Source organism: Spirosoma sp. 48-14, from assembly GCF_001898575.1.
Classification (GTDB): Bacteria; Bacteroidota; Bacteroidia; order Cytophagales; family Spirosomataceae; genus Spirosoma.
The window spans coordinates 57,102-172,444 of record NZ_MKUD01000025.1 but is presented as its reverse complement, the minus strand read 5'-3'; the positions used below and the strand labels follow the sequence as shown (position 1 = coordinate 172,444).

The 115,343-nt window shown below is 46.6% G+C and carries 109 protein-coding genes (1 of these 109 only partly in view); 77 read left to right on the top strand and 32 right to left on the bottom strand.

Features of this window, described 5'->3' with window-relative positions; translation table 11 throughout:
* Positions 1 to 480 precede the first annotated feature (480 nt).
* The 5 genes from BGO59_RS15515 (at position 481) to BGO59_RS15495 (ending at position 11,160) form a co-directional block, all read left to right on the top strand.
* On the top strand, positions 481 to 3,690 hold the full coding sequence (locus BGO59_RS15515) for a SusC/RagA family TonB-linked outer membrane protein (RefSeq protein WP_293684536.1): 3,210 nt from the start codon (positions 481 to 483) through the stop codon (positions 3,688 to 3,690).
* Positions 3,691 to 3,759: 69 nt separating this feature from the next.
* Positions 3,760 to 5,406 (top strand): SusD/RagB family nutrient-binding outer membrane lipoprotein, encoded by a 1,647-nt coding sequence (locus BGO59_RS15510; protein ID WP_293684535.1) that lies wholly within the window; start codon positions 3,760 to 3,762, stop codon positions 5,404 to 5,406.
* Positions 5,407 to 5,457: 51 nt separating this feature from the next.
* Positions 5,458 to 6,024 carry a hypothetical protein gene (locus BGO59_RS15505; protein WP_293684534.1) on the top strand — a complete coding sequence of 189 codons (567 nt, stop codon included), beginning with the start codon at positions 5,458 to 5,460 and terminating at the stop codon, positions 6,022 to 6,024.
* A 339-nt stretch (positions 6,025 to 6,363) separates the two neighbouring features.
* The gene (locus BGO59_RS15500) at positions 6,364 to 8,781 is read left to right on the top strand and encodes a glycoside hydrolase family 127 protein (protein WP_293684533.1); all 2,418 of its coding nucleotides are present in this window, start codon (positions 6,364 to 6,366) and stop codon (positions 8,779 to 8,781) included.
* Positions 8,782 to 8,811: 30 nt separating this feature from the next.
* A complete protein-coding gene (locus BGO59_RS15495) occupies positions 8,812 to 11,160 on the top strand; it encodes a glycoside hydrolase family 127 protein (RefSeq protein WP_293684532.1) in 2,349 nt (782 codons plus the stop codon).
* A 58-nt stretch (positions 11,161 to 11,218) separates the two neighbouring features.
* Here the strand turns inward: BGO59_RS15495 and BGO59_RS15490 are convergent, their stop codons facing one another.
* Both BGO59_RS15490 and BGO59_RS15485 read right to left on the bottom strand, forming a co-directional pair.
* Positions 11,219 to 12,463, bottom strand: coding sequence for an FAD-binding oxidoreductase (locus tag BGO59_RS15490; protein WP_293684531.1), 1,245 nt, complete (start codon positions 12,461 to 12,463; stop codon positions 11,219 to 11,221).
* 195 nt (positions 12,464 to 12,658) lie between these two features.
* The gene (locus BGO59_RS15485) at positions 12,659 to 13,570 is read right to left on the bottom strand and encodes a dihydrodipicolinate synthase family protein (RefSeq protein WP_293684530.1); all 912 of its coding nucleotides are present in this window, start codon (positions 13,568 to 13,570) and stop codon (positions 12,659 to 12,661) included.
* 144 nt (positions 13,571 to 13,714) lie between these two features.
* Between BGO59_RS15485 and BGO59_RS15480 the strand changes: the two genes are divergently transcribed.
* The gene (locus tag BGO59_RS15480; RefSeq protein ID WP_293684529.1) at positions 13,715 to 14,593 is read left to right on the top strand and encodes an AraC family transcriptional regulator; all 879 of its coding nucleotides are present in this window, start codon (positions 13,715 to 13,717) and stop codon (positions 14,591 to 14,593) included.
* 219 nt (positions 14,594 to 14,812) lie between these two features.
* On the opposite strand, the gene BGO59_RS15475 is transcribed toward BGO59_RS15480, so the two are convergent.
* Positions 14,813 to 15,457, bottom strand: coding sequence for an NAD(P)-dependent oxidoreductase (locus tag BGO59_RS15475; protein ID WP_293684528.1), 645 nt, complete (start codon positions 15,455 to 15,457; stop codon positions 14,813 to 14,815).
* Between the two features lie 67 nt (positions 15,458 to 15,524).
* Positions 15,525 to 15,932, bottom strand: coding sequence for an Rrf2 family transcriptional regulator (locus BGO59_RS15470; protein ID WP_293684527.1), 408 nt, complete (start codon positions 15,930 to 15,932; stop codon positions 15,525 to 15,527).
* A gap of 209 nt (positions 15,933 to 16,141) precedes the next feature.
* Here BGO59_RS15470 and BGO59_RS15465 point away from each other — a divergent pair, with 209 nt between their 5' ends.
* Together BGO59_RS15465 and BGO59_RS15460 are read left to right on the top strand one after the other, a co-directional pair.
* A complete protein-coding gene (locus tag BGO59_RS15465) occupies positions 16,142 to 17,281 on the top strand; it encodes a DUF819 family protein (protein ID WP_293684526.1) in 1,140 nt (379 codons plus the stop codon).
* Positions 17,282 to 17,328: 47 nt separating this feature from the next.
* Positions 17,329 to 18,147: a peptidoglycan-binding domain-containing protein gene (locus tag BGO59_RS15460; protein ID WP_293684525.1), complete on the top strand. Its 819-nt coding sequence runs from the start codon at positions 17,329 to 17,331 to the stop codon at positions 18,145 to 18,147.
* 85 nt (positions 18,148 to 18,232) lie between these two features.
* On the opposite strand, the gene BGO59_RS15455 is transcribed toward BGO59_RS15460, so the two are convergent.
* Positions 18,233 to 19,831 (bottom strand): bifunctional GNAT family N-acetyltransferase/carbon-nitrogen hydrolase family protein, encoded by a 1,599-nt coding sequence (locus BGO59_RS15455; protein WP_293684524.1) that lies wholly within the window; start codon positions 19,829 to 19,831, stop codon positions 18,233 to 18,235.
* Between the two features lie 201 nt (positions 19,832 to 20,032).
* Complete coding sequence (locus BGO59_RS15450; RefSeq protein WP_293684523.1) at positions 20,033 to 21,058, bottom strand: low specificity L-threonine aldolase; 1,026 nt, start codon at positions 21,056 to 21,058, stop codon at positions 20,033 to 20,035.
* Between the two features lie 262 nt (positions 21,059 to 21,320).
* Between BGO59_RS15450 and BGO59_RS15445 the strand changes: the two genes are divergently transcribed.
* The 3 genes from BGO59_RS15445 (at position 21,321) to BGO59_RS15435 (ending at position 23,694) form a co-directional block, all read left to right on the top strand.
* Positions 21,321 to 22,286 (top strand): OmpA family protein, encoded by a 966-nt coding sequence (locus tag BGO59_RS15445; protein ID WP_293684522.1) that lies wholly within the window; start codon positions 21,321 to 21,323, stop codon positions 22,284 to 22,286.
* An 86-nt stretch (positions 22,287 to 22,372) separates the two neighbouring features.
* Entirely contained in the window at positions 22,373 to 22,864 is a 492-nt protein-coding gene (locus BGO59_RS15440; protein ID WP_293684521.1) for a hypothetical protein, read from the top strand.
* A 92-nt stretch (positions 22,865 to 22,956) separates the two neighbouring features.
* Positions 22,957 to 23,694, top strand: coding sequence for a hypothetical protein (locus tag BGO59_RS15435; protein ID WP_293684520.1), 738 nt, complete (start codon positions 22,957 to 22,959; stop codon positions 23,692 to 23,694).
* Between the two features lie 78 nt (positions 23,695 to 23,772).
* On the opposite strand, the gene nth is transcribed toward BGO59_RS15435, so the two are convergent.
* The 7 genes from nth to BGO59_RS15400 all read right to left on the bottom strand — a co-directional run bounded on the left by nth (position 23,773) and on the right by BGO59_RS15400 (position 32,421).
* On the bottom strand, positions 23,773 to 24,504 hold the full coding sequence (nth, locus tag BGO59_RS15430) for an endonuclease III (protein ID WP_293684519.1): 732 nt from the start codon (positions 24,502 to 24,504) through the stop codon (positions 23,773 to 23,775).
* A 71-nt stretch (positions 24,505 to 24,575) separates the two neighbouring features.
* The gene (locus tag BGO59_RS15425) at positions 24,576 to 25,283 is read right to left on the bottom strand and encodes a hypothetical protein (RefSeq protein ID WP_293684518.1); all 708 of its coding nucleotides are present in this window, start codon (positions 25,281 to 25,283) and stop codon (positions 24,576 to 24,578) included.
* Positions 25,284 to 25,296: 13 nt separating this feature from the next.
* Positions 25,297 to 26,076, bottom strand: coding sequence for a DUF4097 family beta strand repeat-containing protein (locus BGO59_RS15420; protein ID WP_293684517.1), 780 nt, complete (start codon positions 26,074 to 26,076; stop codon positions 25,297 to 25,299).
* A gap of 115 nt (positions 26,077 to 26,191) precedes the next feature.
* Positions 26,192 to 26,977, bottom strand: coding sequence for a HEAT repeat domain-containing protein (locus BGO59_RS15415; protein WP_293684516.1), 786 nt, complete (start codon positions 26,975 to 26,977; stop codon positions 26,192 to 26,194).
* Positions 26,961 to 27,479 (bottom strand): RNA polymerase sigma factor, encoded by a 519-nt coding sequence (locus BGO59_RS15410; RefSeq protein WP_293684515.1) that lies wholly within the window; start codon positions 27,477 to 27,479, stop codon positions 26,961 to 26,963. The genes BGO59_RS15415 and BGO59_RS15410 overlap by 17 nt, the downstream gene beginning before the upstream one ends.
* 316 nt (positions 27,480 to 27,795) lie before the next feature.
* Entirely contained in the window at positions 27,796 to 28,149 is a 354-nt protein-coding gene (locus tag BGO59_RS15405; RefSeq protein WP_293684514.1) for a LytTR family DNA-binding domain-containing protein, read from the bottom strand.
* A gap of 261 nt (positions 28,150 to 28,410) precedes the next feature.
* On the bottom strand, positions 28,411 to 32,421 hold the full coding sequence (locus BGO59_RS15400; protein ID WP_293684513.1) for an ATP-binding protein: 4,011 nt from the start codon (positions 32,419 to 32,421) through the stop codon (positions 28,411 to 28,413).
* A 154-nt stretch (positions 32,422 to 32,575) separates the two neighbouring features.
* On the opposite strand from BGO59_RS15400, the gene BGO59_RS15395 reads away from it, so the two are divergent.
* From BGO59_RS15395 to BGO59_RS15375, 5 genes are all read left to right on the top strand, one after another.
* Complete coding sequence (locus tag BGO59_RS15395) at positions 32,576 to 33,037, top strand: hypothetical protein (RefSeq protein WP_293684512.1); 462 nt, start codon at positions 32,576 to 32,578, stop codon at positions 33,035 to 33,037.
* A 292-nt stretch (positions 33,038 to 33,329) separates the two neighbouring features.
* Complete coding sequence (locus tag BGO59_RS15390; RefSeq protein ID WP_293684511.1) at positions 33,330 to 34,574, top strand: dicarboxylate/amino acid:cation symporter; 1,245 nt, start codon at positions 33,330 to 33,332, stop codon at positions 34,572 to 34,574.
* 97 nt (positions 34,575 to 34,671) lie between these two features.
* Positions 34,672 to 35,109: a chromate transporter gene (locus tag BGO59_RS15385; RefSeq protein WP_293684510.1), complete on the top strand. Its 438-nt coding sequence runs from the start codon at positions 34,672 to 34,674 to the stop codon at positions 35,107 to 35,109.
* Positions 35,110 to 35,376: 267 nt separating this feature from the next.
* Positions 35,377 to 36,291 (top strand): ABC transporter ATP-binding protein, encoded by a 915-nt coding sequence (locus tag BGO59_RS15380; RefSeq protein ID WP_293684509.1) that lies wholly within the window; start codon positions 35,377 to 35,379, stop codon positions 36,289 to 36,291.
* 102 nt (positions 36,292 to 36,393) lie between these two features.
* Positions 36,394 to 37,716, top strand: a complete 1,323-nt coding sequence (locus BGO59_RS15375; RefSeq protein WP_293684508.1) for an ABC transporter permease — start codon at positions 36,394 to 36,396, stop codon at positions 37,714 to 37,716.
* A 72-nt stretch (positions 37,717 to 37,788) separates the two neighbouring features.
* Here the strand turns inward: BGO59_RS15375 and BGO59_RS15370 are convergent, their stop codons facing one another.
* Complete coding sequence (locus BGO59_RS15370) at positions 37,789 to 40,722, bottom strand: hypothetical protein (RefSeq protein ID WP_293684507.1); 2,934 nt, start codon at positions 40,720 to 40,722, stop codon at positions 37,789 to 37,791.
* Positions 40,723 to 40,862: 140 nt separating this feature from the next.
* Between BGO59_RS15370 and BGO59_RS15365 the strand changes: the two genes are divergently transcribed.
* Complete coding sequence (locus BGO59_RS15365; protein WP_293684506.1) at positions 40,863 to 41,192, top strand: YegP family protein; 330 nt, start codon at positions 40,863 to 40,865, stop codon at positions 41,190 to 41,192.
* A gap of 57 nt (positions 41,193 to 41,249) precedes the next feature.
* On the opposite strand, the gene BGO59_RS15360 is transcribed toward BGO59_RS15365, so the two are convergent.
* Together BGO59_RS15360 and BGO59_RS15355 are read right to left on the bottom strand one after the other, a co-directional pair.
* Positions 41,250 to 42,323: a glutaminyl-peptide cyclotransferase gene (locus BGO59_RS15360; protein WP_293684505.1), complete on the bottom strand. Its 1,074-nt coding sequence runs from the start codon at positions 42,321 to 42,323 to the stop codon at positions 41,250 to 41,252.
* 138 nt (positions 42,324 to 42,461) lie between these two features.
* Positions 42,462 to 45,893: a methylmalonyl-CoA mutase family protein gene (locus BGO59_RS15355; RefSeq protein ID WP_293684504.1), complete on the bottom strand. Its 3,432-nt coding sequence runs from the start codon at positions 45,891 to 45,893 to the stop codon at positions 42,462 to 42,464.
* A 148-nt stretch (positions 45,894 to 46,041) separates the two neighbouring features.
* Between BGO59_RS15355 and BGO59_RS15350 the strand changes: the two genes are divergently transcribed.
* Entirely contained in the window at positions 46,042 to 46,908 is an 867-nt protein-coding gene (locus BGO59_RS15350; RefSeq protein WP_293684503.1) for a TraB/GumN family protein, read from the top strand.
* A gap of 288 nt (positions 46,909 to 47,196) precedes the next feature.
* The gene (locus BGO59_RS15345) at positions 47,197 to 48,813 is read left to right on the top strand and encodes a restriction endonuclease (RefSeq protein WP_293684502.1); all 1,617 of its coding nucleotides are present in this window, start codon (positions 47,197 to 47,199) and stop codon (positions 48,811 to 48,813) included.
* 342 nt (positions 48,814 to 49,155) lie between these two features.
* Here the strand turns inward: BGO59_RS15345 and BGO59_RS15340 are convergent, their stop codons facing one another.
* Positions 49,156 to 49,785 carry an isochorismatase family cysteine hydrolase gene (locus BGO59_RS15340; RefSeq protein ID WP_293684501.1) on the bottom strand — a complete coding sequence of 210 codons (630 nt, stop codon included), beginning with the start codon at positions 49,783 to 49,785 and terminating at the stop codon, positions 49,156 to 49,158.
* A gap of 122 nt (positions 49,786 to 49,907) precedes the next feature.
* A complete protein-coding gene (locus tag BGO59_RS15335) occupies positions 49,908 to 50,726 on the bottom strand; it encodes a hypothetical protein (protein WP_293684500.1) in 819 nt (272 codons plus the stop codon).
* A gap of 206 nt (positions 50,727 to 50,932) precedes the next feature.
* On the opposite strand from BGO59_RS15335, the gene BGO59_RS15330 reads away from it, so the two are divergent.
* From BGO59_RS15330 to BGO59_RS15300, 7 genes are all read left to right on the top strand, one after another.
* Positions 50,933 to 51,613 (top strand): sigma-70 family RNA polymerase sigma factor, encoded by a 681-nt coding sequence (locus BGO59_RS15330; RefSeq protein ID WP_293684499.1) that lies wholly within the window; start codon positions 50,933 to 50,935, stop codon positions 51,611 to 51,613.
* A 24-nt stretch (positions 51,614 to 51,637) separates the two neighbouring features.
* On the top strand, positions 51,638 to 52,657 hold the full coding sequence (locus BGO59_RS15325; protein ID WP_293684498.1) for a FecR family protein: 1,020 nt from the start codon (positions 51,638 to 51,640) through the stop codon (positions 52,655 to 52,657).
* Entirely contained in the window at positions 52,654 to 56,139 is a 3,486-nt protein-coding gene (locus BGO59_RS15320; RefSeq protein WP_293684497.1) for a TonB-dependent receptor, read from the top strand. Before BGO59_RS15325 ends, BGO59_RS15320 begins: the two co-directional genes overlap by 4 nt.
* Positions 56,140 to 56,157: 18 nt before the next feature.
* Positions 56,158 to 57,630 (top strand): RagB/SusD family nutrient uptake outer membrane protein, encoded by a 1,473-nt coding sequence (locus tag BGO59_RS15315; RefSeq protein ID WP_293684496.1) that lies wholly within the window; start codon positions 56,158 to 56,160, stop codon positions 57,628 to 57,630.
* Between the two features lie 161 nt (positions 57,631 to 57,791).
* A complete protein-coding gene (locus BGO59_RS15310) occupies positions 57,792 to 59,792 on the top strand; it encodes an FAD-dependent oxidoreductase (protein ID WP_293684495.1) in 2,001 nt (666 codons plus the stop codon).
* A gap of 231 nt (positions 59,793 to 60,023) precedes the next feature.
* A complete protein-coding gene (locus BGO59_RS15305; RefSeq protein WP_293684565.1) occupies positions 60,024 to 61,235 on the top strand; it encodes a pyridoxal phosphate-dependent aminotransferase in 1,212 nt (403 codons plus the stop codon).
* A 102-nt stretch (positions 61,236 to 61,337) separates the two neighbouring features.
* On the top strand, positions 61,338 to 61,640 hold the full coding sequence (locus BGO59_RS15300; RefSeq protein ID WP_293684494.1) for a DUF1330 domain-containing protein: 303 nt from the start codon (positions 61,338 to 61,340) through the stop codon (positions 61,638 to 61,640).
* A 253-nt stretch (positions 61,641 to 61,893) separates the two neighbouring features.
* Here the strand turns inward: BGO59_RS15300 and BGO59_RS15295 are convergent, their stop codons facing one another.
* Positions 61,894 to 62,358 carry a DUF1772 domain-containing protein gene (locus tag BGO59_RS15295; RefSeq protein WP_293684493.1) on the bottom strand — a complete coding sequence of 155 codons (465 nt, stop codon included), beginning with the start codon at positions 62,356 to 62,358 and terminating at the stop codon, positions 61,894 to 61,896.
* A gap of 276 nt (positions 62,359 to 62,634) precedes the next feature.
* On the opposite strand from BGO59_RS15295, the gene BGO59_RS15290 reads away from it, so the two are divergent.
* The 3 genes from BGO59_RS15290 to BGO59_RS15280 all read left to right on the top strand — a co-directional run bounded on the left by BGO59_RS15290 (position 62,635) and on the right by BGO59_RS15280 (position 65,382).
* Positions 62,635 to 63,900 (top strand): hypothetical protein, encoded by a 1,266-nt coding sequence (locus BGO59_RS15290; protein ID WP_293684492.1) that lies wholly within the window; start codon positions 62,635 to 62,637, stop codon positions 63,898 to 63,900.
* Between the two features lie 37 nt (positions 63,901 to 63,937).
* Positions 63,938 to 64,702 carry a DUF5958 family protein gene (locus BGO59_RS15285; RefSeq protein ID WP_293684491.1) on the top strand — a complete coding sequence of 255 codons (765 nt, stop codon included), beginning with the start codon at positions 63,938 to 63,940 and terminating at the stop codon, positions 64,700 to 64,702.
* Positions 64,703 to 64,938: 236 nt separating this feature from the next.
* Entirely contained in the window at positions 64,939 to 65,382 is a 444-nt protein-coding gene (locus tag BGO59_RS15280) for a response regulator (protein ID WP_293684490.1), read from the top strand.
* On the opposite strand, the gene BGO59_RS15275 is transcribed toward BGO59_RS15280, so the two are convergent.
* The 4 genes from BGO59_RS15275 to BGO59_RS15260 form a co-directional block, all read right to left on the bottom strand.
* Positions 65,351 to 65,743: a hypothetical protein gene (locus BGO59_RS15275; protein WP_293684489.1), complete on the bottom strand. Its 393-nt coding sequence runs from the start codon at positions 65,741 to 65,743 to the stop codon at positions 65,351 to 65,353. The genes BGO59_RS15280 and BGO59_RS15275 overlap by 32 nt on opposite strands.
* A 382-nt stretch (positions 65,744 to 66,125) precedes the next feature.
* Entirely contained in the window at positions 66,126 to 66,956 is an 831-nt protein-coding gene (locus BGO59_RS15270; RefSeq protein WP_293684488.1) for an SPFH domain-containing protein, read from the bottom strand.
* Complete coding sequence (locus BGO59_RS15265; RefSeq protein WP_080056756.1) at positions 66,953 to 67,141, bottom strand: hypothetical protein; 189 nt, start codon at positions 67,139 to 67,141, stop codon at positions 66,953 to 66,955. The genes BGO59_RS15270 and BGO59_RS15265 overlap by 4 nt, the downstream gene beginning before the upstream one ends.
* A gap of 184 nt (positions 67,142 to 67,325) precedes the next feature.
* Positions 67,326 to 67,829 carry a hypothetical protein gene (locus BGO59_RS15260; protein WP_293684487.1) on the bottom strand — a complete coding sequence of 168 codons (504 nt, stop codon included), beginning with the start codon at positions 67,827 to 67,829 and terminating at the stop codon, positions 67,326 to 67,328.
* A gap of 177 nt (positions 67,830 to 68,006) precedes the next feature.
* Here BGO59_RS15260 and BGO59_RS15255 point away from each other — a divergent pair, with 177 nt between their 5' ends.
* A complete protein-coding gene (locus tag BGO59_RS15255; RefSeq protein WP_293684486.1) occupies positions 68,007 to 68,279 on the top strand; it encodes a hypothetical protein in 273 nt (90 codons plus the stop codon).
* A gap of 401 nt (positions 68,280 to 68,680) precedes the next feature.
* Here BGO59_RS15255 and BGO59_RS15250 read toward each other — a convergent pair whose 3' ends face one another.
* Together BGO59_RS15250 and BGO59_RS15245 are read right to left on the bottom strand one after the other, a co-directional pair.
* Positions 68,681 to 69,832: a hypothetical protein gene (locus BGO59_RS15250; protein ID WP_293684485.1), complete on the bottom strand. Its 1,152-nt coding sequence runs from the start codon at positions 69,830 to 69,832 to the stop codon at positions 68,681 to 68,683.
* A 1,482-nt stretch (positions 69,833 to 71,314) separates the two neighbouring features.
* Entirely contained in the window at positions 71,315 to 71,806 is a 492-nt protein-coding gene (locus BGO59_RS15245; protein ID WP_293684484.1) for a helix-turn-helix domain-containing protein, read from the bottom strand.
* A 622-nt stretch (positions 71,807 to 72,428) separates the two neighbouring features.
* Here BGO59_RS15245 and BGO59_RS15240 point away from each other — a divergent pair.
* From BGO59_RS15240 to BGO59_RS15135, 22 genes are all read left to right on the top strand, one after another.
* Positions 72,429 to 72,656 (top strand): hypothetical protein, encoded by a 228-nt coding sequence (locus BGO59_RS15240; protein ID WP_293684483.1) that lies wholly within the window; start codon positions 72,429 to 72,431, stop codon positions 72,654 to 72,656.
* 526 nt (positions 72,657 to 73,182) lie between these two features.
* Positions 73,183 to 73,950, top strand: coding sequence for a hypothetical protein (locus BGO59_RS15235; RefSeq protein WP_293684482.1), 768 nt, complete (start codon positions 73,183 to 73,185; stop codon positions 73,948 to 73,950).
* A gap of 128 nt (positions 73,951 to 74,078) precedes the next feature.
* The gene (locus BGO59_RS15230; RefSeq protein WP_293684481.1) at positions 74,079 to 74,321 is read left to right on the top strand and encodes a hypothetical protein; all 243 of its coding nucleotides are present in this window, start codon (positions 74,079 to 74,081) and stop codon (positions 74,319 to 74,321) included.
* 36 nt (positions 74,322 to 74,357) lie between these two features.
* Complete coding sequence (locus tag BGO59_RS15225) at positions 74,358 to 74,714, top strand: hypothetical protein (protein ID WP_293684480.1); 357 nt, start codon at positions 74,358 to 74,360, stop codon at positions 74,712 to 74,714.
* Between the two features lie 176 nt (positions 74,715 to 74,890).
* Positions 74,891 to 75,145, top strand: a complete 255-nt coding sequence (locus BGO59_RS15220; RefSeq protein WP_293684479.1) for a hypothetical protein — start codon at positions 74,891 to 74,893, stop codon at positions 75,143 to 75,145.
* Positions 75,136 to 75,375 carry a hypothetical protein gene (locus BGO59_RS15215; RefSeq protein WP_293684478.1) on the top strand — a complete coding sequence of 80 codons (240 nt, stop codon included), beginning with the start codon at positions 75,136 to 75,138 and terminating at the stop codon, positions 75,373 to 75,375. The genes BGO59_RS15220 and BGO59_RS15215 overlap by 10 nt, the downstream gene beginning before the upstream one ends.
* 125 nt (positions 75,376 to 75,500) lie before the next feature.
* The gene (locus BGO59_RS15210; protein WP_293684477.1) at positions 75,501 to 75,803 is read left to right on the top strand and encodes a hypothetical protein; all 303 of its coding nucleotides are present in this window, start codon (positions 75,501 to 75,503) and stop codon (positions 75,801 to 75,803) included.
* Positions 75,804 to 76,310: 507 nt separating this feature from the next.
* Positions 76,311 to 77,060, top strand: a complete 750-nt coding sequence (locus tag BGO59_RS15205) for a hypothetical protein (protein ID WP_293684476.1) — start codon at positions 76,311 to 76,313, stop codon at positions 77,058 to 77,060.
* 98 nt (positions 77,061 to 77,158) lie between these two features.
* A complete protein-coding gene (locus BGO59_RS15200) occupies positions 77,159 to 77,518 on the top strand; it encodes a hypothetical protein (protein WP_293684475.1) in 360 nt (119 codons plus the stop codon).
* 19 nt (positions 77,519 to 77,537) lie between these two features.
* Complete coding sequence (locus BGO59_RS15195) at positions 77,538 to 77,840, top strand: hypothetical protein (protein WP_293684474.1); 303 nt, start codon at positions 77,538 to 77,540, stop codon at positions 77,838 to 77,840.
* 72 nt (positions 77,841 to 77,912) lie between these two features.
* The gene (locus BGO59_RS15190) at positions 77,913 to 78,182 is read left to right on the top strand and encodes a hypothetical protein (RefSeq protein ID WP_293684473.1); all 270 of its coding nucleotides are present in this window, start codon (positions 77,913 to 77,915) and stop codon (positions 78,180 to 78,182) included.
* Positions 78,183 to 78,316: 134 nt separating this feature from the next.
* Entirely contained in the window at positions 78,317 to 78,520 is a 204-nt protein-coding gene (locus tag BGO59_RS15185) for a hypothetical protein (RefSeq protein WP_293684472.1), read from the top strand.
* On the top strand, positions 78,510 to 78,809 hold the full coding sequence (locus BGO59_RS15180; RefSeq protein WP_293684471.1) for a hypothetical protein: 300 nt from the start codon (positions 78,510 to 78,512) through the stop codon (positions 78,807 to 78,809). Before BGO59_RS15185 ends, BGO59_RS15180 begins: the two co-directional genes overlap by 11 nt.
* A gap of 1 nt (position 78,810) precedes the next feature.
* Positions 78,811 to 80,082: a hypothetical protein gene (locus BGO59_RS15175; RefSeq protein ID WP_293684470.1), complete on the top strand. Its 1,272-nt coding sequence runs from the start codon at positions 78,811 to 78,813 to the stop codon at positions 80,080 to 80,082.
* A gap of 59 nt (positions 80,083 to 80,141) precedes the next feature.
* Positions 80,142 to 81,110: a DUF6712 family protein gene (locus BGO59_RS15170; RefSeq protein ID WP_293684469.1), complete on the top strand. Its 969-nt coding sequence runs from the start codon at positions 80,142 to 80,144 to the stop codon at positions 81,108 to 81,110.
* A 13-nt stretch (positions 81,111 to 81,123) separates the two neighbouring features.
* Complete coding sequence (locus BGO59_RS15165) at positions 81,124 to 81,888, top strand: hypothetical protein (protein WP_293684468.1); 765 nt, start codon at positions 81,124 to 81,126, stop codon at positions 81,886 to 81,888.
* Positions 81,816 to 82,445: a hypothetical protein gene (locus BGO59_RS15160; RefSeq protein WP_293684467.1), complete on the top strand. Its 630-nt coding sequence runs from the start codon at positions 81,816 to 81,818 to the stop codon at positions 82,443 to 82,445. Before BGO59_RS15165 ends, BGO59_RS15160 begins: the two co-directional genes overlap by 73 nt.
* 138 nt (positions 82,446 to 82,583) lie before the next feature.
* Complete coding sequence (locus BGO59_RS15155; RefSeq protein WP_293684466.1) at positions 82,584 to 82,757, top strand: hypothetical protein; 174 nt, start codon at positions 82,584 to 82,586, stop codon at positions 82,755 to 82,757.
* Complete coding sequence (locus BGO59_RS15150) at positions 82,757 to 83,614, top strand: hypothetical protein (protein ID WP_293684465.1); 858 nt, start codon at positions 82,757 to 82,759, stop codon at positions 83,612 to 83,614. The genes BGO59_RS15155 and BGO59_RS15150 overlap by 1 nt, the downstream gene beginning before the upstream one ends.
* Positions 83,611 to 84,081 (top strand): hypothetical protein, encoded by a 471-nt coding sequence (locus tag BGO59_RS15145; RefSeq protein ID WP_293684464.1) that lies wholly within the window; start codon positions 83,611 to 83,613, stop codon positions 84,079 to 84,081. Before BGO59_RS15150 ends, BGO59_RS15145 begins: the two co-directional genes overlap by 4 nt.
* Before the next feature lie 103 nt (positions 84,082 to 84,184).
* Positions 84,185 to 85,051: a hypothetical protein gene (locus tag BGO59_RS15140; protein ID WP_293684463.1), complete on the top strand. Its 867-nt coding sequence runs from the start codon at positions 84,185 to 84,187 to the stop codon at positions 85,049 to 85,051.
* A 214-nt stretch (positions 85,052 to 85,265) separates the two neighbouring features.
* Positions 85,266 to 85,829 carry a hypothetical protein gene (locus tag BGO59_RS15135; RefSeq protein WP_293684462.1) on the top strand — a complete coding sequence of 188 codons (564 nt, stop codon included), beginning with the start codon at positions 85,266 to 85,268 and terminating at the stop codon, positions 85,827 to 85,829.
* A gap of 112 nt (positions 85,830 to 85,941) precedes the next feature.
* Here the strand turns inward: BGO59_RS15135 and BGO59_RS15130 are convergent, their stop codons facing one another.
* Entirely contained in the window at positions 85,942 to 87,069 is a 1,128-nt protein-coding gene (locus tag BGO59_RS15130; protein ID WP_293684461.1) for a PQQ-binding-like beta-propeller repeat protein, read from the bottom strand.
* Positions 87,070 to 87,216: 147 nt separating this feature from the next.
* On the opposite strand from BGO59_RS15130, the gene BGO59_RS15125 reads away from it, so the two are divergent.
* Positions 87,217 to 89,286 carry a DUF5977 domain-containing protein gene (locus tag BGO59_RS15125; protein WP_293684460.1) on the top strand — a complete coding sequence of 690 codons (2,070 nt, stop codon included), beginning with the start codon at positions 87,217 to 87,219 and terminating at the stop codon, positions 89,284 to 89,286.
* A gap of 3 nt (positions 89,287 to 89,289) precedes the next feature.
* Positions 89,290 to 90,693: a hypothetical protein gene (locus BGO59_RS15120; protein ID WP_293684459.1), complete on the top strand. Its 1,404-nt coding sequence runs from the start codon at positions 89,290 to 89,292 to the stop codon at positions 90,691 to 90,693.
* Positions 90,694 to 90,796: 103 nt separating this feature from the next.
* On the opposite strand, the gene BGO59_RS15115 is transcribed toward BGO59_RS15120, so the two are convergent.
* The 3 genes from BGO59_RS15115 to BGO59_RS15105 form a co-directional block, all read right to left on the bottom strand.
* Entirely contained in the window at positions 90,797 to 91,216 is a 420-nt protein-coding gene (locus tag BGO59_RS15115) for a potassium channel family protein (RefSeq protein ID WP_293684458.1), read from the bottom strand.
* Between the two features lie 230 nt (positions 91,217 to 91,446).
* Complete coding sequence (locus tag BGO59_RS15110) at positions 91,447 to 91,887, bottom strand: hypothetical protein (RefSeq protein WP_293684457.1); 441 nt, start codon at positions 91,885 to 91,887, stop codon at positions 91,447 to 91,449.
* 54 nt (positions 91,888 to 91,941) lie between these two features.
* Positions 91,942 to 93,549 carry an AAA family ATPase gene (locus BGO59_RS15105; protein ID WP_293684456.1) on the bottom strand — a complete coding sequence of 536 codons (1,608 nt, stop codon included), beginning with the start codon at positions 93,547 to 93,549 and terminating at the stop codon, positions 91,942 to 91,944.
* A gap of 214 nt (positions 93,550 to 93,763) precedes the next feature.
* Between BGO59_RS15105 and BGO59_RS15100 the strand changes: the two genes are divergently transcribed.
* From BGO59_RS15100 to BGO59_RS15075, 6 genes are all read left to right on the top strand, one after another.
* Positions 93,764 to 94,327, top strand: coding sequence for a hypothetical protein (locus tag BGO59_RS15100; RefSeq protein ID WP_293684455.1), 564 nt, complete (start codon positions 93,764 to 93,766; stop codon positions 94,325 to 94,327).
* 1 nt (position 94,328) lies between these two features.
* Positions 94,329 to 98,597 carry a hypothetical protein gene (locus tag BGO59_RS15095; protein ID WP_293684454.1) on the top strand — a complete coding sequence of 1,423 codons (4,269 nt, stop codon included), beginning with the start codon at positions 94,329 to 94,331 and terminating at the stop codon, positions 98,595 to 98,597.
* Between the two features lie 112 nt (positions 98,598 to 98,709).
* Positions 98,710 to 99,255 (top strand): hypothetical protein, encoded by a 546-nt coding sequence (locus BGO59_RS15090; RefSeq protein ID WP_293684453.1) that lies wholly within the window; start codon positions 98,710 to 98,712, stop codon positions 99,253 to 99,255.
* A gap of 145 nt (positions 99,256 to 99,400) precedes the next feature.
* Positions 99,401 to 99,874, top strand: coding sequence for a hypothetical protein (locus BGO59_RS15085; protein ID WP_293684452.1), 474 nt, complete (start codon positions 99,401 to 99,403; stop codon positions 99,872 to 99,874).
* A gap of 198 nt (positions 99,875 to 100,072) precedes the next feature.
* On the top strand, positions 100,073 to 100,660 hold the full coding sequence (locus BGO59_RS15080) for a hypothetical protein (RefSeq protein ID WP_293684451.1): 588 nt from the start codon (positions 100,073 to 100,075) through the stop codon (positions 100,658 to 100,660).
* 18 nt (positions 100,661 to 100,678) lie between these two features.
* Positions 100,679 to 101,944 carry a pyocin knob domain-containing protein gene (locus BGO59_RS15075; protein WP_293684450.1) on the top strand — a complete coding sequence of 422 codons (1,266 nt, stop codon included), beginning with the start codon at positions 100,679 to 100,681 and terminating at the stop codon, positions 101,942 to 101,944.
* Positions 101,945 to 102,094: 150 nt separating this feature from the next.
* Here the strand turns inward: BGO59_RS15075 and BGO59_RS15070 are convergent, their stop codons facing one another.
* Positions 102,095 to 103,573, bottom strand: a complete 1,479-nt coding sequence (locus BGO59_RS15070; RefSeq protein ID WP_293684449.1) for a hypothetical protein — start codon at positions 103,571 to 103,573, stop codon at positions 102,095 to 102,097.
* 202 nt (positions 103,574 to 103,775) lie between these two features.
* On the opposite strand from BGO59_RS15070, the gene BGO59_RS15065 reads away from it, so the two are divergent.
* The 9 genes from BGO59_RS15065 (at position 103,776) to BGO59_RS15025 (ending at position 110,155) form a co-directional block, all read left to right on the top strand.
* Entirely contained in the window at positions 103,776 to 104,648 is an 873-nt protein-coding gene (locus BGO59_RS15065) for a S49 family peptidase (RefSeq protein ID WP_293684448.1), read from the top strand.
* A 51-nt stretch (positions 104,649 to 104,699) separates the two neighbouring features.
* A complete protein-coding gene (locus BGO59_RS15060) occupies positions 104,700 to 105,128 on the top strand; it encodes a hypothetical protein (RefSeq protein WP_293684447.1) in 429 nt (142 codons plus the stop codon).
* A gap of 122 nt (positions 105,129 to 105,250) precedes the next feature.
* Positions 105,251 to 106,228 (top strand): hypothetical protein, encoded by a 978-nt coding sequence (locus BGO59_RS15055; RefSeq protein WP_293684446.1) that lies wholly within the window; start codon positions 105,251 to 105,253, stop codon positions 106,226 to 106,228.
* 79 nt (positions 106,229 to 106,307) lie between these two features.
* Positions 106,308 to 107,015: a hypothetical protein gene (locus BGO59_RS15050; RefSeq protein ID WP_293684445.1), complete on the top strand. Its 708-nt coding sequence runs from the start codon at positions 106,308 to 106,310 to the stop codon at positions 107,013 to 107,015.
* Positions 107,016 to 107,088: 73 nt separating this feature from the next.
* Positions 107,089 to 107,280 (top strand): hypothetical protein, encoded by a 192-nt coding sequence (locus BGO59_RS15045; protein WP_293684444.1) that lies wholly within the window; start codon positions 107,089 to 107,091, stop codon positions 107,278 to 107,280.
* A gap of 33 nt (positions 107,281 to 107,313) precedes the next feature.
* Complete coding sequence (locus BGO59_RS15040; protein ID WP_293684443.1) at positions 107,314 to 107,673, top strand: hypothetical protein; 360 nt, start codon at positions 107,314 to 107,316, stop codon at positions 107,671 to 107,673.
* 59 nt (positions 107,674 to 107,732) lie between these two features.
* Positions 107,733 to 108,140 (top strand): hypothetical protein, encoded by a 408-nt coding sequence (locus BGO59_RS15035; protein ID WP_293684442.1) that lies wholly within the window; start codon positions 107,733 to 107,735, stop codon positions 108,138 to 108,140.
* The gene (locus tag BGO59_RS15030; RefSeq protein ID WP_293684441.1) at positions 108,118 to 108,654 is read left to right on the top strand and encodes a hypothetical protein; all 537 of its coding nucleotides are present in this window, start codon (positions 108,118 to 108,120) and stop codon (positions 108,652 to 108,654) included. The genes BGO59_RS15035 and BGO59_RS15030 overlap by 23 nt, the downstream gene beginning before the upstream one ends.
* Complete coding sequence (locus tag BGO59_RS15025; RefSeq protein ID WP_293684440.1) at positions 108,638 to 110,155, top strand: terminase family protein; 1,518 nt, start codon at positions 108,638 to 108,640, stop codon at positions 110,153 to 110,155. The genes BGO59_RS15030 and BGO59_RS15025 overlap by 17 nt, the downstream gene beginning before the upstream one ends.
* Before the next feature lie 258 nt (positions 110,156 to 110,413).
* On the opposite strand, the gene BGO59_RS15020 is transcribed toward BGO59_RS15025, so the two are convergent.
* Both BGO59_RS15020 and BGO59_RS15015 read right to left on the bottom strand, forming a co-directional pair.
* Positions 110,414 to 111,733, bottom strand: a complete 1,320-nt coding sequence (locus BGO59_RS15020; protein ID WP_293684439.1) for a phage integrase SAM-like domain-containing protein — start codon at positions 111,731 to 111,733, stop codon at positions 110,414 to 110,416.
* A gap of 321 nt (positions 111,734 to 112,054) precedes the next feature.
* A complete protein-coding gene (locus BGO59_RS15015) occupies positions 112,055 to 112,447 on the bottom strand; it encodes a helix-turn-helix transcriptional regulator (RefSeq protein ID WP_293684438.1) in 393 nt (130 codons plus the stop codon).
* A 289-nt stretch (positions 112,448 to 112,736) separates the two neighbouring features.
* Between BGO59_RS15015 and BGO59_RS15010 the strand changes: the two genes are divergently transcribed.
* The 8 genes in view from BGO59_RS15010 to BGO59_RS14975 are tightly spaced (at most 27 nt apart) and all read left to right on the top strand, a layout consistent with a single transcriptional unit that may run on beyond the window.
* On the top strand, positions 112,737 to 113,102 hold the full coding sequence (locus BGO59_RS15010) for a hypothetical protein (protein WP_293684437.1): 366 nt from the start codon (positions 112,737 to 112,739) through the stop codon (positions 113,100 to 113,102).
* A 12-nt stretch (positions 113,103 to 113,114) separates the two neighbouring features.
* Positions 113,115 to 113,384 carry a hypothetical protein gene (locus BGO59_RS15005; RefSeq protein WP_293684436.1) on the top strand — a complete coding sequence of 90 codons (270 nt, stop codon included), beginning with the start codon at positions 113,115 to 113,117 and terminating at the stop codon, positions 113,382 to 113,384.
* Positions 113,381 to 113,620 (top strand): hypothetical protein, encoded by a 240-nt coding sequence (locus BGO59_RS15000; protein ID WP_293684435.1) that lies wholly within the window; start codon positions 113,381 to 113,383, stop codon positions 113,618 to 113,620. The genes BGO59_RS15005 and BGO59_RS15000 overlap by 4 nt, the downstream gene beginning before the upstream one ends.
* A 27-nt stretch (positions 113,621 to 113,647) precedes the next feature.
* Complete coding sequence (locus tag BGO59_RS14995; RefSeq protein WP_293684434.1) at positions 113,648 to 113,995, top strand: hypothetical protein; 348 nt, start codon at positions 113,648 to 113,650, stop codon at positions 113,993 to 113,995.
* Entirely contained in the window at positions 113,988 to 114,239 is a 252-nt protein-coding gene (locus BGO59_RS14990; protein WP_293684433.1) for a hypothetical protein, read from the top strand. Before BGO59_RS14995 ends, BGO59_RS14990 begins: the two co-directional genes overlap by 8 nt.
* Positions 114,223 to 114,441, top strand: coding sequence for a hypothetical protein (locus BGO59_RS14985; RefSeq protein ID WP_293684432.1), 219 nt, complete (start codon positions 114,223 to 114,225; stop codon positions 114,439 to 114,441). The genes BGO59_RS14990 and BGO59_RS14985 overlap by 17 nt, the downstream gene beginning before the upstream one ends.
* Positions 114,438 to 114,584, top strand: coding sequence for a hypothetical protein (locus BGO59_RS14980; RefSeq protein ID WP_293684431.1), 147 nt, complete (start codon positions 114,438 to 114,440; stop codon positions 114,582 to 114,584). Before BGO59_RS14985 ends, BGO59_RS14980 begins: the two co-directional genes overlap by 4 nt.
* Positions 114,585 to 114,587: 3 nt before the next feature.
* Positions 114,588 to 115,343, top strand: the 5' portion of a protein-coding gene (locus BGO59_RS14975) for a hypothetical protein (protein WP_293684430.1). 75 nt of this gene lie beyond the right edge of the window; 756 of the gene's 831 nt are visible here — the first part of the coding sequence; it begins with the start codon at positions 114,588 to 114,590; its stop codon lies beyond the right edge, outside the window.

The following is a 115,343-nucleotide window of genomic DNA, read 5'->3' as shown; positions in this document are numbered from 1 at the left end:
TGACGAACTCAAACACTCTAATGCCTTTCGTAAATAGTCACTAGTGGTAAGCTATACTCAATCGCCAGCTTCCTGGTAGCTAGTAGCCTAACGACTAAATAAGCCTACAAGCGGAATTCACCGCCATGGAGGATTTATATCCTTCTTTTTCAGTCATCTTTTCTAACGAATCTAACGCACGTACACATCGTCGAATTCTCGTCATAAATCAGGATTAATACAGCTAAAGGCAAAAGCTAGGGCGAATACGTTAATTTTTTAAGTATTTATTGTAGTAAATACTTAAAAATCATAAAATACTCAATAGTACTTTGGTTTTATTGAAAATACTTATGGTGATATTTTGATAATTATATTTTGATAAATTTAAATAATAGAGAATATAATATTGTATTAGGTTAATTTTTGTCTATATGGAAATACGCTTTAAGGTATATATTTGCAGAAAATACTTATTTTAATCTTAACTTAATCTCTTTCATGATGAGAAAATTACTAATGAGTATGCTTCTGACATGCTCGCTTTTGATTTCTTCCTGGGCCCAGGACAGGAAGATCAGAGGGAGAGTGACGGCAGCGGAAGATGGGGCTCCTATACCCGGCGCGTCAGTCGTTTTGAAAGGTACCTCACGAGGTGTGAACACTGATGCCGATGGAAATTATTCTATCAGTGTTTCGGATGGAGGTAAAGTGCTGATTTTTAGTTTTGTGGGCACAGCCGCACAGGAGATTGAAATTGGCAATCGATCAACGATTGATATACAATTAGTTGCCGATGCCAAAAGTCTACAGGAAGTGGTCGTAACGGCCCAGGGGATTGTTCGTGAGAAAAAAGCATTAGGGTATGCCGTCACAACGCTGGATAACCGATCAATTGAAGACCGCCCACAAGCCGATGTGGGCCGTATTTTGCAAGGGAAAATTCCAGGGGTAAATATTACGGCTACATCGGGGGTATCGGGAACAGGTACGAACATCAACATACGGGGGTTTTCGTCGATTACAGGTTCTACCCAACCCCTGTTTGTCGTTGATGGGGTACCGTTCAATTCCAGTACCAACTCGCGGGGTGGATTTACTGGGGGCGGTCAGTCTGCATCCAGTCGTTTTCTAGACATCGATCCTAATAACATCGAGAACATCAGTGTACTTAAGGGGCTGGCTGCTACGGTTACGTATGGCGACCAGGGCCGTAACGGGGTTATTCTGGTGACCACAAAAAACGGCAGCAAAAAAGCCCGCCCAACGGAAATTACACTGACTCAGTCTGTTTTTACGAACAAAGCCAACCTGCCGAGTTATCAGAATGACTATGTTGGTGGATTCCAGCAAAACCTGGGCTACTTTTTCAGCAATTTTGGGCCAACGCTTACTGAAGCCCTGGCGTATCCATCGCAGAATACGAATACGGCACTTACACAACATCCGTATGCATTTCTGACGAACGCTACGTTGAGGGCAGCAATGGCCCCCTATGTGGCTTCGCTGGGGCAATACCAAATGCAGGTTTATCCTGACAATGTGAAGGATTTTTTCCGGACCGGGGTTATTTCCAATACATCACTCAATTTGTCGGGGGGCAACGAACGGGTAGGGTACAACCTGTCGGTTGGGTATAACCGAGAGCAGGGCTATATCCCGGAAAACGGATTAACTCGTTTAAATATAGGGGCTGGTATTCGGGCCCAGTTGAACAAAAAATTAAGCATCAATTCATCGTTCAACTTTGCCAATACGGATCAATTTACTCCTCCTCTCAATGCAGGAACAGGGAATAACACGCTGAGCGGCTTTCCGTCGGTACTGGCCAACGTGCTCTATACACCCCGCCAGGTCGATTTGATGGGGTGGCCTTTCGAGAATCCAGTCGACGGAGGGACAGTCTATTTCCGGTCGGGTAATGATATCCCAAATCCGCGCTGGATTTTGAAAAACTACAAAACAACGGACGTGGTCAACCGCTTTTTCACGACAACCAATCTGACCTACGACATTGCGAAAAATCTGGTGCTTCTTTATAAAGTTGGGTTGGATACCTACAATGAAAACCAGGAGTATAAGTTCAACAAAGGCGGGGTTGATTTTGTAAATGGATTTTACAATACGTACGATATTAAGAATACCATCTGGGATAATAGCCTGATTGTATCGTATACCCGTCCGATGGGCGATCACTTTACGGTGTCTGGCCGCTTGGGTGGAAATATGCGTAACGACAAGACGAACAGTACTTTTGTCAGCAGCCAGAACCAACTGGCACGGAACTTATTCCGCCACAGCAATTTCATCGATAACGTAGCGTCGAATGGTGAGGTAGAGCAAACCCGCATTGGTGTGTTTGGCGAAATTACTGCCGATGTGAACGACTATCTGTATCTAAACCTGGCAGCTCGTAATGACTGGACATCGACTGTAGAAGTGCCCAATCGCCAGATTTTCTATCCGTCGGGAAGTATTTCATTCGTGCCTACTTCAGCCTTCTCTGGTCTTCAGGGGAGTAAACTGTTAAGTTTCCTCAAACTGAGAGCCGGTATTGGTACATCGGCTGGTTTCCCTTACCCGTATAGTACCCGAAATGTACTGAACCAAAGCGCCCGTGGCTGGCTTAATTCATCCGGAACGACGGTGCAGACGCACTCGGTGGATAATACCCTGGGTAATCCAAACCTGAAGCCAGAGCTCCATACTGAAATTGAGTTTGGGCTTGAAGGCCGCCTGTTAAGCAACCGGGTTTCTTTCGACATAACGGCCTATCAGCGGAACACGCGTGATCTGATCACCAATTCGCCCCTTGATGCGTCGACGGGCTATACGGCTACTACGATCAACATCGGTAAAATCCGGAATGAAGGTATCGAGATCAGCCTCTCGGGAACTGCCATCAAACGGGGGGATTTTGCCTGGGATCTTACGGGGGTCTTTTCGCGCAATGTACCGAAAGTGCTGGATCTTGGCGGAACACTACAGGAAGTTCAGATCGCCGGTTTCGGTGGTGGGCTGGGTAACTATGCCGTAGTAGGAAAACCATTTAATCTTATCAAGGGAACGGGGTATCGACGCAACGATCAGGGACAGTTGCAGATTGATGCCAGTGGGAATCTGCTCACAACCACATCGCCCGTTGAATTAGGAAATCCAAACCCTGCCTTTACATCGAGTCTGATCAATGAGTTTAAGTATAAATCGTTGACATTGAGTGTGATGCTTTCGTATCGTCATGGCGGAGCGATGTATTCGTCTACAGCAGGTGCGTTGCTTGGCAGAGGGCTGGTCAGTGTCGATAATGGTAAATTGGCAGGTACCGACAGAGCACAGACAATTATTGTTCCGGGTGTGAAAAATGCTGATGGAACGGTAAATGATGTTCAGGTGACAGCTTCTGATTTCTATTTTAACAACTATTACTTCTTTGGCGATGAGGGCCGTATTTTCGACGGGTCAACCATCCGACTACAGGAAGTATCCCTGGCCTGGCAGCTGCCGAAGAAAGCCCTCAGTAAACTCTCCATCAAAGGGGCATCGCTATCGCTATTCGGAAATAACCTCTGGTACCGGGCTCTCTATTTCCCCAAAAACCTGAATTTCGATACCGATAACCTGGGGCTGGGTGTTGGCAATGGACTTGGTTTTGAATTCCTGACAGGGCCGAGCGCCCGACGATTGGGCGGAACGCTGAAAATCACATTCTAATCATTCGGCAGTGCTATACCAGGTGCCTAACCGCCCTGCATGGTGCTTTCCATTAACAATACGTATACGATGATTAACAAAATAAGCACACTTGTTCTAACGCTGTGTGTGGTCGTTGTTAGCTCCTGTAAGCTGGATTTGCTCGATAATCCAAACGCTGTAACGACCAACAACACGGACATTAATTACCTGCTCAATTCCATTGAACTGACTTACAAGGATCATTTCAATCAAATGAGCGATCCGGGTATGCGCCTGACGCGTATGCTCAACCAGGGGGCTGCCATTTATGATAACGCAGTATCGCCCAATAACTTCAGCGGGGCCTGGGAAACAGCCTACGCAGGGCTGATGACCGACGTAAAAACACTGCTTCCGCTGGCCGAAGCCGGTGAGCTGTACGTGCATGCGGGTATTGCCCGCACACTCAGAGCCTCTGTGCTGATCAATCTGGTCGATGCGTTTGGGGATATTCCGTACACACAGGCCATCGACGCTACGAATTTTAATCCGGGAGTTGATACGGGGAAAAGCATCTATGATGCGGCACTGGCTGAATTAGATAAAGCTATTGCCAACTTTAAAGCGACCTCAAAAGGGGGGGCTACGGGCGATTTAATCTACAGCGGTAGCACCGACAACTGGATACGGGCTGCCAATTCGCTGAAGCTGAAAATTTACCTCAATCGTCGGCTGACAGACCCAACCGGCTCCACATCTGGTATAAATACCCTGATTGCTGGTAATCAACTTATTTCAACAGCCGCGCAGAACTTCACGTTTAAGTTCGGCTCGAATCTGACCAATCCAGATACGCGCCATCCGCGTTATGCAGGGCAATATTCACCGACGGGCGGGGGCGATTATCAGTCCAATTCGTACATGGGGGCGCTGTACTCGGCAAAAGGGTTTCAGGACCCTCGTATTCGCTACTATTTTTATCGCCAGACGATCAAGAACCCGACGGATGTCAATGCACTGCGTTGTATAACAAACACGAAACCAACTCATTATACAGATGCTGATGTATTCTGCCTGCCAACCAGTGTGGGCTATTGGGGGCGCGACCACCTGAACAACGAAGGTATTCCACCAGATGGGTTGCTAAGAACGGCCTGGGGTGTGTATCCGGCGGGTGGTTTGTACGACAACGATGCCGGCACACCAGTATCGCTGGGCGCAGGGGCCGGAGGAGCCGGTATACAGCCCATCATTATGCGTTCATTTGTCGACTTTATGCTGGCCGAATCAGCCCTGACGCTCGGTACAACAGGAGTGGCTAAAGACCTCCTTAAATCAGCTATCGAAAAATCGATGGCCGATGTCCGGGCTATGGCTCTGGGTACTACCGAAAGCAGTAAAATCAGTACGTTCGAAGCTGCTCAGAACTTTGTATGGGCCAATGAGGTGACAAAATACGTAACGAAAGTACTGGCCGATTACGACGCGGCAACAACCACCGATGCTAAACTGAATATTATTGGTACAGAATACTGGCTGGCCCTGCACGGTAATGGTATTGAAGGCTATAATCTCTATCGTCGGACAGGTAAACCGGCCAATCAGCAGCCTGCTCTTGATCCCAACCCCGGTGCTTTCCCCCGTTCGTATTACTACCCGTCAACCTATATCATACGAAATGCAAACGCTAAGCAAAAAGCGAGTTTAACAGTGCCTGTTTTCTGGGATAACAACCGGGATGGGCTGTTGAAATAAGTTGCCAATTGCTAGTTGAAACCCTATAAGTCATCTCAAAAGTATATTGAAATGAAAACGTATTTACTTATTGCACTAGGGAGTTTAATGGCTCTATCCTGCAAAACAGACATGATCACCCACCTCGAAGTCAGCGATTTTGAGAACGGTGGGTATATGCGTACTGTTACGCCCTATCCAGTTGCCAATTCGACGTTTAGTGTCAGCAAAGCCAATATGAGTGGTACCAAAATGGAGTTTGTGGCCGAAGCCGTCACCGCCAATCAGGGGGCTTTGTTTGCATCCTATGATCTGACGATCAAATTTGTCGATGCAACACCGGCAAACGGTACGATCACTGGTACAACCGTAGCCCTGAAGTCAATAGCAGCTTCGGCCTTTACCAAAGATGCTACAACGGGCTATCCGAGAGCCACCATCTCCGTTACGGGGACAGAAGCGCTCACGGCCACTAAACTGACCGCAGCAGATATCGCCAATGGTGACCGTTTTGAAATAAACGGAACCATGAAACTGACCGATGGAAAATCATTTTCAGCGTCAAATACCAGCCCGAATATTACCGGGGGAGCTTTTTACAGTTCGCCATTCTTTTACCGATTAAACGTGGTGAACTAATGGGGAATACAGTAGGGCTAAGGTGCCTACCTTAAGCAACTATCCCTTATCCCTGCTGAACATCAACAGAAAGGCGAAAACACCTCTTAAGAAGCTTTGGAATAATCCAGGGCTTCTTAAGAGGTGTTTTCGCCTTTTATAACGACGGCTTAGCCCTGGTTAAGCGCGGTGTCAGCACTCTGCTGGAGCACTGGTTAATAAACTATTATTATTGGCGAATCTTCGCAAAAGGCCTAGTCAGAAAGTACCGTAACTTCGACGATCTGGTGGATATTCTGATTGAAATAGAATAGGATGAACTCAATCAGGCTGATCCTATTCGTTAACCGTGTTGATTCCATGTGTCTCTGTAAGCGAACACTATTGACCCTGATGATTGTTGGGCTAACCGTACTGAGTTGGGGGCTACCTGTTGCTGCCCAGCCAAAATCCGGGGGTGATTACCCGATACAGCCTGTTCCATTTACTGCCGTAAAAGTGACCGACCAGTTCTGGGCTCCCCGTATTCGGCTCAACCACGACATAACGATCCCCATTGCGCTGAAGCATTGCTACAGCACGGGGCGGGTGGATAATTTTCTGGTGGCGGGCCATCGTAAGCCAGGCACGAAATTCTGTACCGAGTATCCGTTCGATGATACCGATATATATAAAATTATCGAAGGAGCCAGTTACTCTCTGCAAACATTTCCCGATAAAAAACTAGACGCTCAGATTGACTCGCTGATTACCTATGTGGCCAGTGCACAGGAACCCGATGGGTATCTATACACGGCCCGCACCATCGATCCCGCTCATCCGCATCCCTGGTCGGGGTTGAAACGCTGGGAGAAAGAATCCGACTTAAGCCATGAACTCTACAATAGCGGGCACCTGTTCGAAGCTGCCGTAGCCCATTATCAGGCCACAGGAAAAAAAACACTGCTAACCGTGGCAATTAAAAACGCTGACTTGCTGGTCAAGGATTTCGGCCCCGGAAAATTAAGCTACTCGCCTGGGCATCAGATCGTAGAAATGGGCCTGGTTAAACTGTACCGGACAACGGGAAAAAAGGAGTACCTGGATCTGGCGAAATTTCTGCTCGATGTGCGCGGCAAAGGCAACGAATACAGCCAGGATCATAAACCTGTGGTGCAACAAACCGAAGCTGTAGGGCACTCTGTTCGCGCTACCTATATGTATTCGGGTATGGCCGATGTGGCTGCCATAATGGGCAACAAAGCGTACGTGAATGCTATAGACAAAATCTGGCAGGATGTTGTATACGATAAATATTACATCACCGGCGGAATCGGGGCGCAGGGAGGCCATGAAGGGTTTGGGCCAGCCTTTGAGCTGCCGAATATGTCGGCCTATAACGAAACCTGCGCGGCCATTGGCAATATTTACTGGAACCAGCGTCTGTTTCTACTCCACGGTAACGCTAAATTTTACGATGTACTGGAACGAACGCTCTACAACGGTATGCTGTCGGGGGTATCGCTCAGTGGCGACCGATTCTTTTATCCCAATCCGCTGGAATCCAAAGGCCAGCATAGTCGTAGTGCATGGTTTGGCTGTGCCTGTTGCCCCAGTAACGTGTGCCGGTTTATACCTTCGATGCCTGGCTATGTGTATGCTCAACGGGGTAACAGGCTCTATGTCAACCTGTTTGTAGAAAGTGAAGCCAGTATAACGCTTGATAATCTACCCCTGAAAATAACCCAGGAAACGCGTTATCCATGGGGAGGGGATGTAGCGTTCACGGTCAACCCGACAAAGGCGAAGGCATTTGAACTAGCCATTCGCATTCCGGGCTGGGCGCAGAATCAACCTGTTCCGGGTAACCTGTACGCGTTTACCAGCCAGTCGTCGGCCCCCGTCATGTTGACTGTCAATGGTAAACAAGTAGCATATAACCTAGAGGACGGGTATGCGATCCTGAGCCAGACATGGAAAAAAGGGGATGTGGTGCGTTTGTCGCTACCAATGGAGGTCCGCAGGGTGAAAGCCAGCGAGCGTGTGAAGGCCGATCTGGACAAAGTAGCCCTGGAACGTGGCCCGATCATGTACTGCGCCGAGTGGCCCGACTCCCCCGATGGACACGTCCTGGATTTCGTATTGCCGGCGCAGGCTACGCTTCAGACGGAGTTTAAACCGGATGTGCTGGGAGGAGTAGCGGTTATTTCGGGCAGTGTTGAAAAAGTCAAACGCGGACCCAATGGTGAACTGGAAACCCGCTCGGCTACGCTGACGGCTATTCCCTATTATGCCTGGGCCAATCGGGGAGCGGGTGAGATGGCTGTCTGGATGGGTACCCGACCCGCAGCCGCTAAACCAACGCCAGCACCAACGATTGCGTCGACCAGCAAAATTACCGCTTCCTTTCCAACCAAAGCGCTGGTGGCCCTCAACGACCAGGATACACCTAAAAACTCCAACGATCACGATAATATGTATTACCACTGGTGGCCGAAGAAAGATACGGTGCAATGGGTACAATACACGTTCGACAAACCAGCTACTGTATCGTCATCGAAAGTGTACTGGTTTGATGATAGCCCCTGGGGAGGGTGTCGTATTCCAGCTTCCTGGAAATTACTTTACCAGACCTCGACCGGCGATTGGAAAGAGGTTAAAACCACAAAGCCCTACATCGTAAATAAGGATCAATTCGATGAAGTTACCTTCGAACCTGTGCAGACAACTGCCCTTCGGATGGAGGTTCAACTTCCCAAAGAAGCCTCAGCCGGTATTTTGGAGTGGTCGGTACAGTAAGATGTATGCAATGTTCGTAATCGCTTTATCATGAAAACCGCATTTTTTACTGCTGTTCTGTTGTTATGGCAAGCTGTTGGTTTCGGGCAAACCTATCTGCCGGAGCGAAGTGATCCTAAAATCAAGGTGAAAACGGCGGTGCCAATTAAAGCCTACTCGTTTCCATTGCGAGCCGTAAAATTGCTCGACAGTCCGTTTAAAACGGCACAGGATGCCGACGTCCGTTTTTTGCTCGAGCTTAAACCAGACCGACTGTTGTCGGAGTTTCGGGCACATTCGGGCCTGACACCGAAAGACAAACCATATGGTGGCTGGGAGTCGTCGGGCCTGGCGGGGCATTCGCTGGGGCATTATCTGTCGGCACTGGCTCTTCATTATGCTGCCACCAACGATGCCGAATGCCTGAAGCGGATCAACTACATGGTCGATGAACTGGACGAATGCCAGAAAGCCCGGAAAACGGGCTACATCGGAGCTATTCCGAAAGAAGATACGGTATTTGCCGAAGTTGCTCAGGGGAATATCCGGTCGAGAGGATTTGACCTCAACGGGGCCTGGTCGCCCTGGTATACAGTGCACAAAGTGATGGCGGGGTTACTCGATGCGTATTTGTACGCTCATAACGAAAAAGCCCTGAACATCACCGTAGGTATGGCCAACTGGACAGGTGAGCTATTGAAAAACCTTACAGATGGACAGGTTCAGCAAATGTTGTTGTGCGAATACGGAGGTATGAACGACGTACTGGTCAACACGTACGCTCTGACGGGAAACAAAAAATACCTCGATCTGTCATACACATTTCATGACCGACGAATACTGGATTCGCTGGCTCATCAGAAAGATATTTTGCCTGGCAAACACTCGAATACACAAATCCCGAAGCTTATTGGTACGATCCGACGCTATGAACTCACTGGAAATCAGACGGATTTTGCCATGTCAGATTTCTTCTGGAAAACCATCGTCAGGCACCATACCTATGCTCCAGGTGGAAACAGTAACTACGAATACCTCAGCACCCCCGATCAGCTCAACGACAAGCTGACCGACAATACGATGGAGACCTGTAATACGCACAATATGCTGAAACTCACCCGGCATTTGTTTGCGCTCGATCCGAAGGCATCGTATATGGATTTTTATGAACGAGGGCTGTATAACCACATTCTGGCATCGCAGAACCACAAAACAGGCATGGTTTGCTATTTCGTACCCTTGCGAATGGGAACCCGTAAGCACTTTAGCGACGAAGAGGAAAGCTTTACATGCTGTGTCGGCACGGGGATGGAAAATCATGTTAAATACGGTGAGAGTATTTATTTCAAAGGTGCCGATGGTAGTTTATACGTTAACCTGTTCATCCCATCGGAACTGACGTGGGCTGAGAAAGGGCTACAAGTAACGATGATATCTAACCTACCTTCTGACTCAAAGGTTTCACTCCGCATTCAGACGGATAAGGCTCAGATACTCCCTATTCGGATACGAAAACCCTATTGGTTGTCGGGCGATATGCTCCTGAAAGTCAACGGGAAACCTATAAAAGGGGAGGTGGTAGGAGGTTATATCGTGATTTCGCAACGCTGGAAAACGGGTGATCGCATCGAACTAACGTTACCAGCCAGACTACGCTACGAACCGATGCCTGATAATCCGGCTCGTCAGGCATTTTTTGCAGGACCAGTATTACTGGCAGGTGATCTGGGAGCCAGGGAACCTGATCCGATGCAGGGCGTTCCGGTATTCGTTACCAATAACCCCGATCCGAACAGTTGGATTAAGCCTGCCAGTGATTCACTAGCCTTCGAAACCTGGCAGACAGGTAACCAGGCTATGGTGATGATGAAGCCGTTTTATGCACTCCAGAGTAATTTCTACACCGTTTACTGGGATGTATTTACGGACGATGGCTGGAAGGCTCAGCAAGCCGTTTATGAGCAAAAACGTCGCGAGGCCGCCGACCTCGAACGACGAACCGTTGATTTGCTCCGCCTGGGTGAAATGCAGCCCGAACGAGATCATGATTTTACGGGCGAAAAACTCGAAACAGGAGAAGACCATACGCGTAAATTTCGTGTTGCCAACAGTGGTGCCTTTATGAGTTTTACCATGAAAGTAGATCCCGTTGCACAGAATAGTTTAATCGGTACTTATTGGGGGATGGATAATCGGGGCCGTCAGTTCGATGTGCTGGTCAACGACACCTTAATTGCCAGTGAAGACCTCAATAAGTACAAAGAGAGCCGTTTTTACGAAATTTTATATAAAATTCCGCAACAGCTAACGAAAGGCAAAGAGACCATAACAATCAGGTTACAGGCCAAAGCGGACAACTCAGCTGGCCCGGTATATGGACTACGAATGGTAAAGGAGTAAGCTAATTTCTGACTGTAATGAACACGATAGAAGGCTGGCTGCTGACAAGGGTAATGGCTTAAAATCGATCGGGAGCGAACGATGAAATGTCCATACTGGAAACCTTATCGGTGATTACCTCGCTGACTAATTTGCCGGTAGCAGGCCCCAGGCTTAACCCCATCATGCCATGCCCTGTTGCCAGCACAACGTTGTCGAGGTGTTTGCTTTTGCCAATGTACGGTAATCCATCTGGCGAGCAAGGGCGAAGACCCCGCCAGACTGTATCTGCAGCAGGCATATCGACGGTAATATCCGGGTAATAGCGATTGATTGACTGAACAATTCCACGCACCCGATTCATATTAATGGTCATGTCGGTGCCAGCCACTTCGAGCGTTCCGGCGAATCGAAGATGGTTCCCCATAGGCGTGGCCGTTGCCCGAGCTTCAAGCATAATGGCTGGTACGCGCACGGTATCGCCTACGTTTCGGAGCATAAAACTGTATCCTTTTCCGCCCTGCATCGATAGGGTAACTCCTAGCTGACGGGCAATGTCGGGCGACCAGGCTCCTCCTGCTATCACCACGCCATCGACTTTTACAGGCCCCTGAGGTGTTTTAATCCAGGTAACGTGTGCACCTGTCTTCGTAAATCCTGTCACCGGACGATTTTCCAGAATCTTTACCTGATTTTTTTTTAAATAGCTAACCAACGACCGAACCAGCTCACCTGGATTCACATGGGCATCACCAGGGTACCAAATACCTCCACGAACATCAACCCGTGTTTTAGGCTCCATATCCTGTATTTGCTGTCCATTTAATAAGCGAGCTTCGATGCCGGCGCGATTGGCTATGTTAGCTTCCTCTGCCATTTCGTGTTCGGCAACCGTTGTTTTGTAAAGCATTAGTAAGCCACGCTCCTGCCATTCGAACGACAGGTCGCCATTGACCGCTAAGTCCTGAAAAAGCTTTTTACTTAACAGGCTCAGGTCTCGTAATACCGGAATCGATCGTTCGACGTGACCAGGCGTTGCGTGTTGGTAAAATAGCCAGCCCCAGCGCATCAGTTCCAGATTTAAGCGGGGTTTGACGTAGAACGGGCTGGTCGATTTCATCATCCAGCGCATTCCTTTGGCAATCATACCGGGTTGGGCCAAGGGGATTATGTGACTAGGCACAATCATGCCTGCGTTCCCAAACGAACAGCCATCAGCAATGGTCGTTTGATCGAAAACCGTAACCTGATGGCCTGATTTATGCAAATAATAAGCTGAGCAGAGGCCAACGATGCCTCCGCCCACAATGCCAATGTGTGCCATGTGTGTGGATGTTAATTGAGTGGAAGGTTGAACATAATGACCTAAACGCTCCGCAATCAGTCAAACGAAGATGACGATGATCAGAGAGGAGGGAGGGTTCAAGAAGTTGAGCATGAACAGGTTATTAAGGGGCTCATGTGGCCTCATAATAACCTGTAAACCCATGTTGGTTAATGTCGTGTTAGGCTATAAGATTTATTGGACACTGAGGACAGGTCGTTTCGCTAACGCCGTGTTGATCACATTCAAAATCTGCTCACGTTCATCTCCGATAAGAGGCAGGCGGGGAGCACGTACATATTCGGAACCGATGCCGGTGGCAGTAGCTGCCAGCTTGATGTACTGAACCAGCTTGGGGTGAATATCCAGCTCCAGCAGCGGCATGAACCAACGGTAAAGGTCCAGCGCTTCGGCCACTTGGCCAGCTTTTGCAAGTTCAAAAATGGCAACCGTTTCCTGAGGAAATGCATCGACCAGACCGCCCACCCAGCCATCGCAGCCCAGCAATAGGGCTTCCAGGGCTAGCGTATCAACACCGCCCAGTAACTTGAACCGATCACCAAACGCATTACGCATCCGGGTCACGTTGGTCAGGTCGCGGGTCGATTCTTTCACAGCCTGGATATTCGGTAGTGTTGCTAACTCTTCGAACATCGCCACGGTTGTCATGATTTTGTAATCGTATGGATTATTGTAAATCATGATCGGTAGTGAGGTTTCCTGGGCTACCGACTTAAAAAACGTCACGGTCTCCCGCGCATCGGCAGGGTAACGCATGGGAGGTAGTAGCATCAGACCATCAGCACCGTTTTGTTCGGCTTCCCGGGCGCACGCTATGGCTTGTTTGGTGGCCTGTTCGGCAATATTTACCAGAACGGGTACATTCCCCTGGCAAACTGACAAGGCCGATTTGAGCAGGTCAACTTTTTCGTGATTGAGCAACGTACTGGCTTCGCCCAGCGAACCACCAATAATAAACCCATGGACCCCCGCTTCGAGTTGGGCGTGCAGGTTTTTTTCGAAAAGGGGTAGATCGAGCTGATCGTCAGCCGTAAATGGAGTCAGAAGGGCCGGATAAACACCCGTCCAGGCGATAGAAACGTTCATTCGAGTAGCGATAATTCACGAGTGCGATTTGTCTGTAAAATTACCTCTGAACGGCTTTCGATTGTTGATAAAAATTGGTCGATAGTAATATTATTTTCACTACATTAATGCAGGAAGTGAAGTTTATGGGCAAAATAATTACTGATGAAGCCACTATTATTTAAAGTGCCAGCTATTGAGGATCGTACCTTTCGGGTTGAGCAGGATAATTTTCCTCATTTCTATGGGCTTTTGCATTTTCATCCTGAAATTCAACTGACCCTAATTCAGGAGGGGGAAGGCACACTGATTGTCGGCGATAAAATTGATCGCTTTGGGCGAAATGATGTACTGCTGCTGGGCTCTAATTTACCCCATGTGCTTCGTAGCGATCCTGATTATTTCGCCCCCGAATCGACCCGGCGCTCTGTAGCTATTTCCGTTCTTTTTCGTGCCGAACACCTGGAACCTACTGTGCTGAACTTACCCGAAACCCGTCATTTGCAGTTATTCCTGCGTGAATCGCAGCATGGGGTACGGCTTCGCTGTGGGGAGGGACACCCGCTGACAGAGAAATTTGAATCTTTACCCACGCAGCGACCTATCGAGCAATTTTTAACGCTACTCAGTATCCTGGATTATTTGTCAACCTGTGCAGACCGGGAGGTTATATCAGCAACGGCTTTTACGCATCCACAACGCCCCGAGGATCATCAGCGACTCGAACGGGTGTTTTCCTTTATTCTTGAAAACTACCATGCTTCGATCACGTTGGAAGATGTTGCCAGCATGGCGAATCTGACACCGGGGGCTTTCTGCCGTTTCTTTCGTCAGCATACCCGTAAGACATTTTTGACGCTGCTCAATGAAGTACGTATTGAACATGCCTGTCGATATCTACGTGAGTCGAAGCAAACCATTAGCCAGATTGCCTTTTCCTGTGGCTACACGAATCTATCTAACTTCAATCGGCAGTTCAAAGGTATTACAGGTATGGCTCCGGGTGAGTACATTCGAAGTTACAACCGGACACCTATCGGATAGCTGAATGACACTTTTCCAGAACCGGATTAACACTACACATAAAGCCGATAGCAGCGACTAGACAACATCCGTTGTTCAGCTACTGGTGAAAAAATCCAGCAGGTTACCTTTTCTCGTGATCCATATAAATGGAGTCGGCAACATACCAGATGATACACCTAAAGTAAATCCTCCCGAATGATTCTGGCATTCGGGAGGATTTGCGTCGTTTAAGGGTTGTCAATAGCCTACCGTGAACCGCTTTTGCACAAACTGGGGTTGCTCGATTTCGTTGAGAATAGCCACAGCCAGGTCGGCAACGGTAATTTTGCTTTCGCCTTTTTCATCGAAAACAGGTTGCTCAGTACCAATTCTGAACGTGCCAGTGCGTTCGCCGGGAGCCAGATTAATGGCCGGACTCAAGAAAGTCCAGTCGAGGGTAGTGTTCTGACGAAGGCGGGTTAGGTAGTCTCGTGCCGATAAGGCTCCGGGTTTCCATTCGGCCGGAAACTGGGGCGTGTCTACGAGTTGTACACCGAGAGCTACCTCCAGACTACCGGCCCCACCAACGAACAAATATCGTTTCACTCCTGCCTGTTGTGTACCCTGTTCAATAGCCTCAGCGCCCTTTAAAAAGTCATCATATAAGTTAGGGTTTGTCCAACCCGCATTGAAGGTGCTGACCACGGCATCGTGCCCAGTAACCAGTTCGGCTATTGAATTGGCATCCAGGGCATTGCCTTTTTTGACAGTTAATTTAGAATCAGTAGTGGTGATTTTTTCGGGATGAGAAACAATGGCGGTTACGTCATGTCCCCGTTGAAGGGCTTCGGTCAGAACAGCTGAACCAACAAAACCAGATGCGCCAATAAGTGCCAGTTTCATAGAATTAAATGGTTTATTGAAAAGTAATTATTGTAATAAAAATTGTTACAGTTTTGTTCAAAAAAAATTAATCAAATCGATGCACAAAATCGTCCAGGGTACTGGTTCCCAGATTTCGCACCAGCGCTTCTTCCGCTTCCTGATATAAACTGTCCAGATGGCGATTAATTTGTCGGCCAACCGGACAATCTGGATTGGGTGAGTTCCGTGCATTGCCTAATACAGTCCCTTGATTGGTGGCCAGAAACACATCCGACACCCGAATCTGGCTGGCTGGTTTTGCCAGCATTGTTCCCCCATTTTTCCCCTCTCGACTAACGACTAGTCCTTTCTTGCGAAGGTTACTAATTTCTTTGCGTACCAGGACTGGATTAATATTAATACTACCCGCAATAAAGTCAGACGTAACCCAATCGCCGTTCGCTTTGGTAAGCAGCGTTAAAATATGCATCGATATGGCAAAACGTCCGTTCATTACTGTAATATTATTAGTTACAGATTTGGCTTGTTAAAAATTCCCGTTCATGAAAAAAAATAGAAAATAGGGCATAGATTTTAGGATCGTCATGCGTTACACCGATTAAAATTATCGAAGCAGTTTACACAGTTTCGTCATAACTAACCTGAGATTTCGCGCGCTATTGACTGTTTTTGCCTATTTTACAGGCATAACCTACCTCTTTTGTGACAGACTCTATTTTTATCCTGTTCATTCTTTGCCTGAATGTTATCATTTGCGAATGGCTAACAAAAAAGCCAGGCTTTCGTCAGATTGGTACAGCTTTGCTGGTTATTCTGGTAACGGCTGTCGAAGCCAATCTGGGGGCTATCCCTACTTCTGAAACGCCGGTTTACGAAGGCATTTTTAGCTACATCGCCCCATTCTCGCTGTTTCTGCTGTTGCTAAGTGTTAATCTCAAAGATTTGCGTAAGGCGGGTCTACCCATGCTGACGATGTTTTTGATAGGATCATCGGGAACGATCATCGGTGTTTTGGTGAGTGTTTGGGCATTTTCGGCTCCACAAACAGTTGGTAGTCTGTTTTACGCCCTGGCGGGGATGTTTACAGGAACCTACATCGGTGGAAGTATTAATTTCCACGCTGTGGCCCTGCATTATGGCGTGTCGAAAGCGGGTAATTTATTCATCGCAGCGACGGCTGCCGACAATATTATGACGGCCCTCTGGATGATAGCGACCCTTGCCTTACCCGTTTTTTTACAACGTCGGTTTCCTCGGCAACGACCGATTGCCTCAAAGGATCAGGGTACATCGCCGGCTGAAGATCTATTCTCTGATTCTGAAACGATGACTCCAAATGATCTGGCCCTCTTGCTGGCACTTGGATTTGGGTCTATTTTTCTTTCCAAACAGTTGGCAGCTTTGTTTCCTGTTATCCCTTTCGTGCTGGTTCTGACAACAATTGCGTTGGCATTGGCGCAATTCCGGGTAATCAACTCGTTGCGAGGGAGCCGACTACTTGGCCTTTTCGGTATCTACATTTTTCTGGCTGTCATTGGTGCCTATTGCGACATTGCCGCCCTCATACGCGATGGCCAACTGGCTTTTGTCCTGTTTGGTATGATCCTGTTACTGGTACTGATTCATGCGCTTATTGTGTTTGGAATCGGGGCTTTATTCCGGCAGGACTGGGATATACTGGGCATTGCCTCACAGGCAAATATAGGTGGAGCAACGTCGGCCCTGGCGCTGGCCCGTAGCCTGAATCGGCCTGATTTACAACTGCCTGCCGTACTGGTTGGTACGCTAGGTAACGCCATTGGTACCTATTTGGGTATTCTGGTCGCGGAACTTCTGCGATAAATAAAGTCTGTGCGCATCTTAAAAACATACCTTCCTGACTTACCGATATGCAAAAGACAGCCTTTCAGAACGAGCTTACGATCAGTGCTGTTCAACAACGAAATGGATCGAACAATACCAAAAAGGACGTTCGAAAAATTCAGGCCTGGCTGACGCTATTCGCTATGACCAATGCAGGAGCCGCTACGGCAACGGGTATTGATGGCGACTTTGGCAAAGCTACCGAACAGGCAGTTAAAAATTTTCAGAAAACGAAAGGCGTATCTCAAAATGGTGTTGTCGACCAGGCTACATTCGATTTGCTGACCGCTCCCATGCGAGCGGCATTTCTGGGGCCTATTGCTGGAACACAACTACGTGGGTTGGTGATTGAGGCAGCCCGAAATCAGTTACAGAATCGGCCATTTGAGCTGGTCATCAATCAGCAACCGAACTCAGGCCCGTGGGTACGAGCTTATATGGATGGTAATGAAGGAAGCGAGTGGCTCTGGTGTATGGGCTTTGTACAGACCATTCTCGATCAGGCAGCCTCTATAGTAGGTAAAGATTTCAAACAAATTATGCCGTTGACCTATAGCTGTGACGTCGTTGGAACAACGGGTTTGCAGACAGGTGCACTTTTTCGCTATTCCCAGATTCGGGCCAACCCAGCGTTGATGAAACCCGGTGACATTTTTCTCCTCCAAAAAACACCAAACGATTGGGTTCATGCGGGCCTGATAACCCACATTGGCGACGACTTTATTGAAACCATTGAAGGCAATACCAATGAAGGCGGATCAAACAACGGCAATGCTGTTTTGAGCCGGGTTCGTAATTTCAGGAAGTCGAAACTAGATGTGTTTTCAATCGAAGGGTTGGTGTAAGCAACTGGTCAAGAGAAGTCGGGCTTATAAGCTACCTGACTAGTTTTAACCAGTTGCTGGCTATTTATTGGTATCGTTTCCCTTCTTAATTCGCCACAACAATAACGGGTGGAACGGCCTCGGGGTCATTGTCGGGTGATTCTTTCTTTCCCTTGAGGGCTTTCCGGGCTGTTTTTTTCAGCGTGACATCGTACAGGTCAGTTCGGCGGTCTTTCATGACCTGAACCGAGCCATGTTCATGTAACTCCTTCAGGAGACTCAAATCAACGTCGGCAATAAGAACCATCTCCGTGTTGGGCGTGGCTTCTGCTTTAACGGCGTTGGTCGGAAACTGAAAATCGGAAGGGGTAAATACCGCCGATTGCGCATAGTTGATATCCATATTATGCACCCGAGGCAGATTACCCACGCAACCCGAAATGGCTACATAACACTCGTTTTCAATAGCCCTCGCCTGTGCACAATGACGTACGCGGGAATAGCCATTCTGCGTATCAGTCAGGAAGGGGACGAACAAAATCTGCATGCCCTGCTGGGCCAGAATCCGGCTGAGTTCGGGAAATTCGACATCGTAACAGATCAGCATGCCGATTTTGCCGCAATCCGTATCAAACGCCCGAATCTCATGCCCACCCACCATGCCATAATGCTTCACTTCGTTGGGGGTGATATGTATTTTTCGATACTCTTCATAAGAACCGTCGCGTCGGCAGAGGTAAGCTACATTGTATAACTTTCCATCCGCATCAACAAGGGGCATACTACCACCCACGATGTTGACATTATAGGAAATGGCCAGTTCGCACAGCTTCTCGCGTACAGGAACGGTGAAATCGGCGAGCTTTCGGATGGCGACGGGTTCGGGCAGGTCATTGAAATCGGCCATGAGTGGCGTATTAAAAAACTCAGGCAGTACCATGAAATCGGCCCGGTAATCGCTTACGGCATTCACAAAAAACTCGACCTGATCCAGAAAGGCAGTCAGGTTTTTGAATAACCGCATCTGCCATTGAATAACGCCCAGCCGGATAATGGAGTCGGTATGCGGCTTCTTATCGGCCTCTTTGACGTAATAGATATTGATCCACTCCAGCAGCGTAGCATATTCTTTCGATTCAGAATCGCCCGGTAAATAACCGCGCAGGACTTTCCGAACGTGGAAATCGTTCGAAAGCTGAAAAGTCAGCGTCGGGTCGTAAATCTCCTTTTGCTTTACCTTGGCGATGTACTCGCGGGGTGTCAGTTCATCAGCGTATTTGTTGTAATTTGGAATACGCCCCCCAGCCAGAATGCCCTTCAGATTCAACTGCTCGCAAAGCTCTTTCCGGGCATCATACAGCCGCCGACCCAACCGAAGATCGCGGTAATCGGGGTGAACAAACACTTCGATACCATACAGGTAATCGCCTTCGTCGTTGTGTGTTTTGAAGGTATAACCGCCCGTAATTTCGTAGTACGTGTGGTTATCGCCAAAGTTGTCGTATTTCACTCGTATGGCCAGGGCACTTGCCACGACTTTACCATCGACTTCAACGCAGAACTGACCTTCCGGGAAAATATGTAATAGTTTATTGATCGAGCTCTTGGGCCAATAATCTCCCCCAATACCACTATAGACCTCGATCATGGTCTCTTTGAGGTCGTGGTAATCCGATTTCTGTAAATTTCTGGTTTGTATATGCATAGCTGTCAGAACCAGGATTTTTATGATTTGATTGACAAACCTTGATTGTATAGAACGCTGATTTTTATGATGATTATGATCAATTATGATTTTAATTGTCAATGCCAATTGGCTTTCAGCCTTATTAATTATGATTGATCATAACGATCATAAAAATCTGTGTTCTACTGATTCATAACAAAATCAGGCTAATCAATAAAATCAATGAAAATCCCGGTTCAGAATAAGTTCCATTTCCGCCAGCATCTCATCGGTAAAGTCAAGGTGCGTAACGAATCGCACGAGGTGCTTACCAAATGTGACACTGCGGATGCCTTTAGCGGCTAACTTAGCAACATAATCCGTAGCCAGAATTGTTTCGGGAAGCCTGAAAATGACGATGTTCGTGTCGATAGGTAAAATGTCTTCCACTTCGGGCAGACGCTCAAGTAAGGAGCCGATTTTCCGAGCGCGGGAATGGTCCTGCTTCAGTCGGTCAATGTGATGATCCAGCGCATAAATACCCGCTGCAGCCAGAAAACCAGCCTGACGCCAGCCGCCACCCATCAACTTGCGGTAGCGTCGGGCCTGCGCGATGAAATCGACTTTTCCTAGAAGTAGTGACCCAATAGGGCAACCTAGCCCTTTCGACAGACAAATGCTGATTGAATCGAACAGTTGCCCATAAGCCGTTGCAGGTTCGCCCGTCTCGACCAGCGCATTGAACAGACGGGCACCGTCGAGGTGAAGGATCAGTTCATGCTCCTGGCACACCTGCCGAATAGCTGCGATTTCAGGAATCGTATAGTAACAGCCTCCTCCTTTGTTGATCGTATTTTCCAGAACGACCAGCCGGGAAAGTGGTTTATGAGGATCGGCACGATTATAGATATGTTCGCGTATAAGGTCGGGCGTGAGTTTGCCACGTATGCCGTGTGCTAAACTGGCCGAAGCCAGCGCATTTACGGATATACCACCCCCTTCATATTGGTAGACGTGAGACAGGTAATCGCAGATCACATCATCGCCGGGCCGTGTATGGGTACGAATAGCGAGCTGGTTGGTCATAGTGCCCGATGCACAGAAGAGAGCGGCTTCCATACCAAATAACGAAGCCGCTTTCGTTTCAAGGGCATTTACAGTTGGGTCGTCGCCAAAAACGTCGTCGCCGAGCTGGGCAGAAAACATAGCCTCACGCATGGCGGGTGTAGGATGAGCAACCGTATCGCTTCGAAGATCAATAAGCATAAATTGAGTTGTTGATAAACTATATATGGTTTGAAGGGTAACGTATAGGGTTTAACCGGACTTGTCGTAGATCAGACTTATGCATTAACAAATTGGTAACAACTTTTCATTAGCTGAATGCAGTGACCAATCTGGTCATTGATAGTCTTGTAGGTAAATCATTTGTATTTGAAGGGCTTGCGTGTATTTTTGAGCAACCTTTTCACAGAAGTTCGTCTCAAAGCAGCAAACTGAATACAGTATCTGTAAACCCTCGTTTAGTATGTTAACGAACAAAATTCCCTGGATTATCTTACTTGGTTTGTGGATGGCCGGTTCGACCTGGTGGCACGTCTGCAAAATTAAGCAGTTATGCGTGGACGATGTTAAAGCAGCTCCCGCGACCACCGAAGAAACAGGGGCTCCAGCTCCCTTAAATGGGTTCACCATAGCTGATGGCGATCGGTTCCGACTCGACCTTCCGGGCAATTTTAGTTTTGCAAAATCGGGGGCTAATGCCAACATGAACAGTCTGGGAGGCTCGCTCGACGAAATGGTTGCTTATTTAAAAGCCAACCCTGGTCGAACGCTCGAAATTAAGGGCTATTATTCAGCAAATGAAACGAATTCAACCTCTTTCCCCAATTTAGGTATTGCACGGGCTGAAGGACTCAAGCAGTATCTGGTACAACAGGGGATTCCGGCCGAATCCATCACAACCACGGCCGAAGAGCGTAACCTAACCTTCACGGCCAAAGGCGATTCTCTTTATGGTGGACTCGATTTTGCCTTCGGTGGAGTAACTAAGCCAACCGAAGCTGAACCCGTGGCCAGTACTACAGCGGAGCCGGTCAAGATTACAAAAGAAGTAACGGAAAAAGAACTGGCTAATAACGAGAAGTTTACGTCGGTGTTTAAGCCAATCGATTTGTATTTCCAGTTGGGTGAATCGAACTACATTAAAACTGAGGATACAAAGAAATTCTTTGGGGAGGCTATTCGCTACCTGGCCGACCATAAAGACAAAAAGCTTCTGCTAACTGGTCATACGGATAGCTCTGGCCCTGAAGATGTAAACATGCAGCTATCCCGCGATCGGGCCAACGACGTGAAGGTTAGACTTCGGAAAGCGGGGGTTCCGTCGGAGCAAATTATTGTTAAAGCGAAAGGGGAGACCGAACCCAAAGCAGACAATAGCACTATGTCGGGTCGAAAAGCGAATCGCCGGGTAACAGTCGTTGTTCAGTAAGCTAAATAAAAACGCTCAAGCTGTTTTGATTGACGATTGCTATAGAACGTCTTGAGCCAGAAACACATAAACTTCGAAAAGAAACTATGTTTGACTTAAATCCCCTTAATCTCCCCGATGCACAGATGCAACAGATACTAATGCTGGTTGTGTCGGCTGTGCTGGGTTTCATTAACGGATATATTTCACGCCAGCGAACCATTCGGGAACTGGAAGGTGAGCTAGCCAGTACTGAACGGGCTGTTGATGACTGTCAGCGAGAATCTGTAGCGGTTGTTAGTACTGAAGATAGTGAAACGATGGTACTAAACCGGATTCGGTCGAGGGCCACCGAACTCAATTTTACCCGTATCGGTCTGGCATCAGAGGCTGAAGCCGATGATCTGAAAGCTATTGTGGGTGTGGGTCCATTTCTGGAAAAGAAACTGCATGCGATTGGTATTTACACGTTTCGGCAAATTGCCAATTTCGACAGAGAAGATATCGATAAGGTCAATGATATTATTGAGTTTTTTCCTGGCCGAATCGAGCGTGATGATTGGGTAGGGCAGGCCAGCCAGTTAGCGAAGAAAAAATGAGATATAGCTTACCGTGTGCTGACAATAAATAGAGCGATCACGTCAGCTCATTATAAACCGTAAACCCACAACTCCTTAAACCATAATCCGTTATGTTTGGATTAGATCCCTTAAGCCGCCCGGTGGCTATTTCTGAAATACTTATTTTACTGGCTCTGGCGGCTCTTATCGGCTGGCTGTTGGGCCGTCTGATCTTGACTGGGCGCATCAATGCGCTACGAGCAGCCATAGCTGATAAAGAAAACGAACTGGAGGAATGCCGAAGGACCAAAGTTTCGGGTAAGGTATCTGGCATAAAACCGACAAGACCTGAGCCCGTTTTGGAAACACCGCCGACCTTTGTTCATGCTGATCCGTTATTGCCGGTTATCGCGCCTGATGATACACCGGAGCTTATCAATGAGGATATCACAGTCCCCCTTGTGAATGTGCCCATTGATAAGCCAGTGGTAGTTTCCCCCCCCGTTGCCCCAGTAATTCCTGATGTTCCATCTGCTCCAGTTGAAGCCCCGGTTATAGCGGGAAATTCGGAGTCGGCTGTGCTTAACCGAATTGCGGCTCGGGCTAGCGAAATAAATTTCGACCGGATTGGTCGTGCATTGGCTTCAGAAGCCGATGATCTGAAAGATATCGTAGGGGTTGGCCCATTTCTGGAACGTAAACTGCATAGTCTGGGCATTTATACTTTTCGGCAGGTAGCTAATTTCACTAAAGAGGATATCGATAAAGTTAACGAGATCATCGAGTTTTTCCCCGGCCGCATCGAGCGCGATAATTGGGTCGACCAGTCGAAAGAGTTTTATAAAAAGAAATACGGAAACAAGAGTTAACGCGAGTTATAGAGAAGCAGATACGCCCCGATATAGTCTCTATGTCGGGGCGTATCTGCTTCTAAAAGAAATGCTGTTTCAACTGTTCAGTGTATTCTTTTTGCGTACGGGCGTGCTGCTCAGGATGGCTGTGCCGCCCTGCTGATAAAACATACACAAATCCATCAGAACACACTCGCTACACCGGGGGGTATACCAGGTACAAATCCGTTGTCCGTGCCAATAGAAGTGTTTGTGGAAGTTGAACAATACAAGTGGCTCCTTGGGTAAATAAGCTAGTAATATAGTATGTGCCTTCTCAGCGCTTACCCTGGGGCCAATAAGGCCTAGCCGTTGTGTAACACGATGGACATGGGTATCGACGGGTAATACGGGTTTGTGAAACTTGAAAAGCAGTAGGAGAGTGGCTGTCTTTAAGCCAATACCTGGCAAACTGGTAAGCCAGTGCATAGCCTCCTCGGTAGGTAAATCATTGAGGAAATCGATATTGGCCGATCCCGTTTCTCTAAACAAATGCTCCAGCAGATTTTGGATGTATGGGGCTTTGACTTCGGGATACGTAACGGATTTGATCGCATCGATTAATTCAAGAAGTGGGGCGTCTCGAACCTGTTCCCAGGCAGGGAATCGTTCGCGCAGGGTTCTGTAGGCAAGCACTTCGTTGGCATGTGTAGTTCGATGGGAAAGAATCGTTCCGATTAATTCATGCATCGGATCGGAATAACCCTGAATGGCCTGAGTACCATAGGCAGAAGTTAGGCGTTCATGAGCGATCCAGGTCTTCGATGCCGATTCGGAACTGAGTTGCATAAAAATATGGCGGATTCAACAGATGTATAACTGTCTGTTTGAACCCGCCCTGAATGAGAATGTTTACCGCATCAGTCTTTCTTTCGGAAGTAGATATTGTTGCTGATCGACTCCAGTTGAACATCGGGACCGCCCCCATTGATGGCTCCTTCCAACTTATAACCAACGATTGGATTTTTCTCTTTCTTGTTCTTGAAGGCAATTTCCATATCGGAATACACTTCACCGGTAATGGTTTTCATGGCCACATTGGCCCCTTTTGATTTCGGCCAGCTCATATCGACAAACCCGCTGATCGTTTTGGCAAACACGGCTTCGGTGGCCCCCTGGATGTCGATGTTTCCGTTAATGGTTTCTATTTTGAGTTTAGCATGCCGAGGCAGATTCACCACATAATTTATTTTGCTGCATACATAGTAGGTTTTACCATTTTGGTCGGTACTCCACCGATGGCCATCGCCCGGACAATCTTCTGCTTTGCCCTCTTTCAACTTCTCCTTGTCGAAATCTGTTTTTATACTGACTTCGCTATCGGTCGTATTAGTCGTTACCACTAACGCATCATCCAGTTTACCGCTGTTGATCGTTGCCGATATGTGTACAGACAAGTCGGACTTGTCCCAGTAGCGAACCTGGATACTATCGCCGAAGCGTAGATTAAGGTTGACGAGTTGGTTAGCCGAAACCGGCATCGTTTTTTGAACGATACGTTGCGCAGCGGCTGCCTGAGAGAGTAGGGCCAGAAGGCCAATTGAGAATAGGAATAGGTTGTTTTTCATGGGTGTCAAGCGTTTATTTCTGCTTACGGATGTAGATGTTGCTGTTGATGGTTTTAAGCTGGATGTCAACCCCGCCACCGTTTGTTGTGCCATTGATCGAATGACTACCACCGACCCGTGCTAACCCATCTTTTGCGTTTTTGATGCCCAGATCGAAATCGGTATACATCTCACCATGAATGGTTTGTAACTTCATGTTTGCCTTCGTACTGGCAGGCAACGTAATATCAATCTCACCGTTGATGGTCGAAATGGCCGTCGGCTTTTCCTGATCGATGCTGGAGAATACAATGTTGATTTCTCCATTGGTTGTATTGGCCACAACTGGCCCGGTCACATTCTTCAAGTCCATCGATCCATTGTTGGTCTTGATTTCCAGATCACCGTCCATATTGCTGATGGTAACGTCTGCCTTTTGCCAGTTGGTCTGTTGATAGAGAATCCCTACTTTCCTCGGAAGTTTGATCGTATACTTGATAGATTTTCGGGTTGCTTTTTCAATTTTCAGACCACCACTTTCGGGCGTCACTGCCAGGCCAAGGCCGGTATTGTCAACAGCCGTGTAGTACAGGGGTTTTAGTCCTTTAGCCCGTTCTGGGGGCGCTTCGTAACCCGAGTTAGCCTGAATTACTACCTCGTCGCCGTTGTACCCCTCGATTTTTATATCCCCCGCGTCAATTTCAAAGGTTACTTTTCGGTCTTTGGCGTTGGTTAATTTGGTTTTGTATTCCTGTGCCTGGGCGTTGGATAGGCACAATAAGAGACTGGCACTCAATACTAGGAGCGTTTTCATGGTTGTTGTATTTGGAAATTGTAGACTAGGAAATGAATAAGGTCTTCGGTTTACGATAGGCTGAAGCATTAACCTGCGTTTGCGTTAGCCCACCGTAAACAGAATACCGTAATAATCAGGAAGGAGAATCCTGGCCCTGAACCAGGTGGTTAATGCCTTCTTCTGCTTTTTGGCGAACGGCATCCAGTACTTGTTGATTTTGAGCCAGCCGCTGCATTTCATCGACGGCTCGTTTTTCCTTGATAGCGACCAGCGTATCAATCAGGCTGATTTGCAGATTCGGATCTGTCTGAATTTTCAGTGATTGGATCAGTGCTTCACGGACACCCGGCTCATTGGCAAAATGGCTAAGGGCCTGACAGGCAGCTAGTCGCACGTTTACATTGGCATCGAAATTCAGAGTATTGATAAGTAATTGGGTAATATCCTGATCGATCTGTTTTAGCTCATAGCTCTGATTGACTGCCTGGATGCGCTCGCTGGCTGAGGTTTTGGGCAAATGCTCAAACGTTAGCACTTGTTTCATGGCTAAAGCAGAAGGAGTTTCTTCTCTCGATGAAACGCTTTCGGGCGAAGCTGCTCGCCAGTGGTTGTAAATGATTCCTCCTGCAAAGCCCAGAATGATTAGCGATACGCTGGCCGCTAAGCGCCGAAACCAGGTCGTAAAGCTAAAGCCCCGGCCTGGCTCAGTTGCCATGAGTTGGGCCGCTAACTTGCTCGTAAAGGCAAACGATGGGTGTTGATTTCGGACATTGGCAAAATACCGAAACTGGTCAGCATGACTTTGCAAATGAGCAGGTATCGATTCCTCCTGAAAAAATTGCCGCAATAGCTTTTCTTCCTGAAGCGTTGTATCGCCCTCGTAATATTTATCCAGTAGTTTTTCAATGTCCGGCTTCATAATCATTGACTTTTAGATAATTCTGCCGAAGCCGTTGGCGGGCTCTCGACAAAATCACACGTATATTATTAATACTGACGCCCGTTACCTGTTCGATCTCTTCAAACGAGTACTCTTCTACGTCACGCAGGTGAAGGATAAGTCTCTGCTGTTCAGGTAATTCATCGATGAGGATTCGCATAAGCTCGGCACTATCGGCTACTTCGACCTGTCGATAGGGCGAAGCATCATCGGTCTGAATGCCAAGTAATGTAGCCTCATCGGAATAGTTGCGCCTGGAATGAGCTTTTAGCTTGTCCAGACACAAATTCTTCGTCATCTGTACAGCCAGAGCTTCGATACTGGTATACGTTTCTAATTGTTGTCGATTGGTCCACAATCGTAGCAACACATCCTGTAAGGCATCTTCGGCTTCTTCACGATTGCGAAGAAACAACTGCGCCAATCGGAAAAGGCGTCCCTGAACGGGCAGGATGCGTTGTTTAAAGGCTTGTAGATCCATATCAATCGCAAAGACGACTGAAATAGAAAAACATTACAGCTGTAGTTGAAAATTTTTGATTTTTTTTCAATCTCTTGCCAGAATACAGATAAATAAACAGGTTAAAGGACCAAAAGTCGGCTGATTGAGGTAAAGACTGGCACAGAAATTGTCCTGGCGAGTAAGTAGACTTCTCGGGAGATTCTAGTGTGAGCGCTGGAGGAAGATCTCAGGAGAGGGTAAAAAAAACGTCTTCCCGATGAACCAAAACAGCATTATGTTGAATGCCGAATGATTCACTGGAAAGACGTCTGTCTGTAGAAGAAGCAGAAAGCGATTAATTCAGATACGAACGCTGATTCGTTAACTGCCTACGAACCAAACTCCAGCGCCGACGTGAAACGGGTAGCACCTCGCCCGTGGTTAAGTGGACCAGGCCACCAGTTTCGGTTCGCTCCAACCGTTCAACGAATTGACGATTGACAACACAATTGCGGTGTAAACGAATGAAGAGTTCAGCAGGTAGTTGTGGAGAATAATACTTTAGGGTACGAGGCATCAGCATGCGTCGACCATCAGCCCAGTTCAGCCAACTATAGTTAGCTACGGCCTGTAGATAAACTAAATCTGATACAGAAAAAAGCTGCCGACCTGTTTCCCGAAGGTAAAGCTTGAGAGGGGGCCATTCCATTGATGTTGACCGGTTCGAAAAAGAAAAGACGGACATTGACATAAGTGTAAAACTTTTCTTGAGATCGATGAGTAAGTAATACTTACGCAATACTAATCGCAATGGCTGCCCTGCTCTTGCTGTTTCGTAACAAGGACTATAAAATTTGTAACATCCAGTTCGTATATAGGTAATAATGCATTATTTATCGACTGAAAATGCCGTTTGGCTGATTGACGTGGGACGTGTCTGTAGTAAAATTGTACCAGCAGGCTACCGATGTCAGGCCACCTCATGACGATTCTGATCGACGTACTCGGAAGGGGTTACGTGGTATTGATCTTTAAAAACTTTGGAGAAATAGGCAGGTGTATCAAAGCCCACCCGATCGGCTACTTCCGATACAGATACGCCAGTCAGTAGTAATTCGGCGGCCCGCTTTAGCCGTACCATTCGGATCAGTTCATTAGGAGTAAGGCCCGTCATCGCTTTCACTTTGCGGTTCAGGTGCATTCGACTCATGCCAATAGCCGTTGCTAAAGGTTCGACACCAAACGTCGAATCATCGAGTCTTTCTTCCAGAATGGTGTAGATGCGATTCATAAACTCATCTTGCGGGTCCAGGCTGGTAGTGGGAAGATTGCCCTGTCGTAATAGTTGCGTACGGAAATGCTGGCGCATCCGTTGCTGGTGTTCCAGTCGATTGCGCACTCGTGCCTGAAACTCGGCTACCTGAAACGGTTTGGCCAGGTAGTCATCAGCCCCAGCAGTTAATCCTTCTATGCGACTTTCGACAGAGGCCTTGGCGGTTAGGAGGAGGATGGGAATATGACTGGTAACAGGATTACTTTTTAGCTGGCGGCAAAGTTCATAGCCATCCATTTCGGGCATCAGAACATCGCTGATAATCATGTCGGGTCCTTCTGCAATAGCCGCATTGACACCGGCCTGGCCGTTATTAACGCGTTTCACGCGCCATTCAGGATTCAGCGTAGATACAATGTAATCGGCCAGCTCATCATTGTCCTCAACCAGCAATAAACGAAATACTTTGTCGTCAATAGCTTCCTGAGGACTTGAAGGTTGTTCAGAGATTGTAAGTTGTGAAACGGGTTCGAGTTTGGTAAGCTGTTCGGAAACAAGTTCGGCTCGGGCTTGGCGACAATGGAGCGAAACCGTAAAGGTTGTGCCTTCTAAAGGTTTGCTTTTTACAGATAGTGTCCCCTGCATGATTTCAACTAGCTCTTTAACCAGAGCCAGACCAATGCCCGAACCGCCAACGGCCCCTTCTGCCAATGGGTTAGCCTGATAAAAGCGGTCAAAAATGTGGGGTAGTTTTTCAGGAGCAATCGGTGTGCCTGTATTATGAACCGATAAGCGAATCAGGTCAGTATTGGCTGAATTTGATAGGGCTGGATCTATCGGTTCAACCGCAATTTGAATGGTTATGCTACCATTGGTATTGGTAAACTTGAAGGCGTTCGACAGCAGATTGGTCAGGATTTTCTCGATCTTATCCGGGTCGAACCAATAGTAAGGCTGTATAAACTGATGAGTCAGGTTCAGCTGTATGTTCTTACGTTGGGCTTCATCCATGAAAACGGCTACAATGCGCTTAATGAACTCCGGCAGATCGCCGGGACTCGGCGTAATTGTCAGGTTACCGGCATCTAGTTTGGCCAGATCGAGCAATTCATTAATAAGCCTTAGTAACCGATTGGCGTTCCGGTAAATAAGAGCCAGTCGGTTGAAATAAGGGGAATCAGCTGTATCGGTAAGTACCTGTTCTAACGGTGTTAGAATTAAGGTTAGTGGAGTACGAAGCTCATGGGTGATATTAGCAAAAAAACGTGATTTAACCTCGTCTAGATGTTTAAGCTGAATCGATTCCTGCTCACGAAGCTGCATCTGGTTCTTCTGGTGCAATCGACCGATTCGAATTCGGATAAACAGCAACAGGGCACCCATTAACAGAAGTGCATATAGGGTATAAGCCCACCAGGTAGCCCAAAGCGGGGGTTCAATGACAATGCGCAACGTATGTGTATGGGGGCTCCAGGCTCCTGACGTGTTGGAGGCATTGACAATGAAGGTGTAGGCTTTGGGGGTCAGGTTGGTGTATGTTGCTGTTGTGACATTCCCGCTGTATACCCAGTCCTTATCCAGTCCGATTAATTTATAGCGATACTGATTTTTATGGGGCTGATTAAATTCAAGGGCAGCAAAGTCGATTGATAAAAAGTTTTGCTGGTTAGACAGAATGATTTCCTGGGTTTCATTGATGTCTTTATCAAGGGGAGAATCGGGAGTGTTGGCTGTTACCTGTTGATTGCTGATCCGAAGAGCCGTCAGGGCAACAGTTGGTTTTGCAGCATCTTCACTGATTCGATTCGGATCGAAGGTGGTATATCCACTCACACCACCAAAAATGAGTCGTCCATCAGGTAAGGTTACGTCGTAATACTGTTTGAACTCTTCACTCGGCAGCCCGTCATCGGCCATATACGTTCGAACGTCATTCGTTCGCGTATCGAAACGGCAAAGGCCCCGATTTGTACTTAGCCAGAGATGTCCTTTGTTGTCGGTGCGGATTGCATATATCACGTTGGTCGATAAGGCTTTACCAACGGGAAACCGTTCGATGTAACCTGTCATTTTGTCGAGTCGGCATAGGCCTTCACCAAATGTGCCTATCCATAAATACTTATACTGCAAAGGGTCCTGGGCCAGGCATAATAATGAATTGCCAGGTAGGGCGTGAGGATTGCTGGCTACACTTTGCCAGTGAATGAGTCGTTTACTGGGCAAATCGGCCCGGAGAAGCCCGTGATTTTCGGTGGCCAGGTAGATGCGGCCACCATCCACAACCATGCCTGTAATGGTGTACGGATGATTGGCTGGGAGTGGGAGTGGGAAAGCCGTAAACGTTTGCAGGTCAGCGTTATAGCGTACCACTGCCTGATTGGCTGGACCTAATAAACCCCAAAGCTCTCCCTGAGCCCCCGTTGCCAGGGCAGCCAGCCGAAAATTTCCGTTGGGTAACCAGCGCGTTTCGATACCTGTAGGTTGTACGGCTACAAACGATTGTCGAGATGCGTCATATCGGAAGGGGGGCGTTTGCAAACTACTGATCCATAGGGTTCGACGCCCGTCGAATTGATACCGAATTCCCGATGGCGACTGCTGGCGTATAGCATCTGGAATAACACTGGCTGCTATGTTTACCTGTTGGGTGAGCCAATCCGTCTGAAAATTGGTTCGGTAGGGCCAGGTTTGAAAAGGGTGCTTGTTCAGGTCATATTTGATTACCCCATCACCGTTGAGCCCAATCCAGAGTACATTGGAACGATCAACAAGAATGGCTAAAGGAGTGAATCTCCCTAACTTAGGGGATTCGGCCGAAGCATCTTCGAGCAATGGTACCAGCCCTGTTCGATCGGTATAGCGGTTTTGATTAATATAATCAACGCCTTGCTGATCGGTTGCAAAGAGAGGTAACCCAGGCTCATTGGCCAGATTTATTACTTGTCTGACTTGCTTTTTTGTCGGGTTGAATAGAGCAACGCTTCCCGGAAACCCCAGCATGAATTCGCCATTGCGTCGCTCATGGAGTCGATATATTTCGTTTTGAGGAAGGCCCTGATCGGTACGAAAGGCGATCAACTGCTGTGAACTCAGATCGTATCGAAAAAGTCCGTAGTGAGTAGCCAGCCAGGGTTGATTTTGATGATCGACCAGAATTGCATGTATAAGCGACTGGACAGAATCGCTTTTTATGGCCCATTGCCGATGTGAAATAGACCCATTGGCATTGAGCCGAAAAAAGCCATTTGTTCGGGTGGCAACCCAAACATTGCCAGCCCGATCGGGTTGAATACCAATAAGTTGATCACGACCTAATGCCTGCTGAAAGGCCCGTGAATTAGAGATTCGGTTGGAGCGTTCAGTGACAGGGTCGAAACAGTCGATATGATTATTTTCAGTACGAATCCAGAGTTTGCCGAGCACATCTTCCCGGATTTCGTAGATACTGCTAAACGAAAGCGACTGAACTAATCGGGGATCATGTGTATAAATTCGGAACCGAATGCCATCGTATCGACAAAGACCATCGCGGGTGGCTAACCAGATAAATCCCCGTTTATCCTGAATAATCGAATTAACAAATCCCTGAGGTAAGCCATTGCGTACAGTGAGATATTCGGGCTCAGGTGGACTGGCCTGTACATAGCTGGAAAAACTGAGCAGTCCAGTCACTAGCCAACAAACTAACCTCCGAGTGAGTTGACGCATACACTTACCGGGAATTCGCCCAATGGGGGTTAGAAGAAGCAGGTTAACGGGTAAATATATACCTTTGATTGTTTTTGGCAACCTTAAAATTGACTTTTCCAGTAAAAGGTAAATATGTTCCTTTTTTTCTTGCTCCACAATTCGTTCGCCAGTTATGCGCTTTATCCTTAAAACCCAGGTAGATCAGCCGTTGCCCAAGGTTTGGGAAGGCTTTAATCGAGCGTTGTTCGAGCAGCTCACCCCAGCATTTCCTCCAGTGAAGGTTGTCCGTTTCGATGGTTGCTTACAGGATGATCTGGTTCATTTACAATTAAATTTTTTCCTGTTTCGCCAGGACTGGATCAGTCGTATTATTGATCAGAAAACCAGCGCCGAAGAAATCTTTTTCGTTGATAAAGGTGTTCGGCTCCCTTTCTTCTTAACGTATTGGGAGCACCATCATCGCCTTCAACGATTGCCTTCTGGTCAGAAGAGCCGTAAGCAGACGGTCATCATTGATGATATTACATTTCGCACGCCATTCAAGTTGACCGATTACCTTTTCTATTTTGTGTTGAAGGGGCAATTTGCGTGCCGAAAACCCGTTTATCGACGCATTTTCAATCAGATTTATTGATTAAATGGTCGATAGGGTCGCATAATACAGGTTGGCGTCTTAACAAGCAAAAAAATAATGTTTGCGGTCGGTTGATTGTTCATTTGCACTAAAAGAGTTGCTAAAACCAGACGAAATACCTGATATGTACGAATTTCCGGAACTGCACGGATTCTGTTACATTTGTCAGATAGGCTATCGCTTGTAAATCCCAACTAGCCTGAGCGCTGTTGTTTACAAGTCAGCAGCAGGAATAGTACATTGAGAACGTAATAACAACCAATCATCAACCATCGAACGGAACTAGTACTACATGAAACTCCCAAATCTGACAACACGAATTTTTCTGGGCATGGTGCTCGGGATTGCCATTGGTTATTTTTTCCCGGATACTGGCTCGGGTTTTTCGGGAATCGACCTGAATATCCTGTCCAAGATTTTTCTTCGGCTCATTAAAATGATCATTGGACCGCTGGTCTTTTCGACGCTGGTGGTCGGCATTGCCAAGCTGGGAGATTTTGGCGTTGTGGGACGAATCGGATTGAAAACCCTGGCTTATTTTTACTTCGCAACCATCTTGTCGCTGGTGGTAGGGCTATTGGTTGTAAACATCATGAAACCTGGTGAAGTGATGGATTTGCAATTGCCAGCCAAGGGTACCGATGTGGGGCTGGAAGTTAAAAAGCTTACATTCACTAATTTCATCGAGCACATCTTCCCAACGAGTTTTATTGAAGCGTTGGCCAGTAATGAGATCCTCCAGATTGTTGTGTTCAGCATCTTCTTTGGCGTAGCTGTCGGATCGGTCGGTGCGTATGGCAAAATAATGATCAAAGCACTTGACGCGCTCTCACACATCATGTTCAAAATTACAGGATATGTGATGTCGTTTGCGCCTTTTGGGGTGCTGGGCGCTATGGCGGCTGTAGTGGCCAAACAGGGGCTGGGTATTCTGGCCGGATACGCTTACCTTATCCTGTGCTTCTTTGGGGGGTTGTTGTTTTTTATTTTCGTCGTATTGTCGCTTATCTGCCTGGCTGCCCGAATCCCTTACTTTGCCTTGTTGAAAGAAGTGCGTTCGGCTATTATCTTATCATTCAGTACAGCAAGTTCAGAAGCGTCGTTTCCGCAAACGATCGAGGCCCTACGGCGGTTTGGTTGTTCAGAACGTATTATCTCGTTTGTTTTGCCGCTGGGCTACTCATTCAATCTGGATGGGTCGATGTTGTATATGACGTTTGCTACGGCCTTCATTGCCCAGGCTTATGGTATTCCCCTGTCGCTGGGGCAGCAAATCACAATGATGCTCACCCTCATGATTACATCTAAAGGTATTGCGGGTGTACCACGGGCTTCATTAGTGATTATAGCCGGTACACTTTCGCAGTTTAATCTGCCACTCGAAGGGCTGGGACTGTTGCTGGGGATCGATCAGGTATTGGATATGGGCCGGTCGGCAACCAGTGTAGCGGGTAATGCTGTAGCTACCTGTGTGATCTCGAAATGGGAGGGTGAATTCAGAACGCAGCCCATTGAGTCTGACGAGGTTACCGTTTGATAAATCATGCCCTGATTTTGTTGAAAGGGTGCTATAAGCTGTAATTTTAAGGAGGTTAATCATGCAATTGTTATATTCCCTAAACCTCTTTACTCTTATGGCTCAGCCTGCCGTACTCGAAGCTGAATTAGCTCCCTATTTTACAACCAAAGCACCTTTTCAATTCCCTATAAATTTTCGGGAGGGGTTTGTTAAGTTCTGGCCGATTGTCACCCTGGTCTTATTAATTCTGGCTGCTCCTGGGATTCTGCTATTTTTAGGAATCGGAACCGCTTTGATGCCTGCCACTTTTATGGGTGGTGCAAGTGTTGGGTTTGCGTATAGTATTTCTATGATTTTAGCCATAGTTGGCTTAGTATTAAGCATTTTAGCGCTTCCTGGATTGTTCAATCGGAAACGCTCAGGTTGGGTCTACAGTTACTATGCACAGTTAATTAGTGTCGTAACCAGTATTTTGTCGTTCAGCCTTTTTGGGGTTTTACTCGGCTTGCTATTTCTAATGTTACTATTTCAGGTTAGAGAGTATTACAACTGAGTGGATTAATGAAGTTCTATACTATGGATTGGTAATCTATACATCCCGATCAAAAAGATTAGCGGGTAACTCTCAGCTACTTTTACCAATTCTAACAAATTTGACTAGAAAGGGCCATACTCGAAGTTGGGTATGGCTTTTTTATGACCGTTTGTAAGGCACATATGCAGTTCGTCCGTAAATTGGTGGTAGATACTCGCCTTATGTCCGTAGTTTGATGCGTCAAACAGTACGAATTAACCTAAACAGAATAAGTTACCGACACTCGTGACCAATATCCTCGAAACCCATCACATCATCAAACAATATGCCGAACACCGGGCGCTGGATGATGTGAGCTTATCCGTCCCTAAAGGGTGTATTTTTGGCCTGCTGGGGCCTAATGGTGCTGGAAAGACCTCACTGATTCGCATCATCAACCAGATTACAGCCCCCGACTCTGGTGAGGTTATTCTGGATGGTGAGCGGCTTAAGCCAGATCATATCAAACGCATCGGTTACCTGCCCGAAGAGCGGGGCTTGTACAAGAAAATGAAGGTGGGTGAACAACTACTTTACCTGGCACAGCTTAAAGGCCTGACCGAAAAACAGGCTATGGAAATGCTGAAAGTCTGGTTTGTCAAGTTCGACATCAAGACCTGGTGGAATAAGCAGATTCAGGACCTTTCGAAAGGAATGCAGCAGAAAGTTCAGTTTGTAGCAACAGTTTTGCACGAGCCCGATCTGATTATCCTTGACGAGCCCTTTTCTGGCTTCGATCCAATCAACGCCAACCTGATCAAAGACGAAATTCTGGAACTGCGCGAGAAGGGGAAAACCATTATTTTCTCGACTCACCGGATGGAATCTGTAGAGGAGTTGTGTGATTACATTGCTTTGATCAACCGCTCCCATAAAATTCTGGATGGCTCGAAACGGGCAATTAAGGAGCAGTTTAAAACGCATACCTATCACATTGAATACCAGGGTGTACTAACAAGTCTGCCAACGGCCTTTGAGGTTTTGCGAAACCAGCCTTTGGAAGACGATTTCCAGCGGGCCGATATTAAGATCCCTCCCGATGCTTCGGTAAATGACCTGATCCGGCACTTGATCGACACAGTTGCTCTTCGGTCTTTTGGCGAAAATATTCCCAGCATGAACGACATTTTCATCCAAACCGTAGGCGAAAATAATGATTGACTGATAGCCTGATTGAGTTGTTGAGTGCTTCAATCGGGGCATTCGTAATTCCTTTTACCAATTCACTCATTCTATCATTCATCAATTCTATCATTAACCCTTATGCATACAATTTTCCTGATTATTAAGCGCGAATACCTGGTACGGGTGCGCAAACGGTCGTTTATCGTTATGACGATACTGGGTCCCGTTCTGATTTTCGGCTTCTATGCCATAATTGGCTGGGCCGCCGTTAGCTCCATAAACCAGAAAAAAGTAGCCGTCGTCGACGAGAGCGGGCGGTTTGTCAATAAGTTTAAGGCCGATAATGAAACGGTGTTTTCGTACCCTAAAGAATCGCTGACCAATGCGAAAAAGTCATTTGTGAAGCAGGGATACGATGCGCTCGTCTTTATTCCGAAAGATGTGATCGACTATCCTAAAACGGTACAGATTTTTGCCGAAAAGAGCGTCAGTCTGGCGTTGCAGAGTAATATTGAACGAGCGATTGGTAAGGAAATCGAGACGATTAAGCTGGAGCAGGCTGGTATTACGCAAAAAGTGATTGAAGATGCCAAAGTGAACGTCGATGCGCAGACGATCAGCTTGAGTGATTCGGGCGAAAAAAGCAGTAACGGCATTGCTACGACCATCATCAGTGGGTTTTGTGCCTTGCTCATCTATATTTCAGTGCTGATCTACGGTACACAGGTAATGCGGGGGGTAATGGAAGAAAAAACCAACCGGATTGTTGAAGTGATTATTTCGTCGGTGAAGCCCTTCCAGTTGATGTTGGGTAAAATCATTGGTGTTGCGCTGGTTGGACTGACCCAGTTCCTGCTCTGGATTGCCCTGACTGCCGGTCTGATTACGGTTGGGTCCAGCGTGCTGGGTCAAAAAGAAACGGCGAAATCAGCCATGTCGGCTCGTATGAATGGCATGCCTGGTCAGCAGGAGGTCCAACAGAAGATGGCGAAAGATAAAAATCCGGTAACTAGCATCATGGCTGCCATTGAGACGCTTAATATTCCGTTGATTATCAGCTGTTTTCTGTTCTATTTCCTGGGCGGGTATCTGCTTTATAGTGCCTTATTTGGGGCTATTGGCGCTGCCGTCGATAGTGAGACGGAGACGCAGCAGTTCATGTTTCCGATCATGATGCCCATCATTGCAGCTATTGCCTTTGCCCAGATTGCCGTCCGTGACCCCGATGGGCCGCTGGCATTCTGGACATCCATTATTCCCTTTACGTCGCCAGTTGTCATGATGGTGCGGGTGCCTTTCGGGGTGCCAATTTGGCAATTGATGCTGTCAATGGGGCTGCTGGTGCTGGGATTCTTAGGAACTACCTGGATAGCGGCCCGTATCTACCGCGTTGGTATCCTGATGTACGGCAAAAAAGTTTCCTTCCGTGAACTCTCGAAATGGGTGTTCTATAAAGGGTAATCGTTAGACATTCAGAACTAAGGGCGACACGGGTGAACAACTGTTCACCCGTGTCGCCCTTAGTTCTGAATGTCAAATCCCAATATCAATAACCAGCGGCTGAATGAGCCACTGGCCCGTGGTCAGATTATAGATACTTCGGAAACCCGCTTCGAACGATGTACGTAAACGGAGGGCGTTGAAGACAAAAGAAACATCGAGTCCTGTAGTCTGAAAATTATGAATCTGGGTTTCATAACCTCGTAGTCGGCCATAAATGTCCCGCACTTCAACGGAGCTTTGTCCATTCACTCCATCAACGAATCCAGCTGCTTTAATGCGTTGTACATACAACCAGCGCCCAAGTGACCAGTGCGTATCGGCAACAGGTAATCGATATTCTACACTGCCCGCTTTGATCTGATCATCAGCAATATAAGCCTGGCCTCTGGGGTAGAATACAGCAGCTCCGAATTGATACGTTCCCTGAGCCTGGAGCTGATAACCAGCCCGTAAACGGAGGGAGTGATGTTTTCCAAGGCCGGGTAAGAATACATTGCCCTGAATGCCCAATTGTTCAGCTGTGAGTTTTCCGCCAAAGGGGGTCGTTCGATAGTTTACGGCTATCGTCTGGCCCCAGCGTGGCGCAACATCCCGCTTACTTTGTCGTAGCAAATGTGAATAGCTGAACCCATAGGTAAGGGCACTCAATGACCCCGACGAGCCTACCTCGGTTATATAGCGATACGGTAAGTCGTAGCCGCTTACCTGCAAATAATTATAATAGGCCGACAGACTGATACCCTGTATGTATTTAGAATTTGTTAGTTGTAAAGGCAATCGAAAACCAGCCGTAACCTGATTATAAGTCCACCGATCGGTCCGCAGGCTATCTGCCGGAACAACCTTGTCGATATACAACGAGGTCGAACGGGCGCCACGCTGAAAACTGACATCAATAATCGGATAGAGCCCTTGATAACTCAGAAGCGCATAAAAATTACCAGTTCGTTCGGTTTGGTTATACGTATAACCCGCACTGAGTTGGGTAGTGCTTAATAAATCCTGTGAGTTGAGGCCAATTGACAGAGTTTGCCCGGAACTGCTTAAAACAGGCCCCCAGTTGTAAACATTGAAGGTATGAACCAACCGACGGAAGCGAGAAGGTGAATAGGGGGTTATATTGATTGACGAGTCGGCTAAAACCTGGCGGCCTTCAGCAGCACCTGGTTCCCGATTCGCTAACGAGCCGAAGTAACGGACAAGATTCTCCCGGACTGGCTCAGTTACGGGGCGCCAATCTGAAGGGTTGAGCGGCATATCGGTTATGCGGTAGCCAGTGGCCGAAAAGTCCTCAAACGCCAGACGGCTGCCAGAGGGCGATACAGCGGCATGATAAGCGGCTAGTGGGCGGGATGTTACCTGAAAAACCGCTTTCGACGTACTATTCACTGCGTAGATATTATCGATACCCGAGCGGGGCGAGTTGTAGAAAACATAGTTTGCCCATGGTTGCGGGTGGCTGATGTTTTCATTGGTCCAGGGCAGTAAATCGAGTTGATTTCCTGACTCGGTATCCAGACGTCGGAGCGTTTTCCTGCCATCTTTCAGCACAATGACCAGTATGGTTCGACTGTCTTCGTACCAGCGTGGATGCTGATAAAACTCATTAGCTGGATTCGGCAGCGTTTTGAGAACCTTACCAGTGAGCGCATCGAGAACAAGAAGCTGAGTTTTGTAGCGTTCAGTATTATCGACTACAAGTAGCTTCGAGTTGTCGGGCGAAATGGCTACGGTTGTATATCGGGTGTGATGCGTTAATCGGGTGAGTTTGCCGGTTTTCAGATCCAGTAGACGGATGGTTGAATAGATACGCTGGCTCCACCGTGGATCATAGCCAAACTCAATCCAGCACGCTTTGGATGCGTTGGCCGACAGGAACCCTGGATCGTTGGTAAAGCCTTGTACCTGAATCGTTTTTTCGGGTTGGTTTTTACGTAGGATCACCAGCCGGGGTGTGTCGCCCAGGCCACTTTTTAGGCATATCACTGTCGAGTCGTTCAGGAACTGAGGGTGCTGGTAATTGGTAAAAACTGGTTTAGCGGTCCGCTGCTTTTCGGCCTTAGTGGGAAAGGGATCGGCAGGAGTTAGGGTGATCTGTTCCTGTTGTTTTTGCCAGGTTTCCGTCAGATCATCCATCGTTTTACGATACAAATCCTCGGTTCGCAGACCAGTTTCGTCCTTGATACTGGCCGAAAAGGCAAATGGCCATGGGAAACGGCGGTAGTTGCGATTCAATACCCGGCTCCATACATCGGGCCCGTAGGTCCGTTTCAGGTACGTGGTCAGAAAATACCCCAACACATAATGATTCGGGACATTATCACGGAATGAACCGGAAACGGCTTTCGGATAATCGAACCGATTGCCTGCCAGTAGATTAGCCCGCATACCTAGGTCGAAGTTGGGGATTCGACCTCGTCCACTCGTACTTAAAAGCGTTTCATTACTGACAGCATCGCCTTCGGCAAACCAGTCGGGAACCGTGAATAGGGGGAGATAAAGCCCCGTACTACCCAGCAAGGTATTGAGAACCCGTCCATATCCCTGCAACGCTTTATCATTTTGAACGACGTGCCGGTATTCGTGAACGGCTAGTAAATCGAGCCAGTTGAACGTGCCGAGCAAACCAGGGTCCTGGGGGGCGATGGCAAAGAACTCTGAACGACGGGGGAATAGAGTTACAAACCCGTTGCTGTTGGTGGTCTGGTTCTGAAGCAGGACCGAAAGTCGGCGGGGCTGCTTGCCAAGTGAGGCACTGGCAGGCTCGTACAGGTCTTCGAGCCGGTTGGCGGTTCGTTGAGCCGTCGAGTCGAGACCAGTCGGGTATAGTACGCGAAAGTGAGGGGTATTGAGCTGATACCAACGCAGACTGGTTGGGTTCTGATCCAGAACTGGAAGGGTTTGAGCCAAAGCTGTCAGTGAAGCTGGCAGGAGCAGGGTAGTTAAGAGTCGTCGTAAATGCATCAGTATCAATGTTACGGCTTTTTCGCTGAAAAAGTATAAAGGGTATCGTGCTGTATCGTCTACATGATTAATAACCATTGTTTTATCAACAAGAAGTGACTTAATTTACAGCTAATGTCACCCTTAATTCACTATAACACATGGGAAAGTTTGTTATATCGACCCGGAAGAACGGAGAGTATCAATTTAACCTAAAAGCAGGAAATGGCCAGGTCATTCTGGCCAGCGAAGGTTATTCAAGCAAGGCCGCCTGCGAAAACGGTATCGAATCGGTTCGCAAAAACTCGCCGGATGATGACCGATACGACCGTAAGGAATCCTCCAATGGCAAACATTATTTCAATCTGAAAGCAGGCAACGGCCAGATCATTGGTAGCAGTGAGATGTACGAAACCGTAGCCAGTCGGGAAAACGGTATCGATTCCGTTAAGCGTAATGCGCCCGAAGCCACCGTCGAAGAAGTAGATTAACAAGCCCCGTTCGAGATTGGCTGGCAAAAGCAAACGCTACTGCCAGCCAATTCCTGATTAACGTAACGCTACGGTCTGTTTGGGCTGATTCTTTAGCTGGATTTTAAACAAAGTAGGCCAGTTTTTGCCCGTCACGTAAAACGCGTTTTCGTCGGCTCGGTACGCAATCCCATTTAGCACATTGGCTTTAGTATCAATGGTTTTGGGTAAAATAGCTTCCATCGAAAGTTCACCAACCACCTTTCCCGTCGTTACATCAATTTGCACGATTCGATTGGTTTGCCAGACGTTGGCGAACACATAGCCATTTACATATTCCAGTTCGTTGAGGTTCATGACCGGCCCAAAATTGTCGTAAACAGCTAGTTCACCAGTACGACGAAAGTCTGGCGTAAGAAAAAACAGCCGATTGGTGCCATCACTCAGAATTAATGTCGAGTCGGTATGCGTAAGCCCCCAGCCCTGTGTGTGATAGGTGAACGTTTTGTCAAGCGAAAAATCCATGGTATACCGAAAGCATACGCCCGATGTCCAGGTAAGCTGGTAAATTTTGTCGCGAAAAATAGTAATCCCTTCCCCAAAGTATTGACTGGCCAACGGAACCGATTTTTCGATGGCACCCGTTGCCAGATCCACCTGCATCAGTTTCGATTGCCCATTGAGGCCCGTACTTTCATAGAGGTTCCCCTGATAAAATTCCAGGCCCTGCGTAAAACTGTCTGCTTGATGGGGGAATTGTTTTAGCACCGAGTAGGTGAGGGCTACAGGTCTGAAATCGGACCATAATTCAACCGAAATCGTATCGGAGGTCAGCGTTTTATTGCGAAGCTTCCCGGCAACAATGAGCGGATGCAAGCCCGTTTTTAGGGATGTCGCCCGAATCGTTAGCGTGCTATCCGTTTGCTGAATAATACGAAGTGGATTGGTACCCAGCGAAACGACGGCCTCCGTAATTGGCTCGCTAAGTTGAATCTGTAACGTATCGCCCAGCGTGAACGTATTTTTAGACAGTGTGGCTATCGAGGGCTTCTCGGCCTCGGTAGCTGTGGTTTCATCATGGCGTTTCGTCTGGCAGCCAACGTAGAAACTACTCAGCAGCAGTACGAAAAATAGATACAGGTTACGGTTCATTGTATGTTCATTGGCCTTGGTATGGCATTCATTCGTAGTAACGAACAATTGATCAATTTATATAAACCTACCCGATGCCAATGATTGAAATCGCTTAGAAAATCAGCTTTTGAATCGTTTATCGGTACGATTTGGTTGTTACATATTCCGCCGATACTGGCCCCCTACGGCATAAAGTGCGTTGGACAACTGGCCGAGCGAACAGACTTTGGTAGCTTCCATCAGGCTTTCAAACAGGTTGCCATTGGTTAATGCGGTTGTCTGTAAATTGGTTAGGGCTACAGCTGCTTCGGCCTGATGCTTTTTCTGAAATGCCTGACACGATTCGACAGCGTAACGTTTTTCTTCGTCCGTTGAGCGAATAACTTCACGAGGGATAACTGTAGGCGAACCGGCTGGATCGAGGAAGGTATTGACGCCTACAATGGGTAACTGACCATTGTGTTTCAGCGTCTCGTAATACATCGACTCTTCCTGAATTTTGCTACGCTGATACATGCGCTCCATGGCGCCTAAAACTCCTCCGCGTTCATTGATCGCCAGAAATTCCTGATAAACAGCTTCTTCGACAAGGTCGGTCAATTCGTCAACGACAAAAGCGCCTTGCAATGGATTTTCATTCTTAGTGAGCCCAAACTCCCGATTGATAATCAGCTGAATGGCCATGGCCCGCCGAACGGATTCTTCGGTAGGGGTTGTAATAGCTTCATCATACGCGTTGGTGTGCAGCGAGTTGCAGTTGTCATAAATGGCTAGTAGTGCCTGCAAGGTGGTACGAATGTCGTTAAAGGCTATTTCCTGCGCATGCAAACTCCGCCCCGATGTCTGAATATGGTACTTTAACTTCTGCGAACGATCGTTGGCTTTGTACTTGTGTTTCATCGCTTTTGCCCAGATTCGCCGGGCTACCCGACCAAGCACCGTGTATTCGGGGTCCATGCCGTTCGAGAAGAAAAACGACAGGTTGGGCGCAAAATTGTCGATATGCATCCCCCGGCTCAGGTAATATTCTACAAACGTAAATCCGTTCGAGAGGGTAAAGGCCAGTTGGGAAATCGGGTTGGCGCCTGCCTCGGCAATGTGGTATCCCGAAATCGAAACCGAATAAAAATTCTGGACCCGATTGTCGGTAAAATACTGCTGAATATCGCCCATCATCTTGAGCGCAAACTCGGTCGAGAAAATGCAGGTATTCTGTGCCTGATCTTCTTTCAGAATATCGGCCTGGACCGTCCCCCGCACGCGACGGAGGGTGTCGGCTTTAATTTTTTCGTAGACCTCTTTAGGCAAAACTTTATCGCCCGTAGTGCCAAGTAGCAGCAATCCCAACCCATCATTCCCTTCAGGAAGTGGGCCATTATATGACGGAATGAGTAGTGGGGAGTTTGCCGTGAGGAGTGCTGACGCATCCTGATTCGTGTGTAGCCATTCTCGCTCCTCACGGCTAACTCCCCGCTCCTGGTTAAGAAGCCATTTCTCACACTGCTGGTCAATGGCAGCATTCAGGAAAAAGCCCAGCAACATGGGGGCAGGGCCGTTGATGGTCATGGAAACTGAAGTGGCCGGATCGCAGAGGTCGAAGCCTGAGTAAAGTTTCTTGGCATCGTCGAGGGTACAAATGCTGACCCCCGAATTACCAATTTTGCCAAAAATGTCGGGCCGCATGGCTGGGTCTTCGCCATACAGTGTGACCGAATCGAAGGCGGTTGAGAGTCGCTTGGCAGGTAACCCTTTGGAGACGTAGTGAAACCGACGATTGGTCCGTTCGGGGCCACCTTCCCCGGCAAACATACGGGTTGGGTCTTCGCCTTCGCGCTTAAGCGGGAATACCCCAGCTGCGTACGGAAACTCACCCGGTACATTCTCGGTTAGTAACCAGCGCAGCACATCGCCCCAGTCGTGGTATTTCGGCAAACTCACTTTGGGGATTTTCAGATGCGATAAGGTTTCAGAGTAAAGAGGCTGCCGGATCACTTTGTCCCGAACCGTATACTCGTAGAAGTCAGCCGTATAGCGTTGCTGAAGTATTGGCCATTGAGTCAATAAAGCGCGGCTGTCGGGATGGAGCCGTGCGTCAAGCACTGTGTACAACTTTTGCAGTTCGTCTTTAATCGCACCGTCTGGAAGTAAGGTCAAAGTGCCGTGTATCTGATACAGTTGCCGGGCCAATGTAGTTTGTTCCTGCACAAACGCATCGTACCGACGGCTCTCTTCCACAATTTCAGCCAGGTAACGTACTCGGTCTGGGGGAATGATGGCCTGGGGCGTGGTGCTGGGAGTGGGGTGCTGGGAGCTAGGCGTGGTGGGGGCAAGGGGAGGTTTATTACCATCGCTCTGTTTCATGCTCCCTTCTCCCTGCCCCATGCCAACCAACCCCATCAGCCGATCAAACAGGGCATTCATCCCCGGATCGTTAAATTGAGAGGCTACAGTTCCCAGAATGGGCAGGTCATCGTCGGCAATATCCCATAGATTGTGGTTACGCCGATACTGTTTCCGAACGTCGCGTAAGGCATCCAGAGAGCCCCGTTTATCGAATTTGTTGATGGCGATCACGTCCGCGAAATCGAGCATGTCGATTTTTTCGAGTTGGGTGGCTGCTCCATACTCAGCGGTCATTACATACAGTGTCTTATCAGCATGTTCGGTAATCTCAGTGTCCGACTGCCCGATGCCCGAGGTCTCGACAATGATCAGGTCGAAATGGGCTGCTTTGCATACGTTAATGGCATCCTGTACATGCCGACTCAGTGCCAGATTCGATTGTCGGGTTGCCAGCGAACGCATATAGACTCGTGGCGACTGAATGGCATTCATCCGAATCCGATCGCCCAGCAGTGCCCCGCCTGTTTTTCGTTTCGATGGATCGACGGATAAGATAGCCAGCGTTTTATCCGGGTACTGACGCAGGAACCGAAGGACCAGTTCATCGACCAGCGATGATTTTCCGGCACCTCCCGTTCCCGTAATGCCTAAAACGGGGGCGTATTGAGTGATGGAGTGATGAAGTGGTTGAGCAAATTGTTCAGGATGATTCTCGGCGGTGGTAATTAACCGGGCTATAGTATCCGATTCGACAGGCGACAGTTCAGCCGCCTGCTGATCAGGTGTCGGAGGAGCAAAGTCGCATTGGTGCAATAAATCGTCGATCATGCCCTGCAATCCCATGGCCCGGCCGTCGTCGGGCGAGTAGATGCGGGTGATACCATAGGCATGAAGTTCCTCGATTTCGGTTGGTAAGATGGTGCCGCCACCACCTCCAAAGATTTTGATATGACCAGCTCCACGTTCGTGTAGCAGATCATACATATACTTGAAAAACTCAAGATGACCACCCTGGTAGCTGGTCACGGCAATCCCCTGAACATCTTCCTGAATGGCACAGTCAACAATTTCGGCAACTGACCGATTATGACCCAGATGAATCACTTCGGCACCGGACGCCTGCATAAGTCGACGCATCAGATTGATGGCTGCGTCGTGCCCATCGAACAAAGACGCGGCTGTAACCAGACGGATTTTATGGGCAAATGCTTGTGAATGAACGGATTTAGGCTGTTGGGCTACCATACGGGGTATTGATTAACAACTCGACTAGGCTACCAAAGTTACACACTCAGCGGAAATGTAGTTTCGGTAGGCAGATTCGTTCGTGAATTACGACAATTTACGATGGTTTGTTTCATTACTTTTGTGTTCAGGCTTTACGAAGAATTTTATGCAAAAACCGCTAAAGATAGTCTCGTTGGTGTTGTGGCTGATGAACCCATTTTATACACAGGCTCAGGACCACGCCCTGCTCTATAAAGTGACCGGGCCGGGGCTGGCAGAGCCGTCCTATCTCTACGGGACGTTTCATATGGTATGTCCAACCGACCTGTCGATTACCGACGAAATAAAAAAGGCACTTAGTGATGCCCGGCAGGTCTACCTGGAACTGGATATGGATGATCCGACGATGATGGCAGGTATGATGAAAGCGGCTATGATGACCAACGGAAAAACGGCTAAAGACTATCTCTCGGCCGACGATTATAAGCTGCTGGAAAGCTATTTAAAACAGAAAATGAACATGAATCTGGCGCAGTTGGGCATGATGAAACCCATTGGCTTATTGTCGCTGATGTACATGGGTATTCTGAATTGCGAGCCAGTATCGTATGATCTGACATTTATGCAGATGGCGCAGAAAGACAAAAAAGAAGTGTTGGGCCTGGAATCGCTGGAGGCACAAATGGCCGCACTGGATAAAATTCCGCTGGATGTGCAATTTAAAAGTCTGGTCGATATGGCGCGTAAACCCGAAGACGCCAGTAAGGAATTTCAGAATTTTTTGTCGGCATATAAAACACACGATCTGGAAAAGCTGATGAAGCAGATGAAAACCAGTCAATTCGATGCCGGGATGAATGAGTTTGAGGGCGATTTGCTTGAAAAACGCAACACAAGCTGGATTCCAGTGATTGAAAAGGCCGCTAAAGAAAAGCCAACCTTTTTTGCATTTGGAGCCGGTCACCTGGGCAATGAAAACGGCGTTATCAATCTACTACGCAAAAAAGGCTATACCGTTACGCCAGTACAATAGTTAGCTGCATCGCCAAAAAATCAGTGCTTGTTTGTGGGTATGTGTGCGACAGTAAGCGCGTCCCTTAACCTGGCGGTTTTGGCTCGTTTGCTGACTCCAGTTGACAAAGTAACCGCCTAAGTTGGGGCACTTTTTTAGGTCACCTGCGATAGGGGAAACTCCCCAGTTAGGTACGTTTTTTAAATCAAGTTAGTCAACTTCTATTGACAGATGGTAGATCTCTGTAGTAAACCTTTGCCAAGTTCTTCTTTGTTAGAAGAATTGATAGCTAAACAAATAATTTAATTTATGGCTCGTAGCTTTACAGGGATTTTAGTATCAGCCGCAAGAGCAGGTGCAAGGGCATCACGTAGATATGAAGCAGAACAACGTAGGCAGGCTTCTGCACGAATAAGATATGAAAAAGCTATAGAAAGAGAACATATCAAATATGAAAAAGAAAGCCTGAAAAGAGCCAAACAAGAATATTTAGAACTAAGATTAAAAGAAGCTGAAGAACTTACAATTGAAGATAAAGTAAAGTTCACATATTTAGCCACTGGAATTATACCAGAAACCCTTGAAATTGACGATACTATAAATTTTGAAACTTTAAAGCCTGAGTATCTACCGCCTTCTGAGGAGTTACCTGCTAAAATTTTAGAATTACCTGTTGAACCTTCAGAAGTCTTGTTTATAGATAGTGTTGGGAAAATGCCTATTTGGGGCAATTTGTTCAATTCAGTAAAATTAAAATGGTTAGATAAAATTGAACGAGCAAAAAATGATTTTCGGGTAGCTCATAAAGATTGGGAACAGAATATTAAAGAGAAAAGTAATGAAATTGAGAAATATAAATTAAAAGTACAAAAGAAAAAGGAAAATTACGATTCAGAATATCATAGGAAAATTCAAGAAATTGAAGAGTTTAAAAATTTATATTTTCTAGGTAATGAAGAAGCAGTAGCGTCTTACGTTAGTCTCGTTCTCGAAAACTCTGAGTATAATTTTGATTGGGAAAGAGATTACAAAGTAGCCTTTAACAAAAATTCAGGTGAATTATTAGTTGAATTTAAGCTACCTACTATAGAGGTAGTTCCGAACATTTTGGAATACAAGTACGTCAAAACAAAAGATATCATTGAAGAAAAACCCCGAAAAAAAGCTGAAATTGACGCTTGTTATAAAAGCCTAATCGCAAGTATTGCAATCAGGACTATCCATGAGATTGTAGAATCAGATCAATCGAACTCTGTTGAAGTCGTCATTTTCAATGGGTTTGTCGAAACAGTAGATAAAGGTATAGGGAAAACTATATTCCCGACATTATTAAGTATATCCACAAGTAAATCAGAGTTCATAAAAATTAATCTTGCGAGAGTTGAGCCTATAAAATGCCTTCAAAGCCTTTCTGCTAAAATATCGTCTTCTCCGAGTGAACTTGTGCCAGTGAAACCTCTTAAGGAATTCTCAATGGTGGATAAAAGGTATGTTACAGAAGAAGATATTATTTCTACACTTGATATTAGTCCTAACTTAATGGAATTAAATCCATTTGAATTTGAAAATCTTGTAACGAATTTATTCTCAAAAATGGGCCTTGAAACAAAACAAACGAGGTCTTCAAAAGATGGTGGTATTGATGCAGTAGCTTTTGATTTAAGACCTGTACTTGGAGGGAAAATTGTTATTCAGGCAAAAAGATACAAAAATCTTGTCGGAGTATCGGCAGTTAGAGATTTATATGGAACAATGATAAATGAAGGAGCTACTAAAGGTATTCTGGTTACAACAAGCTGGTATGGTTCAGATGCTCATCAATTTTCAAAAGACAAGCCTATTGAACTCATCGATGGGAGCGGCCTTTTATATTTATTACAAGAAATTGGTATAAAAGCAAGAATTATAATTCCTTCTGAAGCGTAATTTTAGCTGGCCCTTCATGGACAACTTTCTGTCGACAGGACGCTCGTCAAGCCGGAAAGTTTACAGCCCAACCAAACAGGGATGTAAAGGTAGGGAGCTATGTTTGTGGTCTCGAGTGGTCTCATTATCCATCAGCTCCTTTGGTCGTTAGCTGCTGGTTAAACCAATTACGTAAAACGCTTAGAAGTTGTTTGGCTTAGTCAACTTAAAGCGTTTGGCCCAGGTAGGGTAAGGGCAGATTCTCAAATCTGCCCTGGCGAGGTTTCGTAAAACTGAGCCAGACATACCGTTCGGTTTTGAGAAACCTCATGAGGCAGGTTGTAAGAACCTGCGCTCACGAACTCAAACAGCCTCTAATGGCTTTTGCGTCTGTGCCTGAACCAATTCGGCCAGATTCAATTCAGTTGAGGGCGTCGTGTCGGCGTTGAGCATGCGTTTCATGTAGGCCAGCGCTTCCGACGTGTATGTCGGCTTTATAGCGGCTACACAGTCGGCTGGTATGGACAGCTTCAGGTCGCGCATGTAGGCATCATTGGCCGTAAACAGAATACACGAATCGGTACTGATGCCAGTTAAGACTATATGTTTGGCTTTCAGATAGGTCAGTAGCGTGTCCAGGGTAGTGGCGTAAAATCCCGAATGCTTCGGCTTCAGTACAAAATAATCGTCGGATTCGGGTTTAAGCACTTCTGCCAGGTAGCGTCCCCGAACGCCATCGTGCAGTACATGGTCGGTAACCTCCGTAAAATCGGAGCGCCATTTCCCGAAGTTATCATTCACGTAAACAATAGGAATGTTTATGGCCCTGGCCCGTTGTTTTAGGGTCAGAATGGCATCCGCAGCTCGACGGGCAGGGCTTTCCAGTTCATCGCCACCCGGAAATTCCAGGTCGTTAATCATATCGATAATCAACAAAACGACTGGCGACGAATCGGGTGCATTTCCGTGTAAATCATTCTCTTTCGTTTCCATAGTTCGTAGTAACGGTATATTCATGCAGAATCAGCCTGTCAGGCCGATTGTTGTTTTGCATTACTATAAACAGGTCAGAAAGTTTACGTTCAGGCTAGGTTGTTAGCGAACTAGCCAGCGATTTAGTTGCCGGGTTTGTTTGTGTATTCCATGAAACGATACACTTCTTGTCGAACCACATCGAACGTTTGGGCTGCCTGACTTCGGAGTTGCTTGTAGGCCGGGGCTGGCATTAGGGGCGTTGGTGAATCGGCCTGAACCGGATTGGCTACGTCGCTCAGACTCTTGACAAACTGTGAGGTACTGAACTCATACCCTTTTTCGCTGCCATTCGGAATCACCAGTGATGCAAAATCCCAGGCAAGCAGATTACCCCGTTTAATACGCTCTTCACCCAGTTTCTTTATTTGTTTTAGCACGCCCTCATAATCAGCTCCCGGTGTTCGGCGTTTCATGCGCTCCACAATCATGAATTGCGTATTGTCGGGGGCAAACCTGGGTGTATATGCACCATCGCTGATTTCCCAGATTTCCATTTTTACTACCGGCGCCGTATTCCGATCCCGCTTCTGGAGGTCCGCCATTTTCGCCTGTACACTGTCGCCGTAGATGCGGGCCATGGCTTCAGGCGAAGCGCCCCGTATGGCCATCTCTTTCGAGATAATACGCGTCACGTAGTCGTATTCGGTCTGGTTTGGGTTTGACGTAAACTGCTTTACGGTCATGTACCAGCCTTCCAGTCGCCCTTCATCGACAGCCGCCTGGTTGATCTTTTTCCATTCCCGCTCCACAGGAAGCGCATCCTGAATGGTAAGACCCGGATTCAGCTTGTGATAGATCAGGTACATGTACAGCTTTTGCGGAGGAGGTGTTTGAGCTGTTGCGACAAAAATGTACAGGGACGCGAAAATCGACAGCAGAAGGGTACGGCGGATTGACATAGAGGAATGAATGAGTTGTTTTAGACCAAAAGGCATCGGGAGCCAATCACTACCCAACCCGCATGTGGGCATCACGTGTTTATGGCCGTTATAGCCCCAGCGATGGGGAGTAGCTGAGGTTATTTGCATTTTATGGATAAAAAATAAAAATCGGTTGGGGGATTTATGCGCTGAACTTGTCTTTCTAGTACCAGACCCTCAACGCAATGCCTGCTCCTGTGTTTGCTATTCTCCGACCAACCAGCCCCGATTCTGATGGACAAGTGCCACTCGCCAGGAGCCAGACCGACGCGCCCCAGCCAATGCCCAACGACGGTGAATTGTTTATCCGTAATGCATTCAACGATGACCCTCGACTGGGTTGTGAATTGCTTTTCCGGCAGTATTTCGCTCCGTTGTGCAGTCATGTGGTTCGGTTTGTCTATAACCGACAGCTTGCTGAAGACCTGGTAGCCGATTTGTTCTACACGTTTTACACAAAAGAGCTCTATAAGCAGGTCACCGGTTCTTACCGGGCGTATTTGTACCAGGCCGCCCGTAACCGAGCGTATAATAGCCTTCGCTGGGAGTTAGGCCGCCAGGAAACTCTGCCTGATCATCTTGACCGACCCGACCTTGACACCACCCAGCCCGATCGGTTGCTTCAGCAGGATGAACTGTATCGAGCCGTCGAACAGGCTGTTCAGCAATTGCCTACGCAACGGCAGCGGGTGTTCCTGCTAAGCCGCTTTGAAGGGAAGTCCTATAAAGAAATTGCTCAGGAAATGGGGATTTCGCCGAAAACAGTCGAGAATCACCTGCTTCGGGCCACGTCTGCATTGCGGCAACTACTTCGTAATCAGCGGCTCATAAGCTGGACCTTCCTGTTGTTTACCACCCTGTTCTGATACTCAACGATAAAGCCACCGGGTATGCAACCTTCTAAAGAATTGATTTTTAGCTACTTTGCCGGACAGGCTACGTCGGTTCAGCAAAAAATGATCGGGGAATGGCTCGTCCAGCCCGGTAGTCGTGAACTCTATTTTCAGTGGCTCGACGAATGGGAGCGTGGCTTTCCGCAGTACACGCCCGATGTGGCGCACCACCTGGATTTGTTCCGACAGCGGCTCGATGCCCCTTCCGAGATTCACGCGCCCCCGCTACGACCTGTTGAAGGGCATGCGCAACCGCTGTGGCATCCCGGTAAATGGCTGGTTGCGGCTACGGTCGGGCTGGCTTTGCTGGCTGGTGGATGGGTATTTCGGGAGAAGATCGTTTACAGGACGATTACGACCAATCGGTACCAACTGCGGTCGCTGCAACTGCCCGATGGCTCAACGGTGGCTCTCAATAGTAATTCAAGTTTACGGATGCCCCGAATCGGCTATGGCTGGCTCTCCCGCAATGTGTTGCTAACGGGCGATGCCGTGTTTGCGGTAAAGCATCTACCCAATGACCAGCCGTTTGTGGTTCAGACTACAGACGGGCTGGCTGTGGAGGTGCTGGGGACTGAATTCTCGGTTCGAAGTCAGATCAATCGGGCTGAAGTGGTACTCAAACGGGGTAAGGTCAATTTGCATTATACGGCGGACGATCGGCCTGAGCAGCAACTGATTATGCAACCCGGCGACCGGGTTACCCTGGACGATAGGGGCGCTTTACGGATGCATACCCAGGCTGATACGACTCAATTTGCCCAATGGCGTTACCGACTGTTCAGTTTTAACAATACCCCACTGCGCGATGTGGCGCATCAGATTCAGGCCGTGTTTGGGGTAACCGTTCAGCTCACCGATCCGGCCTTGGCACGGCGGACACTCACCGGAACCATCCGGGCCGGGTCGTCCGATGAACTGGCTGAAGCCTTAGCTGAATTACTTGGCCTGCACGTCAGTCACCGCGACCAGAAACTTGTTTTTTCCATTGCTTCCGAAACCCAGCTTACTCAATGACAAAATCACTACCGTTTGCGCTGATAACCGGTTGGTTGCTCAGTGTTGGTTATGGGCATACCATTGCCCAAACCCTTGCCTACGCCCGAACGAATCAGCAGATCGACAACGGGCAATCGACTAAAGGGAAAGAGATTAGCGTGGCGAATCAGTCGCTCAAACAAACGCTTCTCCAATTGAAAGAGCATTATGGCGTCGATATTCTGTTCGAAGAGTCAGTGGTTTCCCGGCACCTTAGTCCGCTGGAATCGATTAATCTGGGGAGTCGACTCGAAACCAATCTGAATGCCTTGTTGAAACCCGTTGGTCTTCGATTTAAGAAACTGCGTTCGGGAGCATACCTGATTTTACCGCCGAAGAACACCGATCGGGTCATTATCCGTACTCCCGAAGCCGCTACCACCACGACAACGGCTGGCCCTGTACAACTGTCAGGATTGGCCAATCTGGCCGTCGTTCAAATGGCCGAACTTAACCAGAATGATGTTCGGGTGAGTGGGCGCGTCACCAGCGAAACGGGTGAAGCCCTGCCGGGCGTAAGTGTGGTGGTGAAAGGGTCACCACGCGGCACGACGACCGACGCCCAGGGGCGTTACAGCCTGACCGTACCCAATGACAGGGGCAATGCTATAACCCTGGTATTCAGTTTCGTTGGGTACATCAGTCAGGAGCGGGACGTCCGAAACCAGTCGAGTATCGATGTGCAACTCGTGCCCGATACCAAATCGCTGAATGAAGTGGTAGTTGTCGGGTATGGTCAGGTAAAGAAAAGCGATCTGACCGGGGCGGTTTCTACCGTTCCGGTGGATGAAATTCGCAAGGTGGCCGTTACCTCGCTCGATCAGGCCATTCAGGGCCGGGCTGCTGGCGTACAGATAACCCAGAACTCGGGTGCACCGGGAAGCAGCACCAGCATTCGGATTCGGGGTGGTAACTCCATTCAGGGGGACAACGAGCCGTTGTATGTCATCGACGGTATTCCGTTCAAGAACGACGGGGCTGGAAGTGGTTCGAGTTTCAATGTGCTCAGTACGCTCAATCCGAGCGATATTGAATCCATTTCTGTACTGAAAGATGCTTCTTCAACGGCCATTTACGGGTCGAGAGGGGCCAACGGTGTCGTGATCATCACCACCAAGCGCGGTAAAGCGGGCAAATCGACCGTCAATCTGGATGTTTATTACGGTATTCAGAATGTTCGGCGGAAATATCCAGTCCTGAATGCACGAGAATACGCCCAGTTTGTAAACGATGCCAATACCAACGAAGGACGGCCGGCCATATACACCCAGGCACAGGTTGATGCGTTTGGTGAAGGTACCGACTGGCAGGATCAGATTTTTCGGCAGGCCCCCATGGCAAATTATCAGCTCTCGATGAGTGGGGGTGACGAACGAACGCAGTATGCGCTTTCGGGTGGGTATTTCAAACAGAACGGGATTGTGGTCAACTCCGACTTTGAACGGTATTCGTTTCGGGTGAACCTGGATCGGAAACTGACCGAAAAAATCAAGGTTGGTAACAGCCTTACCCTTAGCCGTACTGTAACGAATCAATCCCGTACCGATGGCGATTTGGGCAGTGCCGGACTGGTAACGATGGCTGCCCTACAGTTTCCTCCCATTTTGCCCATTCGGGGGGCTGATGGCAATTACCTGATTACGGACCCTGCTCTGGCTTTTACCGCCGATAATCCGGTCGCCCTGGCAAACGACAGTAAAAACCGCAATATAGCCAACCGGGTGTTTGGAAGCGTATTTGGTGACTATCAGATTATCAGTGGGCTAAACCTGCGGGTGTCGCTTGGGATTGATGGCGTTTTGCAGAAGCAGGATTCGTATCTGCCCCGGTCGGTATCCAGCGGACTAGCGCAGGGTGGGGCGGCTTCGCTGTTCAACAGCCAATCCATGACCTGGCTGAATGAAAACCTGCTGACCTACACCCGTGCATTTAATACGGTACACAACATCACCGCCCTGCTGGGATATACCCAACAGGCCAACCGGACCGAGAGTAGTACGGCTTCGGCCCGTAACTTCGTGAACGACAATCTGGGTTCGAGCAATCTGGGTTCGGGTTCGGTGCCGCTGACCCCCAGTTCGGGTGTTGGTACCTGGGGACTGCAATCGTACCTGGCTCGGATCAACTATAGTTACAAAGATAAATACCTGCTTACGGCCTCGTTCCGGGCCGATGGTTCGTCCCGGTTTGGGGCCAACAAACAGTATGGCTATTTCCCGTCGGCGGCTCTAGCCTGGCGTGTCTCCGAAGAAGCGTTTTTGAAAAGTGTGTCAGCCATCAGCGATCTCAAATTTCGGGCAACCTATGGTTTGACGGGTAATCAGGATGGTATCGGTAACTACCCGGCTTACTCTCTGCTTGGAACGCAGAATTATGTGTTCGGCAACGCAGTTTCAACCGGTCTTGGCCCCGGTCAGATTGCCAACCCCGATTTATCCTGGGAAACAACTACTCAGGCCGATATGGGGCTTGATCTGGGGTTGCTGAACAATCGAATCACCCTGACAGCCGATTTCTATGTGAAACGAACCAAAGATCTGCTGCTGAACGTGACCATACCCAGTACGTCGGGCTTTTCGAGTGCGATCAAAAATCTTGGAAAAGTAGAGAATAAAGGCATTGAACTGAGCTTGTCGTCCTACAACCTCGACGGGCCTTTCAAATGGCGGACCGACCTGAATTTCTCACTCAACCGCAATAAAGTACTGGACATCGGTGGTGTGCCCCAGATTTTTGCCGGACAGGTCGCGAACATTGGGCAAAACCTCAACTCGGGAATCATCCGGGTAGGGGAGCCGCTGGGGACCTTCTATGGCTATGTGACAAACGGGCTATATCAGACCACCGATGAACTGGCCGCGCTGAGCGATCCCCAGGCACGTAAACCCGGCGATCGGAAATACCTGGATTTGAACGGCGATAAGAAAATTGATGATAACGACCGCACGATCATCGGCCGGGCACAACCCAAATTCATTGGCGGGATCAGCAATACGTTTTCGTACAAAGGGGTAGAGTTAACGGCCTTTTTTCAGGGCGTTTATGGTAACAACATCCTCAATGCCAATCGGTACGAGCTGGAATACCTGAATGCAACCACTAATCAGGATCGCGACATGCTGAATCGGTGGACACCCACCAATACGAATACCGATATACCACGGGCATCGACTACCCGACCGGCCAACCGCGTTTCGACCCGGCAAATCGAAGATGGCTCGTACCTGCGATTGAAAAATATACAACTGGCCTATAACCTGCCGAATACAGTACTGAAATCGCTAAAAATCCAGTCGCTGCGGGTGTACGTAACCGCACAAAACTACCTGACCTGGACCAATTACTCCGGGTATGATCCTGAAGTAAACCGATTCGGGCAGGATAGCCGTAGCCAGGGATTTGATTATGCCAGCTACCCGGCGGCTAAAACGATTCTGTTTGGATTAAATGTCGGTTTCTAATCAAAACATCTTACAAGTATGAACTTATCGACAAAATGGATGGCGAGTTGCTGGCGAAAACGTTCGCGCTTGCTCGCTTTCACGCTTCCGCTCATTACCTTAACGGCCTGTGAGGTGCTGGACCAGAAGCCGGAATCGAACTTTACCCCCACGAATTTTTACAAAAATGCGGACGATGCCAAAGCCGCCGTCAGTGCTGTATACGATCCGCTGAACAATGCAAATATGTATGCTCAGGTCATGTGGATTTTACAGGACCAGGCAACCGACGATGCCGAATGGGGCAACGGGCGATCGACCGCCAATCAGCCCAAAAATGACCTGGACAAATTTACCTTTACCCCGGCAACGGCAACGTTTCAGTCGATCTGGTCAACCGTATATCAGGCCATAAACCGGGCGAATGCCGTTATTAGCCGGGTGCCAGCGATCGCCATGGACGAAACTACGAAAGCCCGTTTCATTGCGGAGGCCAAATTCATGCGGGGTTTCTATTACTTTACCTTAGTCCGTTTGTTTGGTGGCGTGCCCCTGGTCACCACCGAAACGACATCGCTGGACAAACTCAATGTAGCCCGGGCATCGGTCGATGATGTATATACCCTGATTATCCAGGATTTTACCGAAGCCGAGAGCATTCTCCCGACTTCTTATTCGACGGCTGATAAAGGGCGGGCTACCAAAGGGGCTGCCAAGGCGTTTCTGGCAAAAGTCTATCTGACACGTCAGGAATGGGCAAAAGCCTCGGCCAAAGCGAAGGAGGTTATCGATCTGGGTACGTACGACTTATGGGCCAACTTTGCCGATGCCTTTCTGATTGCCAATAAAAACGGGAAAGAAGCTGTCTTTGAAATGCAGGCGCTCAGTGGTGGATTCAACGAGGGAAGCTGGATGCAGGGGTATATGCGGCCCAATTTTGATCGGGTGAATGGGGTAGCTGGCTTCGGTGACGATCCTCCAACCGAAAACCTGTACAAAGCCTACCGGGCCGACGACAAACGCCGGAATGTTACGTTAAAACTCTATTCGGCAACCACGACTCCAGTAGCCCCTTCCAGCGTTTTATTCCCCTGTTATGTCTATAAATACCTTGACCCTTCGGCTACGGCCAACGGAGATGGGGGTAATAATTTCCCGATTATCCGGTATCCCGACGTACTATTGATGTATGCCGAAGCGCTGAATGAACAGGGGGCAAACAATACGGATGCCTACGCTAATATCAACCGGATTCGGAACCGGGCGGGTTTACCCAATTTAACGGCGAATCTGAGTCAGGCTCAGTTTCGGGATAGTTTGCTGCTCGAACGACGGCTGGAACTGGCTTTCGAAGGGCATCGGTGGTATGATCTGGTCCGTACCAAACGGCTCATCGCTGCCATGAAAGCCCAAAATCCCAGCATCCTGGTCGATGAACATCATTATCTGTACCCCATCCCTCAAACGGAACGCGACGTAAACCCTCAGTTAACCCAAAATCCCGGCTATTAATATGGGACATTGATTGTCATTCAATTGTCATTGGTAGTCTTTAGGCTACTAAATCAATGACAACTGAATGACAATCAATGACGACATAATGACCGCTGAGGGTAGGGCAACGCAATAAATTTCTTTGGGTATAGGTGTCCGCCAATTTGTTTCCATTCCTTATGAAAAAACTGCTTCTTCTAATTCCCTGTTTCGCTGTACTCTTTACAAAACTTAGTGCTCAAACAGGTCCCTTGACGGTCGATGTGTGCGTCTATGGCGGCTCATCGGCAGGCGTTATGGCCGCCTATACAGCTAAGAAAATGGGTAAGTCCGTGATCCTGATCGAACCCGGTCGTCATCTGGGCGGGCTGACATCCGGTGGCCTGGGCTACACCGACATTGGGAACAAATTTGCCATCTCTGGTATTGCCCGCGACTATTACCGCCGTATCGGCAAACACTACGGCAAGTTTGAACAGTGGATTTTTGAGCCCCACGTGGCGGAGGACCTGTTTAAAGAATACGTTAAACGCGCCGATGTAAATGTGCTGTATAACCATCGGCTGGCGTCGGCAAAAAAACAGGGCGATCGCATTCAAAGCATTACAATTGAACCGTCGACGGGTGGGGGAGGAAACCGGGTGATTCAGGCGAAAATGTTTCTGGATTGCACCTACGAAGGCGATCTGATGGCCAAAGCGGGGGTTAGCTACACCGTTGGACGGGAAGATAACAAGACTTACAACGAAACCTATAACGGCGTTCAACTGCTGGATAAGCACCAGTTTGTCGACGGCGTTGACCCGTACAAAATTCCCGGAAAGCCCGAAAGTGGTTTATTATGGGGCATTAGTCCGGCTCAATTGCAGCCGATTGGCAGTGGCAATAAACAGGTGCAGACGTATAACTTCCGCATCTGCCTCACGAATGACCCGGCCAATATGATTCCCATTACCCGGCCCGAAGGGTACGATTCGACCCGGTATGAATTGCTGTTACGGGCCATCGACAAAAACCCGAAACTAGGCTTCAACACAATTATTAAACCGGACTGGATGCCCAATCATAAGACCGACATTAATAACAACGGCCCTTTTTCGACCGATATGATCGGGATGAATTACGATTATCCGGAAGGAAGTTATGCGCGTCGGGCAGAGATTCAGAAACAGCATGAACTGTATAACAAAGGCCTACTGTATTTTATCGGTCACGACCCCCGGATGCGTAAAGACATTCAGGCTGAAATGCTCAAACTTGGCTACCCTAAAGATGAATACACCGACACGGGCAACTGGTCGACCCAGATGTATGTACGCGAAGCCCGGCGAATGGTTGGCGAGTATGTCATGACGCAGGCCAACTGCCAGGGCCGCGAGGTAGTTCAGGATGGCGTAGGTATGGCAGCTTATACCATGGACTCGCATAATTGCCAGCGGATTGTGATCGAAAAAAATGGCGTGAAAATGGTGAAGAACGAAGGCGATGTGCAGGTGGGTGGGTTTCCGCCCTATCCGATTGCCTACCGTTGTTTAGTGCCGAAAGCCGCCGAATGTAAAAACCTGCTGGTGCCGGTTTGTCTGTCGGCCAGTCACATCGCCTACGGATCGATTCGGATGGAGCCTGTTTTCATGGTACTGGCTCAGTCGTCGGCCATTGCCGCCAGCATGGCTATCGATGGCAACACGTCGGTACAGGCTATTGATGTGAAGAAACTACAGCAGGTACTTAAAACCAATCCATTGGCCGATGGCAGCACGCCCGAAATACTGGTCGATAATGATGATGCCGCCCATGTAACCCATACCGGCGAGTGGAAGCGCGATAACAAGGGGGCATATGGGCTCAGCTTTTTCTCAACAACCGCCGATGGAGCCACGAAAACCATGCGCTTCACGCCCGATGTGACCAAAGCGGGTTCGTATCGGGTATATCTATATTTCCCAAAGCTGGCGGGTGCGTCGGCAAACACACACATTACCGTTTCGGATGGCAAACAGCCGAAAGCAATTACCATCCGCGAAGCCGATATTCGGGTGGAAGGGCAAACAGCTGGAGAGTGGGTATCGTTAGGGGACTACTCGTTATCGCCCGGCCAGAAAAATTATGTCGAAGTATCCACCCTGGGTGCCGATGGGGTCATTGTTGCGGATGCAGTACTGTTCGTGCCCAATAGGTAACAATATAGCGATAGGTTGGTAGTCATCCCCGCAAACCGGCTGGTTTGCGGGGATTTTTGTTTGGACTTCTCAAACGTTTTGTCAAAGACGAATATTTACCGCCAATACGAATAGATTATTTTGGTAACGGCCTGATTAGCCACTGATTTTACTCGATAGTTTCTGTACTTTTGCGGGATGGAATTAGACAGCATTGACCTCGAAATACCTGAGGAAGTAGAAGTACCTGGGATGGAAATACTGAAAAGTGATCGGCTTACCCATTTAAAATACGACATTCGGGGCCCTATTTATGAGAAATCGCTGGAACTGGAAAGCCAGGGATACAAGATCATCAGTCTGAACATCGGGAATCCAGCCACGTTCGGCTTCGATGCGCCTGACGAAATTGTCCACGATATAATCCTCAACATCCGTAATGCACAGGGATATGCCGATTCGCGTGGATTGTTTACGGCCCGAAAGGCGGTCATGCACCATACCCAGAACATTGGCATGCAAGGGATTACGATCAACGACATCTACATTGGCAATGGTGTCAGCGAGTTGATCATGCTCTCCATGCAGGCCCTGCTTAATGAAGGTGACGAAGTGCTGGTTCCATCGCCCGATTACCCGCTCTGGACGGCTTCGGTAGCCTTCTGTGGAGGGAAGCCCGTTCATTATACCTGCGACGAAGCGTCGGACTGGAACCCTGATCTGCGTGATCTGGAACGTAAAATTACCCCACGTACGCGAGCCGTAGTGGTCATCAACCCCAACAATCCGACGGGGGCCGTGTATGACAAGGCAACGCTGGAAGGGATTGCCCGGATAGCCGAACGGCATAAACTGATTGTCTTTTCGGATGAGATCTACGACCGCATTCTCTATAACGGAGCGGTTCATTATCCAATTTCCAAGATGGTAAACGATACCCTGTGTATCACGATGGGGGGGCTGTCGAAAAACTATCGGGCGGCTGGCTTTCGGGGTGGCTGGATGATTCTGAGCGGGGCCCGGCAACGAGCCAAGTCGTATATCGAGGGGCTGACGTTGCTGGCAAGTATGCGGCTCTGCGCCAACGTACCTACTCAGTTTGCCATTCAAACGGCGTTGGGCGGTTATCAGAGTATCAATGATCTGGTGATGCCAACGGGTCGCCTTTACAAGCAAATGATGCTGGCCTATGAACGTATGATTGCGATCCCCGGCATTTCCTGCGTGAAACCAAAAGGCGCTTTATATATTTTTCCGAAAATCGATCTCACTCAGTTTCATCTGGAAGACGATGACGATTTTGTGCTGAATCTGCTGACTGAACAGAAAGTGCTGGTTGTGTCGGGTAACGGGTTTAACTATACGCACAACGACCACTTCCGGATTGTATGCCTGCCAACCATCGATGAACTGAATCTGGCCATCGACCGGATTGAGCATTTCCTGGAAAGTCGGCGGAAATAAAAACGAGTAATATAGTCTTTAGGCACAGAGCACATAGAGTGGATAGTCGATTCTCTATGTACTCTGTGCCTTTGTCTTTAATCCATTTGTAGCCTAAAACCGATGCTTTACTTCATTCAGATTCTGTACGTGCACGAAGGGCATGAAGAAACCTTTCATTCGTTTGAAGACCATGTGTTGCCTTTGCTGCAACGACACAACGGGGTATTGGTGTACCGGGCAAGGCCGGCCAGAGAAGCCATCATTGCTACCGAAATGGGTTACCCCTATGAAATTCACATCGTAACGTTTCCGGCACAGACCGATTTTGAATCGTATCGTGATGATCCTGAACGAACGCAGTTCCTATACTTAAAAGATCAGTCTGTAGAACACGTTATGCTAATCAAAGGGGCTATGCTGTAATGCGGGCAGGAGCCTGCAATCAGGAGCCTTATGCGCGGATTTCTACTTAGCTTGTACCCGGTAAGCTAGTTAATTGAACAGATGCCAGATAAAGTTTACGAACAGCATGAATAAGGCAAATGAGATAGCAAAAACGAGCGTCCACGGGCCGGGGATCGGTAAAAGAAGTTTACGTTTCATTGTGTAAGAGAATAGTGCTAAACTTGCTATCCTAATAGACTCCGTTTTTTCTAAAAGTCACATTTAGTAACTCCTAGTTAGAAATAACTAGCAGTGCCAAAACCCAGGCCAGTAGGACAAAAGCATTTCGTAGGTAATTGGCATTAGTCCATAAAGATGCCAGACGACTGGTTTGGAAAGCTTCAGGCGTTTTGTTGTTTTGCAGTTGTACGATCGTGGGAATAAAAAAAACGAACGTACTGACCCGCTCAATCAGAGCAGTGAGGGCTGCGGCAAGCCACAGGCTACGATTGGGGGAAGTTGTTTGCCACGCAACGACCAGATTGGCCAGTGTGAGTAAGGTAAGTGGAAGGGTTGTAACAAATGCCCAAAAGCGTCTTCCAACATCAAATTTGGCGATTGAGGCTGTATCGACCTGATAGCTACCAGCGACTGATTTAGGAAACCAGTAGGGAATAACGATTCGGCTTTCGTATAGACCGGCCCCAAAAGCAGTGCCCAGGTTGAGGATAAACAGAATAAGCAGGGTCTCAGACATAGAGTATTACGAGTTTATTGGTAGACTATGAATAAATATTCTGCCAACAAACCTACGACTACAGCACCAACCAGGCCGATAAACGAGCGTCAAGCCACGAATCAGACGGATAAACGCGTAAATTTTAGCGATGAAATGGCTTCAGTATCCACAAAAGAGATGGCAATCAGGCTGTTCGCCTTCCATTGCAAACATTTGTTCCGGTAATATAAGCTGGTAGTTTAGGCAGAATAGCGTCTTTTCAGGAGGAGAGGTATTTTTACCAAGGTACGCATCATGAAGATAAAAGCTATTTTGTGGCTATTGATTGCCCTGATACAAGCAAGCTCCCTTTCCATCAGTGCGCAATCCGTAGGACAAACGCTGGCTCCGTGGAAGATAGGTAATCTGGATATTCATCATATCAATACGGGCCGGGGAAATGCTACGTTTTTCATCCTGCCCGATGGAACAACGCTGCTGATTGATGCCGGAGCGCTCGATCCAACGGCTGAACGGACGTTGAGCCCCCGAAATACCAGGGCTGTACCCAATGCCGATCGGCAGCCGGGCGAATGGATCGCTCGTTACATTACGCGCTTCATGACGATGAGTCAGCTAGAGCCCCGGCTGAACTATGCCCAGTTGACCCACTTCCACAACGACCACATGGGAAGTCCGTCATCCCTATCGCCCAAAGCCGAACAGGGGAATTTTGTGTTAACGGGCATCACACAGGTAGCAGCTTATCTGCCCATTGATAAACTGATCGATCGGGGCTGGCCCGATTATGCCTACCCTTACCCGCAGAACAATTCAATGATGACCAATTACCGGGCATTTGTCGACTGGCAAAGCAAACAGAAAGGCACCGTTTTTGAACGAAGTAAGCCCGGTCGAGCCGACCAGATTACCCTGAACAAAGACCCTTCGACCTACGCGAATATGTTCGAGATCCGAAACATCATTGCCAATGGGGAATTATGGACAGGTACGGGAACGACCACCCGGCAACTCTTTCCCGACCGCTCGTCCCTGAACACCTCGCAGCTACCGTCCGAAAACATGTGCAGTATTGCCATACGGCTTCGCTACGGAGCATTCGATTATTTTTCGGGGGGTGATTTGCCGGGCGTTGTCCGATTTGGGTCCCCTGCCTGGAATGACGTTGAAACGCCCGTGTCGAAGGTAGTCGGGCCTGTCGACGTGCACATACTTGACCATCACGGTAATCGGGATTCGCAAAATGACAACCTGCTGGCGGCCCTTCGTCCGCGTGTATTTGTGATACCTGTGTGGTCGTCCGACCATCCCGGACATGATGTGCTGGACCGGATGTACTCGCAGGACATATATCCTGGTGATCGGGATGTTTTTGCAACCGATATGCTGGAAGCCAACAAACTGGTCATTGGTGAATTACTGAATCGGCTAAAGAGCGACAAGGGTCATATTGTGGTTCGGGTAGCGCCCGGTGGCGCCACGTATCAGGTTATCATTTTAGAGGATTCCAAGGAAAACATGGCGGTGAAAGGAGTGTTTGGTCCCTATCAGTCGCGATGAGTGCAGTACCATATTATCACCCACAAACCGATTTGTTATGCGCCTGGAGGATGAGGTTCGTGTTGTGCAGTTTGCGCAGGGAGTCGGTTCAGACTCCGAATTGATCAACCGCTTTCAGCAACTTGGGAAACGGGAAAAAGTGATTGTTTTCTCTGACCTAAGCGGCTTCGTACAGGATTTGAACCCTACGGAGGCTGAAGTCGATCAGGCAAATGGCCTGCGTGAACAGATCGGGATTGAACTACCCGAATCGGTATTAAAAGGGCATTGGTTAGCTACCATGCAGCATATTCTGTTTATGCCGGGCGACCATTGTGATGCACTCAATACACTGCTGCTTTATCTGTTCAGGATCGTTTACCAGCGGCATTATACCCTGCTAAAAGGTGAGGCAGATAACTGGTGGTACTGGGATCTGTCGGACCAAACGATTGTTGAGTCGATTCTGGAAAAGCACCGGACGGCAATAGAAGATGGATACACGAATCCGAGCTTTCGGATGGAATTTGAAACAGTAGCCCGATTATGGAATAAAACGGGGGCTACTGCTCAGGTTGAACCGGCTACTGTAGAACCAGTAACCCCACCTAATCCTGTTTTCCTGAGTTACGACCAGGTGTTGACGGTCTCCCTGAATAATCTTGTTACCTATATGTCGCCCGGCCTGTCGATTCTTCTCTCTTCATTAACGAATGCATTTTCGGTTAAATACCAGATACCGACCGAACAGGCACGTAAAATCGTCCTGGCAGTGCTGGAAAGGTATCTTATCGCCATGTATAATCGGAGTTTATTTAACTAACTGGCTATTCAACGGACTTACCGAAGATCCCTCGTTCCTCGGGATGATAAAAACACACCGATCAAGAAGCAATTTTGTGAAGTTTAAACAGGTTTAAAATAAATAATTTTTATAAATAACTGAAAATCAATTATCTATTTTTAGATTTAGCGGTATGGATGAAATTCGTAGGGAAGGTTTGGCCGCTAGTTGGTTACTACCTGAAACTATATCCATGCCTTTTTAAGGTATAGCGTATGACTGTGACATCTCTACCTGAGAATAACCTCGAAAAAGTAGTATATCTAGTAGACGATGATGAAGAAGATGCAGCTCTGTTTGAAATGGCCATGCACCAGTTCATACCGAATTGTCGACTCCGGATTTTCTACAATGGACTTATTCTACTGGAGGTACTCAGAGAGCCAGCCGCCAAACCAGATTTGATTTTTCTGGATTTATACATGCCGTATCCCGATGGCATTGAGATTCTGCTGCAACTTAAAATCAATAAGGCACTGGCCGGTATTCCTGTCATTATCCTGACGGGGGTTGACGATACTGAAAAAGTGTCTATGGCCTATCAACTGGGAGCGCAGTCAGTTATTAACAAGCCGTTCACCCACAGCCAACTGGTCGATATGGTCATTTCAATTCGAGAGTACTGGTTCAAGACGGTGCGTCTTCCAGATCAGGCTTGACCGGCCAGCTAGTCTGGGTCGATTGCTGATACGCTTTAAGCTCCTGCTCGGTTCCGAATAGTTTTGGTTCCTTGATGGGTAGTTTCAGCCGCAATGGCATTTTTACCAGATCCTGATAGGGGCCAATGGGTTTAAGTTCATAAACGGCCGTAGCTACCTTCAGTTCGTAGGTGTCGACGGGTTGATCAATTACGCTCATTTCTTCGAGTCGTCCATCAAAGAAAATACGTTCGATTTTGGCTTCAAAATAGGGGTAAACGGGTCCGTTAGATGTTGAAAGACGCTGTCCGTGTTCCTGATTGACAAAAACGGTAGCGCCCACTTTAAACGGAATTTCAATAGGAGTGAACGTGATCGTCATTGTGGGAATTAGTAGATTTACTTACTAGGGTATTTTTCGGTAAACTGCTTCAATAGGCAAAAGGGGTTAACTGCATGGGTTAATACTTACCTGTATTGCACAATTGATAAACCAAAAATTAGCGTTTTGGTTTTCGTAGTCAACTTAAGTACTTATACGGGTTTCATTCAGCTTATAAGTCAACAAGCAGACATAATACAGGTAGTTGGTAATTACGATTCGTAGCTGTAAATGGATTTTCGGGCAATGATAAATAGGGCGTAATTTCGGTCAGATCTGGCTCGTAACCACGTAACAGTGCATTCGAACCCAACTGATCGACAAGAGCAGGAGCCGAGATATACTACAGGAACTAAAGCATTTCAGATCAGTTGGGTAGGGGTTATTTGGTTGGCAGTTGGATCAGGGTCGACGTGCCCGAGCCAAGTTGTGTGGTAGGCAACTGGCCGTTCCATTTCTTGATCCACTCCTGCTGCACCAGCAGCGGAGTAAGGGTTTTCTGCTTTAGCTCGTTGGCACGCGCTTCGGCTTCAGCCTCAATAATTTTTGCGCGGGCAATCCCATTGGCTTTGGTAACGGCGATTTCGGCCGACGCTTTTTCGGCCGCTATCTGATTCTGGAGCCGTAAAGCATTTTGTACGGCCGTATTTTTGGCGTCGATCATGGCCTGTAACGACTCAGGGGGCGTTAGGTTGGAGGTGATGTTTTCAAAGGCGAACCCATCGTCCGATAAGGCTTTCCGCAATTTGGCTTCAACCTGCTCTTCAAACCCCACCCGGTTATTGACCAGCGAATCAGGGGAGAAAGCATTGGCAACATCGCGGTAGGAGTTGTAGACAATGGTACGCAGGATATTATTTTCAATATCGGGTAGTTCCTTGCGGTATTTGCGATACACATTGGCGCCCTGTCCTTTAACCAGATGATAATTCAGGGTTGGGTCGATCTTGAAGAGGGTTCCCCCTTTGGCACTGACGTTGAACGGGTCGAAATCCTTGGTCTGGGTGAAGGTCGGGTATTGCTCGATAAAGGATGTGAAGGGGTTGTAGAAGATCCAGCCCGTAACATTCTCGATGTCGGAAGCACCCCGGTCGGAGCCAATTTTGCTGACCTTGATCCCTTCGTGGCTGGCATCGACCGTTGTGCAGGAGTTGGCCAGAAACAGAACGATAACGACAAGGAGAATAGCGGCAAGTGTAAGTTTTTTGATCATGGTTTGAAAGGGGATTTAGTAAAGCAGCGCGTTTTAAGGCTGATCCAGATGTAGATCGCAATCAGTAAACCTGCTACGATGAGCAGGAGGTCGCTGGGCTGATTGAGTAGCCAGTACAGGCTCTCCAGAAAAAGAGCCGAAAAAACCAGAAAGCTGAACAGTTGAAAGACTCGCAGGAGCGTCATAGGATCGATTCAGAAATCAGGTTGAAAGTACAAATCCCGTTGGATTGCCCGAATAAGTTGTTTGTAAGCGGCAACGGTATACACTGACTGGTGAAAAAAGGCAACTGGACGGTACCTCCCCGTTCGTACTCGTTTAGCTGAACTATACCTGCACAAAGCCCTGACCACAGGAACCGAACCCGCATTACCGACCGGGTTGGGCTATGATGATAATATCCTGTGAAGGGGAAGGCGATGGAGGGGAGGAGCCAGCCAGGGGAATGCGGAATCCACCACCAACCATACGCTCGTAAAAAAGCCCGGAAAATCGGCTGACCCGCCCTTCATAAAATGGGATCGTGCTGGTGTCTGAAAGCGAAAACCGATAATCGGAGTTGCCTAGCTGGACCCTAACCGCTTTGCTGACAGTCGATTGGATGCCGTTCCGCCAATAAGCAGTTGTCAGGGCAAGCTGATCGGAATCGGTGATGGTAAGTTCTACGGTGAAGTTGCTGATGTCCAGCTTGTTGATGCCGGGTTTATACCCCGTTGAGCCGGGTACTAATGAAAATAGGGTGTCGCCACCGTCGATGTAAGCTGTTACGATATACCGGCCAGCCGCTCCCGCAGCGACTCCAGTAAGTTTGTCGTCGGGTTGACAGGCCATCAGCCCAACCAGCGCAAAAAGAACAATCAGCTTAGTCCTCAATTGGCGTATAGTTTATCCAGTAACACGTACGAACCCAGCCCGTCAGGGCGTAGCACATTGTAAATCTAGGCGTTTAGCGGCCCCGTACCAAGCTGCCCCGACAGATACTGAGTAGGTGGTGGGTAAACACAACGGCATTTTACCTTATCCAATCATACATAAACTAATCGTTCAACGATGAAAACGATTCATTTCTCCATTGACCTACGTTCGTTTTTTCTGGGTGCCCTCACCCTGACCGGCGTCCTGCTGCTGACTAATTTCAAACCGTCTGGACATAGCCCGAGTGAACGGGCCTTGAACGAGAACCGACGCTACCAGGCCGCTACGGGTGAACAGGGATCTATTATTCTGGATACCCAAACCGGGCAATACATCCTGGTGTATGGTCCCGGAAAAGGGCTGCGTACAAAGTTCAATTTCGACGAACTGGAGCCAAAAGCCAAGTAACCGACTCGATTCTACTCTTGTAAAAGCCACGGTTCACCAGCCGTGGTTTTTTATTGACCAATTCAATTAGAAGCTCCAATCTTTCGCCAGACTATCGAAGGCCTATTGAAGCCTTTTCGGAGAATTATCGAATCCAATTTTTAACAAACCTATCCCAACCATGCATACAGAAGAGAACCCCAAACCAGTCCGCAATTTCAAGTAAATCCGGGCCGAGCGCCGACGAGATCGGGTCTATTATCAGAAGGTGTGTTTACACTGTAACTCGAAGTACGAAAGCATTCGAATGGATTCAGCTTTCTGCTGTTATCGATGTGCGAAGGCTTCTAGGCGGAAAAGGAGAAATAGTAATTAAAAAGAAATGACGTTAGCGAATTAAAGCTAACGTCATTTCTTTTTAATTACCTGAAAAGTATACTAATCATTTTTAGAGTAAAGTCTAAAAAATAATTCTTTGGGATTTTACTTTGGTTATTGAGTGGGGTGTTTTCATAAGTATTCGCCCAAACTGTATTAGAAATTATTTGTTCAATTTTGTTTATGAACAGACTGTCGACCGATTTGATGTTTTTTAAGTCAAGTTCTTTGAAGCTCCAAAATCGACTATTTATAACACTTATTATGCTTCTGTCTTTAATATTGTTAGAGAAATTGAATTCCTGAAAGTGATCAATTATACCATTAGTAATTTGAGTTAGTCTCTCTTTAGTTGAATTCGTCTCCTGAGTTTGCTCTTGTATGTTATTAAGTTCATCTAAATGTATTAATAAACTATGGAGTAATCCTATAACCTCACCAATTAAAATTGATGTGAACTCAGAATACTTATAGTTTTCTATCACAAAGTCGCACCAGTGTAAATAGTCATTTAATAATAAACTTGAAATTTCTGGATCTTCATATTTAATAGAGCTATCAAGTATAAATATATTAAATGGACTAAAAGGATATATGTCATGTAGATTTAAGTCAATATTAATGTCTTTTTCTATTAATTTATTATATAATAGTTTATATAGGCTAGTATTAATTGAAGATATATTTTTAATATAATAGTATCTTAAAATTTTTTTAGAATTATGGCTGATATTTTTATGTAAAAAATCTTTATATATTGTTATAATACGATATGAAATATCAAGAGATATATCCTTTTCTTTAGTTATTTCTTTATAAACAATATCATAAAAAACATTTATGTTAAAATTCCATAATATATCAAGATATTGTCTAGTCGAATAAAAAATATGCCCTCTTGTTCTATTTAAAGCTATTGAACCTGACTGTACGTCATTCCACGATGGGGCATTGTATGATATATGTGAAAATGCGATTTCCTTGAAACAATCGATTCCTTCAATAATATTATTTATATTGTTTCCTTTATTTATTAAGTTTTGAGTTGAATTAATAAGTTTCAAAAGATTCTTTACTGCAATCATGTTACAATTATAAACAGATGCTGTATAATTAAATGATTTTAAATTCTCGAAAAATGGGCTTATTAATTCACTATGTTGGTCACTATAAATTGATTCAATAACTTTATGCATTATTTTGCAATAGACTATACTGATTTCTGAAACGTTTGTATTGTCATCGCTTGAACAGTTATTTTCAATAAGTTTCTGAAAATGCTTTGTTAAATCTACAAGAATTATTTCTGCGGTTTTGTGATTATTCTGATTAATATAATTTAATAGGATTTCGATAGTAATTTCTATAGTATTTTCTTCAAAGCTTTTAAGGATTAAATAAGTTTGATTGTAATCTTTTGAATACTTAATGTTATCTTTTATGTGTATTAAATTGGTAGACTTTATTGTTTCCTGTAAATCATTGTTTGATAAAGAATAGGCGAATATATATTTTATTTTGTGTAGTAATAAAATTAAGAAGTATATAAAAAAAGATAAACTTAAAAGGAATAAATATTTCTGAATAGGTAAAATATTATTATTTGAAAATGTATAATTAGGTTTTTCCTGTACGACAGCTGTAAGTAAATCTAATATAATATTTAGGCAAAACAGAACTATTATTTCTTGACCTAATGACTTGAAAAGTAAGATTTTGGAATATGCACCGTAGTATTTTTTGTAATTATCGAATGAAAGTTGAATGAAAACAACTGCGAACCCAGCAAAAGTAGCGACAGCACTTAAAAGTGCAAGTGAGACAGTTTGCTGAGTTGTAGATTGAAATGTTAAATTAAATAAGCCGAAATAGAAAATAAGTAGTATAGTAAATGCAATAATTATTGGAATTGTATGATTTATTTGTTTTTTTGAAAATAATATAAACTTTTTTGTGATATATTTAATTGTCTGAAGTTTTTTATTTGATGGATAAACCTTCTCTAAGCGTAATAAATAATTAACTTGATTAATGGTGAAAATTAAATTTTCTTGAAAAATAGACTTAGTTAATTCTGTTATAACAGAATTGATGTCATCATTTGATGTTTTTTCAAATACTTTATTGAGGTTGAACTTGTAAGTATTTTTGTCAAATATTATGTATTCAAAGTAGTTGTTAATTAATTTATAATATGTAGCATAGTGATTCTTTGTTAAACTAATTTTGATATTAGTTATTCGATTTTGAATTTCTTTTTTTGTGTCGGCAAAATAGATTTTTTCTGTATAAAATTTTAATTCAAGATTTAAACGGTCTTCAATTGTCTCTTTAACATGCTTTTATTAAAATTATATCTTAAGTCTTTTAATATTTTATCCGAAAATTCCTTTTCAGACTTAAGGAAATTTGCAACATTATTTCCTGTCGTATACACAGTAGATTAAGATATAGGATACAAATTCGGATACATAGATAAATAAAAAAAGCACTCAAATCGTTGATTATGAGTGCTTTAGTTTTTGTTGAGCAGAGAGAGAGGCATTAGAACCCCCTCCCTGAAATTCTTCTTAACTTACTGATTATGACCGCGCCACGCAGTACTCAACTTTGTGACGATTTCGACGTAACCGCATCTGTAACCGCGAATCGAGCAAAAAAAGGGAAGTTTCCCTTTTTTAAGCAACTAACCCTACCTGCTGAACGGCAGGATGTATACGCACAACAGACCGGCCAGCAGCTACGTCGTTAGGAAAATTTCCTGTAGATGTTAATGGGCGATTCAATAAGGCGTCAATAGTACGTTGCAATCCCTCAGCACGTTTGTCTGCTGCTTCTAATTGCCTATCTTTTATTGATAACTGTTCCCGAAGCTTTGTAAATTCATCTAAAAGGCGTTCTATCACTTGATTGCCGAAGGATTCATTATCTGTTGGCTTAGTACTACCTTCTGAGCGTTGTATTTGACCTATTCCATTAGAAATCCAATCAGTATTAATTTCGGGAAACCGACTGTTTATTGCACCTAGTACTTTAGGGCCTGGATTGTGCATCCCACTGACAATACCATTTATGACAGTAGATGAGACACCAATTTCACGAGCGAAAGCATTTTTGTTAAGCTTTAAAAGGTCTAAAACCTCCTCTAATCGTTTTGCTGTTTCTTTCATTGATTTACGGTCATTATATTGAGTTTCTTGTCTATTCTCTCTTTAAGCTAATGTGTTTGAAAGTATTTGTCACATATTTTTGAAATATGGATAATTTATTGTCCCTAGGTATATATTGAATTTAGAATTTTAAAAGTCTGAAAGACAGTATGTTATCATAAGATTCGAAAAAATAATAAATATTTATGTTTAATAATTAGAAATATATATCTAACATTGTGCGTCAGTTTAACAGTGAATGGACAAATATTGTTACAATCACTGTAAAAACATAGAAATATCTTTGTAAACGGTCATTTTTTTCAATGAGCACCTTGAATGCCCATTATAAGCGGCTGGAAACTCAGGATAGGGAGAGGTGCCTGGCCATGAATGGAGTATTGGCGGCTAGGTTTCACACTAAAGCAGACTGTTTAACCTATTTTAAACGGTCAATCTTGGGTAAAGAGGCTAAGAATGAGGTAGAGATTGATATGAGGGTTTTGCCCTATTACATATTAGAGCAATTTGTTGAGTTTTTTGGCTTTACCTGGGAGGATATACGATCAAATACTATTCCCCCAGTAGGATAAATCCGTCCTTTAGAAGCCATCTTTTATAAACCATTTTTCGGCCAAATTTTATGCACGTCCTAACCAACGACCATGTTACCACTATGCCCATTGATCAGATAAACGTCGATTTTGAACAGGCAAAGGAAGAGTTTGATAGACTCCTGGCACGGGTTGAAAATGACAATCGGCTAAAGCCAATACTCCAGGCGCAAATTCAGGCCGCTCGCTTAAAATACGTTATGCTACGGGCAAAGGCCAAACCAGAATTTGCTGGCAAGATTGCTACAGCCGCGTAGGACAACCAACTGAGTGCGCTATCACTCTAAAAAAGGGCAGGGTGGGACGCTCAACAGGTGAGCGACACTTGGCAGTTGCCAGGAGTTAGGTAGGTTCGACTCCTCCCCATCAGCTATGGAAAGGGATTCCAGAAAGTTAATGGTTTAGGAATTTGGATTTAGTCTTTACGGCCTGGCACGAATCGGGCCGTAAAACTCAACTTATCCATCTGAATCAAAACGTATACCCCTTACCGTTCATTTGCAAACGGGCCTGGTGCATCAGGCCAAACCACTTTTGAAATTTTCAAAAAATCAGCCAATCAGGCTGGGCGGTAGAACTATGCCAATTTGGCATCTTTTTTTGATCGGTTTGCAGTTAAACCCAGAGTTAACTATCTGTTAAACATAGACTTAACTTTTAGACTAACTCGTATAACTTTTAGAATAACCCTCAAAAAAGCGTATAGCACTCTTAACCGAATAACTGGAAGGGGGGGGACGGGTTCCACGCTATTAAATCAATTCCAAAACCATCTGAAAATCAATGTATTCTCAAATCAACTCACAGGAACGTGCCAAACGGAAATTCGTAGGAGACCGGGAAAACTCTACTTATCGCTGGGAACTCTACCTAAAGGGCGAAAAGGCCTATACCTTCGACGGTTATTCTAAGAGTCGTAACCAGGCCGAAAAACACGACAAACAAGCGCTTTTTCAGGATTGTGTGGCCCGTATCTGTTATAATGGCTACCTGGACAAAACCTATCAAATGCTTTGGTTTCGACGGGCCGGAATACTCCAGCACAAAAATGAAGATAGGCTTTTGCTGGAAATGTACCCAACCCATTTTGTCGCCCACAATGAACTCCAGCTAGACCTGGCTACTCTCAACTATTTACAGCGGCTGTACGATGCTAAACTATCAGGCCAACCCTTCGACCCAATTAAGTTATTGCCTCCCAGAGAGTCGGTGAGAGATGTAGAAGCCCTTGATTTTAAGTTTAGTACCCAACGTTTTCCAACGGAGGACTTACTGGTGGAACACTGCAAGGAGCTTATAAAGCGCTATCCATACGCACGAGTTGAGGCCTGGTGGAGAACCTGCAAAGAGGTGTATGTAAAATCGCCAGCCATGCCCACACCGTTGGTTTATCGGCCAGAGCCAGCCAACTACCAACAGCCAGCCCGCCAGCATCAAACGCCCGACATGACACCGCCAGGCGCTCACATCGACCTTGATAACGAAGAAGCCGCTAAACGGGCGAAACAGGCCGTCAACAACATGAATACCCATTTTAGGCGGGGGATGTAAAGGCCAGTAACCGTAAATCAGCCATCTAACGCTCACTAAAGACAAGGATAAAGCGATCTTTTTTTTGCTCTGCCAAAGCAAACCACAAGGCTAAGTCATTTTAAATCAATTCTAAACGAAACAAATTTATGAGCTCATTAGCCATTTTAAAAATCACGATTGAATCCCAGATAAGACACCTACTTAACACAAAAATATCCATCGAAGCAAAGAAGAAAGCAGCAGATAGTGAGTTTTCGGCTGGCTATTGGGCGGCAGCACTTCATGGTGTTGATGACGAACGGAAAACCCTGGAAAAGCTGCTAAAAGATGTAGACGAATTAATCCAGATAGCTCAAAGTCAGCCACCAGATGCCGAAAAGACCGACTAGAGACACGATCTTTTTTTGCTCTACCCAAAACAAGCGATGGAGAAAATAAGCCTAAAGGTCTATAAGGACGGTATGGCCGGATTACTTCAACTCATTAAACCGCCTACCCATTACAGCACCTTAACTGCCCTGAATGACTTAAGCCTGGAGGAGTTGATTTTAGTTGAATGGCGCGGAAGAATTACCAACCAGCAGATTACCACCTGGCGCTTTCGTACCAACCAGAAGCCCTACACCCTAAATCTACCGCTATCTGTAGCCGTGGCCATGTGGCAAACACTACAGCGGTTGCCACTCTCGGATGCCCTCCAGGAACTACTAAATGAACTTACCAGAACGCTAGTGAACAGCGGATTACAACCCCAATACTTACCCTACCATACTTATGATTAAAACCCTTTTGCTTACTCCGTTTATTGTTGCTTTAGGCATACTGTTTCTGTGCTGGTTTGCCGTAGCAATCTGTTCAATCGTTGTTCTCGCCTTCGTGCTAAGCCCTGTTTTTTATCTTCTAGATCAGTCTTTCAATGCATTTGCATCGATGGAACGGCCTTCAAAATATGCTCACTATGACCAATAATCTTACTGTTATCGCACCAAGTACCCGAGAGCTCCAGGCGCTCAGAATGGATTTGGCTGCAACGGGCAATATTACCCGATGCATTGAAGCCGGATTTTTAAAAGGCACAATAAATAGCCAACAGGCTACCGGCATCAAAGAGAGTTTAACCCGCCTGGTGGACTACTGCAAGGAACAGCAAGAAATCATATTTCAACTCCAGACGAAACTTGCCCAAACACAACAGCTAACGGTATGTACTTAACCGAATTATCCGAGGAGCAAATCCAGGATTATCAGGAAATCCAGGACAGCCTGATTATTCCCTTACGCCATCCTACTGCTATTAGTCTGCAACATTGCCGCTGCCAACAATGCCGACGTTTTCGAGCGCAACGAGTAGCCGAATTAGAGCAGTCTGGCCTCCTGAATAGCCCAATCACAGCTTTACAAGTAGCGGGTAAAATTTCCACCAAACTCCGCAGAAACCATTAACCACAATCCTAACTATGGAAACTATCACTATCACTTTAGAAAAATACCTGAACACTTTTCCAGAGCCATCAAGATGGTTCATGAGGTCGCCAGGCGTAGATCAGCAGCCCAAGCCAGAAATGCACATGATTCCCACCCTTTACTATAAATGTGATTTTAAAGGGCCAGAAATCAACATTGGAAAGGTTTGCCATAATGTGGTGTTAAAGTCGCAAAAAAAGCTCTTACGCCATCCCTATAGCCTTATTTATATAGCCGCTCAACTAATCCGAAAAGGGGATTTTATCAGCTATACAGACTGTTTCGAGCTGGTTATGTGGCATATGGTAGAACGCCTAAACGAGCGATACAAATGGGAGAAAATCCCGCTCCAGGTTGAACTGGGAGAATACGAACGAAAAAAAGCTGGTTTAGACGATACAGTTTAAACTCGTAGAGCCTGGTCATAAACCAGGCTTTTCTTTTCTCAATTCACTGGTAAAACAAACGGTAACGCCATGCCCAAAGGATATAATAAAGACGGTTCCAAAAAAGTACCGCCAGCCGGTTCTGATCGCAAAGCGAAGCCACATAAACAGATTGCTCCCACATAAGGCTGGAAGCTTTTGCCGTATTGAAAGCTCTTAAAACAAAAGAAGAGCTTAAATAAGTTTACTTCTGAGGCTATCATAGAGAAATATGAATGGGATGGTGCCCAAAAAAACTTGCTCGACAGACAAGACCGGCCAGATTGATCTACTATGTATGATATATGTTATAGGAAATTTAATTAGAGAGGGAAACAGTTACTTAAGAAAGTGTAAACAAGTAATTGAAAATAAGATATAATTTAGTTGGATATTTATTATCTTAGTCATGCATATGCTATTAAACTTATATCCATAAATCCATCTTAACATAAATTCAATACTATGGGCACTTTGCAAATATTTAAAATGAAAAAATATTATTTAAGCCTTTTGCTCTCATTGTTGTTTCTTGTTGTTCTAGCACAAAGGCATAAGGAAAGCAAGAATATTGCTATAAAGACATTGCCCAAAATGCATATTTCGAAAAACTCTAATCAGATTAAAATCCATAATGGTAAAGACACGGTATTGTATATTAAACAGTTAAAGGGAGAGTATTTGAAATTTAAGGCAATCGATGAAGGTATAGGTAGTGCTACGAATATTGCCTTTTTTGCAGTTTTTATATCAATACTTGCTATATATTTTCCAATTAGATTTAATGTGAAATCTGAGCGTAGATCTACTTTTTTTAAAATATATGAGTACTGGAATACGGAATATATGCTTAATTCTAGACAGAGGTTTTGGCAAGTTTTACGTGAAGAAAGAGCTGATATACGTCGTATCGAATTGAAGAGGCTGTATGAAACTAAGCAGCAAGATTATTATACTTACGAAGCCGTATATGACTTACTTAACGCTATTGCAAGATTATATTTTCAAAATAAAATTGATAAGAAGCTTGTGAGAGCTTTAATGATCACATTTATTAGAAGTTACGGTTATATTCTTGAAAAGTGTTTCGTTTTCCACGATTCAAAAAATAGTTTTTTTATTAAAATGAGCAAAGGTTATTATAGGCCAGTGACTATGTTAAGAGAGGAAATATGTAAAGGTGAGGATAAAACTTATGCTTTATTTGAAGAAATTGAAGGTATGGAAAAAGATGAGTAATAAAGATTAGTGGAAAGGACTTTAAAAAATCCCCGGATACCTATTTGGGGATTTTTTATGTCCTTTTGGCTGGCCTGGCTAGTAATGAGCTTTGGACCATGCAACAAATTTTCAGAACCATCTGGCAATTCATCAAAGGCAACACAGGCCGCTTTGTTTGGGAACTGGTGGCAGTGGGCATCGGCATTGCTGTTACCTGGCTCATTAGCCGATTTACGGGCCACACTCAGCTCCAGGCCTGTCAGGATGAACGGGCTGAACTCCTGCGCGAGAATGCCAGCGCTCAATCTTTCCGCGACTCGGTACGCTGGAGCACCGTCGTTGCCGACAAAAACAATCAAATTCATTCTCTCCAAAACGAAAATGACCGACTTAAAGAAAAGGCGGCTTTGGATTCTGCTGCTAGTCATAGCCAACTCGAAGCTATGCGGGCAATCCTTACCCGCTACAAAAAGTAAGGATAGTCTGGCTACTGCCGTGGACTTTATCAGCCACGCCCAAAAAATAGAGTTGGATCTGATTCGGGGCGATTGGGCTATTAAGCGCGAGGTGATCTATAAAGCCAAACTTTCCGAGTATGAGAGCAAGAGTCAGCGCCAGGCGCAAGACCTGGAGAAGTGCCAGCAGGCAAATGGCAAACTTTCTACTGAGCTTACTGGCACAAAACAGCAACTCGGAGAACAGACCCTAAAAACCAGGCAGGCCAAACTGGAAGTATGGGCCATGCGGCTTGCTGTTACATTATACGTAGCGGGTAAGATTAAAGGAATAGTACCCTAGCAAAAATTTAACATACCAGATTGTTATCATCTGAATAGCTTTGTGTTTTCCCTTACTTCTAATTCGTCAGCTATGAAAACTATTCAATTTTCAATCGATTTACGTTCGTTCTTTCTGGGTGCGCTTACGCTAACGGGCATCCTCTTACTCGCTAATTTCACCCCTTCGGGCCAACCAGAACCCGGCATTCTCGATACGCGCCGGTTTCAAGCCGTGGCCAGCGAACGGGAAAGTATTATTCTGGACACTAAGACGGGGCAATTCGTGGTACTACCTAGTTATATAGGGCAACCCCGTCGATTTAAGTACGATTTCAATGACATTGAGCCGAAAGGTAAATAGCTGCATCGATCTAACGAGTTCATAAGCCACGGCCATCCGTGGCTTTTTTGTTGCTCAAAAACCGTCCTTTCAGGCGCTGGCTAAGGGAGGCAATTTTGAGTCTGTAAACAACGATCAATCGAAACCCAACATCGATGGCACTTCGACTAATTAAGTTTTTAACCGATTCGGACGGGCCAACCCGAGCCGTGAACATCAACCCGGACTATGTTGCCACTGTGGAGGCCGATATGAAAGCCGCCGATTCGATATGCCACATCACCCTTTGCAGTGGCCACTATTACCGGGTTCTTGAGTCTGAGGTATCGGCCAGCAAACGCTTACAGTATGGCAGCTAAGTCGATTACCAGGCGGGCCATGTTTGCCGAAATTCACCAGGACACGCTGGAAGGCGGAAAGAACCACGTGTTTAGCCTGACCTATGTTAAAAAAGACAGTACGGTGGGCCATAAAGCTGCGGTGCGTAAGTGCTCCAAAAACTTACCTGGCGACCGAGGCTACCGGGGCAACATCAATTTAAACCATGTGCTGCTACTGGAGAACGTGGACGCGGGCAATAAGCCCTTTGAGATTTGCATCGATCTAATCACTCACTACAACGGCCTACGGGTAGTACATACCTACTAATATGGAGCAAATAGCCGACAACGCGTTTATAATACCCAGCGACAAAAATGGAGCCGTTTTGCAACTCGTGGATGGCCGCGACCAGGTGTTTGGGTCTGGCCTGCTATTGTCTCAGCAGGCCGGGCTAGACCACATTCCCTGGGGCGCTCAGGACAACCAGCCTAACCGAATGGCCAAACTCCTGGAACAAAATAACCAGGTTCGGCCCTTGCTGGAAGCCACCCGCGACATGATCTATGGATCGGGTATTGGCTTTTTTACCAAAGTCATTGAGGGCAAAACTACCCATCTGGAGCCCTACGAAGACAACAAGCTAACCGATTGGGTGTACCAGACCGAGCTGGCCCGGTATGCCATTGCGGCCATCAACGAACGGGTGACCAATGCCAATCACTTTACCCGCTTCGAATTTACGCCTGATGGCTTGCCCTTGCTCTCCATTTCGGATGGGTTTACTACCCGGATCGGCAAACCTGTGAGCAACAAAGTCCCCTGTTACCTGCAAAATCCGACCTTCGGAGAAAGCTGGGGCCAGCGCGAACGGAGCGAAACAATAGCGGCCTTCGACCGGGTGAACCCGACCAAAAACGTGGTGAGCATCTACCATTCCCGTGAGCACATTTCAGGTAATCCGTTCTATGCGTTCCCCTCCTGGTGGTGTTCCCGCGACTGGATCGAAGTGGCCAATCTTATTCCGCTGTTTCACAAATCGGGGCTTCAAAATGGCTACAACATCAAGTACGTCATTAAGATGCCCAAAGATTATTTCGACAAGGAAGGCGGCAAAGATTTGGAGCCCAAAGCGATCCAGAAGAAGTGGGCACAGTTTGGGGAGAATCTCAAAAACTGGCTTTCGGGGGTGGACAATGTCAATAAATCGCTACTGGTGCGCTACCTGCGGGGCGACGATGGCAAGAGCATGGATAGTATCGATGTGGTGCCGCTCAAAAACGAAATGTCGGACGATGCCTACAATAAGGTTTGGGAAATGGCCAATATTTCCATCACCAACGCCGTGGGCATTTTGCCGGTATTGGGTGGGGTAACTCCCGGTTCAAAATCGGGCGATTCGGGGAGCCAGGTACGCACCGTAGCCGATTACCAGCAGCACTTTCGAACGCCCGTACAACGTCAGATTCTACTGGAGCCGATCCAGATGGCGCTCCGAATCATGGGCTACAAAACTATTGTACCCGCCTTCAAAGAGGTACAGCTAACCACCCTGGATACCAACCCTACCGGCAAGCAAGCGGTGATAAATCATAATCAATGAGTGATTGAGCGTTTTTTCACTTCGACCATTCACTCAATCACTCAAACGCTCAATAATTCATGTTGACCAAAGAGAGTTTAAAAGCCCACATTGGAGGCCTCCAGGCCGCGCTTAAGTTTGAAACGGTAGAGCCCTTTGTGGTGTTTGCTGAGCGGTGGTTTCGTGACCAGGTAGGCCAGGAGTTACTGACTTACCTGACTGGTCTCCAGAATCCACAAGCGGGCACCCCTGATGCCGATTTGCTCTACCTGGCTCAATCCTGCATGAGCTGGAAAGCTTACGAGCTGGCGTTTCCGCATTTGAAGCTGAGGGCGGGCGATTTGGGTTTGCAAAAAGTTAACTCCCAGAATACGGTAGCCGTGGCCAAATGGGAGTACGTAGACAGCCGGGAGGCTAACCTGGCCATGCTGGATTTGGCCCTGGAGAACTTTTGGCAGACTGTTGAACAAACCCGGCCCATGGCCTGGACTACCTCCACGGCCTACAAAAAGCGACAACGGATCTGGATTCGTTCGGCTAGTGAATTGGCCCAATATATCCCGACTTTGGGGCGTAAAAGCCGCTTGTTCGACCAACTTGTTACCTACATCCTCCGGGCCGAACAGGTGTACATTAAGCCCATGCTGACCGAATCGGTTTACACCGACCAAAAAGCCAAATGGAGCAATCCGGCCTACACGCTGACCGATGCCGAGCAAACGCTACTGGAGACGATCCGGCCCGCGCTGGCTCACATGGCCCTCTATGAAGCTTACCCGTATTTGCCCCTTACGCTGGATACGACGGGTATCACCGAGCGACGAAGCAAAGATGGTACACTGGAGGAGGTGGCCCCCAACAGCGACAGTAAAAACAACCAAAAACGGCAGCTCTATCTAGACGGTCAGTTTTACCTGGCACAGCTCCAGGCCTTTCTGAAAGAGACCGCTACGGCCAGCCAATGGCCGGGCTATTACCAGGCGAACCTGGCCACCGATACCGACAGCGCCGAGCCCGATTTTACCCATCAATCCCTCGTTATTCTTTAACAATTCATACCCCATGCAAACAGCAGTAAACAACGACAACAGTACCGTGTTAACCGAATTCGACCAGGAGGCCCAACGCATCCAGACCTTAAAAGACCAGATTGCCCAGCAGGAGCACGAACTGGAACAGAAACGACTGTTGGCCGAAGAAGCCGAACGTCAGCGAAAACTAGACGCGTATAATGGACTCCGGGAGGATGCAGCAGGGTTCCGGGCCACAGCCGCCAAAGAGACCGACGAAGCCAGCAAAAAGATGTACGTTCAATGGGCTTTGGATGCCGATAAACAGGCCGTACAAGTGGCCCGTGAGTTGGGCCTGGCCATCGAAGATTCTGCCGACGACAGCCCCGAGCCCACCACCCTCCAGAAAGTCCACGGCCTGTTCCGCCACCGGCTGGGGGCCGTGATCCAGACCGTACTATTAGGGGTAGCCATCTTTTGGGCCAGCACCAATTTCGACAGCATTGGCAAGCACATCAACGAGTTAAACAAGAGCCTGCCCGTTGAGCAGCAAATGAACGCTTATGACTTAACGAGCAACCAGAAGTTCTTTTTTGAGAAGTACGTGGAGTTTTGGGATTTGCCGGTAGGGCTGTTCAAACTGTTAATCCTGGTTCCCTTCGTTGGGCTGTATATGCTGCCCTTCATTCGGAGCCGCAAAGATTTCTTTACCGAGTTTTTCGAGGATCTAACACCCTATCAACGATGTCTCATTACGCTGGCCTTTGTGGCCTTATTTATCTTACATTCTGCCTTGTCGCACGGGGTCAAACCGTAAGTAAGGGGCCCGACAAAAAGGCCAGTTATCCCGCCAAACCGATTACCCTGGACGAAACCCGACTACGCCAGGCCATCCTGGATAGTGCTGCCGTTTTTGTGGGCATGGTGGAAATTTCCAACCAGAACGATGCCCCTTGGATAGCCCGGATTAACCGCTATAATGGCTTACCGATCCGGTCGGCCTATTGCGCCAGTGGCTTCTACTATGCCCACCGGGTGAACGGGGTTAAGTTGCCCATCAAAGCGTTGGGAGCGGTAAGCAGTTATTTCTCGGTATCGGCTAAGATCATCTACCGCCACAATCAGCGAGGTAACCAGCGGCTGGGGATCATGCCCCGCCGAATGGATGCCGTGAGCATTTACACCAGCCACATCGAGGGCTTAGTGAGTGATGTGTGGGACTCCGACGACGACTATGTAACGCTTATCGGCTTCAACACATCGGCAGGCCGAGGCACCAAATACGGCTGCTACATCAACCGCCGGAGGAAATCCGAAATCAAATTCATTGCCAACTGGCTCACGCCTTATCTAGCCACCTTAAAACAACAATAGACACTATGAACGCAATCCCGAAGCGCAAATTCGTGTCCTTTTCCTTATGGTCACTGTTAGCTCTCTTTGGGCTAATGGTGGCCGGATGGGAATTCGGATGCCGCCTGATGGCCTTATTCTTCACTGATTAATTGACCGATGAAACGCCTTTTTTATTTTCTGTTGCTCTTGCTGTACGGTGCCATCGATATGACACTGGTTATTCTGCTTTGGGTGCCCGTTCGCCTGATTTGGGGCATCAACACCCTACAGTATATTCTGAGCCCGGCCACTAGTTTCAGCGTGTGGCTACAAACCACCCTAAAGCGCTAATGCAAACCATCCATTTAGATGGCAAGGCCTACCAACTGCCCGAGCGGTGGAGTGAAGTTGATCAGGAGCGGTTACCCCAATTGCTCCAACTGGTTTACTTTACCCCACCCACGGGCGAGGTCTACCACGAAATCATCCGGCTAGCGCTCAACATTTCCGGTAAGCCCTGGCGAAAGTTGATGCAAACCCACTTTGGCCCTAACGTTGGCCGACGCACCCGCCAGGCTAACGCCATTGTGTTGCACACGCTAAAAACCCTGCTTCGATGGCTGGAAACCGAACCCATCCAGGAGCAGCCGTTTAAACGCCTGGAGCTGGATATGGGTGTAGACTTACTACTACCCGAAGCTGGGTTTTTAACCATGAGTTTTGGCGAATTGACCGACGCTTATATTCATTTTCTGGTGTGGATTCGGCAATTGGTACAGGGTGACGAACACCTGAATTTACTGGTGGCTACCCTTTGCCGACCAATCCGAACCGACGATTATCAAAATGACCCTGATTGGAACGGCGACTACCGGGAACGCTACAGCGAGTTTACGACTAAGCAGCGGGCCAAACTGGTTAGTCTGCTCGAGCCGGGTTATAAAATGGCGGTGGTGCTGTATTTTGCAGGTAATTTACAGCAGGTTCTGGAACGGTATCGACTCGTTGAAGGCGAAGACGGGGAGCCCGAAGAATACCCTGGCCAGAGCTGGATAAAGAACCAGCACTTACTAGCCGAAAAAGGTATATTCGGCAATATTGCCCAGACTAAAGCGGCTAATTTGCACGACGTTTTACTCTTTCTGGAGGAGCACCAAAAGGATGTCATGCGGGAAATGGCCCAAAAACGAGAGGAGGCAATGGCATGACGTGTACCGCGAAATTTTGGGCGTTTTTTAAACCCCTGGCCGAAGCCGTACCAGGCGTAAAAACCGTACACCGTTCCGGGGGCGATAAAATGGATCGACTCCTTGCCAATAGCCGAAGTGAGGAGATTTACCCGGCTGTGTTTCTTTTAAGACCGAAATACACTCTAGAGGACAACGGGGCCAATCTGACCATTGCTTGGTTCGATGCTACCTATTACGTGATTTGCACCGGCAATTATGGTGACGAACTCGACGAAGACGCGTCTTTTGATGAAGCTGAGCGCTTGGCCACCAAGCTAACCAGAAAGCTCCAGGAGGAGGAAAGCACGTATCTAGCTGTGATTGACCCAACGACTAAGGTTTACATGGAGCCGGTCACTATGCTTACCCTGGATTCCTCGTTTGGGTATGAGGTGCGCTATCGAATTGGTTTAATGGTCAATCCCGAAGTCTATGAAGGTATTTAATAGAATCCTTTTCTGGCCTAAATTGTGGATATTTCAAGTTCGACTATTCTAGATAGTTGTGGACAGAAAAAGATAAATTAACATCGAATTATATCAATCTACTATGTTTTTGACCATCTACTTAAAATCAATTGGGACTAAGCTTACAGCGCTTTTATTTTTTGCCCTACTATTTTCACAATGCCAAAAAACAGACTCATCACAGCCTATTTCTCCTGACAAAGTGTCATCCGTTTGTTTATTAACAAAATATCAATTAGAAGGTAGCACTTCCACTGGTACTACTTATACGAGTAATCGCTCATTCTTATACAATACAGATCAATTACCTGTTCAAGTTCGCTATATATACAATAATCAGTACAGCGACACCGATACGCTCATTTACGACTCAAAAAAGCGTTTGACCCTCATACGAAATACTAGGGCAAATGGTGTAATTAATTACGAATTTTCATTGAAATATAATAATGATAGTAGTACTCCTTCTTCCTATACAAGAACTCATGTACCGTCTGGTATAGTCATAGTTAGTACATTGACATTCAATACAAATAACCAGCTCACGCAGGATATAATTACTAGTGCACTTTTTGAAACAGTATCATTTATATACGATATTAATAAAAATTTGCAACGTAGTAATGGCAGTTATGCAGATGCTACTCCTTCAACTATTCCAAAGCGGGATGGGATGGCCTTTGATACAAATAATAATCCCTGGAGTAGCTCAATTCCTTTACAATTATGGGCTTACATTCGCTTAAATGAATACACCGCATTTTCAACCAATAACCCTACTAAAGATACCTTTACAAATTCTATCGGTAACGCCAATGGGATGCTGACTTATACGAGTTATGACCGAGTGTACAACTACAAATACAACGAGTATAAGTATCCAACCCAGCAAATTATGAGCTCTAAGCAGGATAACATAGTTTATTCCTATGACTACAAGTGCCAATAGAATACGAATCATCCTTACAGTTTTAAAAATTGAATAGGCCCAGTGATTAGGCTAAATTCTTTATGTATCCATTAGTATGGTTATGTCAATATTATACTATAATTCGCTTCACATATACTTTAAAATAAAGTTTATTGAGGTGAAAAAAAATCTGAACAAGTTTCTTTTAGCCTGCTTTTAGTATGGATGAGGTCATAGACGTTAAAAAACTCAAATGAAAAACATAAGTATTATACTACTCCTGGTTGGGGTATCAAGTGCTGTATTCAGTCAAACTAATAAAGATTATCTTGCCTGGAGCTCAACGCGTAGATTGACAGTAAATGATTTTGAAATTAAAACGGAAACGGTTAAAAACCACCCTTCATTTGCCCATTTTGTCATAACGTATAACGTAAAGGGCTTTGATTTTATGGCAAAAAACTTCAATAAGAAGATAAGCAATTATATGATAAAGTCCGCTTCCTGGATTGATACATCGTATAACGTTTCTACGTCGCTAAAATATCAACAGACACTTTTTGATATGGCTGAGGTCTATACCAGACGATTTAGAAAAGAGCTCAGGGAAAATAGGAAAAAAATAGCGTTCGGGACGGATTTTATAGACAAAATGAACTCAGATATTATGGATGAATTTACAAAACGAAGACTCGTTTACGATTCAGAAACCAAGTTTGGTTCAGATGCTTTGGCCCAAAAACGATGGGAAATAGATATTCAAATGGAACTTGACACTTTAAAAGAGTTTTCAGATGAGTTGACAAGTAAGCAGTAACTATCTGCTACATACTTGTCCTTTCTGGTACGTGCATAAAGACTCACTTTTGTTCGAAACAAGTCGGACAAAAGTGAGCCTTTATGTTTATAAACCAGATAAATACCAACTACTATTGCTGATCTCCGCTGATTCCTGGGTGAAAAACAACTCCTTTTTTTGTCACAACGCACGGTGAAGAATATACAGCAGTCTTAAGGGCTTCTAGTGTAACATCCCATTTTTTTACTCCGGTTACTGCGTCTACAGCAAACAAATTCGAGTCAAGCCCTCCAATGTAGACAATTCCACTGGCTACTGTTGGACTTGAATAAATTCCAGTCCCCACTTTAAATTCCCACTTTTTTGTCCCTGATGCAACTTCTATTGCATATAGTTTACCTTCTGTAAGGTCACTACCTATATAAAGAATACCGTCAACGACAATAGGACTTGAATAAAATCCTGCCCCCGCTTTAAATTCCCACTTCTTTGTTCCTGTACTGGCATCAATAGCCAATAGTCTTGAATCCCCAGTACCTACATAAACAACTCCATTGGCTACAGTTGGACTACTGAAATGGCTTTCTCCAATTTTGTACTCCCATTTTTTTACGCCAGTTATCGCATCTATAGCAAATAGATCGCCATCCATATTGGTTATATAAACAACTTCATTAACTAATGTTGGACTGGAGTAAATTTCTGTTCCTAGTTTTATACTCCATTTCTTTGTCCCTGTTTCGGCATCGATGGCGTACAGACTACCATCTCTAAAACCTGTACTGATGTAAACAATCCCTTTATACACAGTTGGGCTAGCAGCAATATCATACAGTTGCTGTGCCCACTTTTTAGTATGTGTAGCAACATCGATTGCATATAACCATCTGCCACTTCCTACATAGACGGTACCATTGACGACTGTTGGGGAGCTAAAACTGACATCTTCCATCGCATAGCTCCATTTTTTTGCTCCAGTTGCTGAATCTATTGCATAAAGGATAAAACCTCCATGTACATACACAGTACCATTATCTATAGTGGGGGTGGCTCTTGTTCCGCTTGAAGCTCCATAATCCTCACTTGTAAAAACCCATTTTTTAGTTCCACTCAAAGCATCATAGGCTAACAATGTTACATTGTCACTACTAATAAATACTGTTTCTGCTATGTCAGGTTCTTCTGGATTTGAGCTTGGTGACTTACAAGAAAACAATGCGAGGCAGGTTGTAATAACCACTAAAAATCGAATGATCATTAGATTAAGTAGTAACGATGGTATGTATAAAAATTATCGCTCAAAGTAATCATGTATGTATATTTCTCCAAATCCGTCCTTTTTCATTCTCACTCTCGGGCTCACTTTTGTTCGAAACAAGTCGGACAGCCAATGCTGTGAGCTTTTATGTTTATTGACCCCATCAATACCAGGATGGCTTTTCTGCCCCTGCATTTTTCCCGTAATCGAATTGAGCATATTATCGACCCAGCAGATACCAGCCTGGCCGATAGGAGCGGGCTCCGTTACTACCTGGAAGTATTAGTGCCCGAGTTTTCGGGCTCCAGCACCTTTAAACGCCTGGTGAAAATGCCTGGCTCCGAAAAGCCACCCACTACCAGCAGCGGCTCCAGCGTTTACGAGGGGGCGTTTTATCAGTTGGATGAGTTACTGGACGGATTTCTGGAGAACAAGAAACCAGCGTCAGGCGCTACCGATATGGCTATTATTTCCACGCTCACTATGCCCTATATGGCCAGGGAAACCGTGGAGAACAATGGCGTTTTGCTAGCTGCTTCGACTAAGGCACAGCCTAACCAGTGGCTACTTAAAGCGGGTCTTTCCGAGCGGGATTTTGTGGCCTGGGGAGCTGTGTTTTTTACCAGCTACATGAGCGCCAACCGGCCCTTTTTAACCTGGCAACCGGATAACAAACTGGTGAGCCAGCAACAACCGGAATACCTGGCTTTTCTCTTGAATATTTCGCCCACACCAGCCACGTTGATCCGCCGAGTTCGGATTACCTACCGGGATGGTTCGGTAGAAACCGTGGACAAAGGCCAGCTATCGGGGAGCCAGGCCTACCAGGTGGTTTGCCTACCCTGTGGGCCAACGGCTTTGGGGCTGTCCGACCAGGTAGTAAGGTATGAGGTTTGGCTGGCCGATGGCGACCGAAACCGGATTAGTGAAGTTCGGACGTATACGATAGATCGACAGTATCGCAGTCAGGAGCGGTGGCTACTGTTGGCCAACAGCCTGGGGGGCTGGGATACTCTGCGATTGCTGGGAGAGGGGGCCGAAACCCTGGACACGATCCGCACCACGGCGGAACTGGAGCGGCCAGCCGGAGCACCCGCCGACTTTGCCGAGTTGCGGGTGGTAGCTGTGCAGGGCACCCGAACTCTAACGGTCAGCACCGGCTATTTTGAACAGCAAGCCGCCGAACGGCTCCGCCATCTGGACGAACTGTTACTGTCTAAAGAGATTTACCTGGCCGACAGCCGGGGCCACCAGGCGCTTGAGCTACTAACCAATACACTGACGGATGCCCAGGACAACACGGATTTGCTGGCCCGTTCTTTTACGTTTCGGTTAACTACGCCACAGGTGAATTTTTCGACCCTGCCAGCAGCTCCAGCCATACCGGCCCGCCTGACCGCCTGGCGTGGGCAAGGGGTGGTGTATATGCTCGACAGCTACGGCAAGCGCACAGGCTACGGCAGGCCGCTCAAACTCCAGAAGTATTATCCCGACGATAACAGCACGTTTAAACCCATTACGGAAAAGCCTAACCAGCCGGGCGATGCTGATTACATTCCCGATAGCTTCATGCCAGAAGTACCTGCCGGGTCAACTCCTTATCCAAGTGCGGCTATCAGCCGACCGACGACGTTTAAGCGGTCAACCTGTACTAACGGCGATATTGGGGACGTGGCCATCATTTCCATCGCTGCCGGAAAGTATGGCTCCGAGATTAGCCAGGCCGATGCCGACAGTAAGGCCGAAGCCGAATACAGCCAGCTAAACACCCAGGCCTACGCCGATCAGTACGGCACCTGTAACCCATCGCCCGAGTTGTACACCGTAGCCGTACCGGCTGGCCACTGGCATTACCGGGCCAATGATCCAACCCGCTTTGCCATCGAATGGCGGGAGTACGAAACCGATCCAATTTTGGGCAATACATGGGCCATTCAGGGGCAAAATCGGCCCTATGTGTTTCCGCAGTTTTCCAATGATTTAGACCTGCCCATGACGGGCGTATGGCATCTGAATTGGCGGATGTACGTGTATGGTACACCAGGGCGAAACGTCAACGTAAAAATCTGGCAAAATGGCGTGTTGCGCGTCAACCAGAATGCCGCCGTAGGCATTGGGTTTACCTGGTGCTATCTGAATGTAACGGGCATTTTTGAGCCGCTCCAGATTAACCTGGCTTCTGGCGATAAACTCTACTTTAAAGTAACCCAACTCTAACCCATGAGCTTACAAATACGGATCGATGGCCAGGTAGTAGACCTCACGCCCGACACCAAGGTAAACCTGGAGCTGGTAAACCCCTACCTGGTGTATGAGGATATTCTGAGCGCCAAAGCCACTATTCCGGCCATACCAGCCACTAGCCGCAATCGGATCATTATGGGCTTTCCTGACCTGCTGCAAAACGACGCGGTAGGCATGCGTTACCAGTGCGAGAAGTACTATAATGGCCAATTGCTCCAATCAGGGGTGGCCATCTTGACCGAGGCCGCACAAACGTTCGCGCTGACGGTAGTACAGCCCCTGGGTGAACTCTTTGGCGACCTACACACCAAAACGTTACCAGAGGTCGATTTTGGAGCCATAGCCCTGCCGGGTGCACTAACTCCGGTGCTGCAACAGTTTGGGCGGAACGTGGTGGCATTCCCTACGGTGCTCAATTCGGAGTATTATGGCACCAGTGGGGCCAGCATTGGCTATTCGGGCAAAGTGAATGCCTACGCCGGGGGAGCTTATACGGCTGGGCCACTGGTGCCAATGGTCTTTCTAAACGAAATCCTGTTACGAGTGTCCGAACTGACGGGGGTAACCATAACCGGGCCGTTTATCGACCATCCGGTATTGAGCCAGCTATTGCTGTATAATACCCGATCCTTGGATGGTAACCCGTTCATTACCCTTCAGCAGCATTTGCCTACCCTGACCATTCCCGAGTTGCTACTGGAGCTAAGAAAACTGTTTAATCTGGCTATGACGGTAGACACCGTAGAACGGAGCATACGGCTAGATTTCACAGAGGGTTTTCACCAACGTGCAGCCCAAATCAACTGGAGCGATAAGGCACTAAAGGACTTCAAGAAACGGCCCGAAACCGCCAGACGGCTCCAACTCGGGAGCCTGGCGGATGGGGGGGACGGCCTCGCCAAAGACAAACCTGGAATCCTGGCCGACTACCTAACACCCGAATTGGAAAGCGATACGGGTGTTAGCCAACTAAGTTGTAAATTTTCGACTCTACTAACCGATGACGCTACCGGCCTTGCCATCACCAAACAAGCGGGTATCACAGCTCAATTTGGACAATTGACCAATACGTTTACACCGCGCCTTTTATTCTGGAATGGCCTACAATACGGCATTCCCACAGCTACGGCCAGAAGGGGCGGCTATTCGCTCTACTGGAATGGAGAGAATGGATTAGCGGTCAGATTTTGGGGAAAAACTGAGGCAAACCGAAAGCGGCAGTTTTATCTGGAGCGTGGTTTAGCTTTAAACGAGGTTGACCTGGCCACGCTGGATTTTTCGGAAAAAGTGCACATCAATGGGCTAGATTATTGGGTAGGCAAGTTATCCATCAATTTGCCCATTACCGAACCCGCGATGGCATTACTTGTACGGGCTTAAAATTATAAAAATTGATCCTTCTTATACTAAAAATATTAATCCTTTGGTGTATATATAATCATTTTTTCTATAAAAATAAAGTATTAACAAGGTGATTGTTAATCTATGATTTCTGTAATTTCTTTGTGAATTCAGGTAAGCTAGCTAGGAAGAATACGGCATACCCAAGACTTGATATGACTTCACAAGATACTAATAATTTTGATAGATAAGTTTTAGGGGTAATATCTCCGTAGCCAATTGTTGCAGATGTAATAATGCTAAAATAGAATGAATTAATTATGTTCATTTCTTCGTTAAAACTTTTCTTGTCAATCATGTATATAAATTGATAAAGGTTAGCAAAGGCAAATACTAATAATAGATACCCAAATAGTATATGAACTAGACTCTCTCTCTTTGTTAACTCAAATGAATACTTTTTGCTGCTGTCTGAATAAAAAGCAACAAAAAGATTTAAATGACCATAGTGTCTTCCTGAATATATCCAATTAAATGATTCATCTATTTGGAAATAAGCCATGATGAAAATGATAAAAGTAATAAAGGCATTTAAAAGAATATTTATATCTTTGTTTATAGAATTTTTAAAGTAAAATAACACAGAAGGGAGCAATAAAAAAAAATATCCAAATTAATCGCGAAAACCATGATTTTAATGTTGCCTGCATAAAGGTGATTTTTTGGGAATGTAATTAAATTTTTGAAAATTCATATCGATTGTGCAAAAAACTAATATTCAACTATCGAATACTAAGATTTTTTGACTATTAGTTTTGCTAGCTCTTTTATTTCTTCAATGTGTAAAAAGAGACTCTCGAGCGTCTCATTTTCATTTTGAAGTAGATATGAAAGTTCCAGCGCTCTAATGTCCTTACTTCCACTTAGTCTTAATGATCTTTTACTAAAATAAGATTCTAAGTCACCTTGAGACCATATGAAAATCTTATTTTCTCTAAGAATTTGATGTATTTGGTCGTATTCTTGTTTTGAAACTTGTTTTAAGATAGCTGAAATTTTATCGCCTTTAGTTGAGCGAGATTTCATTTTATTTATTATATCTAAAAGGTCTTGATCACTATTAGTGATTTCGCCACTTGCAAATTTATCTAATAGATTTTTTAGTGTCTGTGCATCTGTATTTTTATCAATCTCCTTAATTCTAGTATTAATTTGCTCATATGATATTTCCATACTGCTTAAGGCCGATTTTATTTTTTGTAATATTGGTTTATGCTCCTCTAGATTTTAATGTTTTGAAATTTTTTGTACCTCATCTTTGAAGCAGTCAAGATCACCTAAAACAAGATATGAAATATTAAAGCATTCTAACATTTTAATGTATGTTAAAAAACTGCCCTTACCATTTACTCTAATTACCGAAATATTATCATAATCTAGTAACTGTTTCCCTGAGTATATTTTATCAACAATTGTGGGTATTAAATATACTTCACCTCCTTCTACTAATATCACTTTATCTGCAAAAAAAAGTTCGCTATTTGTTGACCATAAAAATCTTTTTAACTCAGTTGTAATCTGAGACGATGTTTCAATGTCTAACTGTTTTGCTACAGTACAATTGTTTTTACTATCTTTATAAACCCGAGTTATACAATATGGATCTAAGTTTTTTAAGTAATCTGTTGAATGAGTCGAAATAATTAATTGCCTTTGTTGTGAATTTGCTTGTTCTATATATTTTTCTAGTTCAGCAGAAATTACTCTTCGTGCTTGTGGATGTAAATAGAGTTCTGGCTCTTCTGTTATGAGTAATGAACTTGAATTATGGTAGTTATTACAATACATTGAAAATAGCGCTATAATTATAGCGCTTTGTATTCCAGTTCCTTTCTCTTGAAGGGGCCTATCTATACCATCGTGTACAAAAAGTTGAATATTTTTATATAGCTCGTTTTTTGTGTCGTTAATAAATTTAAAATTGACAGATTTGTGTGAAATAGCACCTTCAAGTAATAGCTTAATATCTTGAGATTGTTGATCAAAAACTACATCGACAATATTTTTTATTTCTTTCGATTTTTCTTTAATTAATTGTTCATAACTTTTTTCAGAGCTTTCTTCAATAATTCCCTTATTTTTATTCCAAAGACCCATGATTAGTTTTCCAAACCATGTGTAATGAACAAGCCTTAAATCCTCCTTGTGGCTTCTCAATGCACTGATAACTGTTGTGGTAATTAGAGAATCTCTAAGCTTTTTTGGGACAAAATGAGATATCCATATACTATTATCACGTTCTATAATTATTATTCCATACCCATTCTTTTCCTCTTCTGACCTTGATTTAGAGAAAAACAATTTAATTATTTTTGAGAATTGTATTAAATTTAATAACTCATTTGAACTGTGCCATTTTGTTTTAATGTCGTAACCTGTCGCTGTTCTTCCAATGACATCAATCTCTTCTCTATTTTCAATTTGATCTAAATTTTGAAAAAAATCATAATTTATTAATATGTCATTATTTTCAAGTTTTTCATAAAGATTTTTTAGGGATTTTACTTTTGAAAAAGCAGTTTTCTTTTTGATAGATTTAATAAGATCTTCATCGACATCCCGGCCTTCTAATTCTATTTCTAAATAAAAATTTTCAGCAATCTCTTCTGATATTTCTCCTGTTTCAAGGTCAATTTTTTCAAATGTGTAATAGTCATTATCAGTTATATGTATATACGTAGGGAATTTTTCTCCAATTAGAATATCAAGACCTCTTATAATGTTAGACTTTCCTGAGTTATTTTTTCCGACTATAACGTTTTTCCCTTTTTCAAATCGGATAGTTACTTGTTTTAAACTTCTGTAATTAAAAGCTGAAAATTTTGAAATGTACATTATTTTAAAGTTGATCGGTGGGAATGAATTAATTTAACTGTTTTAACCGAAAGCTTTTTAAAGGAATATAAAGACTTATTAGGTAAAGTGTAAATAAAGCAATATCTAAAATAAGTAACAAATTTAGTTTGATGATTTTTCTCAATCTATTGATTTTCTTGTCCTTTTGGTCTCTTGGAGTCGGTTTTAGCTTGCTCTCAAAACAGTAAATACGATGGAAGTAACGACTAGCATTCGAGGGGATGCCCGAGCTGAATGGCTCTCTAATAACCGCGATGCGGCTAAAATCCTGGATACCTACCTGGCTCAAGCCGAGGAGGCCTTTAAACGACGGATTCAGGAGGCAGGGCTAAACCTTTCGGGGGAACTGCTAGCCTCCTTTCGCCAGCGGGCCGCTACAGAGGCCGAGGGCTACGTGGAGGCCCGCCTGGAAATGGCCGCACTGGCGAGAATCAAGGATTTGCGCTGGATGAACTATACCCGTACACCACCGCTCCTGGCCATGGAGTATTATGTGGAAAAGGTAGGGGCCAGTCATTTTGCCTACGTGTCGGGCTACAAAAAAGGCACCTTTCCTGCTACCGAAGCCAGAGCCGTGGAGCGCATTGCCTGGAGCTTAAAAATGAGTCTGGCCAAACGTCCCAACGTCACCCGTGGCTACCGAGGCATTTACGCCGATCCGCTCCTAAAAGACGTACTCCCGTATCTATTCCAGGATCTGGCAACTGCCTACAACCTAACGGCCAGCCGGGCTTTTAAAGCGGCTTTTACGGACTAAGATGGCACTCAACCTAAACGAAGTAGCCACCTTGTCCCTACGGCTCAATAACGGCGATGTAGGCAAAAGTATCGATGAGCTGAACCAAAAGGCCAAAGACCTCCGAAAGACCATTAATGACATTGAAAAAGATGGCGGCAAGGGGTCGGAGAATTGGCAGAAGTACAAGAACGAGCTAAAGGAGGTTCAGACCGCTACCACGGCCTTAAAAAAGGAGGTAGACGTGACCACGCTCACCTATGGCCAGCTCGACAACCTGATTAAGCAGCTTACCAAAGACCTCAAAACGCTCAAACCTGGCACCGAGGAATTTGTAACAGCCTCCAAACGGCTAGGCGATGCCGAAAAGCAGTTTAAGAGCGTCAAGGATGAGGTGGACAAGCTCAAAAAGGGCGGGGAAGATTTGGGCCAGCCGTCGATGTGGAACAAGGTAACCAGCGGGGTTAAAGGCATGGCTACGGCGTTCCAGGCCTTTATGGCGCTACAGGTGATTGGCTTCATCATCGACATAGGTAAATCCATCTTTGAGACGACGGCCAAATTTGAAAAGTACGGTAAGGTACTGGAGACCGCTTTGGGTTCTCAGAAGGAGGCTAAAGCCGCTATGGCCGCGCTCAAAGAGCTGGGGAGCCAAACCGCCTTTTCAGTCGATGAGCTGACGGAGGGGTACGTCAAAATGGTCAACCGGGGCATGAGGCCGAGCCAGAAAGAAATGGTGGCCTTAACGGATTTAGCGGCTAGTCAAGGCAAAACCTTTGATCAGTTAGTGGAGGCCGCATTGGATGCCCAAACGGGAGAAAATGAGCGGCTGAAAGAGTTTGGTATTTCGGCCAAAAAATCGGGCGATGAGGTAACGCTATCGTTCAAGGGGATGAACCAGACGGTAAAGAACACGCCGGAAGCGATCCAGGGGGCCATCGTCAAGTTTGGGGAAATGAAGGGAGTAGCGGGTCAGAACGCCGAAATGATGAAAACCCTGGATGGGCAAACCTCCAACCTGGGGGATAATTTTGACGCGCTCAAAGTGGAGATTGGCGATAAGTTACGGCCTGTTTTTGTGGGTATTCTGACGGTGATGAGCGGAGGCATTACCGTGATCCGGGGACTGGTGAGCGTAGTGGGCACCCTGATTACCGCCGTAAGCAGCTACTGGAAAACGCTGGCCGATTTTTCGATGGGAGCTGGTGGGGTAATGAAAAATATGGGGGTAGCCATCAAAGAGTTTCTTTCGGGCAATTTCGATGCGGCCAGTAAAGCCTGGGATCAGACCAAAGCAGCGGGGGCCAAAGTGATCGAGGGGGTAAAAGCCAATGTGAAGGCCGGGGCCGCTGCCGTGGTGGCTATCTGGAGCGATCCAGCCAATGAGCAGAAGGCCGCATTTGCGGGCAAGAAGCAAGGGCAGGCCCACGGCGACGCGTTGACCGCCGAGCAAAAGAAAGCCCTGGCCGATCAGGCCAAGGACGCCGAAAAAGCCCGTAAGCAGGCCGAGAAAGACCACCAGAAACACCTGGATGAAGTTCAGAAGGCCAACCAGAAGGCGCTGGAAGAACTGACCAAACTGGAGGCAGAGGCCCACGTGGCCAGCATCAAAGACGAGATGCAGCGTGAGTTTGCCAAACTTGGCGCTAAGCGGGATTTGGAGGCTGAAGAAATCATGCGGGGGCTCCAGGACGAGAAGTTAAAGAACCAGCAGCTAGCAGCGCTGGATAAGAAGCTGGAGGAGGATGTGGCCCGCGTGGCTGGGGAGTTTGCCGAGAAGAAACGGAAGAAAGCTGAGGAGGAAGAAGCAAAACGGCTGGAGACTAAAAAGTTTATCATCGACCAGGAGCGCCAGGCCGAAAACGCGTTGCTGGATTGGCGGGAACTGATGGCCAAGGGAAACGCCACCAAGCTAGCCCAAATCCACCAGGATCGACTCCGTATCCAGTATAACGCCACGGTCGAAAAGCTGACTGCCGAGGAAGCCGCCGAACGGGCCAGAGCCAGCCGGGAGATTACCGACAAGGGCCAATTGAGCCAGGCTTTAACGGCCATTGAGGATAAATACCGGGCTGAGCGCAAACTGGCAGAAGCCCAGAACGCAGCCGCCATTGAAAAGGTAGAACAGGAGCTGAAGGAGAAGAAAAACGCCATCTGGAGCAATGCCAGTAATGCTTTTAGCGCCATTCTAAAAGGGGATATATCCTCATTTCTGGACTATGCCGATAAGTTGGTGCAGGGCGAAAAAGAAGCCTGGCAGAAGCGACTGGCCGAGAACCAACAGAAGTATGCAGCGGTAGCGCAAATGGCCACGGCAGCGGTCGATTTTTTGAATCAGCTTGCCCAGCAAAAAGCAGCCAAGGCCATTGCCGAAGCCCAGAAAGAACGGGATGAAAAGGTACGGCTCATTAATGATCAGATTGCCGCCGAGAAAGCGGCCCAGGATGCCGCCGAAGCCGAAAAGCAGCGGGTAACCCAGGAAAGCAATGACAAGATTCAGGCGATCAAAAGCCAGACCGAGCAAACCATTTCGAGCCTGGAACAGCAGTACCGCCAGTTATCCAGTAGTGAGGAAAAAAAGAAGCTGGCCGACCAGTTGCAGGGCTACAAGGATAGCGCCGACGAAAAGAGCCAGACGGCTAAAGAAACCGCTAACGATGCCATCGATGCGGCCAAAGACGAACGCGACCAAACGATTAAAGCCGCTCAGGATACCGAAAAAGCCGCCATCAAAGCGGCCACCAACGAGAAGGCCGAAAAGATCGATGCCGCCGAGGCCACACGGGATGCCGAAATAGCAGCCATCAATAACCGCAAGGACGTTGACCAGGCCACCCGAAAACAGCTTATCCAGGAGGCTCAGGACAAGTTCCAGAAGGAGAAAAAGCTGGCTGAAGATGAATCCGAGGTGAAGATTTCGGAGGCTAAAGACACGGCTAAAACCACCATTGAACTGGCCAACGATACGGCCAAAACCAAGATCGAACTGGCCGAAGATCAGCGGGACGCGGAACTGAAAGCGATTGAGGCCGTACAAAAAGGGGATGAGAAAGCGGCCAAGGAAATCCTGGCCAAAGCCAAAGAAGACCAGAAAGAAAAGATCCGACTGGCCAAAGAGGAGGCTGAAAAAAAGATCGATGCCGCCGAGCTGGAGAAACGGGAAAAGCTCAAAAAAGTAGAGCAGGAAAAGCAAACCCGGATACAGAACCAGAAGGAGCTGAACCGGGCCATTGAGCAGGAGAACGAACGGGCCAAGCAAAAAGAGATAGAGGCTAAGCGGCAGGCCTGGAAAGCCCAGCAACGGGCCGATATAGCCACGGCGGGCATTACGGGGGCGTTGTCAGTGCTAAAGGCGCTGGCCAGCGGTTTCTGGCCGGTGAACCTGGTGTTTGCGGCAATGGCGGCAGTGATGACAGGTATTCAGATTGCCAAGATCAAGAGCCAGCCCGAACCCCAATTTGCCCACGGAGGCTTCATACCCGATGGCGGTCGGCACGGCTCCACCTATGGTGCGGGTGGTCTGGCGATCATTGACCGGGCCACGGGCCGGGAACGGGGCGAAATGGAGGGAGGGGAGGCCATCATTAGCCGGGAGCAGACGCGGGCCAATATGCCACTGATACAACGCATGTTTGCTAATGCTAGAACACCAGGTAAACGAAGTACACCTGTTACCGATTACCGTGGGCCAGCCTTCCGGGAGGGTGGACTACTGGATGCTGGCCGTTGGGGTGGCCGAATGTATCGCTATGGAGGAGTAGCGCCCAGACGACGGTACGAAGAGGGTGGCATGTCGGAAGTGGATACGACCGATTCCACCGGAGGGCAAGGTGATGGGGTAGCCGAAGCTAACCAGGCGCATAACGAAGCGGTCGAACAGGGCAAACAGCAGCTCAAAGTGTTGGGCGAAATCCGGGATGCGGTAGAGGCTTCGGATAAGAACTTACAAGCCGCAATGAAGAATCTAGCCAGTTCGGTGGATACCTCCCTGGATACGTTTAACCGAATTAATAGCCAGGCGCTGGCGAACCTGGCCACCAGCACCAAAACAGGGCTGGACAATCTGAGTGTGACGACCCAAAACAGCCTGCTTACCTTAGCCTATACCACCAAAAGCGGATTGGACAATATGGCAGGTCAGGTGGGTGGCTTGAAAGGGTCGGTCAATGCTGTGGAGGGAGCCGTTTACCAGGTGAAAAACGCGGTGGATGGCGTACAAGGAGCCGTATGGGCAACTAACCAGTCAGGCCGTTTAGATGCCTTGATTGGGCGTATTTCTTCGTTTAAGTAAGACAACATTTCTTTACAAAATCACCTAGAAGTTCATCAGGCTTCTAGGTGATTTTTGTTTTCTTTGTCCACCATTAAGGCATATTCGAATGGTGGGAAATTAGTTAAAGCAGATGATTAAGAAGGACTTGACTATTCTAGAAAAGATTTATGGATTTAAACTTTTCGCTAATTGTGGTACTCCTTTTAAAGGAGAGCAGTTACCTTTTTATTACAAACAGCTAAATAGCATAGAGCAGGTAGGCCTTGCTTTGAACTCTCCCACCTGGGAAAGTTTCGAGCTTGAAGGCCTTAATACGCTACGATTTTATCTAAATAATTTCCCTCGTAATAAACAGCAAATAGAAGAGGCAACATTATGGAACAAAATAGTAGTTAGCTATAAGGAAGAATTACCAAGTTTAGAATTGCAAGCTAAACAGTTTTCTGAACGTACTGGGATTGATTCGACAATAGTATACAGTTTTAGATGGATGATACTTCTTATGTGTATGGAAAATCATTTTTATAAAATAAATCCAAAAATCCCCACATTATTTTTAAATATGTTGCCAATATATGAGGCAGGCCACATTACTTGTGGTTGGCAAGGGCTAATTGAACGAAATGCTGACGGAAAATCTATTGATATATCAAAAGGGCTATTACTCATTTATTGAGCTAATCAATTGACTTGGATAATATTTTTTACTTTAAAAAGACTCTGGTTTATAAGGTCATTTGAGTATTAATAATACACTTTAATGTGTATATTTCGGCTCCTCCATTAGCTTATATTTCTATGAGAAAATTCGTACTCACTCTATGCGTAAAAAGGTTGTTTTATCGGTTCCCCGATACCTTAAAAAGTACTTGTTAAATTCAGAGTTTGGTCAAGTCATTGATGGGACTTTACACGTTGGTGGCCGCTCCCTGGTTGGTTCCTACATTGCCAGCATTACCAGGCCTGTCTTATTTCCCCTGCCTAAGCCAGAGATTACCGGCTCTAAGCTAGTTATTTATTACACAAATCGTGACCGGACAGTTGAAGTGCCACCCGAGAAATTGGCCAGCCTGGTCAAATCACTGGATGAACAGTTTCGGCGCTCGCTGATTTGTGAGGTACGCGCATTACACGAATTATGCGGGGGCGACTACTCCCGATTCATTCGGGCTTTCCTGAATCGCTACAACATCGAAGCTGATGTGGATATCGAATTTGATACCGTTCGCAAAATTTACCGGGATTTTCTGGAGCGGATCGATAAAACAAACCGGGCAGTTACCACCTATTCGTAAAAAAAGTTTGCATTAAAAAGTCCGGCTGTGCGCAGTTTGGGCCGGATATAGCCCGTTTAGGCCGGATTCGTGCAGTTTGGGCCGGGCTACTTACCCTTAAAAAAGGCCTCTATTTAACGTAGAGGCCTTTTTTTATTTTCTCTTACCCTGTAAAATACGTCCTTTTGGCAGGGGCGCCAGGCTGCTACTTTTGGGCTGATGATACTATCAGAACAAACCTTACCAACCTATCGACAACAGCCGAACGCGGGCCAGGTGGCTAGGCTTAAGCTTTTGCCCATAGATGCCGTACTGGCCCTCTTACCACCAGGAGACGGGCCCGGCATGGATGGGCCTACTACCAGCGATCCGTATACGGTTTCCCGTTACGGTCTGGCCGCTGCTGGTGGAGCTGCTATAACCGAGCTGATCTTTCCTCCAGGGGGATGCACGTTTACCGAAACGTCGGAGCCGGGTCAAGAAGGAGCCGGAACAGCCTGGAGCCTGGAACTGTCGGCTACTATTCCCAAAAACCAGCCTATGCTGCTACACTGGATTTATCTGAACCAGGGAAAACGCTGGCTAGCGCTCTGGCTGGATCGGAACGGGCTGGCGTATGTTGCGGGTGAACCTGGCAATGGCCTTAGAATGGGAACGGCCAGGGCGATCAATGCCGAAAACTCGGTAAGCCTGAAACTAACCGGGCGGTGTTGGCACCCGGCCTGGTTTCTGGAAAGGTATAACACGTCTGAGCTGTTTGCCGACGTGGATTTTGACTTAAGTTTTGATTTCTCCTTTAATGCTTAACAAACAACAACAAATCGAATGGCAGCACCTGACGACACAGGTTTAAAAAATCTGATTGATTCCAATATTCAAGATGCTGCACCTGGTAGGGTACGGCCAACTAAAGCGGCTTTTGTTCGCTATGTGCTTTATCAATTGATCGATTGGGTAAAAGGGGCCATCAATGGTAATCTATCGACTTGGTACAAAGTCGGCACCAATAATGCACCGGCCACGAATGTGGATGATGTGTACCGAGCGGGTAAAGTGGTGGTTGGCCGTAGCTCCCTGGATGGATCAGGGGCGGCTCTGCAAACCGATAGTTTTTCAATTGCAGGGGTTCCTTTCGCCAACGCTAATGCCATATATGATCCAGCCGCAACAGATTTTGATGGCTTAACCGCAGTTGGTACTTATACGTTTGGCGGGGGTTCTGGTTGGCTCGCCACCGGACACGGGCCAGGGGTTACCTTTCCTGGAGCGTTTACATTTGGGACGTTACTCGTTTTTCGAGCCACTGCTGGTAATATGGTGCAGATGTATATTGATAATGGAGACACCTCAGTGTTTGTTCGGCAAAAATGGCAGGGTAACCCGTGGGGGGCCTGGGTCTGGTCAAAACAGCCCGCTGATTTCACCGTGACCAATATATTGAAGTTCCCCAACGCAATGGCTAACCGACGAATCGCTTTATACGGTGCTGACACGAACGATCATAATTACTATGGTTTCGGCATAAACAATGCCACGTTACGCTACCAAATAGGTGATTCAGCAAGCAGCCACGTATTTTATGCAGGAACCTCTCCAGCAACCAGCATTGAACTCATGCGCATTATGGGCAGCGGTAATGTAGGTGTAGGTCATTCATCACCAATATGCCGAGTACACGCAGCCCAAGATAATCCGGCAAATGGAGTGGTTATTGCGATTGAAAATCAACATTCTGTAACCGGAAGAAACGGGGTTAAATTTCTGTTTAGCCAGTTTGGCCTTGCTGCCTGGCGAATTGGGAGCCCCGGTGACGTCGACGCATTTGTGATTGAAGGCTGGGGCGGTGGCACCTACCCTGAATACCTACGAATAGATGCCAATGGCAATATGGGCATCAATACCGCAGTCCCTACGTCTAAGCTACATATAAAAGCCGCCACGGGCCACCAGCAACTCCGACTTGAAACGGCCTATACGCCAACCAGCTCCAGCGACGCCAACGGACAAACAGGTCAAATCGCCTGGGATCAAAACTATATATATGTGAAAGTAGCAGGCGGTTGGCGCAGGGCGGGTCTTAATTCCTGGTAATTTTCTTTCTTAATTCACTATTAAATTCTTGATATGTATTCAATAAAAAACGCGATTTTCAGCGAACCCGTAACCAAGTTCAAACGGTTATCCTTTTATGGGAAATTTACTAGAAGTCATTCCGAAGGGAAATTAAACTATATAATTATATCACATACAAATTTGATAAACAGCTGAGCTATTTTTTGTCCAATTACTTTTAACTAGAGCCAAATTGGCCAAACAAATAACCTGTATATTGTTGCCTATACTATCGAGCGTTTTAATCAAAGTATTTGTTCTCAAATCCAAAGTCGTTAGTTGATTAAAAGAACAGTCTAGGTCTTGCAAATTTGTATTAGTCGCTAAATCTAAACTGCTAATTTTATTAAATGAACAGTTTAATGTTTGTAAAAATGAATTAGTTGTTAAGTTTAAACTCGATAATAGATTACTACTACAATTTAGGGTTTGCAAATTTTTGCAACTATAAACATCTAATTTTGATAAGAAGGACATAGAGCAATCAATAGAAACTATTGATTGAATTTTTCCGAAATTTAGGTATGTTAGTCCCTTATCATAATGACAATCTAAAGTTTGTAGGAGCGTATTTTGGCTGACATCCAAATTATTTAAATTAGTATAACTGCAATTTAGGCTGGTTAAATTAATATTGTTGCTCAAATCTAAAGTAGATAAACGAGTGGCTGAACAGTCTAATTCTTGTAGATCTTTATTTTTACTTAGATCCAAACTAGTGAAATTATTGACGTAACAAATTAGTTTTTTTAGAAATGGCAGCTTAGTAGTATTTAAGTCATTTAGGTGAATGCCAGCGCAGTTTACAACCGTTAGACTTGAATTCTGTGTTAAGTCTAAAACCGGTATATTAAAGTTATATTGACAATTTAACGACTGCAATAATTTATTTTTTGAAAGATCTAAACTGGTTAGTTGGTTTTGTCCACAGTCAAGTATTTGGAGGTTTTCATTTTTTGATAAATCTAAATTTTTTAATCTATTCTGAGGAATAACTAAAGTAGTTAAGTCGGTATTGCTGCTTAAGTTAACAGATGGCAGACTTTGACCATAACAGTTTAAATATTTAAGATTTTTAAATGCTTCAATACCTGTTAAGTCTTTTATTTCTTTTCCCCATTCGGCAATCAAGATTAAATCGCTAACTTTTAATGCACTTGATATTAATAATTTTCTGTCTAATGTGTCATCTATTTTAAGTTTTATTAATGATTTTTCAAAGTTTTCATCAGGTATTTCAGTATAAGGATTGTCTCCCACTGTGATTGTGAAGCTTGTTGAAGTCGAAGCACCATGATTATCTTTTGCAATTACACTTCCAGGAACTGTAATATTATAGCCTATATTGGAAATAATAAATGTAGTGTCAGTCAAGTTTTTTACTAGTGTATCTTTAAAAAAGACTGAATAAACTACTGGATCACCATTGGGGTCTTTGGCTCGGTCCCAGGATAAATGAGCATCATTGCCATTAGCTGATAGAGCAACCCTTACAGTGAAGGGTGATGGTGGTAGGTTGTGGGCGGGGCTGTCTGTGTGTTTGCAGCTTGATAACCATAGGTTAGAAAGTATAAGTAATAGGCAAAAAAATAGAAATTTATTTTTCATAGATGATGTGTATTTAGCCTCCTTATCCTTAAGGGAAATCGAATTATAATAGCTACAAAGTAAGCAAAACAATGGGTATACAACTAGCCGATTCTTTCCAGAACTGGCTTTTTTATGTCCTTTCGGGTGGCAGTGGCTAAAGCCACCTTTGCTGCCATAATGCCAATGGATGGCAGTAAATACCCGATACGTCGGACCGCTAATGAACTTTGTCAATTTAACGGGGCTTTGGTGCCTGGAGGAGTCGTTTGCCCTGCGGATGCATGGTATCATCAACGCCCGAATCCTGGCAGGCAAATCCCCTCTTTCTACGTCTTTCTTTTCAGACCATCCGGCCAAGTCCATAGAGGCCAGATTGAAAGCCAGTAAGCAGCCGGTGATGGCGGGCTCAATGGCCTATTACGACTATATCGCCAGCGCCTACACTGTGGATGGGGTTTGTGTGATTTCCATTGTAGGTACACTAACCCGCTACGGCATGTGCAATTGGGGGTATGAGGATTTAGCGGGCATTCTGGCCGCTGCCGACCGCTCCGAAGCTGTACGGGCCATTCTGCTAAAGATCGATTCGGGGGGCGGCTCGGTGGATGGTTTACGGGCGTTTGCCGATGCGGTACGGGCCACCAAAAAGGTAGTGATGGTCTGGACATCGTTTTGTGCGAGTGCTGCCTACTTCATTGCCAGCCAGGCCACTGAGATATGGCTGGAAGATTCACCCCTACAGGTAATTGGTTCCATCGGTACGCTGATGGTGTACACCGATCAAAGCCAGGCGTTGGAGAAGGAAGGCTATCAGGTGGAAATATTCCGGGCCACCGAAAGCGTAGACAAAGCCCGAATTAACGGCATCGAGCCGCTTTCCAACGACGACCGGCAGGAAATCCAGGAGATGCTGGACGGATGCCAAAAAGAGTTTGCGGGCTATGTTCGCCGGGGCCGGGCGGGCCTGCTGACTTCCGACGAATGGAAGTCGGCCAAAATGTACGGGCCATCGAAAGGTATTGCGCTCGGTCTGGCCGATCAGAAGGGAACCCTCCAGGGAGCCATCAAACGAGCCTTACAATTGAGTAATTGATTGCGCCAGCCTTCACTCACTCATTCATTTTCAACCAATTCACAAACGCCTATGGCACAAGTAAAGCAGACGCTGGCCACGTTTATGGCCTCCTTTTTCGGCAAGTCAGAAAAAGCTATTTCCGAAAAGCTCTCGACTGATGAGCACAACCAATTTACTAACGAAGCCCTGGAACTCCAGGAGAAAATAAGCGGGCTCCAGAGCCAGGTTACCAACCTGGAAGGCGAACGGGATACGCTCCAGGCTTCACTCAATACTCTGCAAAGCGAAAAGACTACGCTGGAAGGCGATAAAACCACGCTCCAGAACTCGCTGACCACCGCCGAAGCCGACCGGGATAAATACAAAGCCTGGTTCGAGAAACAGGCAGGTGTAGGCGCTCAACTCCCCGACGCCGATGCGACTAACCAAAACGGAGGACCAGAAATGACCGACTACAACGCCCAGGCGCTGGCCGTATTCCGCAAACACAAGGGGTGATTGATTGAATGAGCGATTGAGTGATTGAGCGAATAGATATACCAAAATCACTCAATCGCTCATTCAATCAATCACTCAATTTTTCAGTAAACAACAATCTAATTTTAACAACTCCATTTTAAATGGCACAAACAACAGGGTACGATTTTAGTAAACTGCCATCGGCCTTAATGCAGGTTTTTGACGGCAAAAAAGAGATTATCACCGATGTACTAACGGATGGTGAGGCCAAAATCCGGGAACTCTACCAGCTCCTAGTGACCGACAACAAGAGCCCGCTGGTGAACCTCCAGATTATGGATATTCTCCGGGCGGCATCCGACGATTTTACCCCAAGCCAAGGAGCGCTCCAGTTTGGGGCACGGGTGCCTACGTTTGAAGATGTGGACATCGATCTGCAATTCACCACGGGCGAAATTCAAACGCTGTACCGTTCGTATTTGCAGTACGTGAAAGGCTTAAGCTCGGAAAAAGATGTACTGGCCAATCCCTTTGAGGTTTTCTTTCTGGAGCAGATTCTACGCACCGCACGGGCTAACCTGATTGAAAAGGCAAGTTGGAAAGCCGTGAAGAATGCTGCCAATACGGGCGCTATTTACGCCATTACTGGGTTGCTGTCCAAACTGACCACGGGCCGCCAGGCGGGCGGGGATATTCCGGCTGGCAACGTGTTTACGTCGGCTACCACCGTTGACGACACCAACAGCTATGAACAGGTGATAGGGCTTTGTCAGACGGTGGAAACGACAAACCAGGCCATGCTGGAAATTCCCTTGCAACTGCGTTGTTCGCCAGGAATGGCCCGTAGTATCAACCGCCGACGCCAGGCGAAATTTCCAAACCTGGTACGACCTAACGAGGTGATGCGGCAGGTGGATGGTTACGAGAATATCGTCATTACACCAGATGTGGGCCTGACGGGCAAATCGACAATGGTTATTACGCCAGGCTCAAACCTGAACTTTGTGTGTAACGAAGATGTGAGCGCCTACACGTTGACGGTTGTAAAAGATGTGAAAGCCATCAAAATCAACATTCGGATGAGCGTAGGCTTCGATTACGGGTTTGGCAAATTCACCTTCTTAAACGACAAAGTTTAAATGGGTGAATCCGTCAATTGACGGGTTCACCCTTGTTTTATTCCCCTTCTTATCACTCTAGTTCAAACAGCAAGTATCAATGAAGATTGCGAAGTTTTTAATGAGTCTGGTCATTCTGGCCATGGGTGCCTTGGTAGCGACCAGTACCCAAAACGTACTGGTCGGAGTGGCCGCGATGCCCCTAACGGCTTATCTGTTTCAGGCGGCTACGGGTATATGGCTGTATGATTCGACGGGCCTGGCGCTAGCCACCCTGGCGGCTATTCCGCGCACGGCCCAACAGCTAGCCAACCCTGGTGGTGGGCGGAGGCTATTCTTAATGCCGACCGATCAGTTTACGGCGGAATGGCCCAAACGGGCGGATATTGTTGGGGGTGAATCGGCTGTCGCGCCCACCCTGGCAACGGGTATACCCGTCCCCACTTTCGTAGAAGTGCAGGTGTCGGACAACTCGCTCAAGATTGACCAGGCCTTGAAAGGGGCCACGGGTTACCAGAGTTGGGAGCAGAGCCTGGACGTGAAAATAGCGGGCTACAACAAAGAGCAGGTAGCGGCTATCGATAAACTACTGAATACCGAGTGCGTAGCGGTAGTGATCCTGACCGATGGCAAACGTGTGGTGGTAGGTTCCTCGTTCCTGGGTATCCAGTTTGAAATTACCCACACCTCGGGAGCAAAAGGCAGTGACCGACGCGAATGGACGCTAAAAGCCAAACAGGATGGGTATATGTTCGGCTACGTACCGCTGGCCGATTCAGTGACCATTCCAGGGGTTACAGTAGCGTAAAATTAATCAACCAATGAATGAATGAGGAATAGCTAACGCACTCAATCATTCATTCACTTATCTAAAGACGACAATGGCAAAAAAAGTAGAGATTTTAAACGATTCGACGGGCATTAAATTCGGTTTTGGGGAGCGCAGTGTGATCATTGGCGAAAGCATGGCCATAGCGGATGCCGAGATGATCCAGGCAACGTATCCAGGGGTATATGTGCAGGTAGTGGAGATGGCTACCGAAAATTTAGCCAAATCAGCAAAAGTGGCTTAAGGAGTATCTAAACTTTATTTTTCGACAAATACGATGAAAGTAGCACTCACCCAATTATTGGCAGCGGCTCAACTGGCCGAAATGGCCTATAATGCTGACCAGGTAGACCACAAAAAAGCAGCCTGGGAGAAGGCGCAAACTGAGTACGAGCAAGCCGCAGAAGCCGAACGTCAGGAGCAGCCAGTGGCAAGCCCTCAGCCCGTCGATGATTCAGAGAACGGGCATGAGTTGGCCGAGCAATTAGCAACGGTCACGGCGAACTATCAGGCGCTTTTACATGAAAATGCGACTCTAAAGGACCAGCTTATTGAGAAAGAACTGAAAATTGGCGAACTCGAAAAAATGGTGAGTTCTGCAAAATCGCCCGTTCCAGCAGCAAAAAAAAACAGTTAACCCCACTGGCCACTAACCTGGCTAACGAATCCGGTATCGATCCGGGCAAAGAGCAGCTATTGCTGGAGAGCGAAGAACTCCACCAGCAGGCTGCTCTTTTAAGTAATACCCTGGCTGATTTTGCGCCTGATGATGTGGAAGGCCGTAAATCCGTAGTGGCCCAAATTCTGGAAATCCGGGAACGCTGGAAAGATGTACGCTACGAACTACAGACTGGCCAGAAACGACGAGCTGAGCCAGTGGCAAAGCCGACGATGGCCACCAGTGGACTCAGCCAAGCCGAGATTAAGCTGGAGCTCCAAAAAACACGGGTGAATATTTCTAAATACGAGAGTAAGCTGGCGGAGAAACCTGACCACGCTAAAGTAGCCCTCTGGCAGCAGGAACTGGCCCGGCTTCTGGCCATCAAAAACCAATATGAAGAGGATTTAAGATTAATCAGCTATGAAGCAGCTAAAGAGCAATAACAAATACCTGGAGAAAGTACGGGATGAGCTCACCGTTTACCAGCAGCATCTCTTAGACGGAACGGAACTCAATCCGTCACAATGGGATACCTGGGATAAAATCGATTCGGCCCGAGCCTGGTTAAAACAAGGCCATACCGATAGTCAGGTTTTGGCCATGCTCAAAAATAGCCGATCTATACAAGAGCGAAGGGCACGGGAGATTTTAGCGCTAGCCTATGCCGTATTTGCTGAATTACGGCAAGGCCGCGAAAAAGAGGGAGTAAAATACCTTTATGCGGAGATGTTCCGGGAAGCGGCTAAGAAAGCCCTGGACGTCGACGATTTTTATAATTATTCGCTTTTGCTGAAAGAAGCCGCTAAGATCGATGGCGCTTACGATAACCAGAAAGTGGTGGATACGGAGACGTATAAAAAGCCTTCCAAAGTGGTCTTCAAAGTAAAACAACTCACCGTAAACAACGGCCCCTCCAGCGGGGACGTGGAAAATACGAATTATGAAATTAGTGGATAGCGGGGTGGATGAGCTGGTGGTGGAAGTCAACGAAAAACAGGCCACCTTTTTACAGGCTGTTTTTAGCCATCATTTTAAAATAGCGGGCATGATCGGGGGGCGGGGTTCGGGGAAGTCCATCACGCTTTCCGATTTCCTGTACCTGGCCTCGGATGAATTACCAAGGGCTAAATGTGGGTGGGGTGTTCCGACTATCAAAAAGGCTAAATCCAAACTCACCTCGGGCTTAAAAGCGGGCTGGAAACGTCACGGCATTTCCGAATATAATTTTAAGACTGGTGAGGGCTGTTTTGTGCTTTGGCGGGAACCACCCGAACATTTCGAGCGGCCCCACGAAGCGCCTGACATTTGGGAGAACTGCATCAGTTTTCCCAATGGTTTTGTGATCGAGTTTGAAAGTTTTAAACTGGCCGCTGCCGAAAACCGGGGAGCCAACTATGATTTATACGTGATCGATGAAGGGCTCAATTTTAAAAAGGATTGGCTCAAAGTTGTACTGCCCACGCTCCGGGCCAATGTAGGGGTGTATGATTCGACGTTTCACCATATGCTGGCTGTCTTTTCGAGCCCTCCCTGGGATTTGGGCGGTCAGTGGATGTACGAGATTGAGGAGCTGGCCAAAAAAGAGCCTGAAAAATACTTCTTTCTGGAAGTAAAGACCCGCGATAATTTAGCGTTTCTTCCAGGGGATTATCTGGACACGCTGAAAAAGAGCCTGACCAAGCTGGAGTATGAGGTGGAAGTAGAAGGAAAGCGACTTTCCAAAATGCCCCACAACTTTTACCCGTCATTTCAGCATCATATTCATGTGATCCGTGAGGAAAGCGAGGAGCATGAGGGGCGGGCCTGCTTTCCCGATGGCTTATTATACAACCCACATCAGGCGCTGGAGATAAGTCTGGACTTTAACGCCCATTTTACCAGCGGTACAATCTGGCAGAGTAATCGAACGCTGGCTAGGCTGGTGGATAACCTATATTGTAAGGAGCCGGGCATCGATGCCGATGGGGTGGCCATGACAATGGCCCAGACGCTGGCCACCCAGATAGCCGCCGAGTATGAGGGGCATGCCTTAAAAGAGGTAGTTCTGACGGGTGACCGTAATGGGAAGAATAAATCGGCAGGTTCTACAAAATCGATGTTTGAGCAGGTGGCCGAAATTTTGGAGGCTTCTGGATGGGTGGTTTCTGTGGAGCCGTTGAATTATAACCCTCCCCATATCGACAAGTTCAAGGACATTAACAACGTATTTGCTGAGCGTAGTGTAGAGCTGGTTCGGGTACGGGTGGATGGGATACGGTGTAAGGCTACGGTGATCAGCATGGACAACAGCCCATTGAACACCGACTACACGAAGAACAAACAGAGTGAGAGCAGCAAGGTAGACCAGGAACTGGCCACCCACCTGTCGGACACAGTGGACTATTACCTATTATGGAAACTGAAAGGGGGCAGGGGTTTTTATAACGGGGGTAGCGACTTTGAACTGGATTACTTTTAATGAACCAAACTACTTTCCAATCCTAAAAATGTACCCTCGGTCTACTTTCCAATTTCCGCTAGACTCAATTCATATATTCGGGATTTTGGAAAGTGGAAATTTCCAAAATGCTAAAGGGCGGGGTCAATAAAGAAAAAAATGCCCGAAAACGAGGGGTACTTTTACAAAACAGTCTCATAATGAGACTGTTTTGTAATTTCAGGGGTGCACAATTTAATAAAAAATAATTTAGACGTTAATTCCCTGAATTATAAACAGTTAATTTTTTGACTGCTTCGGATTGGCTAATTGCTCCCAACTGGAAAGCAATTTGGCGATTCGGTTACGCCGTGGCCTAACATAATGCTTTAGCCTATCGGTTGAGGTAAGACCAAGCATCGTGGCCACATCATCCGAAGGGATAAGCATTTCATTCAGGGCTAAGTCCGCAAATGTCTTTCTGGCTATCTTGGTAGATAGATTCATTGGCAGATTGACAAAAGCCGCGATCAGTTTTAGCGAATCATTCCGTTTCTGGTTCGACTTGACCGGAAGATTTTCTAAACCGTCATATTTTTTGAGAATTGCTACACTAGGCTCCAGCAGCTTAAGGAAAAAGGGTTTATTGGTCTTTTTCCGCTGGCCAGTGAGCCAGTAATTGCCTTGGTGATCGAGTTCAATGTGGTAACGTTTAGATGTATAATCACAGTGATGCATTCCAGTAAAACAGTTAAAAACAAATGCATCCCGTTCTTTTTCTAACGTTTCCGCTGTGAGGGCATGAATTTTTTTTGATTTGGCAAGTGTATCGAAATCAAAATGAATAAGCCGTTGCAGCTCCTCAATGGTAAGATGGGTAGTGTCTGGTTCTTCTTCAAAACTCTCAATTTTATAACCAGCCAGCGGGTTTTTAACCAGTTTGCCCCGATCAGTAGCCCACTTTAAGGTTTGTTTTACAAATTTCAGGTGTTTTTCAATGTGACTACCCGCGAACCCTTCCGATTCAGCCAGGTAAATAGCTAAATCTTCCATGAAATCATGGTTTAAGGATGAGGCTGGTAGCCTGTCTATTTTTTTTGAGCGCAAATAATCGCCAATGTTGGCAGCATAATTTGACTGAATTTCAAGGGTAGACTCCGTAATTTTTTTCAATTTCTGCCGCTTTTGCTGATGGTCATAATGAGCGGTGCAAAGATCGATTAACGAATAGATGACCTGGCGATTCGTATTAACTTCCTGGCCTCCCCGAATTCGTTTTTTATTACAGAAGTAGTTTTTTATCAGAGGTATAGTAACCTCTTCATGTTCTCGTTCTAAGTCTTCAACGAGTTTGGAAATACGCTGCTCAAGGGATTTAAGTTTTTTATTCTGTTCTTGAGCCCAGACGGATTTTCCTTTAAATACCTGGTGTACGGCATCCCATTGAGATTTATAACATTCAATATGTGTTGAGCCAAGTTCGTCACGGTCTGCATTATACGTGACGCGCCTTTGGATGAAGCCTTTAGGGTCATCGGTGGTTTTGTTAGTGGGTACTTGATTCGAAATGGTGGATTTGCGAAACCAGAAAAGAACGCACATTCGATTAATGTTGTACATGGAAAGCGGATGTGCACCCCCTAGGGAACCGCTTACCATAAATTATGCCTATGTAACCTGATTGCAGAATGTAACCTCGCGCGTCACCTAATTAAAACCAATTTAGGGGCGAGTCCAGGCGGCTAAAAGTGCGTTTAAATGAAAAGAGCCGCACTTTTTTAAGTGCGGCTCGGTCATTACCAGTAAGCTAAAAAGTTGCTTTCGCAGAGAGAGAGGGATTGTCACCCTACTGCTGCTACACTGCAAATTTACTCAAAAAAGCCGTTTTATCTATAAAGATAAATTGGTGTACCCGAATTTGTACCCGATTGCTCAAAAAAATTAGGTGAACAGTGGGGTCAAACCCGGCTGAGTGGATACACCTCTACGCTTTCCCATCCGTGCCATCAGGTGATTGATGATCTTGTCCTTTTCCCTGATTTGCTCTTTTAAAAATTGAGTCATCTGTCCATCTACGGTACTATGACCGAATGTATCGTTTTGGCTCATCATTTCACCGGTTCCAGTAGCAAGCCAAATCAAGTTTACACCAAGTTTTTGTGAAATATTGTTGAGTAAACTGATTTTAGGATTGTCCGTTTTACCGTGTACAATGTCAAAAATTGCCGATGCTGTAACACCTGCAATCTCGCCCAATTGGCCGTTGTTGAGCTTAAAATGGTACTTTACCATCTCAACTCTTTCTCCTAGTGTGTTTTTTCTCTCAGCATTCATCGCAGAAATTTAAAAATAAATCAGTGTAAACTTTGAAATAATGATTTTAGACTTTAATATTGCTGCCGTTACAGCGACAAAATTTACTCTGGTCAGCGTAAAAGTAGTATAAAATTGATTGCTTTTTACGCTGGCTGATGTAAAAATTTACCCTGGCTAGGGTAAAAAATGACTCTGGCTAGGGTAAATCGGGGTTTTAGTGATAGTGGAATGCACTCTGCGAGTTGGGTATAACAAATAGGTTTACTTATCTTGGACGTTACTTTACCTACCGTACCCAGGCCGCTCTATGATTCAACCTGTACAATTGTCTGTTATGCAGGAGCGTAATGAACTATGGACGCGCTATGTGCGGCTTGGCGAAATGCTAGCCTGGCGCAAAGAAAAAATCATCACTGAGATGAAAGCTGCCTGTGTTGAACAGCGGTTTACCAAGACTGCCAGTAAGGTAGGGTTTAACTATTATAATCTTCATCCGGCCTTACGAGATATTTTCATTGAAAATGGTCTGTTAACCGAAGCTGAGTGGAAAAAAGGAGAACTCTTAATGAACATTGAAGAGTGGGAATACTTTATGACCACATTTCGAATGAAAGTTCCACCCCTGGCGAGTCGTGAGCCTGGCAAGATCCGTAAACGAGTTAAAACCGCGTAACCTGTACTTACCGTGAGCAACCAACGAGAAATCAATAATGAAGTTGTTGAGCTGATGATCAACAGTTGTCATTCGTTTGTGCTGATTACTTTGACCGAAAGCGAACGGGGTGGCCTTGTTCCGGCTGTTATCGCTAATGGTGAAGCCGCTAACTCGTATCCGAAAATGGCGATCATCTTACAGGAAGCCTTGCAGCTAATTACAAGCGATGATGTCAAGTCGTTTGAAGTCACTAAAGAAACCGATTCCTCAAATACACCTTTAGGTGGTGGTTGGCGATGAACTGGCACCACTTTATTTATAGCAACTGGCTTGTTTTGGTGCTCATGTGCTGGCTTATCGTTTATGTGCCTTTGTCAGTAGCCGCTATCTATATGCTATGGCGTGTTCGGCAAAAGCATATCAAAGAGATTGAACGGCTAACGATGCGGTTACGAGTGGCTAACCTTAGCCGTCTGGTATCCCTGGCGCAAGTCGCGTTACTGGCTTATTCCAACCATACAAAAAAGAATAACTAAGTATTCCCCCTATAACCTTTACCTGCGATGTCACCCCTTACGATTTATGCCCTGCAAGAAATGGGCAATGCCACCCAAAACGACTGGGCGGCTACCTACCAGGAAGCCTTAGAAGACCGGCTTCACTGCCTTTACTCGTTTCAGGAAGTCATGGAACGGCCGATCTACCTCCGGATTTTTCAGACCGGCCGACTCGTACGACTCATTCAGGATATGAAACGGCAACAGGTGTTTTTGGCCGATTGCCGTAAAAAGCTCGACTGGAACCGCGTTTCCGCGAGCGATTTGTACCGGGTCTGCTTTCAGCTCGAACAACTCGAGCGCAATTTGATTGCCTCCCTTAACTTGTCAACCGTTCTAACGCTCCATGCTTAGTTATCAACTCTACCGTGTTGCTGGCTGGCTTATGCTTCTAGTTCAGCTTTCGGGTTTTGCCACCCTGGTTGATCTGCATAACACCCCTGATTCCGTGGTTGCCTCCTGGTCCTGGTGGGCGATTTGTGCCCCCCTGTATTTGCCGCTTCTGGTTGCCTTGTTTCTGGTGGCTTTCGCCTATCTGCTTGGCCGGATCAATCAAATCCTGTACCCAACCCCTGAGCCTGATGGAACCAACTACTAAGCCCAAAAAGGTCCATTACCGGGACATCAAGAAAAAGCTAACCGAGCTTGGCCCTGATGCGATGATCCACTATAACAACGATCTGGATAGCCTGGCCAATTTTCAACGGCTCTGCATGTTCACGTTTCGACACTGGGAGTTTCCTGTAACGGATGTGTATATCCATGATAAGGCTACCCATCAAAACCATTCGTTTGCATGACGAACCAGGATAGAATCGACGAAGCCCAACGGCTCATGGCCACCGGAAAGCACCAGGACCGCAAAGCAGCTCACCAGCTACTGAAACAGGTTCGGAAAGAGGAGAAGAAAACGGCTACCAATCAGCAACGTAAACTCTTTTAGCGTATGCAACTCGATCAATACCAAGTGGTTGTTATTGGCCCCAATGGGCCTGAGTTTTGGCCGGTTTCTAAGCTGCAAGGTAGTCTAGCAACACCAACCGATCCCGCGCCGGTGACTGATCCCGTACCGGCCAAAAAACCGATTGCCGGTGAGCCTAGAATCATTGCTGGTACCACCGAAAATGGTACTCCTGTCTACGAGTGTTCAATCAATGGTGTGATTGGCTTAATTCAAGTAGTCAGCAACCTGCCAGATGCCTTTGTACCGCGTGGTTATAATTTTAATTATAAACCGTTTGGTACACTGAAAATCGGTCCCGAAACATCCAATTATGGCAATGATCCCTTACCAGGCTTCACCCGGCCGGAAGGCTACCGTAAACGGTATTTCCCCGATGGCCGCTTATACTGGGAGCAATCGGACTTAGCCGATGAAGAAGATCCCACACAAACGGCACCTATAGTTAGCGCGCCGGCTACGGCCGCTCCTGCACCGGTGGACACGAGCACCACACCGGCAAACTTTCCAGACTTTGGCGAAACGGTCATTCGGAAGATGAATTCCGACGTGTTTGATCCGCTCGTGAGCTGGAAAGATGGTTTGGCCATGGTGTACAATAAAGTGGCGCTAGTGCCTGGTCCGGGTGAGCAAATCTATGTGTCGGATACGGGCCAACCGCCTACGATTGGCTTTCCTGCTGCGTATGAATACCGGCCGGGTACCGAGGTATCGATCCTGGTGTACATATCGACTTCCCCC

Bases quoted from the DNA above. Each gene is read 5' to 3' on its own strand.
- BGO59_RS15515 (WP_293684536.1), top strand. From the start codon at position 481: ATGATGAGAAAATTACTAATGAGTATGCTTCTGACATGCTCGCTTTTG.
- BGO59_RS15510 (WP_293684535.1), top strand. From the start codon at position 3,760: ATGATTAACAAAATAAGCACACTTGTTCTAACGCTGTGTGTGGTCGTT.
- BGO59_RS15505 (WP_293684534.1), top strand. From the start codon at position 5,458: ATGAAAACGTATTTACTTATTGCACTAGGGAGTTTAATGGCTCTATCC.
- BGO59_RS15500 (WP_293684533.1), top strand. From the start codon at position 6,364: ATGTGTCTCTGTAAGCGAACACTATTGACCCTGATGATTGTTGGGCTA.
- BGO59_RS15495 (WP_293684532.1), top strand. From the start codon at position 8,812: ATGAAAACCGCATTTTTTACTGCTGTTCTGTTGTTATGGCAAGCTGTT.
- BGO59_RS15490 (WP_293684531.1), bottom strand. From the start codon at position 12,463: ATGGCACACATTGGCATTGTGGGCGGAGGCATCGTTGGCCTCTGCTCA.
- BGO59_RS15485 (WP_293684530.1), bottom strand. From the start codon at position 13,570: ATGAACGTTTCTATCGCCTGGACGGGTGTTTATCCGGCCCTTCTGACT.
- BGO59_RS15480 (WP_293684529.1), top strand. From the start codon at position 13,715: ATGAAGCCACTATTATTTAAAGTGCCAGCTATTGAGGATCGTACCTTT.
- BGO59_RS15475 (WP_293684528.1), bottom strand. From the start codon at position 15,457: ATGAAACTGGCACTTATTGGCGCATCTGGTTTTGTTGGTTCAGCTGTT.
- BGO59_RS15470 (WP_293684527.1), bottom strand. From the start codon at position 15,932: ATGAACGGACGTTTTGCCATATCGATGCATATTTTAACGCTGCTTACC.
- BGO59_RS15460 (WP_293684525.1), top strand. From the start codon at position 17,329: ATGCAAAAGACAGCCTTTCAGAACGAGCTTACGATCAGTGCTGTTCAA.
- BGO59_RS15455 (WP_293684524.1), bottom strand. From the start codon at position 19,831: ATGCATATACAAACCAGAAATTTACAGAAATCGGATTACCACGACCTC.
- BGO59_RS15450 (WP_293684523.1), bottom strand. From the start codon at position 21,058: ATGCTTATTGATCTTCGAAGCGATACGGTTGCTCATCCTACACCCGCC.
- BGO59_RS15445 (WP_293684522.1), top strand. From the start codon at position 21,321: ATGTTAACGAACAAAATTCCCTGGATTATCTTACTTGGTTTGTGGATG.
- BGO59_RS15440 (WP_293684521.1), top strand. From the start codon at position 22,373: ATGTTTGACTTAAATCCCCTTAATCTCCCCGATGCACAGATGCAACAG.
- BGO59_RS15435 (WP_293684520.1), top strand. From the start codon at position 22,957: ATGTTTGGATTAGATCCCTTAAGCCGCCCGGTGGCTATTTCTGAAATA.
- nth (WP_293684519.1), bottom strand. From the start codon at position 24,504: ATGCAACTCAGTTCCGAATCGGCATCGAAGACCTGGATCGCTCATGAA.
- BGO59_RS15425 (WP_293684518.1), bottom strand. From the start codon at position 25,283: ATGAAAAACAACCTATTCCTATTCTCAATTGGCCTTCTGGCCCTACTC.
- BGO59_RS15420 (WP_293684517.1), bottom strand. From the start codon at position 26,076: ATGAAAACGCTCCTAGTATTGAGTGCCAGTCTCTTATTGTGCCTATCC.
- BGO59_RS15415 (WP_293684516.1), bottom strand. From the start codon at position 26,977: ATGAAGCCGGACATTGAAAAACTACTGGATAAATATTACGAGGGCGAT.
- BGO59_RS15410 (WP_293684515.1), bottom strand. From the start codon at position 27,479: ATGGATCTACAAGCCTTTAAACAACGCATCCTGCCCGTTCAGGGACGC.
- BGO59_RS15405 (WP_293684514.1), bottom strand. From the start codon at position 28,149: ATGGAATGGCCCCCTCTCAAGCTTTACCTTCGGGAAACAGGTCGGCAG.
- BGO59_RS15400 (WP_293684513.1), bottom strand. From the start codon at position 32,421: ATGCGTCAACTCACTCGGAGGTTAGTTTGTTGGCTAGTGACTGGACTG.
- BGO59_RS15395 (WP_293684512.1), top strand. From the start codon at position 32,576: ATGCGCTTTATCCTTAAAACCCAGGTAGATCAGCCGTTGCCCAAGGTT.
- BGO59_RS15390 (WP_293684511.1), top strand. From the start codon at position 33,330: ATGAAACTCCCAAATCTGACAACACGAATTTTTCTGGGCATGGTGCTC.
- BGO59_RS15385 (WP_293684510.1), top strand. From the start codon at position 34,672: ATGGCTCAGCCTGCCGTACTCGAAGCTGAATTAGCTCCCTATTTTACA.
- BGO59_RS15375 (WP_293684508.1), top strand. From the start codon at position 36,394: ATGCATACAATTTTCCTGATTATTAAGCGCGAATACCTGGTACGGGTG.
- BGO59_RS15370 (WP_293684507.1), bottom strand. From the start codon at position 40,722: ATGCATTTACGACGACTCTTAACTACCCTGCTCCTGCCAGCTTCACTG.
- BGO59_RS15365 (WP_293684506.1), top strand. From the start codon at position 40,863: ATGGGAAAGTTTGTTATATCGACCCGGAAGAACGGAGAGTATCAATTT.
- BGO59_RS15360 (WP_293684505.1), bottom strand. From the start codon at position 42,323: ATGAACCGTAACCTGTATCTATTTTTCGTACTGCTGCTGAGTAGTTTC.
- BGO59_RS15355 (WP_293684504.1), bottom strand. From the start codon at position 45,893: ATGGTAGCCCAACAGCCTAAATCCGTTCATTCACAAGCATTTGCCCAT.
- BGO59_RS15350 (WP_293684503.1), top strand. From the start codon at position 46,042: ATGCAAAAACCGCTAAAGATAGTCTCGTTGGTGTTGTGGCTGATGAAC.
- BGO59_RS15345 (WP_293684502.1), top strand. From the start codon at position 47,197: ATGGCTCGTAGCTTTACAGGGATTTTAGTATCAGCCGCAAGAGCAGGT.
- BGO59_RS15340 (WP_293684501.1), bottom strand. From the start codon at position 49,785: ATGGAAACGAAAGAGAATGATTTACACGGAAATGCACCCGATTCGTCG.
- BGO59_RS15335 (WP_293684500.1), bottom strand. From the start codon at position 50,726: ATGTCAATCCGCCGTACCCTTCTGCTGTCGATTTTCGCGTCCCTGTAC.
- BGO59_RS15330 (WP_293684499.1), top strand. From the start codon at position 50,933: ATGCCTGCTCCTGTGTTTGCTATTCTCCGACCAACCAGCCCCGATTCT.
- BGO59_RS15325 (WP_293684498.1), top strand. From the start codon at position 51,638: ATGCAACCTTCTAAAGAATTGATTTTTAGCTACTTTGCCGGACAGGCT.
- BGO59_RS15320 (WP_293684497.1), top strand. From the start codon at position 52,654: ATGACAAAATCACTACCGTTTGCGCTGATAACCGGTTGGTTGCTCAGT.
- BGO59_RS15315 (WP_293684496.1), top strand. From the start codon at position 56,158: ATGAACTTATCGACAAAATGGATGGCGAGTTGCTGGCGAAAACGTTCG.
- BGO59_RS15310 (WP_293684495.1), top strand. From the start codon at position 57,792: ATGAAAAAACTGCTTCTTCTAATTCCCTGTTTCGCTGTACTCTTTACA.
- BGO59_RS15305 (WP_293684565.1), top strand. From the start codon at position 60,024: ATGGAAATACTGAAAAGTGATCGGCTTACCCATTTAAAATACGACATT.
- BGO59_RS15300 (WP_293684494.1), top strand. From the start codon at position 61,338: ATGCTTTACTTCATTCAGATTCTGTACGTGCACGAAGGGCATGAAGAA.
- BGO59_RS15295 (WP_293684493.1), bottom strand. From the start codon at position 62,358: ATGTCTGAGACCCTGCTTATTCTGTTTATCCTCAACCTGGGCACTGCT.
- BGO59_RS15290 (WP_293684492.1), top strand. From the start codon at position 62,635: ATGAAGATAAAAGCTATTTTGTGGCTATTGATTGCCCTGATACAAGCA.
- BGO59_RS15285 (WP_293684491.1), top strand. From the start codon at position 63,938: ATGCGCCTGGAGGATGAGGTTCGTGTTGTGCAGTTTGCGCAGGGAGTC.
- BGO59_RS15280 (WP_293684490.1), top strand. From the start codon at position 64,939: ATGACTGTGACATCTCTACCTGAGAATAACCTCGAAAAAGTAGTATAT.
- BGO59_RS15275 (WP_293684489.1), bottom strand. From the start codon at position 65,743: ATGACGATCACGTTCACTCCTATTGAAATTCCGTTTAAAGTGGGCGCT.
- BGO59_RS15270 (WP_293684488.1), bottom strand. From the start codon at position 66,956: ATGATCAAAAAACTTACACTTGCCGCTATTCTCCTTGTCGTTATCGTT.
- BGO59_RS15265 (WP_080056756.1), bottom strand. From the start codon at position 67,141: ATGACGCTCCTGCGAGTCTTTCAACTGTTCAGCTTTCTGGTTTTTTCG.
- BGO59_RS15255 (WP_293684486.1), top strand. From the start codon at position 68,007: ATGAAAACGATTCATTTCTCCATTGACCTACGTTCGTTTTTTCTGGGT.
- BGO59_RS15250 (WP_293684485.1), bottom strand. From the start codon at position 69,832: ATGCATAAAGTTATTGAATCAATTTATAGTGACCAACATAGTGAATTA.
- BGO59_RS15245 (WP_293684484.1), bottom strand. From the start codon at position 71,806: ATGAAAGAAACAGCAAAACGATTAGAGGAGGTTTTAGACCTTTTAAAG.
- BGO59_RS15240 (WP_293684483.1), top strand. From the start codon at position 72,429: ATGCACGTCCTAACCAACGACCATGTTACCACTATGCCCATTGATCAG.
- BGO59_RS15235 (WP_293684482.1), top strand. From the start codon at position 73,183: ATGTATTCTCAAATCAACTCACAGGAACGTGCCAAACGGAAATTCGTA.
- BGO59_RS15230 (WP_293684481.1), top strand. From the start codon at position 74,079: ATGAGCTCATTAGCCATTTTAAAAATCACGATTGAATCCCAGATAAGA.
- BGO59_RS15225 (WP_293684480.1), top strand. From the start codon at position 74,358: ATGGAGAAAATAAGCCTAAAGGTCTATAAGGACGGTATGGCCGGATTA.
- BGO59_RS15220 (WP_293684479.1), top strand. From the start codon at position 74,891: ATGACCAATAATCTTACTGTTATCGCACCAAGTACCCGAGAGCTCCAG.
- BGO59_RS15215 (WP_293684478.1), top strand. From the start codon at position 75,136: ATGTACTTAACCGAATTATCCGAGGAGCAAATCCAGGATTATCAGGAA.
- BGO59_RS15210 (WP_293684477.1), top strand. From the start codon at position 75,501: ATGATTCCCACCCTTTACTATAAATGTGATTTTAAAGGGCCAGAAATC.
- BGO59_RS15205 (WP_293684476.1), top strand. From the start codon at position 76,311: ATGAAAAAATATTATTTAAGCCTTTTGCTCTCATTGTTGTTTCTTGTT.
- BGO59_RS15200 (WP_293684475.1), top strand. From the start codon at position 77,159: ATGCAACAAATTTTCAGAACCATCTGGCAATTCATCAAAGGCAACACA.
- BGO59_RS15190 (WP_293684473.1), top strand. From the start codon at position 77,913: ATGAAAACTATTCAATTTTCAATCGATTTACGTTCGTTCTTTCTGGGT.
- BGO59_RS15185 (WP_293684472.1), top strand. From the start codon at position 78,317: ATGGCACTTCGACTAATTAAGTTTTTAACCGATTCGGACGGGCCAACC.
- BGO59_RS15180 (WP_293684471.1), top strand. From the start codon at position 78,510: ATGGCAGCTAAGTCGATTACCAGGCGGGCCATGTTTGCCGAAATTCAC.
- BGO59_RS15175 (WP_293684470.1), top strand. From the start codon at position 78,811: ATGGAGCAAATAGCCGACAACGCGTTTATAATACCCAGCGACAAAAAT.
- BGO59_RS15170 (WP_293684469.1), top strand. From the start codon at position 80,142: ATGTTGACCAAAGAGAGTTTAAAAGCCCACATTGGAGGCCTCCAGGCC.
- BGO59_RS15165 (WP_293684468.1), top strand. From the start codon at position 81,124: ATGCAAACAGCAGTAAACAACGACAACAGTACCGTGTTAACCGAATTC.
- BGO59_RS15160 (WP_293684467.1), top strand. From the start codon at position 81,816: ATGTCTCATTACGCTGGCCTTTGTGGCCTTATTTATCTTACATTCTGC.
- BGO59_RS15155 (WP_293684466.1), top strand. From the start codon at position 82,584: ATGAAACGCCTTTTTTATTTTCTGTTGCTCTTGCTGTACGGTGCCATC.
- BGO59_RS15150 (WP_293684465.1), top strand. From the start codon at position 82,757: ATGCAAACCATCCATTTAGATGGCAAGGCCTACCAACTGCCCGAGCGG.
- BGO59_RS15145 (WP_293684464.1), top strand. From the start codon at position 83,611: ATGACGTGTACCGCGAAATTTTGGGCGTTTTTTAAACCCCTGGCCGAA.
- BGO59_RS15140 (WP_293684463.1), top strand. From the start codon at position 84,185: ATGTTTTTGACCATCTACTTAAAATCAATTGGGACTAAGCTTACAGCG.
- BGO59_RS15135 (WP_293684462.1), top strand. From the start codon at position 85,266: ATGAAAAACATAAGTATTATACTACTCCTGGTTGGGGTATCAAGTGCT.
- BGO59_RS15130 (WP_293684461.1), bottom strand. From the start codon at position 87,069: ATGATCATTCGATTTTTAGTGGTTATTACAACCTGCCTCGCATTGTTT.
- BGO59_RS15125 (WP_293684460.1), top strand. From the start codon at position 87,217: ATGTTTATTGACCCCATCAATACCAGGATGGCTTTTCTGCCCCTGCAT.
- BGO59_RS15120 (WP_293684459.1), top strand. From the start codon at position 89,290: ATGAGCTTACAAATACGGATCGATGGCCAGGTAGTAGACCTCACGCCC.
- BGO59_RS15115 (WP_293684458.1), bottom strand. From the start codon at position 91,216: ATGGCTTATTTCCAAATAGATGAATCATTTAATTGGATATATTCAGGA.
- BGO59_RS15110 (WP_293684457.1), bottom strand. From the start codon at position 91,887: ATGGAAATATCATATGAGCAAATTAATACTAGAATTAAGGAGATTGAT.
- BGO59_RS15105 (WP_293684456.1), bottom strand. From the start codon at position 93,549: ATGTACATTTCAAAATTTTCAGCTTTTAATTACAGAAGTTTAAAACAA.
- BGO59_RS15100 (WP_293684455.1), top strand. From the start codon at position 93,764: ATGGAAGTAACGACTAGCATTCGAGGGGATGCCCGAGCTGAATGGCTC.
- BGO59_RS15095 (WP_293684454.1), top strand. From the start codon at position 94,329: ATGGCACTCAACCTAAACGAAGTAGCCACCTTGTCCCTACGGCTCAAT.
- BGO59_RS15090 (WP_293684453.1), top strand. From the start codon at position 98,710: ATGATTAAGAAGGACTTGACTATTCTAGAAAAGATTTATGGATTTAAA.
- BGO59_RS15085 (WP_293684452.1), top strand. From the start codon at position 99,401: ATGCGTAAAAAGGTTGTTTTATCGGTTCCCCGATACCTTAAAAAGTAC.
- BGO59_RS15080 (WP_293684451.1), top strand. From the start codon at position 100,073: ATGATACTATCAGAACAAACCTTACCAACCTATCGACAACAGCCGAAC.
- BGO59_RS15075 (WP_293684450.1), top strand. From the start codon at position 100,679: ATGGCAGCACCTGACGACACAGGTTTAAAAAATCTGATTGATTCCAAT.
- BGO59_RS15070 (WP_293684449.1), bottom strand. From the start codon at position 103,573: ATGAAAAATAAATTTCTATTTTTTTGCCTATTACTTATACTTTCTAAC.
- BGO59_RS15065 (WP_293684448.1), top strand. From the start codon at position 103,776: ATGAACTTTGTCAATTTAACGGGGCTTTGGTGCCTGGAGGAGTCGTTT.
- BGO59_RS15060 (WP_293684447.1), top strand. From the start codon at position 104,700: ATGGCACAAGTAAAGCAGACGCTGGCCACGTTTATGGCCTCCTTTTTC.
- BGO59_RS15055 (WP_293684446.1), top strand. From the start codon at position 105,251: ATGGCACAAACAACAGGGTACGATTTTAGTAAACTGCCATCGGCCTTA.
- BGO59_RS15050 (WP_293684445.1), top strand. From the start codon at position 106,308: ATGAAGATTGCGAAGTTTTTAATGAGTCTGGTCATTCTGGCCATGGGT.
- BGO59_RS15045 (WP_293684444.1), top strand. From the start codon at position 107,089: ATGGCAAAAAAAGTAGAGATTTTAAACGATTCGACGGGCATTAAATTC.
- BGO59_RS15040 (WP_293684443.1), top strand. From the start codon at position 107,314: ATGAAAGTAGCACTCACCCAATTATTGGCAGCGGCTCAACTGGCCGAA.
- BGO59_RS15030 (WP_293684441.1), top strand. From the start codon at position 108,118: ATGAAGCAGCTAAAGAGCAATAACAAATACCTGGAGAAAGTACGGGAT.
- BGO59_RS15025 (WP_293684440.1), top strand. From the start codon at position 108,638: ATGAAATTAGTGGATAGCGGGGTGGATGAGCTGGTGGTGGAAGTCAAC.
- BGO59_RS15020 (WP_293684439.1), bottom strand. From the start codon at position 111,733: ATGTACAACATTAATCGAATGTGCGTTCTTTTCTGGTTTCGCAAATCC.
- BGO59_RS15015 (WP_293684438.1), bottom strand. From the start codon at position 112,447: ATGAATGCTGAGAGAAAAAACACACTAGGAGAAAGAGTTGAGATGGTA.
- BGO59_RS15010 (WP_293684437.1), top strand. From the start codon at position 112,737: ATGATTCAACCTGTACAATTGTCTGTTATGCAGGAGCGTAATGAACTA.
- BGO59_RS15000 (WP_293684435.1), top strand. From the start codon at position 113,381: ATGAACTGGCACCACTTTATTTATAGCAACTGGCTTGTTTTGGTGCTC.
- BGO59_RS14995 (WP_293684434.1), top strand. From the start codon at position 113,648: ATGTCACCCCTTACGATTTATGCCCTGCAAGAAATGGGCAATGCCACC.
- BGO59_RS14990 (WP_293684433.1), top strand. From the start codon at position 113,988: ATGCTTAGTTATCAACTCTACCGTGTTGCTGGCTGGCTTATGCTTCTA.
- BGO59_RS14985 (WP_293684432.1), top strand. From the start codon at position 114,223: ATGGAACCAACTACTAAGCCCAAAAAGGTCCATTACCGGGACATCAAG.
- BGO59_RS14980 (WP_293684431.1), top strand. From the start codon at position 114,438: ATGACGAACCAGGATAGAATCGACGAAGCCCAACGGCTCATGGCCACC.